Origin of the sequence: Williamsia sterculiae, from assembly GCF_900156495.1 — a bacterium.
Taxonomy (GTDB): Bacteria; Actinomycetota; Actinomycetes; order Mycobacteriales; family Mycobacteriaceae; genus Williamsia_B; species Williamsia_B sterculiae.
Window position 1 is genome coordinate 56,640 of sequence record NZ_FTNT01000010.1, and the last position, 114,949, is coordinate 171,588.

Genomic DNA, 114,949 nt, shown 5'->3' on the forward strand with positions numbered 1-114,949 from the left:
AGTGACCATCACCGCCGCGGCAGCGATCCACACCGCGATCGGAACCACGTGATAGTCGGTGTCCGGCAGGGTGCCTCTGCGTACCAGTATCTTTCGCACCACAGCACCGGTGATCACCGACAAGACCAGACCGATGGTCGCACCGATCGCGGCCACCGCCACGACGGCTCGGAGCAGGCTGTCACGCAGCTGATGACTGTCGGCCCCGACCAACCGCAACATGGTGAGCTGTTGATGCCGCGCGGCGATGACGGTGTCCACACCATTGCTGATCACCACTCCGGACACGAACAGTGCGACGCCGATGAACACCGCGGCGACCGCGGCCAGTTGCGCGCCGACGCTGCCACCGTCCTTGTCACCGATGGTCGACAAGATGTCCCCGGCGATCACCAGAGCGGTCGCGTAGGCGGAACCGAGACCGCACACCAACCCGATCGTGGTGAGTTCACGCAAGGAGCCCACCACCAACTTCGCACCTGCCGACCTCATGCGTACACCCCCTGCAGGTCGATGGTCACGTCGGAGATCTGTTGCGGGGTCAGGTCACGATACTCACCTGCGACTCGACCGTCGGCGAACACGAGAACCCGGTCGGCGTACGACGCGGCCACCGGGTCGTGGGTGACCATCGCGATCCCCTGCCCGTACTCGCGGGCCGCGACGCTCAGCAGGTGCAGCACCTCCCGACTGGTGCGGGTGTCGAGAGCTCCGGTGGGTTCGTCGGCGAGGATCAGCGTCGGCCGGTTCGCCAGCGCTCGGACGATCGCCACCCGCTGTTGCTGTCCTCCCGACAGTTCCGACGGACGGTGATCCAGCCGCTCGGACAAACCCAGTGAGCGCACCAGATGGGTGATCCATGATCGCTCCGTCGCATCTGGTTTGCGGCCCGCGAGAACGAATGGCAGCCGGATGTTCTCCTCGGCGGTCAGGGTGGGCACCAGGTTGAACGACTGGAAGACGAATCCGATGTGTCTGCGCCGCAACAGGGTTCTGGCGGTGTCGTCGAGACCCACGAGTGGTGTCTCCCCCAACCAGATCTCACCGGCCGACACCTCGTCCAGGCCGGCGATCACGTTCATCAGAGTCGACTTTCCCGAACCGGACGGCCCCATGATCGCGGTGAACTCCCGCCGCCTCAACTCCACACTCACATCACGAAGGGCGTGGATCGGATTGGCCGGATCACCGTAGGTGCGCGACACGTTGCGGAGGACGACTGCTGGCGTGGAATCAGGCATGGGGCCGACAGTACGAGTGGGACCCGGAGCGGCACATCCGGCTGGAGTCGGCCATTGCACTACATCCGCGGGGGTAACGGATCTACATCCTCCGATGTACGTGCTTCACCTCAGACCAGGTTGTGTTCGTAGGCGTAGACCACCAACTGCACCCGATCGCGGGCACCGAGCTTGGTCAGGATACGTGAGACATGAGTCTTGACGGTGGCTTCGGAAAGGTATTCGACCGCGGCGATCTCGGCATTGGACATCCCGCTGGCCGCACGCAACAGGATCTCCCGCTCGCGGGCCGTCAGCTGATCGTACTCGGCTCCCGGAACTCCCGAGCGGGAGCGGTGACGCTCGAAGAGCCGACGGGTCGCCGACGCCGCCACCACGTGACTACCCTCGGCGACCGCACGAACGGCGGCGAGCAGGAAGTCGGGTTGGGCATCCTTGAGGACGAATCCGCTGGCGCCGGCCTCGATAGCCGACGCGGCGGCCTCGTCGACGTCGAAGGTGGTCAGTACCAGCACCTTCGGCGCTGCTGATCCGAACCCCTCGATCAGGTCCGCGGTGGCGGTGATGCCGTCCACACCCGGCATCCGCACATCCATCAACACCACGTGCGGATCGGTCTCGGTGACCAGTCGACGCAGACCATCGGCGGATGAGGCCTCGGCCACGATCTCCATATCGGCCTGGCTGTCGATGACCATGGCTATGCCCCCACGAAAAAGCGGTTGATCGTCGACGAGCACGATGCGGATCATGGCCTGCTCCCCTCTCCCGTGCCCTGCGCGTCCGGGATGATCATCTCGACACACCAACGATTCTCGGTCGCTGAACTGGTGAGGTTCCCGCCGAGCGCGGCTGCTTGCGCGACCATGCTCCCGATGCCGTGCCCCGTCCCGCTCGACATCAGTGGCGATTCGGTGACCGCGTTGCGCACCGTCAGCCGACACTCCCGCATCCATCGCATCGTCACCTCGACCGGCTGCGAGAGGTCACCGTACTTCAGCGCATTGGTGAGCGCCTCGGCGAGTATCCGGGTCGCGGCACCGGCCACGGCGGTCGGGGCATCGTCGATGGCACCGTCCTCGATGAGGACCACGGACATCCCCGCGCTCGTCATCCGTGCGATCAGCTGATCGCGATCACTGCGGACCGAGGTCGACGAGTCCTGGTCGGGCCGAAGCTGCAGCAGGATCGCCCGCACGTCACCGAGCGCGTCGCGTGCCGTCCCCGCGATGACCTCCAATGCCGAACGCGCCTTGTGCACATCGGCATCGAGGGCGTAGCGAGCACCCTCGGCCTGGGCGATCACCACGGCCAGAGAGTGCGCGACCACGTCGTGCACGTCGCGGGCGAGTTGCGTCCGCTCCGCCTGCTCGCTCATCAGGTCGATGGCCCGTAACCGCTCGACCTCGGCGATGGTCTCGCTGACCCTGGCCTGCTGCACCACACGCCGTTGATGGCGGATGAACCCGGCGGACCAGCCACCGACGACCACCACGGCGGACACGGCGAACGCGATCGCGATCTGCTGCCACGTCGGACCCCGCGGATCGGTCTGCAAGAAGCTCTGCTGCAGCCGGATACCGGCCACCACGGTCCCGACCAACGCGAGAATCAGCCCGGTCCGCCGCACCACACGGCGCGGATGGCGGCCGAGAGTGTAGAAGACGATGACGTAGCAGAACGACGAGAAGGGCGCGATGTCGCCGGTGACGACCTGTATCCCCGCCGACGCGACGGACAGCACCAGCATCGCGCTGGGTGCGATGCGTCGCAGGCACACCGACAGGCCGACCATGAGTCCGACAACCACCATCGACACCGGCGCCCGGACGTCGGGGTGCAGGTTGCTGCCGAGCAGTGCGATGACCGCACCGAGTGCGATGTCGCCGACCGCGCCCCACCGACTCAGCCCGGGGACGTGGAGGGGGTCGCGCATGCCCCCACCATGCCACGCGTCGATGCGGTGGTAATCCAGCGCTGCGCGACGTCGAGATCGTGAACGCCTCGGCAACGCCTATCGGAGCGGGAACTCGACGCCGTGTTCCACGCCCGGGCGCGGGCCGAAGATCCGTCGGTCGGTCTCATCGATCCGAACGTCGTTGATGCTGGCCTCCCGCCGACGCATCAGACCGTTGTCGGCGAACTCCCACAATTCGTTGCCGTAGCTACGCCACCACTGCGTGGTCGTATCGTGCCATTCGTACTGGAAGCGCACGGCAATCCGATTGCCGCTGAACGACCACAGGCTCTTGCGGAGAGCGTAGTCGGCCTCACGCTCCCACTTCTCGGCGAGAAACCCGACGATCTCGTCACGCCCGACGATGAAGACATCCCGGTTTCGCCAGACCGAATCGGGCGTGTACGCACGCGCCACACGTTCCGGATCACGTGTGTTCCAAGCATCTTCGGCAGCCTGGACCTTTGCCGTCGCTGTCGTCTCGTCGAACGGCGGGAAGGGTGGACGCGGCTCGGTCATCGGAACCTCTCGTGGTCTACGGGCTCTGGAATTCAGCGTAGGACGTGGCCGGGATGCGGGCCGGCTGACACCGAATGTGTTCGAGGATCGGGGCGGCGCACGCTCCCCGACCTCGCACATCGGTCAGTCGGTAGAAGTCCGCGCTACACGCGCCGTCCGCGGGTGGCCACCAGAGCGACACCGGCCGCCCGGATGTAGGCACCGGCGATGCCCGTCGCGGAGATCTCCGATGACGGGACGACGCGCGGGTCGAGGAACTCGTAGCGCCTACCACCGCGCTGGATCTCACCGCCACCCGCAGCGAGCAGGTTCTTCACCCATTGGCTCTGCGGCCCGTAGAGAATCGGGATCGCGAAACCCTGCGGGGTCGCGAAGCCCACGATCGGCGTGCGGTACGCGCGCCCCGACGACCGGCCGGTGTGATGCACCACCGCCCACGGCGGGACGAGCCATGCCCAGAGACCCTGCACGCGATTGGTGACGTGCTTGTTGAGGATCGCGATCGCCCGGGGAAGCTCCATGACCCGTCAGGCTACCGAGTTGCCGCACACCGCACGGCCGGCTCAGGATATACGAACACGCGTTCGAAACACTTGGTATCCTGTGCATCATGTCCACCGCAGGCATGCTGTCCACTGCAGGCATACAGTCCACTGCAGGCATACAGGGAAATCTCTTCGAGGAGACCCTCGACGAACCAGCCCTGCACGCGTTGAGCGGACACGTCATCCGTCGGACACTCACCGACGGTGCGTGGGTGGATCTGCGCCAGAACTGGGTGGGAGGCACCGATCCCCTGTTCCACCACCTTCTCGCCGCTGTTCCCTGGCGGGACGAACGCCGGCAGATGTACGACCGGGTGGTCGACGTGCCGCGACAGCTCTGCTTCTACGATGTCGGTGCGCCGATGCCGCATCCCATCCTCGACACGGCACGCACTGCCCTCACCGATCATTACCGCGAGGAACTCCCGGAGGGGTTCGCCACCGCGGGACTCTGCCACTACCGCGGCGGCTCCGACAGTGTCGCCTGGCATGGCGACACCATAGGCCGGGGCAGCACTCACGACACGATGGTCGCGATCGTTTCGCTGGGGTCACCCCGACCGCTGATGCTCCGACCACGCTGCGGGGGAACTGCGTTGCGCTTCATGGTCTCCCACGGCGACCTGCTGGTGATGGGTGGCAGCTGTCAGCGGACGTGGGAGCACGCGATCCCCAAGGTGCCCAGCGCCGGTCCGCGAATCAGTGTGCAGTTCCGCCCACCGGGCGTGCGCTGAGATCGCACCTCGATCCGTGAGCGAGATCAGACCGGGAAGGTGACGCCGGTGAGCACTTCCGACTCGTCCCACAGTGCCCGCGCGACGGCTCGGTCAGCGGCCTTGGGCCGATACCCGGAGACAGTCGGAGCACCACGTAGGCCACCGAATCCATCAGGACCGTAGAACAATCCGTTCTCCGCATCCGGCGAGGTCGCGGCGTACAGCTCGGGCAGCGCACCCTGGTCGGCGGGTTGCCCGACCTTGACCACCTCACCGATTTTCATGAGCGCGTTGGTGAGCGGGTTCTCGGTATGGAATTGCAGATTGGTCGACGCATACCCGGGATGCGCGGCCAGGGATTCACGCTCGTCACCCACCGCAGCGAATCGTCGGGCGAGTTCCAACGCGAACATCAGGTTCGCGAGCTTCGATTGCCCGTAGGCGGTCCACCGCTCGTATCTACGGCGCTCGTAGTTCAGGTCGTCGAAGTGGATGACGCCGGTGGCGTGCATCACCGACGACAAGGTGACGACACGCGCGGTGATCTTCGGCAACAACAGCCCCGTCAGCGCGAAATGGCCGAGATGGTTGGTGCCGAACTGTGCCTCGAAACCGTCGGTGGTCCGCGATTTCGGCACCGCCATGATGCCCGCGTTGTTGATCAATACGTCGAGCGAACCGATCCGGTCGGCGAACGCGCGTACCGACGAGAGGTCGGCGAGGTCGAGTTGCTCGACCCGCGCCCGGGCGCCGATCTCCTCGGCGATCGGCCGCGCCTTCTCCACCGAGCGACAGGCCAGCACCACGTCGGCACCGGCGGCGGCGAGCGCCCGCGCCGCGGACGCACCGAGACCGCTGTTCGCACCGGTCACCACGAAGGTGCGGCCGGTCTGATCGGGGATGTCTGCGGTGGACCACGAGGACATGCGGCTCACCCTACGGCACGCGAAAACCACCACGCCCGGTCACGGCCAGGTAACGGTGCGGCCACTTTTTCTAGTACGGTCGGCGACCGGCCGTCCATCGGGAGGCGGCCGGACCGGAAAGGGAACACATCATTGGGTAGGCACTCGACGCCGAGAAGATCACGAAAACCGCTGCTCGCGACCGCTTTGGTCCCCGTCGGACTGGCTGCAGCAGCGGCCACGGCGGCAGCGGCACAGCAGCACGATCCCGGCGTGTCGAGGGCGGCGCAGTCGCCGACGTCGCAGCTCCACGCGGCTACACATCCCGCGTCCGCATCGTCCGTGTCCACCGTCACACCATCGCCCGTCGTGCGTCCCGCGGTGACCCCGCCATCGGTCATCCGAACCCCTGTGTCGCCTGCGAAGCCCACACCCGCCCCGCTGCCGGCCAGCGTGACCACCGGGTCGGTGCCCGACTCGAGCTATCAGGCCTACCGCAAGGCCTCCGAGACCCTGGCCCGCGAGCAACCCGGCTGCGGCATCGGCTGGACACTGATCGCCGGCATCGGCAAGGTCGAGTCACACCATGCCGAGAACGGCGACGTGGACGCGGCCGGAACATTGCGCACCCCTATCTACGGTCCGACGCTGGACGGAACGTTGGCAGGCAATCAGGTGGTCGCCGACACCGACGGCGGACAACTCGACGGTGACGCCGTCCACGACCGCGCGGTCGGGCCGATGCAGTTCCTGCCGTCCACATGGGAGAAGTACGCCGAGGACGGAAACGGTGACGGCAAGACCGATCCGCAGAACATCTACGACGCCGCGCTCACCACCGGAAGGTACCTCTGCGACGGTCACCTGAATCTGCGTGATGCCACCCAGCAGGTCACCGCCGTCTTGCGGTACAACAACTCGATGCAGTACGTCGACGACGTGCTCGGGTTCTCGCGGCGCTACTGAGACTCTCGACTCCGGGGCCGCGTCAGTCCGCGTCGAGGTCGGCGAGCCACGCGGCCACCGACGCATCGCTGGGTGAACGCCAGTCACCGCGTGGAGACAGCGACCCACCCGATCCGATCTTCGGGGCGTTGGGCATCGCGGTGCGCTTGAACTGACTGGACATGAACCGCGTCAGGAAGACCCGCAGCCACGCATTGATCGTGTCCACGTCGTAGGCGTTGCGGCGGTCGGGAGCGATCATGTCCGACCACTCGCCGCGCTCGCGGTCTCCCCACGCCTGATGGGCCAGGTAGGCGATCTTGCTGGGCCGGTAGCCGAAGCGTGTCAGGTAGTAGAGGAAGAAGTCGTGCAGTTCGTAGGGCCCGATGCTGTCCTCGGTGCTCTGCACCGCCCCGCTGGCCTCGTCGGCGGGCACCAGCTCCGGCGTGATCACGTCGTCGATGATCTCGGCCAACACCGCACCGGTCTGCGGAGAGTACTGACCGGTGCTGATCATCCATCGGATGAGGTGCTGGATGAGCGTCTTGGGCACCGACGCGTTGACGTTGTAGTGCGACATCTGGTCGCCCACGCCGTAGGTGCACCAACCCAGCGCGAGTTCCGACAGGTCACCGGTGCCGAGAACCAATGCTCCGTGCCGATTGGCCAATCGGAACAGGTGTGACGTCCGTTCCCCGGCCTGCACGTTCTCGAAGGTGACGTCGTACACCTTCTCCCCCGTCGCGAACGGGTGGTCGAGGTCGGCGAGCATCTGTAGACACGACGGCCGGATGTCGATCTCCTGGGCCGTCACCCCCAGCGAACGCATCAGTTCGTGCGCGCGGCGCAGGGTGGCGTCACCCGTCGCGAAACCGGGCATCGTGTACGCCAACACGTCGGACCGCGGCAGTCCGAGACGATCCATCGTCTCGGCGGCGACCAGCAAGGCCAGCGTGGAGTCCAGCCCGCCGGACACCCCGATCACCACTTTGCCGATACCGCTGGCCCGCAGTCGCTTCGCGAGCCCCTGCACCTGGATCTCGATGACCTCGCGGCAGCGTTCGTCGCGGTCGTGGGCCCCGGCGGGCACGAACGGGAACCGGGCGACGTATCGCTGTAGCACCGGGTCGGCGGGCATCGGCGCCAGGTCGAAGGGCACCCGTCGCAGACTGCGGATCCTCTCGGCGAAGTCACCGGCCTGGTCGCGCAGGCTGATCATCCGCATGCGTTCCTGCCGCAGACGGTCCAGATCGACGTCGGCGACCACGAGCTGATCGTCGATGGCGAACTGCTCGCTACGAGCCAGCAGATTGCCGTTCTCGGTGATCAGCGCGTCGCCGTCCCAGGCCACGTCGGTGGTCGACTCACCCCACCCGGCACCGGTGTAGATGTACGCGGCGATGCAGCGCGCGGACTGCGCCTCGCACAGGGCGCGGCGATATCCGGCCTTGCCGACGGTGACCGGGCTGCCGGACAGGTTGGCCAGCACGGTGGCACCGCCGAGAGCGGCCCAGGTACTCGGCGGGATGGCCACCCAGGCGTCCTCGCAGATCTCCACGTGGATCGACAGACCGGTCACATCCCGCGCCTCGAAGACGAGGTCGGTGCCGAACGGCACGTCGGCACCGAGCAACCGGATCTCCGACCGTCCTGCATCGCGGGCCGCGGCGAACCACCGCTGCTCGTAGAACTCCCGGTAGTTCGGTAGATACGACTTGGGCACCGCGCCGAGGATCTCGCCGTCGTGACAGACGACCGCGCAGTTGAACAACCCGCCGTCCACCACCAACGGCGCCCCCACGGTGATCACCGGGCGGCGTCCACGAGTGGCCTCGACCACCGCGCGCAACCCGTCGAGAACACCGTCGAGCAAGGCGTCCTGCTGCAGCAGATCGTCGCTGCTGTACGCGCACAACCCGAGTTCCGGGAACACCACCACCGCGGCACCCGACTCGTCGGCACGACCGAGAAGTTCCAGGGTGCGGCCGGTGTTCGCGGCCGGGTCGGCGACCACCGTGACGGGCACCGCACCCGCCACCCGAACGAAACCGTGGTCCTGCGGTGACGTGGCGTCAGGGCTCATGAGCCAACCGTAATGCGGGACGTATCGTGGGCGTCGATGCGCCTACCCGACCATGACGACGTGCTCGCCGCCGCCCGTCGCATCGAGGGCGTCGCCCACCGCACCCCCGTGCTCACCTCGCGGTCCGTCGACGAGGTGGTCGGGGCTCGCGTGCACTTCAAGGCCGAGAACCTACAGCGGGTGGGGGCGTTCAAGTTCCGCGGCGCCTTCAACGCGCTCTCGCGATTCGACGACGAGCAGCGTCGTCGCGGGGTGGTCACGTTCTCCTCGGGCAACCACGCACAGGCGATCGCGCTCGCGTCGAGGTTGCTCGACGTTCCCGCGACGATCGTCATGCCCGAGGACGCCCCGTCGGCGAAGGTCGCGGCCACCGCCGGTTACGGCGCACGGATCATCCGGTACGACCGCTACCGCGACGACCGTGAGGCCGTTGCGGCCGAGTTGGTGGAACGCGATGGACACACCCTGATCCCGCCGTACGACCACCCCGACATCATCGCCGGGCAGGGCACCGCGGTCGCCGAACTCCTCGCCGACACCGACCACCTCGACGCACTGTTCGTGCCCCTCGGTGGGGGTGGGTTGCTGTCCGGGTCGCTGCTCAGTGCCCGAGCTCTGTCCCCCGGCACCGCGGTGTTCGGGGTGGAACCCGCGGCCGGGGACGACGGTCGCCGCTCGCTCGCCGCGGGCGAGATCGTGCGTATCCCGGCGCCGCGCACCATTGCCGACGGGGCCGCGACCACCCATCTGGGCACACTCACGTTCCCGATCATCGCCGAGCACGTGACCGAGCTGTTGGTCGCCGAGGACGACGACCTGGTCGACGGGGTGCAGACCGTCGCCACTCGGATGAAACAGGTCATCGAGCCGACGGCGGCGTTGGGTCTGGCTGCGCTGATAGCGAATCGGGAACGATGGCGCGGGGCGCAAATCGGGGTGGTGCTGTCGGGCGGCAATGTCGACCTGCCGCCGCTGATCAGTCGCCGCTGATCAGTTGTCGATGTTCAGCGCTGCTGGCGCAGGACGGTGAGAGGCAGCTTCACCAGGGAACCGATGAGGCCGGTGGCGCGGTCGGCGACCGCCCCCCGGAAGTCGCTGGCCATGTCGTCGGCGGAGGTGATCGCGACGTCGTCGATGGAGTCCGCGTCAGGGACGCGCAGGTCTGCGACGAGCTCCGCCGGGGCGAAGACCTCCGTGTCGTTGCTCCGACCTCGCAACTGCACCGTCCCGATCGACGCCCACTGGCCGCGCTCGGAGTACGCGCCCTGCTCGGCGGCCACGGGGTCGTAGAGGGTCTCGGCCGTCTCGGCACACACCGCGCGACCACCGGCGATGATGTTGGACTCGGTGTTCTTCGCAATCTCCGACAACCGGGCACACTCGTTGACCGGGTCGCCGATGACCGTGTATTCGTAGCGACTCTCGGCGCCGATGTTGCCGGCGAACACCGTGCCCGCGGACACCCCGATACCGCAGTGCAGCGGCAACGCCTGTAGCGCCGCACCCAGGTCGCGGGCCGCGGCCAGCGCGGCGGCCGCGGGGTCGGCCAGTTCGATGGGCGCACCGAACACGGCCAGCGCTGCGTCGCCCTCGAACTTGTTGATGAAGCCGTGATGGGTGTCGACCACCTCGGCGACGATGGAGAAGAAGCTGTTCAGCGTCTCGGCGACGATCTCCGGGTTCTCCTCCTCGGCGAACTGCGTGGAGCCGGCGATGTCGACGAAGAGCACCCCCACATGGGTGTTGCCGCCCTGCAAGCCCACACCGTTCTCCACGGCCTGCCGCGCCACCTCGCCCCCGACGTGGCGTTCGAAGAGGTCGCGGATGTGTTCGCGTTCGGCGACGCCTGCGACCATCTCGTTGAAGTCGTGCTGGACCATGCCCAGCTCCGACGAGTCGTAGACATCCACCCGCGCGTCGAAATCACCGACGCGCAACTGATCGATGACGCGGCGCATACCACGTAGCGGATCGGTCAACGACTGGGACACCAGTGCGATGGACCGAGCACCGGAGGACAGACAGATGACGGCGAGAGTGACGATCGGTACGTCGATACTCGAACCGCTCCCCGGAACCCAGCCGACGGCGCGACCGATGTTGATGAGCACCATGCCGAGCAGGGGGACCGCGCTACAGACCAGCCAGATGACGAGCATGCGCTGGCGGATGCCCAGGCGGGGCTCGGGGAAGTCGGCGTCCGCCATGGCCGCCGCGGCGAGCGGACGGGATGCGCGTTCGATGACCATGTAGGTGACACAGCTCGCCGACACGCCGGCCAGGGTCAACGCGCCCAGCACCACCAGGACGTCGACACCTCGGTACGCGCCGCACAGGATGATGTAGAGGACAGCGCCGAGGGCCCACGACCCAGCGGTGACCGCAGCCTGCCTGATCGGCAGCAACTGCACCGAACGCCGACGCGCCGCACCGGCGTCGGCGCCGCTGCGGAACCAGCGCAGGTGCGGTCGTAGCAGGGAGTACGCGAGGACGAACTCGGCCGCGCCCGAGACGGCCAACGCGACCGGGAACGGCCACACCGCCGCATACGGTTCGCCGGCGACGATCAGGCTGCCGCCGCTGACCACCAGACGGATCATCACCATGGTCTCGATGCCGACGCTCAGCGTCACCAGGACGATGGATGTGATGGTGGCCAACAACAGCCGACAGGCGATGGTGCGCCGTTCGTCGAGGTCGACCGAACCCCAGTCGCGCCCGTCGTACGGGTAACGACCGGTCACGGCCTCGTAGACGTCGACGCCGAATGCCCTGGAACCCTGCCGAGTACCAGAAGACAATCGCGCGAGCGATGTCGCCACTGTCCTTTGCACGCGATCCCTCCCTCAGCGGCCGCGCAATTCACTACATTGCAATTCGAGTTGCGTTAATAGTACCCAACCTCTCAGACAGGACGTCTAGGCTGAGGCCGTGTCGGACAGCCCACCCGCCCACCGCCGTGGTCGAGCCTTTGCCGAAGGTGTGCTCTCCGCCGCGGCAAACGAGCTGCTCAACACGGGATTCGACGGTTTCACCATCGCGAACGTCGCCGAGAAGGCCGGCGTACATGTGACATCGATCTACCGACGGTGGCGAACCAAGGAACAACTCGTCATCGACGCATTGCTGAGTTCGGTGGAACCGACCATCCCGGTCCCCGACACCGGATCGGTCCGGGCCGATCTCGTCGAACTGACCCTCAACCTCTACGCGTCGATCACCTCACCGCAGTCCAAGGCGCTGCTGAGGCTGGCCACCATGCCACTGGACTTCGACCGCCTCGACGAGGCCCGCGGGCGCATGGTCGACGACCGGTCGGCGGCCATGGAGGTGGTGTTCGAGCGGGCGGTCCGGCGCGGCGAGATCGGCGACACCGTGGACCCGCGGCTCGCCCTCGAGCTACTGCACTCCCCGATCTACAGTCGCGTTCTCATCACCCACGAACCGGTGGACGACGCCTTCGTGACCGACCTGGTGGACCTGGCGTTGCACGGTCTCGCACCGGACGCGAACACACGAACGCGGCCCCGCATTCGCGGGGCCGCGTCCGAGTGAGCTGGGCGGGTCAGGCCTGACGCAGCAGCTCGATGTCGAAGCTGAGGTTGATCTTGTCGCCCACGACACTGCCGCCGGTCTCCAACGGCATGTCGATGTCGATGCCGAAGTCCTTACGGTTCAGCGTGGTGGTGGCCTCGAAACCGGCGACCTCACCGCGGCCCATGCCCGGGTTCACACCGTTGAACTCGACGTCCAGGCTCACCGGCTTGGTGACGCCGTGCAGGGTGAAGTCACCCTCGAGCACGAATCCGTCGCCCTTCTCCGTCGATCCGGTCGACACGAAGGTGGCGGTCGGGAACTTCTCCACGTCGAAGAAGTCGGCGCTCTTGATGTGTCCGTCGCGCTGCTCGTTGTTCGTGGTGATGGAGTCGACCTTCACCTCGGCGGTGACCGACGGGGTGCCGTCCTCGGCCACCGTCACCGCACCGGTGAAATCGGCGAACTTGCCCTTGACCTTGGACACCATGAGGTGGCGAACCGAGAAGTCGATGCTCGAGTGCGCGGTGTCGATGCCCCAGGTACCGGCGGCGAGCTGCGTCTTCGCTGCAGTGGTCATGAAAAACTCCTTGAAAGCTGGCGTGCCGACAACTGCGTTCCCGGCCTTACGAAGAGCGTAAACGGACCCTGGTCCGATTGCATTCCCCAGATGCTCCACGATCGCATATTGTGACTCAGATCACTATCGCCAGGCGAAGACCGGCTGCTCGAGGCCATCGATCCGGGTGTGCCTGTCGTGCAGGGCGAGTTCCGCGAACTGATAGATCACCGCACCGGTCGGTGCGTGCACCAGTTCGCCGACCAGCGGCATCTGGATCACCGGGCGGTCGGACTCCGGGATGCTGATGAAGCGGGGTGTCACCCTCGCGAGGTCGGCGAGCGGGACGAAGTACAGACGGGCGACCTCGGCCGGGTTCGTCATCGGGACGCTGTCGTCAGCAGTCCAACAGACCACCGGCGAGATCCGGTACCCACTGCGGGTCGGGTAGTCGTCGAGCATGCCGAGCACGCCATCGGCGTCCACGGTCAACCCGAGCTCCTCGCGCGTCTCGCGCAACGCGGCGGTGACGAGGTCCTCCCCCGGCTCCACCCGACCACCGGGCAGTGCGAACTGACCGGGGTGTTCACGCATTCGGGCGGGCCGACGGGTCAACCAGAAACCCGTCACCCCGTCTACCACGGTCAACACGACCGCGACCGCCGCCGACCGGTTGTGGTCCAGTGGGACCACTCGTCGAGGGAACCCGGCCAGTCGGTCTCGCAGTTCTGTCGGGGTGATGGTCACCGGGACAGTATGCGACGCAGGAAACCGCGGGTGCGGTCCTGTTGCGGCTTGCCGATGACCTCCGCGGGCGTCCCGCGCTCGACGATGACACCGCCGTCGACGAAGACCACCTGGTCGCCGACCTGCCGGGCGAACTCGATCTCGTGGGTGACGATGACCATCGTGCGGCCCCCGGCGGCGAGATCCTTGATCACCGCGAGCACGTCGCCGACGAGTTCGGGATCGAGCGCCGAGGTGGGTTCATCGAAGAGGACGACCGCGGGTCGCATCGCGAGGGCGCGGGCGATGCCGACGCGTTGCTTCTGGCCACCGGACAACTGATGCGGGTATTTGTCGGCCTGGTCGGCGAGTCCGACATCGGCCAGCAGTTGAGTCGCCTCGGCGCGGACCTCCTGTTCCGGACGGTGCTGGGTGATGCGGGGTCCCTCGGTGACGTTCTCCAACGCGGTCTTGTGCGGGAACAGGTTGTGCTCCTGGAAGACCATCCCGCTCTGCGCGCGCAGTTCGGCGAGGGTGCGGCGATCGGCACGCCCGAGTCTCCGACCGTGTCCGACCGACCCGAAGTCGACCTCCACATCACCGATGCGGACGGTGCCGGAGTCGGGGATCTCGAGGGCGTTGAGCGAGCGCAGCAGGGTGGTCTTACCCGACCCGGAGGGGCCGATGATGACGGTCACGGTGCCGGTGTCGACGGTGAGGTCCACACCGCGCAGCACCTCGTTGTCACCGAAGGACTTGCGGATCTGGTGCGCGACGACCAACGGGGCGTCCGCGGGCTGTCTGGTCGCCGGGGTCTTGGTCATCGGGCCACGAACCTGTTCAGTCGGGTCTCGAGCCGGTCCTGGGCGAAGGACAGGACGAGACAGATCACCCAGTAGATCACCGCGGCGACACCGTAGAGGGCCAGGAACTGAAAGGTGGGGGCGGCCGCCTCCTGTGACTTCCGGAACAATTCGGCGACCTGGATGCCGGAGGCGAGCGAGGTGTCCTTGACCAGCGAGATCAAGGTGTTGGACAAGCCGGGGACCGCGGTACGAGAAGCCTGCGGCAGGATCACCCGACGCAGCGTGGTGCGGTAGTCCATCCCGATGGTCGACGCCGCCTCCCACTGCCCCTTGGGAAGGGACTGGATGGCCGAGCGGATGATCTCCGCCGCGTATCCACCGACGTTGAGGCTGAAGGCGACCACCGCCGACGGGAACGGATTCACCACGATGCCCAGCTCCGGCAGGGCGAAGAAAATGAAGAACAACTGCACCAGCAGAGGGGTCCCGCGGATGATCGAGATGTAGAGCCGGGCAAATCTGCTGGCCACCGGGTTGGCCGACATCCGCATCAGCGCGATCACCAGTGCGATGACCAGACCGACCACGAAACTGATGGCGGTCAAAGGGATGGTGCCCTTGAGGGTCGCGCCGAGCATGGGCAGCAAATTGCGCCCGACGACGTCCCAGGTGCTCGGCGCTATCGGTTTCGCGTTGAAGTACTTGTCGTAGGTCGCGGCCAGGGTGCCGTCGGCGCGCAGTTCGCTCACTGCTTGGTTGACTGCGGGCAACAGTCCGGAGTTCTTCCGCATCGCGAACACCTGATTGCTGACGTCCGGGGTCTGCGCTGCCACCTTGACGTTCTTGTTACCGCTGGAGGCGAGGTAGTTCTTCACGGTGAGTTCGTCATTGACGGTGGTCTGTACGCGGTTGTCGGCCAGCAGGGTGATGGCCTGGTTGAAGCCCTCGACCGATTCCACCTGTGCCCCCGCGTCGCGAGCGACGTCGGCCCAGTTGCTGGTGAGCGATTGGGCCGCGGTCTTGCCCTTCAGGTCGTTCACGTTGTGGACCGAGTCGTCGTCGGAGCGGGTGACGATGACCCCTCGGGACTGCACATAGGACTGCGACAAGTCGTATTTCGCGGCCCGGACGTCGGTGTAGGAGATCTGGTTGGCCACGATGTCGAAGCGGTTGGCCTCCAGCGCGGGGAAGATGCTGTCGAACGGGGTCTCGACGAACTCGACCCGCAGGTTCAGTTTCTTGGCGACGGCAGTGATGATGTCGACGTCGTATCCGGTCAGCGTGCCGTTGTCGTCGTGATACGTGAACGGCGAGTAGGTGCCCTCGGTGCCGACTCGCAGCACACCCGGTTGTCCGGTCGGGACCTGCGGTGCGGCACCTACTGTCGGCTGCCCCATCGTCAACAATCCGACCACGATGCCGACGACCATCAGCATCCGCAGCACGATCGTCGGGACACGTTGCATTCGATCAGTCAACCATCCGACGGGGCCTACGTGCGCGATCACCAGCGACGACGCGACGTACGCGCCGAGGCGCACCGGATGCACAATCGTGTCGCGGGCAGCGCGTCCAGTCGCGCCGGGGCGATCTGGTCCCCGCAGCTCTCACAGACGCCGTAAGCACCGGTATCCAGTCGGGTCAGGGCCGCCTCGATCTCGGACAATCGCTCGGTGGACCGCTCGATCTGCGCGACCAGCTGACCGCGCTCGAAGGCCAGCGTGGACCCTTCCGGATCGTGCTCGTCGTCGGCGGTGGCCTCCGACGCCGCATCCACCACCGACCGCAATCTCGCCGACATCGAATCACGCAGAGCAGAAGTCGCCACCCGCTCGTCGAGCAACGCACGGCGGGCGTGGTCCGGGTCGGGGCGATCGAGGGGCATCTCCCGCAGCGTAGGGCCGCGGATCCCATAGAACGACCGTGACGGCGCCCGCTCGACTGAAACAATGCGGTGATGGTGGACGACCTGGACCTCGGGGTGCGCTGGCTACGGCGGGACGCGGGAAAGGCCGTGAGCGAGGGTCTCCCCGGTGTCCATGTTCGCGCGGATCGTCGACTGCGCACGTTGTTGCACGGTGCGATGGCCGGGTCTCCGTTCTACGCCGAGCTGTACCGCGGAATGGATCCCGACACCGTTCGGCTAGCCGATGTGCCACGCACCGACAAGGCGCTGCTGATGTCGCAGTTCGATGCCTGGGCCACCGATCGACGAGTCACCTCTGCCGCGGTCGGCGAATTCACCCGCGACGACTCCGCCGCCGGCCAACGCTTCCTCGGCGATTATCTGTTGAGCGAGACATCGGGAACCTCCGGCACCACGGGCGCCTTCGTCACCGAGGACACTGCGGTCGCGGTGGTGCTCGCGCTGCGATCCCGGGCGGCCAGGGTCGGCCCACGGACAGTGCTGCAGACCGTCGGCAAACGCGGTCGTACCGCGATGGTCATCAACGTCCGTGGTCATCACCTGGGCCGCGCGTTCTTTCTGCGCGAGAACACGGTCGGCCGCAACTCGAGGATCCTGTCGGTCGCCGACCCCATTGAGCAGATCTGCCGCGATCTGAACGAATTCGATCCCGCCGTACTCAACTCGTACGGGTCCGCTCTGCAACTGCTGGCCCATGAGCAGATCGCCGGACGCCTGCACATCGAGCCGGCCATCGTGATGCCCTACGGAGAGACCATCACCGCGGCTGCGCTGACCATGCTGCGCACCGCATGGCCGCGCGCCCGCGTCATCGACCGTTACGCGGCCAACGAGTGCATGTTCATGGCGATCCGATGCGCCGGGGGGCTCTACCATCTCAACGCCGACTGGGTGATCCTCGAACCCGTCGACGCGCAGGGTCGTCCGACTCCCCTCGGTGAGCAGTCGCACGGGGTCCTGCTGACCAACTTGTTCCGACGCGTGCAGCCCGTCATCCGCTACGAACTCGGTGATTCCATTCGGATGACCGGTCGTTCCTGCGGCTGTGGGAATCCGCTGCCGGCCTTCGAGGTGTCCGGACGGACCGGGGAGATCATGTATTTCGAGACCGACGGGCGTGAACACGGTGTCTCGCCGACTGCGCTGCAACCGGCGATCGACCCTGCCGCGGGAATCACCCAGTTCCAGGTCATCCGAGAAAACCCCCGCCACCTGAGCCTCAGGCTCCGTACCGACCCTGCGGCGGATCGGGCCGTGATCGCCGAGACCACCCGACAGAGTCTCGCCGACATCGTCACCGGGCTCGGATTACACGACGTCCTGGTCACCGTCAGTGACCAGTTGCCCGAGCAGACTCGCGGCGGCAAATACCTCACCGTCGTCGACCGCGGTTGACCGTCTCAGACGGCGCGGCCGAGCCGTAGCACCGAGATCAGCTCGGCGTACGGACCGATCATGTAGGCGATGTCGCCGGCGTCGAATCTGCTGTCACGCCGGGGGTTCCGCTCCACGGTGCCGGATCGGGTGTGGTCGATGGCCACCACTCTGGTTGCCGGTGACAGATCCCGCAGCCGCACCCCGTCGAGGCCGCCGCGCGGTTCGATGGTCACCGCGCCCACCATGTACGAGTCCTGCCACACCGAGAACGTGCCGATGACCCGCAGTCCGAGGGCTGCGGCGATGAACCACGGGGCGGCGAGCTCCACCGTGGAGCGCACATTGCGGAACCCGAAACGCTGGGCAACCACCCGCCCGAGCGGAAGGTCGAACACCCGGAGCACCACCGGGACCGTGGGGTGCGCGGTCCCGTCGTCCCAACGTTGTCCGAGGATCTCTTTGAGCACCAGGCCGGCTTCGATGTTGGCCATCTCGTTGGAGGCGAGCAACGCGACCGCCGACGATCGCTGCACACCGGCGGCGAGCAGCGTCTCACGGACGGTGCCGTCGCCGAACACCACAGACACCCCAAGCTTTTCGGCGACAGGCAGATTGGCGTGATCGGGATTCATCTCGATCGCCACCACGGTCTGGCCGCGGGAGATCAGTTCGGTGGCGACCCGGATCCCCACCTCCCCCAGGCCGACCAGGACCACGTGACCGCTCATCATCCGCGCTCGGCGGCGCCCCGCGGATTTCGACAGACGACGGCTGACCAACACCTCGGACACGAAGGCCACCAGGATCGCGGTGTTGGTCACGCCACACACCATCAGGAAGATCGCGTAGATCCGAAGTGCCGGCGGCTGTCCGAGGAAGCTGAAATCGCCGTAGCCCACGGTCGCGATGGTCTCCGCTGAGAAGTACAACGCGTCCAGCACGCTCATCCCCGGCCGGGTGTAGGTGAAGCGAAAGATCACCGTGGAGGTGACCACGAGGACCGCCATCACGGCCATGGCACGGAAGAAGTTGGGATCCAGATCTTCGATCAACTCCCGGATCACCACCGAGGCTCGAGCCACCGGGCCGCGGCGACGAGGCCGCACTCGCCGAGGATCCGTCGGCGCCGCGTGAACCTTGTCCGGCTCCGGTCGGCTGTCGAGCAGACCGTGTTCGATCAGCTCATCGGAGCTGCCGATCATGCAGACCCAGTCGCCCTCGCTCACCGTCGTGTCCCGCGGCGGACTGGGGATCACCTCCGCCGCGTACGGGTTCTCGGCACCGTGTGCCACCGCGAGTGGCGCCAGGTCGCCGTAGAGCTCACGTAGCGTGGCGTCTCTGCCGATGCGGTCGGTGACCACGGTCAGGTCGATGCCCGCGACGTCGACCTGGTGGGTCGTCCGACGGAGGCAGTCCTCCACCACCGACGGGGCCGCGAGATCGGCCACCGCCAGCACCGCTCCGGGTCCGTTGTCCTGTTCCACCGCATCGCGGACCACGGTGTTGGCGATACGGGTGACCACCCGCACATCGGGACGCAGCCGACGCGCCGTCAGTGCTGTCTCCAGGCTGACCACGTCGGAGGGGTCTGCGCAGACCACCGCCGCTGCGGTATCGATCCCCGCGTCGGCGAACGCGTCGGATCCGCTGGCACCGTGGAGCAGACACGGCACACCCCAGCGTTCCAGCAGTGTCTCCAGTCGGGAGTCGTGGGCGTACAGGATCACCACCATGGGTTCACCGAAGGCATGCAACTGTTCGACGATCCGTACGCCGAGCACCCCCATCCCACAGATGATGATGTGCCCGCTCAGCCCGGTCATCGGCATATCGTCGCACCTCAGCGGGGGTGACGCCCCACCTCGTCCAGAAATGCGGCGATCACGTCGCGGATCAATTGCGGGCGTTCTGCGAGCAGATCGTGGGTGGCTCCGGGCACCACGCACAACTGTGCTCCGGGTATGGAGGCCGCGACCAGCACGCTGTGATCAGGGCGGATGGTGTCGTGATCGGCAGACATCACCAGGACACGCGCGGTGATCACGGCCAGATCCGCAGGGACGATGTGGGGTTCGGTCGACCAGAGTCGGAACAGCTTGTCGAGCACCGCAACTGCGTGCTCGGGCCCGTCCGGTGACAGCCGCTCGTAGTGCATTCGCTCGACGTCTGGCGCATCGTCGGAACGGGCGATCATCGACGTGTCGAGCAACGGTACGCAGGCAGCCTCGAGCGAATGGGTGAATGCCGACGGATCGAGGTTGGCACTGATGGCGACCAGCGCACGCACCCGCTGCGGGTGGGCCATCGCCAGCATCAACCCGATGATCGCGCCGTCGCTGTAACCGACGACGTCGACAGCGCCGCATCCCAGGGCGTCCAGATAGGTGACAGCATCGGCGACACCCTGCGCATAGCTGTACTCACCATCGATGTCCGCCGACCGTCCGTGTCCGGGACGCTCGTAGGCGAGGATGCGATGCCGGTCGGTCAGGTCGGCGATCACCGGTCGCATCGACTCCAGGGAACAGAACCCGCCGTGCAACACCAGCAACAGGTCACCCGTACCGTCGACCTCCGAGTAAAGGTCGGAGCCGTTGATGTGGAGATAGGTCATGTCATTTCGCCCTGGCGGTCGCCTGTGAATGTTCAACCACCGATCACGACAGGTGATGTTATGTTCCCGTCTAAAGACGCGCCTTGAACGTCTCCGCCGCGTCAGCGTTCTCCGCCTCGAACTTCTGGATGTAGCCGACGGCGTCACCGACCGACCTCATCGTGGCCACTGCGTAAGCGCAGACCAAAGGGTGGCCAGGGCCGGGATCGAACCGGCGACCTTCCGCTTTTCAGGCGGACGCTCGTACCAACTGAGCTACCTGGCCGGGCGGCATCCCGGATGAAGATGCCTTCGCAACCGTGTTGCGACCCTGACGGGACTCGAACCCGCGACCTCCGCCGTGACAGGGCGGCGCGCTAACCAACTGCGCCACAGGGCCTTGCTTGGTGCCTCCTGCGACCCGACTCGCGTCGAGAACTCAGAGAGCGTACCCCCTACGGGATTCGAACCCGCGCTACCGCCTTGAAAGGGCGGCGTCCTAGGCCGCTAAACGAAGGGGGCCTTCTCCGTAGGGAGCTCGGACAGCTTATGACACGCCATCGAAAAACCTCAAATCGCCTGATCAGACGCCTGGACGGGGAGTCGCTGGGACTCCCCGTCCAGGGCCGCCGAGAGTGCCTCAGGCGAGAACCGCGGCACCCTCCGGGGTGGCCGGCAGCTTGCCACTGCGGACCACCGCGCCGGCGATCACCGCACCGAGGGCGAACACGCCCGCGGCCCACCAGAACGCCGTGGTGTAGCTGTGCACCGCGGCCACCTGCATCACGTAGGCGGCGTTGGACTTGCTGGTCGGCGCGTGATCGGCCAGGTAGCTGGTCAGCGCGCTCGACGCGATGGTGCTCAGCAACGCGGTTCCCACCGAGCCACCGACCTGCTGCATGGTGTTCACGGTCGCCGAGGCGACACCGGCGTCGTCACCGGAGACCCCGGAGATCGCACCCTGCATCGCAGGAGCCATCGACGCACCGATACCGAGCCCCATGATGATCAGACCGGGGAGGATGTCGGAGGCGTACGCACTGGTCTCGGTCAGCTGGGTCAGCAGCACCATGCCCACCGCGGCCAGCGCCATACCGGCGGTCATCAGCCAGCGCGGACCGAACCGCGGCAGCACCACCGAGGTCGAGAGCGTCGCACTGAACACCAGTGCACCGATCATCGGCAGGAACGCCAGACCGGTCTGGATCGGCGTGAAGCTCAGGTTCTGCTGCAGGTAGTAGGTGAGGAACAGGAAGATGCCGAACATCCCGATGCCGGTGATGAACACCACCAGGTACGAACCGCCGCGGGTGCGGTCAAGGATGATCCGCAGCGGCAACAGTGCGTGCGCGGTCCGCGACTGCAGCCAGACGAAGACGCCGAGCAGCACCACTCCGACGACCAGCCAGACGATGGTGGCCCAGTCGCCCCAACCGTTGGTCTCCGCGTTGGAGAAGCCGTAGACGATCGAGAACAACGCCAGCGAGACGGTCACCACACCGGGGATGTCGAGCCGCGGACGCGAGGTGGAGTTCTGCTTGCCGATGAACGCGGTGGCACCGACCAGAGCGATGGCCGCGATGGCCAGGTTGACGTACAGGCACCAGCGCCAGTCCGCCCACTCGGTCAGCATGCCGCCGAGCAGCAACCCGATGGCACCGCCGCCACCGGCGATGGCGCCGAAGATGCCGAATGCCTTACCGCGCTCGGCGGGGTCGACGAAGGTGGTCGCGAGCAGCGACAGCGCCGCGGGCGCCAACAGCGCACCGAAGACACCCTGGCCGGCACGGGCGATCACCAGCATGTCGAAGTTCACCGCGGCACCACCGACGGCGGACATACCCGCGAAGCCGACCAGGCCGACGATGAGGGTCGCGCGGCGGCCGAAGAGATCGGACAGTCGACCGCCGAGCAGCAGCAGGCTGCCGAAGGCGAGTGCGTAGGCGGTGACGATCCACTGCCGTTCGGCGTTGCCGAATCCGAGCGACTGCTGAGCGTGCGGCAGCGCGATGTTGACGATGGTCGCGTCCAGGACGACCATCAGCTGTGCCAGACCGAGGACTCCGAGGATCGCCCAGCGGAGCCGATGAGTGCGGCCCTCCGCGGTCTCCTCGACGCCCTGCGGGTCGCGTTCTGTGGTGAGGGTGGTCATGAGATCTCCGTGATCCGAGTATTAGCGGAGGAACTTCCTCCGGTTACTGAAATCACGGTAGCAGCAAACGGAGGATTCGTCTCCACTTGGTATGCTGTGAGCATGACCACTTCGGAACAGGCCGACTGTCGGCCGTTGCGCGCCGATGCAGAGCGGAACCGACTGCGCATCATCGCCGCAGCTCGGGAGCTCTTCGCACAGCGCGGACTCGAGGTGACGATGGACGATGTAGCCGCTCACGCCGGTGTCGGGGTCGGGACCGTCTATCGCCGTTTCACGAACCGGGACGAACTGATCGAGGGCATCTTCGTCGAGCACCTCAACACGGTCCGCACGCACCTGCAGGCATCGTTGGACAACCCCGACAGCTGGGACGGGCTCGTCGATCTGTTGACCTTCATGGGTCAGACCATGGCCGCCGATCGCGGACTCGCAGCCATCATGATGCGCATCGATCACACCGCGCCGGTCATCGAGGCGGCCAAGGAGAAGATGACCCAGGGCATGCAGGACGTCATCGAACGCGCCCGGGCGAGCGGCGTGATCCGCCCCGATTTCGCCCCGACCGACATGTTCCTGATGTTCAACATGGTGTGTACCTGTGCCGACATCACCGAGACCACCGTTCCCGGCGCCTGGCGCCGCAGCCTCGAGATGCTGCTCGACAGCATGCGTGCAGACGGCCGGCGAGTACCCCTGACCACTCCCCCGCTCACCGTCGAACAGATTCACGCGGCGCAGTCCGCACGGTGCCGGACGCGCTGACGGCCATCTGTAGACTCTTCGATGCCGCGGCCCCGGTCGCAGCGTCTCGCCCCTTTAGCTCAGTTGGTAGAGCTACGGACTTTTAATCCGCAGGTCCTCGGTTCGAGCCCGAGAGGGGGCACCACACATCGCCATCCACGCGATTGTGGCGTAGGTCACACCCGCGGGTTACCGTCGAGGTATGACCACATCAAGCATCAGTACGGACAACATCTGTCCGTCCTGCGGGCAACACCAACTGCACCGCCGAACCCGCACCGACGGTGCCAACGATCCGCACACCGCCGACCGCATCATCATCAGTCTCGAATGTCCCGCACGAGACTGCGACTACAGCGAGGTGGTGGTCAACCGGCATCGCGGGACCGTCGGCGCCACCCACGCCGCGAGTACCTGACCCCCACCGGCGACCGCTGACTCCTGCCACCACCGCTCGCGGGTGTTCGCCACCCACCGGCGGTGGGATGCTCGAACCATGATCGATATCGACCGCCCGCAGCTCGAGGGATCCGTGGCTGTGGGAACCGACACCGCGCGACGACGGATGGGCTTCGCCGAGTTCGGCTCCCCGCACGGCAGGGCCGTCTTCTGGCTACACGGCACCCCCGGCGCGCGACGGCAGATCCCCGTCGAGGCCCGCACCGTGGCCACCGAGACGGGCATCCGCCTCGTCGGGCTCGACCGCCCGGGTGTGGGGTCGTCCACCGCCCATCGGTACGACTCCGTCCGAGACTTCGCCGACGACCTGCGCACCGTCGCCGACACCCTCGGCATCGACGAGTTCGCCGTGGTCGGCCTCTCCGGCGGCGGCCCCTACGCGCTGGCCGCGGCCCACCAGATGCCCGAACGCGTGAAGGTCGTGGGTGTGATGGGCGGCGTGGCACCCGTGGTCGGTCCGGACAGGATCGGCGGTGGCGCACTGGAAGTCGCCAAACACGCCGCGCCGCTGCTCGAACACGCGGCCACACCCGTGGGCCGGGTGCTCAGCACCGCGATCCGAGCGGCGCGCCCCGTCGCCGAACCGATCATCGGCGTCTACGCCCGGCTGTCACCACAGGGTGACCGCCAACTGCTGACCCGGCCCGAGTTCCGCGCGATGTTCCTCGACGACCTGCTCAACGGCGGTAGTCGCCGGATGGAGGCCCCGCTGTCGGACCTCATCGTGTTCTCCCGCGACTGGGGCTTCTCGGTCGCCGACATCGCGGTCCCGGTGCGCTGGTGGCACGGTGACCACGACCACATCATCCCGCACAACCACGGCGCGCACATGGTGGATCTGCTCATTGACGCCAAGCTGTACACGATGGAGGGCGAGAGCCATCTGGGCGGACTCGGACTGGCCAACGAGGTGCTCGGCGAGCTGATGGACACCTGGTCGGAGAACTGACCGACCCCGAAGCCCGATCAGATCGGTAGCGCATTGGCCAGAGACACCAACTGATCCACCGATCTCGACCCCGCGGCGGTCACCTCGATGGTCACCAACGCCAGCCGTCGATCGCTGAAGCGCAGCGTCAGGTCCGAGCGACCACCCGTGGTGATGGTGAACCCCGTGCCGTGGTTCCAGATCATCGTCGCCCCGCCCGCGGAGAACCCCGCGAACGCGCGATCGCGGACGGCAGCGCTGTCCCAGAAGTCGACGAACACGGAGTCGCGAGCGGCGTCACCGGTCTCGCACGCCAGCCGCAGCTTCTCCCACACCTGCCCCGACCCCGCCGGCGCGTCACCGCGCTCCGGCGCCGGCGGGTTGTAGCGGACCGCGCATGACATCTGGCGATACCCGCGGGCGTCCGGAGCGAGTGGCAGCAGATCGGGGAGCAGCGCCACCAGCGAGCCGTACCGCCCCCACCCGGCTCCCGTGGTCGTTGTGGCCCCCGCCGAATCGGACAGCCGGCCGGTGTCGTCGACCGTGCGGACCTCGTATACGTGACGTCCCGCGTCGGCGGTGCGGTCGACCGCCGATGTGCCGGGCCCCTCGTACACAACCGCCCCGTCACGGGACACCAGGTACCCGCGCACGTGGTCCACCGCCGACCAGCGGATGGCGACCTGGCCGGTGGTGGGCTGTGCGGTGACCCCACGCGGTGGCGCGGGTCGGGCGTCGGTGCGCAGCACCGCACGGGTGGCGAACACGGCGATCACCACCACGACCACCGGGATCAACGCCACGGCAACGACCCGAACCGCGCGTCCGACGGCCGTCACAGGGGTAGCCGATCCAACACCGACCGGGCCGCGGTGGCCGGGCGTCCCGCGGTGCTGACCTCGGCCGCGACCCGGGCGCGAACCCCGTCGTCGTACAGCAGCGTCACCGACCCCGTCCCGGGTGCCGACTCCGCGGTGTACACCCGGCCGGGGTGGCCGCCCGATGTGGCCATCGGGCGGGTCCGTTCGCCGGCGAATCGCTGGCGATAGTAGGAATCACGCTGTCCCGCGGTCGGGTACATGCCCAGGGTGAGTTGATACCCCGACGGCCCGGTGCAGAAGATCTGGACCTGCACCGGATTGCCCACCAGTTGTGACCCCACGAGACCCGAGCACACCATTCCGTCGAACGCATCCGTCGACACCGGGGTCGAGGGCAGCACCGTGGGGAACAGGTCGACCAACGGCTGCAGTTCGCCCCACACCGTCGTCACCTGCACCGCTGCGCTGGCCGGTCCCACCGCCGATGTGGTCCGGTCGCCCGACACCGCGACCACCGAGAACGCGTACTCGCCCGGCACCGGACGCGGCATCGACCAATGGTCGCCGGATCCGATGTACACGGTCGTGTCACCCTGTCGGACCAGATAGTGGGTTGCTCCGTTCACCCGGTCCCAGCCGATCTCGATGCTGGTCGGGGTGACCTGCACCCGCGGCGTCGCCGGGGTGGCCAACGCCGCATCCGGCGGTCGGGGTGCGGTCGTCGCCCCCACCGCGATCCCGAGGCCCACCAACACCGCCACCGCGACCACGCCGGCGACGACCAGGCGGCTCGGCAATCGCCGACGACGGGCCCGGCCGGTCGCGGGCGGCACGGGACGCTGCACCACCGGGGTGGGTGGTGCGGCAGGCAGCCCACCCGACAATCGTCCGCGGACCGCGGCGTCGAGCGCACCGGCGAACTGTCCGCAGTCGACGAAACGATCCGCCGACCGTTTGGCCAGCGCCCGCCGCAGCACGTCATCCACCGGAGACGGGAGGGCCGGATTCCGCGACGTCACGGCAGGCGGTCGGTCGAGCAGCTGCGCCTTCACCAGCGACTGCTGGGTCTCCGCCGTGAAGGGGGGCGCGCCGCTGAGCAGTTCGAACGCAGTGCACGCCAAGGCGTACTGGTCGCTGCGCGGGTCGAGCTCACCGCCCTCGATCTGTTCGGGCGGGGTGTAGGCCAGGGTGCCGATGGTGGTACCCGCGCCGGTCAGGCCGGTGACCTCGTCACGCACCCGGGCGATCCCGAAGTCGGTCAGTTTCACCGCGTCGGGCAACAGCGGATCGCCACCGGGTCTGATCAGCACATTCTCCGGTTTCACATCGCGATGCAGCACCCCGTTGCGGTGGGCGTGGTCGAGGGCGGCGGCCACCGTGGTGACGATCGCGATTGCCAGCAGCGGGTGCACCCCGCGATCGGTGATCAGCGCCGACGCGTCCGCACCGTCGACGTACTCCATCGCGATCCACAGTCGGTCGTCGGCGACACCCCGGTCGAACACCGCGACGATCGCCGGATGCGACAGCCGCGCCACCAGATCGGCCTCACGCTCGAACCGAGCGCGGAACACCGGGTCGGAGCCCAACGCCGGGTGCAGCACCTTGACAGCGTCGATCCGGGGCAGGCGTGGGTGTTCGGCGGTGAAGACCTCGCCCATGCCGCCACGCCCGATACACGCCAGCAGTCGATAACCGGCCACCGTGGAGCCGATCTCCACTGCCATCCCCTTTCCACCACCGTCCGACGAACCCATCGAGTATCGGTGATCAGTCGGGTCTCGGGGGACCCCGAAGCGTAATCGACACCACCGCGTGCGCCCCCGTCAGAACTTGGGCGACCCTCACTTATCCCGTACCCTGGAGCACTGACCGTGGCCCGGTTGGGTCGTCGTTCGGGTCGGGTCATCCACATCCGGTGAAGTGGCCGATAGGTTTCGGAGGGCATCGCACATGGCACGTGAGCTGACACAGCTGGAGTTGCTCAAGGAGCTCTCCGGGGTCGCCGAAGAGAACGTCAACCGACACCTCAAGATCACCCGGGACTGGAATCCGCACGACTACGTGCCCTGGGACGAGGGCCGTAACTTCGCCGCCCTGGGCGGCACCGACTTCGACCCCGAGCAATCCGAGCTGGGAGACGTCGCCAAGGCGGCGATGATCACCAACCTGCTCACCGAGGACAATCTGCCCTCGTACCACCGCGTGATCGCCGAGAACTTCTCGATGGACGACGCCTGGGGTCACTGGGTGGGACGCTGGACCGCCGAGGAGAACCGGCACGGCATCGCCCTGCGCGACTACCTGGTGGTCACCCGCGGCGTCGACCCGGTCGCGCTCGAGGAGGCCCGGATGATCCACATGACCAACGGGTTCAATCCCGAGATGGTCAACGTGGAGACCGTCGACCAGATGCGTCACGAGGGCATCGAGTACGCAGGCATGCTGCACGCGGTCGCGTACGTGACATTCCAGGAACTCGCCACCCGGGTGTCGCACCGCAACACCGGCAAGGCCTGCGACGACCCGATCGCCGACAAGATGCTGCAGCGCATCGCCGCCGACGAGAACCTGCACATGATCTTCTATCGCAACATCACCGGGGCGGCCCTGGACCTCGCTCCCGACAAGGCGATCACCGCCGTACGCGACGTGGTGTGCAACTTCCAGATGCCCGGCGCGGGGATGCCCAACTTCCGGCGGCACGGTGTGCTGATGGCCAAACACGGCATCTACGACCTGCGGCAGCACCTCGAGGAGGTCGTCCAGCCGGTACTGCGGAAATGGAACGTCTTCGAGCGTGACGACTACACCGCCGTCGGCGAGGCCGCCCGCGACGAGCTCGGCGCCTTCCTGGACAAGCTCGCCGAGGACACCGTGAAGTTCGAGGAGATGCGCGACCGCGCCCTCGCCCGCGAAGCCAAGAAGCGCGAGGCCAAGGCCTCGTGACCGCCCCGGCCAGCTAGGAGCACCCCCTGAGCACCGCCCTCGACACCGGCAGCCCCGCCCTCTCGATCGGCCCCATCGGACTGTCGAGTCCGGTGGTGCTGGCGCCGATGGCGGGGGTGACCAACGTTGCCTTCCGGACGCTGTGCCGCGAGCTCGAACTGGCCCGCACCGGAACCGTGTCCGGGTTGTACGTCTGCGAGATGGTCACCGCACGCGCGTTGGTGGAACGGCATCCGACCACCATGCACATGACCACGTTCGCACCGGACGAGAACCCGCGATCGATGCAGCTGTACACCGTGGACCCCCAGTACACCTACGCCGCGGCCAAGATGATCGTCGACGAGGGCCTCGCCGACCACATCGACATGAACTTCGGATGCCCGGTCCCCAAGGTGACCCGCAAGGGCGGTGGAGCCGCCATCCCGTTCAAGCGGCAGTTGTTCCGCAAGATCGTCGCGGCCGCGGTGCGCGCCACCGAGGGCACCGATGTCCCGGTGACCGTGAAGTTCCGCATCGGCATCGACCCGGACCATCACACCCACCTCGACGCCGGTCGGATCGCCGCCGAAGAGGGCGTGAAAGCGGTGGCGCTGCACGCCCGCACCGCATCACAGCGGTACTCCGGGCAGGCCGATTGGGGTGAGATCGCGCGACTCAAGGAGCACGTCACCGACGTTCCGGTGCTCGGCAACGGTGACATCTTCGAACCCGCCGACGCGGTCGCGATGATGGCCCGCACCGGCTGTGACGGTGTGGTGGTCGGTCGCGGCTGCCTGGGCCGACCGTGGTTGTTCGCCGAACTGAGCGCCGAACTCACCGGCGCACCCATGCCGGAGGCGCCGACCCTCGGCGAGGTCGGCGCCATCATCGTCCGCCACGGGGAACTGCTCGCCGCACACCACGGCGAGGACAAGGGCATGCGGGAGATCCGCAAACACGTCGCCTGGTACCTGCGCGGATTCCCGGTCGGCTCGGATGTGCGTCGATCGATGGCCCTGGTCACCACCGTCGCCGAACTCCGCGATCTGGTGGGTGCACTGCCCGCCGACGTTCCTTTTCCCACCGACGGTCACGGCCCGCGAGGAAGGCAGGGGTCACCGTCCGCGGTCGCGTTGCCGCACGGCTGGCTCGACGATCCGCACGACGACGCGGTCGCAACCGGCGGCGAGGAGCTCAACTCGGGCGGATGACCATGCAGGCGCGCGGCTGCCCGGGCGTCACAGGAGAGATCAGTACAATCATCCGCGGCGCGCCGTCTCGAAGGTGCCGGGTGCCGACCGACAGCGGACAATGCAGCGCCAAGGGGACGTGAGTGAGTGATGACCAGACCCGCGGATCGGATGATCCGGGTGGTGGCCGCCGTCGCCGTGACGGCGACGGCCGCCCCGACGACGCAGGTCGTCGACGGTCAGAACCCACCGACGACATAGGTCGGCGGCTGTCGGAGCCCACCGACGAGGTACTCCGCGAGCCCGATCGGGGTGACGCCGCGCCCCGCAGCCGCGGCGGCCGCAGGCTCACCGTGCGCGAGTTGTTGGCCCAGATGGAGGCGGCCGGTGGCGATCCGGCCGACAGTCCCGGAGGTGCACAGCCGGAGTCCGGGCCGCAACCTCCACGCCCCGCCGCCGAACCCCCGCAGGACGCCGCACGCCGACAACCGTCGTCGCAGGACCCCGACGCCACCCGGGTCATGCCCCGGGTCATGCCCCGGGTCAGCCCGGTATCCGACCCGACGCCCGCGCCGCAGAAACCGGCGCCACCGGCCAACCCGCCCACCCCAGCCCCGTCGCCGAACACCGAACCTCCCGCGCCGCGCACCGTTGATCCCGCCCCGAGCCGCGGACAGTCCGATCCGGAACCCGTTGCGCCGGCGCCCATCTCGGCGGTCCCCCATCGGAGCCCCACCCCCGAATCCGAGAAGCGCGAACCCGCACCCACCACACCGCCCGCCGCCGCAACACCTGCTCCGACCACCCCGCCGACCGATGACCCACCGACGGATACGCCTGCGAGGGAAGAACCCGCGCCGACCGACGCCGACACCGCCGCATCCACACGGTCGTCGCCGCGTCGCCACGGACTGCACCGTCCGCCCACCCCGGTCCCCGGTAAGGCACGCAGGGCCCGACGGCTGACCATGGTCGGACGCGTCGTCGTCGCGTTGGCCTGCGTGATGGCCCTGGTCGGTACCGGTTTCGTGTGGGGATACCTGAAGGTGTTCAACGGCAACTTCAAGAACATCGCCGCGGTGAATCCCGACGACTCCAACATCCGCAACAAGTCCGCCCAGACCGGCGACCAGAACTACCTGATCGTCGGCACCGACACCCGCGCCGGGCAGAACGGCAAGGTCGGGGCGGGCACCACCGCCGAGGCCGGCGGTGCCCGGTCCGACACCGTCATCCTGATCAACATCCCGGCCAGCCGCAGCCGTGTGGTCGCGGTGTCGTTCCCCCGCGACCTCCAGATCGACCGACCCGACTGCGAACAGTGGAACAACGACACCGGCACCTACACCGGTCAGAACATTCCCGCCGAATACGGCGCCAAGCTCAACACGGCCTACGGCGAGGGTGGACCCAAGTGCGCGGTCGACGTCATCCAGAAGATGAGCGGTCTGAACATCAACCACTTCATCGGCATGGACTTCTTCGGTTTCGAGCAGGTGGTCAACAAGCTCGGCGGTGTGCAGGTCTGCTCCAAGACCCCGCTCTACGACTACGAACTCGGCGACATCCTCACCAAGGCGGGGCCACAGACCATCTCGGGTAGCCGGGCTCTGAACTACGTGCGCGCCCGCACCGTGGAGACCGAGGGCAACGGCGATTACGGCCGCATCAAACGCCAACAACTGTTCATGTCGTCACTGCTGCGGTCGGTGCTCTCGAACAAGGTGTTGTCCAACCCGGCCAAGATGACGGGGATCATCAACACCTTCACCAAGTACAGCGTGGTGGACAACGTCACCACCGACGACCTGCTCGACCTCGGGCAGTCGATGCAGGGGCTCCAGGCCGGTCGCGTCTCCTTCCTCACCGTCCCCACCGCGGGCACCACCACCGACGGCAGCAACAACGAGATCCCCCGGACCGAGGACATCAACGCGATCTTCAACGCGATCATCAACGACGGCGCCCTACCGGGTGAGGCGAAGGCCGCGCCCAGCACCTCGGCGGGATCCGCCAGGACCAGCACCTCGTCGTCGACGGCGACCACGCCGAGCGCGGCGGCGACGCCCACACCGGTGTCCGCGTCGGCCACCAACCCCGGAGAGGTGGGGGTCCGCGTACTCAACGGCACCGGCACCTCGGGCCTGGCCGGCGGTGTCTCCGATCAACTCTCGCAGGATGGTTTCGACGTCCGCGGTATCGCCGACGCCTCACAGCCCTTCGACACCACCGTGGTGCGGTACGGCCCGGGACAACGCGACGCGGCCGCCACCCTGGCGGCGATGTTCCCGGGTTCACGGATCCAACAGGACTCCCAGGTGCGCTCCGGCGTCGAGGTGATCCTCGGCAAGGGCTACACCGGCGGCACGATCGGTCAACTACCCGCCGCCGGGTCGGCACTGACCACCGACGAGGTACCCGAATACGACGGCCCGTCATCCGCGTTGCCGGACGACCTGGCCGTCACCAACGCCGCCGACACCACCTGCAACTGACCTGCGCCGGAACCGCAGATGGGGGCGGGTCGTAGAACTGGGGGCACGTTCACCGGGCGTTCATCGCGCCGCTCGCAGGTCGGCGCCCGACGAACGTATTGTGGGCGTATGCGTACTGCCTACCGGGAACAGATGGCCGGGTTGAACTCGGTCCTCGGATCAATGTGCGAGCTGGCCGGTGGGGCTATGGAACGATCCACCCAGGCGTTGCTCCAGGCCGATCTCGCCGTCGCCGAAGAGGTCATCACCGACCACGAGAAGATCACGTCGTTGTCTGTGCATGCCGAGGAGCAGGCCTTCGCCCTGCTCGCGTTGCAGGCGCCGGTGGCCAGCGACCTCCGCGCGGTGGTCAGCACGTTCCAGATCGTCGCCGATGCCGACCGGATGGGGGCGCTGGCGCTGCACGTGGCCAAGGTGGCCCGCAGGCGGCATCCGGCGCACGCACTACCCGAAGAGGTGAACGGGTACTTCGCCGAGATGGGCAGGCTCGCGGTGCAGCTGGCCGCGACCGCTCGTGAGGTGCTGAACACCCAGGACCCCAACGACGCCCTGCGGCTGCAGGACGACGACGACGCGATGGACGACCTGCACCGACATCTGTTCACCGTGCTGATGGACCGTGAGTGGCGCCACGGGGTGGCCGCGGCGGTCGACGTCACCCTGCTCGGCCGCTACTACGAGCGGTTCGCCGACCACGCGGTTCTCATCGGCCGTCGGGTGGTGTTCCAGGCGACCGGCAAGACCCCCGAACAGCTCGTCGACGTCGGCGAATACTGAACGCGGCGGGTCGCGGACCAGAACGGCGGGCGATCACATCGCCCGCCGTGTCCGTCCCCCGCGACCGTCCGGATCAGCCGAAGCGACCCGAGATGTAGTCGTCGGTCTGCTTCTTGGTCGGGTTCGAGAACATCTTCTCGGTGTCGTCGATCTCCACCAGCTCACCCGGCTTGCCCACGCCGGAGAGGTTGAAGAACGCCGTCTGATCGCTCACCCGCGCGGCCTGCTGCATGTTGTGGGTGACGATGACGATGGTGTACTCCTTCTTGAGCTCACCCATCAGGTCCTCGATCGCCAACGTGGAGATCGGGTCCAGCGCCGAACACGGCTCGTCCATCAACAGCACGTCCGGTGACACCGCGATGGCGCGGGCGATACACAGCCGCTGCTGCTGACCGCCCGACAGACCACCGCCCGGCTTCTTCAACCGGTCCTTCACCTCTTCCCACAGATTGGCGCCGCGCAGACTGCGCTCGGTCACCTCGTCGAGCTCGGCCTTGTTGCGCACACCCTGCAACTTGAGACCGGCGACGACGTTGTCGCGAATCGACATCGTCGGGAACGGGTTGGGCCGCTGGAACACCATGCCGATGGTCGTGCGCACGCTGACCGGGCTGATACCCCTGCCGTAGATGTCCTCCCCGTCGAGTAGAACCTGACCTTCGACGCGCGCGCCGGGGATCTCTTCGTGCATTCGGTTCAGGGTCCGCAGCACGGTCGACTTGCCACAGCCCGACGGGCCGATGAACGCGGTGATGCTGCGTGGCGGCACGCTCAGGGTCACCTCGTTGACCGCGTGGAACTTGCCGTAATAGATGTTCAGGTCTTTGACGTCGAGCCGTTTGGCCATGGGTCCGTCCTTCGTGGCGAGGAGTGCGGGTCGGGCGGGTGCCGTGTTCGGGCGGCGCCCCTACTTCGTCTGTGTAGTCACCGTGTCTTGGGGGCGAGCGCCTTCGACAGCACGGCCGCGATGATGTTCAGCACCGCGATCACCAGGATCAGCGTCAGTGCCGCACCCCAGTAGTAGAACGACGACGCGGCCTGACTGGACGCCCACATGTCCTTGATGAACAGCGGCAGCGATGTCATCCCCGACTCGAACGGGTTGACACGCACCTGCGACGACGCCGGGCCGGCCAGGATCAGCACCGGGGCGGTCTCCCCCATCACCCGGGCGATGGCCAGGAAGATCCCCGACAGCATGCCCGACAGCGCGGTCGGTACGACGACCCGCAGGATCGTCTTCCACTTGGGGATACCCAGCGCCAACGACGCCTCGCGCAGTTCGTCGGGCACCAGTTTGAGCATCTCCTCGGTGGAGCGCACCACGATCGGGATCATCAACAGGATCATCGCGAGGGCGACCGCGAACGCGCTCTGTCCCATCGCCAACCCGAGGACGAAGACGCCGAAGACGAAGATCGTCGCGACGATGGACGGCACCCCGGCCAGGATGTCGACCATGAAGGTGACCGGGCGGACCAACCGGCTGGTGGGGTACTCCACCAGCATGATCGCGGTGAGCACTGCGATCGGCACCGAGATGATGGTCGCGATCGCCGCCTGGATCAGCGAGCCGACGATCGCCTGCGAGATACCGGCGCCGTACTCCGACGTGGTGTCCACGCCGTAGGCGTCGCCGAACCACCAGTTGGGGTCGGTGAGTGCCCCGGCACCCTTGGAGATGACCGTGTACAACAGCCACACCAGCGGGATGATCGCGATGACGAAGCAGAGTGCGAAGACGGCGTAGGCGGCCTGCGAGCGCACCCGTCTGCCCAGCGAGATCTGCCGGAATGCCGACGGCGCGGCCTTGACCGGTTCGCGGGGGTCGACGTCGAGGGTGGCGGTCATCCGTTCACCTTTCCGCCCGCGATGCCGCGGGCCACCGCGTTCACCACGAAGGTGAGGACGAACAGGACCAGACCGGCACCGATGTACGCGCCCGCGGAGTCGGTGCTGCTGACGAACTCACCCACGTCGCGGGCGATGCGGGAGGCGAAGGTGTCACCGCCCTCGAACAGCGACCACTTGAGCACACCGTCGGCCGAGCTCAGGATGACCAGCACCGCGATCGTCTCACCGAGGGCGCGACCGAGGGCCAGCATCGCGGCGGCGATCATGCCGCTGCGGGCGTACGGGAACGCGGTCATCCGGATGACCTCCCAGCGGGTGGCGCCCAGCGCCTGAGCGGCCTCCTTCTGCCCCACCGGGGTCTGCCGGATGACCTCGCGGGTGATGGAGGTGATGATCGGCAACATCATGATCGCCAGCACGATGCCGGCGGTGAAGATGGTGCCGCCACCGGAAATGGAGGTCTTGCCGGTCGCGAAGATGAACAACCAGCCGAAGGTCGAGTTCAACCATTCCGCGAACGGTGCGATCACCGGGGCCAGGACGAAGATGCCCCAGAGTCCGAAGATGATCGAGGGGACAGCGGCGAGCAGGTCGATCACCGCGCCCAGAGCCCGCGACACCGACTTGGGCGCGTACTCGACCAGATAGGTGGCGATCCCGATGGCGACCGGGGTGGCCAGCACCAACGCGAACACCGCACTGAGCACCGTCGCGCGGAACAGCTGCCAGACGCCGAAGCTGGCACTACCGCTCGCGAAGTCGTCGCTGCCCACCTTCCAGTCCGAGGAGAACAGGAAGTTGGAGTTGTCTTTCGCGATCGACGGTATGGCCTGGATCAACAGGTCGATGCCGATGGCCGCGATGACCAGCACCACCACGAAACCGGTGCCCTTGGCCAGGTAGGAGAAGACCTTGTCGCCCACCATGCCCGCATCGCTCCGCAGGCTGTCGCTACGCGGATCGTCGTTGTCGACACCCGCGGGTGCGGTCGGGTACACGTCGGTTCCGCCGGCTGCGTGGCGCGGTTGCGACGATTCTCGGACAGGGCCGCGGCCCGAGTCGGACGAGGTGTCCGATCCCGGGCCGCCGCCGGTTGCGTCATCCACTGACATGTTCTCTATTCGCCTGGTTGATGCTCGACCCCGTGGATTTCGACGTCATCGGTGATCCGCTCGGATCACTGGATGGCTTTGATCGCATCCTGGAGCTTGGTCTGGAACGCGTCCGGCAACGGGATGTAACCGGCGTTCTGCAGGTCGGTGCCCTGGTTCTGCGGGGCGGAGGCCACCGACAGGAACGTCTGTACGCCCTGGGCGGTCTGCTGATCAGCGTACTTGGAGCACACGATCTCATAGGTTGCCAGAACGATCGGGTACGCGCCCGCCTCGGTGGGCTTGTAGAACGACGAGGTGTCGATCACCATGTCGTGGCTGGCGTCACCGTTCTTGAGCTTGGCCGACGCGATGGTCTTGCCGCCCGATTCCGCGTTCAGCTCCACACCGGACTTGTCCTGATCGGTGATGACCTTGGCCATCTTCAGGTTGTTCGACTTGGCGTAGGCCCACTCGACGTAGGCGATGGCGCCCTTGGTGGGGGTGACGGCCGCGCCGACCCCCGGGTTGCCCTGCTTGCCCTCGCCGACGCCGCCGTTGAACTTCTTGCCCGCACCCTTGGTCCAGCCACCGGCGGCGGTCAGGTATTTCTGGAAGTTGTCCGTGGTGCCGGACTCGTCGCCGCGGTACAGCACCGAGATGGCCAGATCGGGCAGGTTCTTGCCCTGGTTCTCGGCGGCGATGGCCGGGTCGTTCCACTTGGTGATCTCACCGCTGAAGATCTTCGACAGGGTCGGCCCGGACAGGGCCAGGTCACCCACCCCGTCGAGGTTGTAGGCGATGGCGATCGGGCCGAAGACCAACGGGAGGTGCCAGGCCGGAGAGGCACAGCGCTGCTGCGCCTGCGGCGCCTCGGTGTCCTTCAGCGGCGAGTCGGAGCCACCGAAATCGGTGAGGCCTTTGGTGAAGTCGGAGACACCCTGACCGGAACCGCCGCCGCCGTACTTGAGCTCCGACCCCGGGCAGGTCTTCGCGAACGAGCTGTTGAACACCTTCATCGCGTTGGCCTGGGCGGTGGAACCGCTGGCGTTGAGCGACTTCTTGCCCGTGCACTCGGTGCTCTTGACGGCAGATGCCGCCGACTGGCCGGCGGAACCGCCACCCTTGTCGGCATTACTGCTGCACGCACCGAGGACCAGGGTGGATGCGGCCGTCACGGACATGACAGCGACACCGGCACGACTCAATTTCACGAAGGTTTCCTCCAGCTGGGATCTCGGCGCGGCACGCTCGAGTACCGGCGCCCGGGTCGAGATGACCATAGGTTCGGCTGGTGGACGGTCGGCCCACCGGAAGTGAACGAGAGATGAACAAGTCCGATTTGGTGGCCGCCGCTGCGGGGTCAGTGCAACCCGTACGCCACGTCGACGGCGTAACGGGTGAAACCGAGACGGTCGTAGGTGTGCAGCGCCGCGGAGTTGTCCCCCTCGACGTACAACTCGACCGCGGTCAACCCGAGGTCGGCAAGGTGACGCAGACCCGCGAGGGTGAGCAGACGGCCGAGCCCCCGACCCTGCGTGTCCGGGTCCACCCCGACGATGTACACCTCACCGACGGCCGGGTCGTCGCTGCGGGGCGGGTGCACCTTGGTCCAGTGGAAACCCAGCAGTCGATCCGGATCCGTCGCCTCGAAGGTCAGGAACAGCCCGGCGGCGTCGAACCAGTCGGCGCGCAGTCGTTCGTCGATGTCGGCGCTCGACCATCCGCCCTGCTCCGGATGCCACGCGAAGGCCAGGTTGTTCACCCGCACCAGTTCACCGATCACGTGGTCGCGCCGATCCTCACCCACCTCCGCGAAGGTGGTCAAGAGCACGTCGTCGGGAATCTGCAACTCGGGTAACGGGTCGGCTCGTGCTCCCAGCGGCCTACGTAGTTGCAGCAGTTCACGCGTGACCGTGGCCCCGAGTGCGGCGGCCAGACCACGCGCGGAGGGAAGGTTGCCGTGCGCCCAGGCCCGGGCGCCGGGCTCCACGTCGAGGGCCGAGGCCAGGAGCGCCCGGCCGTGGTCGTGACCGCGGAACGCGGGATCGACGACGGCCTCGATCATCGGCGGGTCTCCGGGCGTGATGTTGGCGTACCCGACAAGCACTCCGTCCGACGTCCACTGCAGCACGTGCGCGACCCGGTCACCGTCCACGGCCAGCACGGCCTGCTCGGACAACGCGGCGACACCGTCGAAATCGTCGGCGGCGGCTAGGATCTCGCGTACCCGCGCAACGATCTCGGGATCGAGGGCGGTCACGAGTTGTTGGTCGGGCTGAGCTCGGACCCGGCAAACGTGTCGTCGGTCGGCACCCCGATACGCGACGGACCGTCGGCGGACCGGTCGTCGCCGGACTCGTGGTCCTCCGGCTCACCCCCGACGGTGGGCTCGGCGGCGTCACCGTCGCCGCGGCCCCGACTGGGACGCACCGCCTTGTACCCGACATTGCGCACGGTCCCGATCAGGGATTCGTGTTCGGCGCCGAGCTTCGCGCGCAGTCGCCGGACGTGCACGTCGACGGTGCGGGTGCCACCGAAGAAGTCGTACCCCCACACCTCCTGCAGCAGCTGCGCGCGGGTGAACACCCGACCCGCGTTCTGCGCGAGGTATTTCAACAGCTCGAACTCCTTGTAGGTCAGGTCGAGCGGCCGCCCACGCAATCGCGCGGTGTAGGTGCCCTCGTCGATCACCAACTCCCCCAGGGCGACCTTGCCGGTCGACTCCTCGGCACTGACCCCGCGGGTCCGGACGACCAGCAGGCGCAGGCGGGCGTCGAGTTCGGCCGGCCCGGTCGCCGGCAGCAGGAAGTCGTCGAGACCCCATTCGGCGTTGACGGCGACCAACCCGCCCTCGGTCAACACGGCGACCACCGGCACCGACGACCCCGTGCTGCCCAACAACCGACACAGGCCCCGCGCGGCGGCCAGATCGGTGCGGGCGTCGACGAGCGCGACGTCTGCATTGGCCGCCTCCATCAGGGAGGCGACCTCGGTGGGAACAACTCGTACGGTGTGAGCCAGCAGTGACAACGACGGCAGAACGGACTCAGGGGTGGGATCGGCTGTCAGCAACAAGAGATCCACAAACCACTCCGATCTCGGACTTCGACAATGTGTACGCTGCCTTACCAACGTGTGCGCGACAGATGACAGAATAGCGGCATATCGGCGGTCGCCCGTTACCGAGGCGTCTCGCCGCGACGATGCACACGAGTCCGCGAACGCCTCGAATCGATACGGCGCCCCCTCACACACTCTGCCATCACGCGGTCTACCGGACACGACGTACCTCACCGGAGAAGGGAGCCGGGAGTGCGGAAAGTGACGACGGGAGTCGCGGTGGCCGTCGTCATCGCCGTCGCGGCGGCCGTTCTGGTCGACGTCGGTGCGGCCATCCGCGCCGAACACCGTTTCGCGGTGGCCGTGCGTTCGGGATCGGGCCTGTCCTTCGATCCCGAGATCACCATCGGTGGGTTCCCGTTCCTCCGTGCGGCCGCCGACCACCGATACCCGCAGGTCGGCATCACCGCCCGCGGGGTCGTGGTGGGCAGCTGTCACGACGGGGTGCTCTGCCGGGGTGACCTCCGCTCTGCCCTCACCGACGTCCGGACCGACGGCGCGACGGTGACCTCGAGGTCGTCGATGCGAGTCAGCCGGGTGAGCGGCTCGCTCACGATCGACTCGGTCAACCTGGGACGTTTCCTCGACATCATCGACCTCACCGTGACCACCCCGGCGCCGCGCGATGAACCCGGCGGTGGTGGACCTGTGGACGGCAACCTCAGCGCGTCCTCGGGAATCCTGCTGACGGGGACCGTGCCCGTCCCGCGCACCGGCCGCGACGCCGCCGCCAAGGTCAGTGTCGTCGCCGACCTGTCGGTGGTCGGCGGTGCGTTGCGCGTGCAGGCGACCGGCTTCTACCGCGGCCCCGAAGAACACGTCACCGCCGACGTCCCCGACGGGTCCCGGGCCGCGGTGTTGGCCGCGTTCACCCGTACCCTGCCGGTGCTGCCGTTGCCCTGGGGGATCGTCGCGACCAGCGCACACACCGAGGGCAGCGACGTGACCGTCGCCGGTGACGACCTGGGGCCCACCACCCTGTACCCGACCGACTTCGTGTCCGCTCGCCCGACGGCCGACCGATGACCCCGTCACGGGCCTGTTGTATTGTCGGCGCCATGCAACCGCGTCGTGAGCTGCTGCTCACCCGCCGCCGGGCGATCGATTTCTGTCGCCTGGCCAATTGTTGCTGTCGGTAGATCGCTCCATCACCTCGCACGCCGGGGTGCGGGTCGACTCGCTGTCGCCTGCCGACACTTCCGCTCGCCCCCTGGTTCCGTGCGTTCCTTCTTTCGAGTACCCAACCCTTCCGAGAGGAACCACCATGGCTCGTTCCGATGTCCTGGTCAGCACCGACTGGGCTGAACAGAATCTGGACACCGACAACACCGTCTTCGTCGAGGTCGACGAGGACACCACCGCCTACGACGGGGGACACATCCCCGGCGCGGTGAAGCTCGACTGGAAGACCGACCTGCAGGATCCGGTTCGCCGTGACTTCGTCAACGCCGAGCAGTTCGGAGACCTGCTCTCGTCCCGCGGTATCGGCAACGACGACACCGTGATCCTGTACGGCGGCAACAACAACTGGTTCGCCGCCTACGCGTACTGGTACTTCAAGCTGTACGGCCACGACAAGGTCAAGCTGATCGACGGTGGACGCAAGAAGTGGGAGCTCGACGGCCGTCCGCTGTCGGCCGACGCCGTCGCCCGGCCCTCGACCGCCTACAAGGCCTCCGAACCTGACCTGTCGATCCGCGCGTTCCGTGACGAGGTGATCGACGCCATCAACACCAAGAACCTGGTGGATGTGCGCAGCCCCGACGAGTTCACCGGGAAGATCCTGGCTCCTGCGCACCTGCCGCAGGAGCAGAGCCAGCGTCCCGGTCACATCCCCGGTGCGATCAACGTGCCGTGGAGCAAGGCCGCCAACGAGGACGGCACCTTCCGCAGCGACGACGAACTCGCCGAGCTGTACAAAGAGGCCGGTCTCGACGGCGAGAAGCAGACCATCGCCTATTGCCGCATCGGTGAGCGTTCCAGCCACACCTGGTTCGTCCTGAAGGAAATCCTGGGACACCAGAACGTGAAGAACTACGACGGCAGCTGGACCGAATACGGATCGCTGATCGGCGCTCCAATCGAACTGGGAGAGTGATTTTCAATGTGTGGTGCACCCAAGCAGGGTCAGCATCTGCCTGCGGGCGTTGACGCGGAGAAGGAAACCGTGTTGACCGGACAGGTGCTCGATGATGAGGGTGCAGCCGTCGGCGGCGCCTTCGTGCGGCTGCTCGACGGCGGCGGCGAGTTCACCGCCGAGGTCGTGGCCAGTGGTTCCGGCGACTTCCGGTTCTTCGCGGCTCCGGGTACCTGGACTCTGCGCGCCCTGTCGCGCAGTGGCAACGGTGACATCACCGTGAGCCCTGACGGTCCCGGCGTCCACGAGTACAACGTGGTCGTCAAGAAGGACTGACCGCCGCACCGCAGACGGCACACCGATCGCCCCGGCCCACCAGGCCGGGGCGATCGGTGTTCGCGGGCACGACGTAGAATGGTCCCGTGGTCATCTTCTTCGAGGTACTCCTGGTGCTGGCCTCCGTCGCCATCGTCTGGTTCGGGCTCTACGTCCTCTACCGTCTCGTCACCGACGAGTCGTGACCTCGGGCAACGAGGCCATCGAGAACGCGGCCGAACGGGCCGAGCAGACGGGGATCCGTAACATCCCGTCGCTCCCCGATCTGCCGGTCCCCGACGACACCGCCAACCTGCGCATCGGCGCGGACCTGCACCCCGGTCTGCTGGCCCTGTTGCCGCTGGTCGGTGTCTGGCGCGGCGACGGTGAGGGCAACGATCCCGCCACCGGTGAGGACTACCGTTTCTCCCAGCAGATCGTGGTCAGCCACGCAGGTGAGAACCAGCTGAACTGGGAGTCGCGGTCGTGGGTCATCGACACCGACAGCGGCGAGTACCGACATCCGGACCTCCGGGAGACGGGTTACTGGCGTATCACCTCCGACGACAGCATCGAGCTGCTGTTGGCGCACGCCGAGGGGTGGATCGAACTCTTCTACGGCCGGCCGCTCAACCAGTCGTCGTGGGAGCTGTCCACCGATGTGGTCATCAAGGCGGCCAGCGGCCTCTCCGCCGGCAACGCGAAACGTCTCTACGGGGTCGTGCCCGACGGTGATCTGGCCTACGTGGAGGAACGGGCCGACGCCGACGGACAGTTCGTACCCCGGTTGAGCGCCAAGTTGCGCAGATACATCGGCTAACCCATCGGCTAACCTGTCTTGCCGATTCCTGCCTGCCTACCGACGACCCGCGCACCGACCCTGGAACGGGAACGACCCCCGCGCCACCCGATGGTCGGGCTCGAGCTCGTGGGCTCGTTCTGGTCTGGACAGACCAGGGCGCGGGGGCCGGGTGACCACCTGGGATTCGCCAGAGCGCGTCCGGCGCAGAAACGAATCGCAGCACGGTCGTGCGTCTAGCGGATGGTCACCTCACGTGTCCGTATGTCATGCAATTCCAGACCACCTCCTTCCTCGTGTACCCCTGAAGCTACGCCGACACCGACAGTCCGGCAATCGAATTTGCCGACGGCGGATTCACCCACCGCGAACTGGCCGAGATCGATGACCCGATCCGGCCGCGCGTCGGCGGGGAGTCGATGGGTCACCACCACCACCGCTTTGTCGGGTTCGACCAGTCCCCCGTCCCGGTCCAGCAGACGGCGGTGCACCCGGTCGGAGTCCGCACGGTCGAGGTGTTCGCCGGGTTCGTCCACGAGCAGCACCCGCGCCGCGTCGACAACCGCGCGGGCCAACAACAGTCGTCGCCGTTGGCCGCCCGACAGCGACGAATCCCCCACGTCGAGCGGGGTGTCCAGGCCGTCGGGTAGTTCCGCGACCCACGGCGCCAGGCCGACGTTCTCGATCGCGGTACGCACCAGGGCGTCGTCGGCGTCCCCCCTGGCGAGGAGCACGTTCTCCCGGACCGATGTGGCGAACACGTGCGCATCCTCGGCCAGGAAACGAACCGCCTGGGCATCGGCACCCCGCGCGACCTCGCCGCCGCGCGCGCTGAGCAGACCGGCCAGGGTGAGCAGCAGGGTGGTCTTCCCGCAGCCACTCGGACCGACCACGGCGACCCGGTCACCCGGTCGCAGACTGAGTGACAACCCGTTCGGGCCACCGAAGGTCGGTGACGAACCGACACCCCAGCGGAGGTGGTCGGCACGCAACAACAGCCCGTCGGTGGGGGCGGACGACTCACGGTCCGGGCCTTCCCGTGCCCGGTCGATGTCGGCCCCGTCGATCAGTTCGAACACCCGACGGGCCGCATTGCGGCTGCGTTGCAGCTGTACACCCGCCTCCACGAGCGGGTTCGTCGACTCGAAGGCACTCAGCGGCAACAGGATCAGCACACCCAGCATCATCGGCGACACGGACCCGGCCAGTCCCACCCCGATCAGGCAGGCGGCGAGCACCGAGACGCCGACCGCGGCAGGGGCCGAGCCCGCGGCCACCGCGATGCGGCGCTGCCCGCGATCGCGGGCCCGACCGACGTCGTGTTCGGCGGCGACGGCCGCCGCCAGCACCGTCTCGCGACGACGGGCAACGGCCAGCTCCGGGGCGTGCCACAGCGCGGTCGTCCACGCCTCGATCGCGCGTTCGTGTGCGGCTTCGCCGTCGGACGTCGCGGTGGCCGAACCGCGAGCGGCCAGTACCGGCGCGATCAGCCCGGTACACAGCATCGCGACCAGGGTCACCAGACCTGCCCACCACGAGACGGCACCGGTGATCGCGACGGCCGCGACGGAGGTCACCAGCGACACCCCGATGGGGATCAGACCGCTGATCAGACCGTTGCCGACCTCGTCGATGTCATCCCCCGTGCGGGCGAGGAGTTCGCCCCGCCGCAGGGTCACCGAGTACCCGGCCGAACCGGTGGCCAGCGCTCGATACACCCGTTCCCGTGCGGTCGACATCGAATCCAGTGCCAGGTCGTGCGTGGCCAGACGTTCCAGGTAGCGCAACAGACCACGCGAGATGCCCAACGCGCGCACGGTGGTCACCGCGACCATCAGCGACAGCACCGGCGGCATCTCCCAGGCCCGGGTGATCAACCAGGCCGACAGCGCGGCCAGACCCAGTGCACTCACCGACCCGCCGAGACCGAAGGTCAGCGACCTCGCAACCGGCCCGGTGCGCACCCCGAACAAGCCGATCGCGCGCAGCAGCGGGTCACGGAGACGTCCGGCACCTGCCTGCGATCGGGGGGCTCTACCGCGCGACACCGGCGACTCCTCTCGCCTCGACCGGCTCACCGGTGGCCACCAGCACGTCGGCGGCATCCAGCAGCGCCGGTCGGTGCCCGACCACGATCACGGTGGCACCGTCGTCCGCCCGGCTCCTCAGCTCTCGGATGACCGCGGCCTCGGACTCGGCGTCGAGGTGTGCGGTCGGCTCGTCCAGCACCACCAGCGGTGCGGTCGAGGCCAGTGTCCGGGTGAGCGCCAGCCGCTGACGCTGCCCGGCGGAGATCCCCACACCACCCGCGCCGATCAGTGTGCGTTCACCCGCGGGTAGCTCGCCGAGCACGGTGTCGAGCCCGGTGGCCGCGCTCGCCGTGATGGCGGCGGCCGGGTCGAGGGGACCGAGCAGGGCCAGGTTGTCGGCGACGGTGCCCGGCACCAACACCGGTTGCTGAGGCAGCCAGGCGGTCTGCGCCCACAACGCATCACGGTCCAGCTCGGTGACGGATACGTCGCCGATGCGCACCTCCCCGGCATCGGGGGAGATGAGCCCCAGCAGCACCTGCAGCACAGTGGATTTGCCGCTGCCGTTGGGGCCGGTGATCAGCGTGAGCGATCCCGGCGGGCAGTCGGCGGTCAGGTCGTCGGGCGCCCATCCGTCTCGACCCCGCACCCCCACGCCGCGAAACCGGATGACGGCGCCCGCGACGGTCACCGCACGGGTCGCGGGCAACGGTACGGCGCCGTCGATCCCGTCCTCCACGAGCGCGAACACCTCGTCGGCGGCGAGCAGACCGTCCTGCGAGTTGTGGAACTGCGCTCCCACGGCGCGCAGCGGCAGGTACACCTCCGGGGCGAGGACCAGGGCCAGTACGCCCGCGTACAGACTCATGTCGTCGTAGACCAGACGCAGACCGATACTGACCGCGACCAGCGCGACGCACAGAGTGGCCAACAGCTCCAGCACCGCTCCGGAGAGGAACGCGACGCGCAGCACCCGCATCGTGGTGCGCCGGTGCGACTGTCCGAGCCGGCCGATCCGCACCGCGGGTTCCGCGGCCCGGCCGAACGCGCGCAACGTGGGGATCCCCGCGACGAGATCGAGCACCTGCGACGACAACCGCGACATCGCGTCCATCCGGGCGCGTGTGCGATCGCGGGTCATCAGGCCGACCAGGATCATGAAGGCCGGGATCAGCGGCAACGTGACCACCACGATGAGCGCCGACGTCAGGTCGGTGAGCGCGAGGACCACGATGATCGTCGGCGTGACGACCACGGTCAGCACCAATGCGGGCAGATACGACGACAGGTACGGCGCCAAGCCGTCCAACCCGCGGGTCAACACGGTCACGGCCCGGTCGCGCCTGCGGAGCAACGCTCGGGACGAGGTCCTGGCCGGGTCGGTGAGCACACCGACCGCCGACGTCCGCAGCTCGGTGATCACCGTGTCGGCGGCCCGGTGCGCGTAGTGGTCGTGCGCGATCGTCGCGGCCACCCTGATCACCACCGCCGTTCCCAACACCCACAGATGCCAGGCCTGGGCGTCCAGCGAGCGCGCCGGAGGCTCGGTGATCAACTCCCCCAGCACCGATGCGACCATCACCGCCATGACGATGACCGTCGCGGCCCGCATCACCGCCGCCAGCGACGTGACGGCCACGAAGACGCGCGCGGTCGGCGAGTACCGGAACAGCCGCCGGTCCACCGGCGGCCGGCGGTCAGTGCGCGGCACCGGACCCGTCTCCCGACGCCGGGTGCCCACGCTCGGACCCCAACCCGCGGTGCGCGACCGCCCGGGCGACCGCCGGGCGGACCGACAACCCGATGGAAGGCGGGATGGCACCGGTCGAGATCCGTTGCCGGAACACCCAGTACGTCCACGCCTGATACCCCATCACGATCGGGGTGATACACACCGCGGCCCAGGTCATCACCACCAACGTGTAGTGCGTCGACGACGCGTTGTCGATGGTCAGGCTGTATGCCGGGTCGGTGGTCGAGGGCATCACGTCGCGCCACAGGCTGCCGAAGAGCGTGACCACGGTACCCAGGATGGCGACCGAGGTCGCCGCGAACGACATCCAGCTGCGCCCGGTCCAGGTGCCGACGACCAGAACCAGCACGGCCACCGCGGCCACCGCCACCGGGATCCACGTCCAGGTCTTGCCGTGCGCGAGTTGCGTCCACAGCAGGAAGCCCCCGGCGACCACCCCTGCGGGCACCGACAGGTACCGGGCGTACGCCACCGACCAGACGCGGACCTCACCGGCTGTCTTCAGGCCGAGGAAGATCGCCCCGTGGGCGGCGAACACCAGCAGCGTGGTCAGCCCACCCAACAACGCGTAGGGGTTCAACAGATCCCAGAAGCCACCGGTGTAGATGTGGCGCTGGTCCAGGGCCATGCCCTCGACGATGTTCGCGAACACGATGCCCCACAGGACGGCGGGAACCCAGGAGCCGGCGCCGATGCCCACGTCGGCGACCCGGCGCCACCGCGGGTCGTCGATCTTGCCGCGCCACTCGATGGCGCAGACCCGCAGGATCAGTGAAATGACGATGGCGAACATCATCAGGTAGAAGCCGGAGAACATCGACGCGTACCACTCCGGGAACGCGGCGAACAGTCCCGCCCCCGCAGTGATCAGCCAGACCTCGTTGCCGTCCCAGACGGGACCGATGGTGGCCAGGAGGACCCGACGCCGGGTGTCGCCGTCGTCGGGGTCGTGGCCGCGACCGACCACCGACATCAGTATCCCCACCCCGAAGTCGAAACCCTCGAGCAGGAAGTACCCGCCGAACAGGAACGCGATGATCAGGAACCAGAGTTCCGGAAGGCTCATGGGGTCTACTCCTGCGCTCAGTAGGCGAACGAGAGTTGGCGGGGTTCGTCGGACTCCGCGTCGTCGTGGTCGTCGTCGTGCGGCCTGGCATCACCGTCGAGGGGGCCCTCGATGGTGTAGCGACGCAACAACATGAACCAGACGATGCCCAGTGCGCCGTAGAGGATCGTGAAACCGATGAGGGTCACCAGCACCAGGCCGGCGGGGTGGTCCGAGACACCCTGAGCCACCCGGAGCCGTATGTCGGGATTGCCCTTCGGGTTGGGGACCACCACCCACGGCTGGCGACCCATCTCCGTGAAGATCCAGCCGGAGGCGTTGGCCAGGAACGGGGTCGGCGTCAACCAAAGAGCCAACGTTCCCAGCCGAGGGTTGCTGATCACCTTCTTCTTGCGGGTGAACCACAGCCCGAACACCGCGAGCAGTGCCGAGCCCGCCGCCCAGGTGATCATCGCGCGGAACGACCAGTACGTGACGAACAGATTGGGCTTGTAGTTGGCCTGTCCGAACTTCTGCACGTCCTCCTGCTGCAATTCCTCCACCCCCTTGAGGGTGCGGTTGAAACGGTTGGAGGCCAGAAACGAGGTGACACCCGGAATCGAGATCACCTTGGTGACACTCTCGCAGTTGTTGTTCGTGCCGATGGTCAACACCGAGAACGACGCGGCGTATTCGGTGTGGCACAGCGCCTCAGCCGAGGCCATCTTCATCGGCTGTTGTTCGAACATGAGCTTGCCCTGGGTGTCCCCGGTGATGAACAACACCGCACCCGACGCGATCATCAGCCACATCGCGAACCGGCCCACCGGCCGGTAAAGGGTGTTGGCGTCGCGCTCGAGCACATCGGCGCCGGCGTCATCGGCGGCACGCAGGGCCTTGGCGCGCACCATCTTACGGGCCATCCACCAGACACAGATGGCGGCGACCACGGTACCGGCGGTCAGGAACGACCCGGCGATCACATGCGGGAACGCGGCCAACGTCGTGTTGTTGGTGATGACCTTCCAGAAGTCGACCATCTCGGCCCGCCCGCGGGCCTTGTCGTAGAGGGCCCCGACGGGGTGCTGCATCCACGAGTTCGCCGCGACGATGAAGTAGGCCGAGGCGTTCACACCGATCGCGACCAGCCAGACGCACGCGAGATGAACTCTGCGCGGGAGCCGACCCCAGCCGAAGATCCACAGCCCCAGGAACGTCGACTCCATGAAGAAGGCGATCAACCCCTCGAAGGCCAGCGGCGCACCGAAGACGTCGCCGACGAAGCGGCTGTACTGGCTCCAGTTCATCCCGAACTGGAACTCCTGGACGATGCCCGTGGCGACACCGAGCGCGAAATTGATCAGGAACAGCTTTCCGAAGAACTTCGTCGCCCGGTACCACTGCTCGTTACCGGTGACGTGCCACACCGTCTGCATGACGGCGATCATCGGTGCGAGACCGATGGTCAGCGGCACCAGGATGAAGTGGTAGACCGTCGTGATCCCGAATTGCCATCTGGAAACGTCGACCACGTCCATGTGTCCCTCATCCGCCACACACCCGCCGGTGGCACCACAGTCGTACTCCGGGTTCGGCCGCCGCCGGCGACCCGACTACTACGTTCAGTAGTAGTAGCTGGCTATGACAGTACGCCCGAGCATCCGGGTGGACAACACCCGGCGAAGAGCGTCACCTCTCGAACATCCGGGTGACGATGGCGGGGCAGGCGACGATCAGCCGGCCAGGATGGCGCGATCCACGAGGTCGGCGAACTCACCGGGGCGCTCGGGGGTCGGCATGCGGTAGCCGTTCAACGCCGTGACCCGGGCGGCCAACGTCACGCTCGACACCAGCCAGACCGCGTCGGCGGCAATGAGATCGGGAGTGCGCAGTCTCTCGGTCGAGGTGCGCCATCCCTCTTTCTCGGCGAGCGCGAAGACGGCCTGTTGGGTGGTGCCGGCGAGAATTCCGCTCTCCGGCGGCGGGGTGGCCAGGGTGTCGCCACGAACCGTGATCACCGTCGAGCGCGGGCTCTCCAGCACCGCACCCTCGGCGCTGAGGTAGATCACGTCGTCGGCCCCCTGCTCGGCGGCCCATCGCAGAGCGGCCATGTTGGTCGCGTAGCTGAGGGTCTTGGCGCCGTACAACTGCCAGGGCGCGGCCGAGGCGAGGTCGATCGAGTACCCGCGCTGCGCGGTGAGCACCGACACCCCGCCGGCGCGCACGTCGAAAGCCCGCTGCGGCACCGGGGCGACGGTGAGGTACGCGGTCGCCTCGTTGGATTCCCTGCTGATCCCGGTCTCGGAGCTGCGCGCCCGGGCGACGGCGTCCACCGGCGCCGACTCCCGGCCCCGGGAATAGACCACGCGCATCATGCCCTCACGGTCACCACCCCAACGCTGCGCCCATACCCGCTGGCCGGTCTCGATCGCCGACCGCCAGCGGTCGAGGTCGGGTGCGGGCAGGTCCAGCGCCTTGGCGCTGCGGTCCAGACGGTCGAGGTGGCGGTCGACGCAGCGGGCCGTGCCGTCGCGTACCAACAGCGTCTCGAAGACGCCGTCACCGCGCACCGCGGCGAGGTCGTCGGCGTACAGCAACGGCACGTTCGGGTCGAGAACAGCACCATCCAACGTCACCAGGATCGGGTCAGGCATGGCGCTCAGGATAGCGGCCCGCCCCGCGCCGACGACTACGATGGACCCGTGGTCCAGACCGAGTATTCGTCCCGTTCGGTGTTGTTGCCGAAACTCGTCGAGCAGGGGGCGGTCGACGCCCCCGAGGGGAGTCCCGACCAGGGTGTCGCGTGGCATCTCGGTGATCCACTGGGCGAGCAACGCGCCGCTGTCGGGGGCGCGATACTCGTCGACCGGTCTCATCGCGGAGTCATCGAACTCGACGGCCCGGAGCGGCTCAGCTGGCTGCACACCATCTCCAGCCAGTTCGTCAGCAACCTGCCGGATCGTCGCAGCGCCGAGAACCTCAATCTCGACGGCAACGGGCGTGTCCTCGACCACTTCGTGGTCACCGACGTCGACGGGGTGACCTATCTCGACACCGAGGCCGACCGAGTCGCCGAGCTCCTGGCATTCCTGCAGAAGATGGTCTTCTGGGCCAAGGTCGAGCCGGTCGCGCGTCCGGATCTCGCCGTGCTCACCCTCATCGGACCCGGCTTCTTGTCCGGCCCGATCGCCGACCTGTTGGAGCTACCAGCCGACGTCGCCGTGTATCAGGCCGGTGACCTGCCCGAACAGCACCACGACGCGGAGCCACAGGGATTCTGGCGGGTGATGCCGCCCATCGGTGTACATCGGACCCTGCCGACGCTCGACCTGGTGGTGCCGAGCAGTCAGCTCGATGGATGGTGGGCGCAGCTCGACGAAGCAGGCGCACGACCCGCGGGCAGTTGGGCCCACGAGGCGCATCGCGTGGCCGCGGTGCTCCCCCGGCTCGGCCGGGACACCGACGAGCGCACCATCCCGCACGAGGTCGACTGGATCGGCGGGCGCGACGAGCTCGGCGCGGTGCACCTGGAGAAGGGCTGCTACCGCGGCCAGGAGACCGTCGCCCGGGTGCACAACCTGGGTCGGTCGCCTCGACATCTGGTGCTGCTGCAGCTCGACGGGAGTGCCGGGGAGCGCCCCCAGACCGGGACGGAGGTCACCGCGGCCGGCCGGGTGGTCGGTCGGTTGGGCACCGTGGTCGACCACTACGACTACGGACCCATCGCGTTGGCCCTGGTCAAGAGATCGGTCCCGGTCGACGCCGACCTCGTGGTCGACGGCGTGGCCGCACGGATCGATCCCAATTCGATCCGGGTCGACGACCGCGTCCAGGCCGGCCGTGCTGCCATCGACGGCCTGCGGGGCCGGTGACGATGGCCCGCCCGACCACAGGGCGGGTGCTCGCTGTCTGCGCCGCCCAACGCGACGTCGTACTCGACTCGATCGGCGCGAGCGGTATCGACAAGCGGCCGCTCAGCGGACCCGTCGCAGTGGTGGAGACGGGCCTGACGCTGGACCACAGCTGTGACACCCGTCATCACGGCGGCGTCGACCAGGCCGTCTACGCCTACGACGACGCCGAGGCAGCACGGTGGGCTACCGACCTGGGCCGTGACCTGCCTGCCGGTTGGTTCGGCGAGAACCTGCGAGTGAGCGGGTTGGCCGTCACCGACGCCGTGGTGGGCGAGCGTTGGCGGGTCGGACGGTCCGTGGAGTTGGAGGCCACCATCCCCCGGATGCCGTGCCGTACCTTCGCCGTCTGGGCGGCGGAGCCGCGCTGGGTGAAGCGGTTCCTGGACCGCGGTGATTTCGGCGCCTACCTGCGGGTCTGCACGCCCGGTGAGATCCAGGCGGGCGACGAGGTGACCGTGGTGTCGCGGCCGGACCACGGGGTCCGGGTACGCGACCTGCTGGCGGGTACGGGAGACCCCGACGCGTTGCGCGCCCTCCTCGCCGACCCGGACCTGCCCGCGAAGGTGCGGCGTGAGGCAACCAAGGCCCTGAAGCGCGCCACCCACGGTGCGCCCGACAAAACATCTGCGTAAATTAATGACGCACGTCCAGGATTTTTGGCCGTGCCCCGTCGAGGCAGTCCGCACCACTCCAGAGCGCGCGCTAGACTGGCGTCCACGACAGCATTTGTAAACTCAGAACGGGGCCGCCACACATGTTTGGCCGCCCCGTCATTGTGCGAGGGGGTCCCATATGGGCCGCGGCCGGGCAAAAGCAAAGCAGACGAAGGTGGCACGTCAGCTGAAATACAGCACGCATGACACCGACTTCGAAAGCCTTCAGCGTGAACTGTCCAGTGAGGATCACAACCACGCCGACGCGGACCCCATCGTGGACCGCTGGGCCGACGAGGAGGAGTGGAAGCGCGCCTGAGGCGCGCTAGCCATCCCTGCTGCCCGATCAGAACCGGGGGTGCTCCCCGGTGAGCGCTGCCCGACCGGGCTGGGTGTCCTTCCCCTGATGGGATCTGGTGATCGTCCCGAGCACCCAGCAGTCCAGGTGCCGAGCGGTGAGCACCGCCAGTGCCCGGTCGGTGTCGGCGGGAGCGACGATCGCGACCATTCCGACACCCATGTTGAAGGTGCGTTCCATCTCGGCACGCTCCACCCGCCCTCGCTGCGCGATCATCGCGAAGACCGGCGCGGGACTCCAGGTGCCGCGATCGAGTTCGGCGATGAGGCCGGGCGGAATGACCCGGGCGAGGTTCTCGACCAATCCACCACCGGTGACGTGCGCGAACGTGCGCACCTCGGCTTCGGCGGCCAGGGCCAGGCAGTCCCGCGCGTAGATGGTGGTGGGCTCCAACAGTTCCTCACCGAGGGTGCGGCCGAACTCCTCCACGTGACCGCCGAGGTCCATATGACCCCATTCGAGCAACACCTTCCGAGCCAGGGAGTACCCGTTGGAGTGCAGGCCGGACGATCCCATGCCGATCACCACGTCACCGGGCCGCACCCGGTCCGGGGACAGGATGGCGTCGGCCTCGACGACGCCCACACCGGTGGCCGACAGGTCGTAGGCACCCGCCTCCATCAGTCCGGGATGCTCGGCCGTCTCGCCACCGAGCAGGGCGCAGCCGGCGTCGACGCAGCCGTCGGCGATCCCTTTCACCAGCTCCGCGACCGTCTCCGGGACCACCCGGCCGACCGCGATGTAGTCCTGCAGGAACAGCGGTTCGGCACCGCACACCACCAGGTCGTCGACCACCATGGCGACGAGGTCGCGACCGACGGTGTCGTGTTTGCCCATCGCCTGAGCGACGGCGATCTTGGTGCCCACGCCGTCGGTCGAGGAGGCCAACACCGGCTCGCGGTAGTTACCGCGCAGCTGGAACAACCCGGCGAACCCGCCCAACCCACCCAGGACCTCGGGGCGAGATGCACGTTTGGCGTGGGGAACGAACATCTCGACGGCTCGTTCGCCTGCGTCGATGTCGACGCCGGCGGATGCATACGATGCGTGCTGACCTCCCGGTTCACCCGCACGAACCGATTTCGAGCCCTCGTTCGTCACGCGCCACACGCTACCCGACGGACCCGACGCCTCCGGCACCCTCGGCACGTCGCCGACGTTGCTCGAGCGGGTCGGGTACCGGGACCGCGCTGACCAGACGTTTCGTGTACTCCTCTCGAGGCGAGGACAACAGCGCAGACGTCGGTCCGCTCTCCACCACCGTGCCGTCACGCAGCACCACCGTGCGGCGGGCCAGCATCTCCACCACCGCGAGGTCGTGGCTGATGAAGAGGCAGCCGAAGTTCCACTCCTTCTGCAGCATCAGGAACAGGTCGAGAACCGATGCCTGTACCGACACATCGAGTGCGCTGGTCGGCTCGTCGGCGACCAAGAGGTCGGGTTCCATCGCCAACGCCCGGGCCAGATTCGCGCGCTGGCGCTGCCCACCGGACAGCTCGTGCGGGTATCGGGCCGCTCCGCCCGATGGCAGCGCCACCGCGTCGACCAGTTCGCTGACCCGGGCGCGGATGGCCGCCGCGGCGCCGTATCCGTGCACGATCAACGGCTCGGCGATGCACTCGCCGATCGTCATCCGGGGGTTCAGCGACGTCGCCGGGTCCTGGAACACGAAACCGAACCGTTTGCGCAGTGGACGCATCTTGCGGCCCGACAACCCGGCGATATCGGTGCCCAACACCACCACCTTTCCCGACGTCGGCTGCTGCAACCCGGCCACACACCGGCCGATGGTGGACTTACCGGATCCGGATTCGCCCACCAGACCCAGGGTTTCACCGCGGACGATGGTGAGCGAGACATCGTCGACAGCACGGAACGACGATCCCAGGCCGGTCGGAAAATCGACGCACAGGTCGGTCACCTCCAGCACCACGTCGGCGTCCTCGAGGACCACGGGCAACTGCGGATCGTCGCCGAGATGTGGCACCGAGGCCAGCAGCGTCTGGGTATAGCGCTCACGCGGACGGGCGAACAGGTCGATGACCGGCTGCTCTTCCACCACCCGACCCTTGTCCATCACCACCACCCGGTCCGCCATGTCGGCGACCACACCCATGTTGTGGGTGATCAACACCACCGCGCTGTCCAGACGGTCTTTGAGATCGCGTAACAGGTCGAGGATCTCCGCCTGCACCGTCACGTCCAGAGCGGTTGTCGGCTCATCGGCGATGATCACCGTCGGCCCGCACGCGATGGCCATGGCGATCACCACGCGCTGCTTCTGACCACCGGACAGCTCGTGTGGGAAATAGTCGACCCGCCGCTCCGGATCGGGTAACCGGACCAGCCTCAGCAGGTCGATCGCCTTCTCACGAGCCTGTTTGCGCGATAGCTTCTGTCCCTCGTCGGGATGGGCGCGGACCGCCTCGGCGATCTGGGCACCCACCGTGAACAAGGGATCGAGCACTGCTCCCGGCTCCTGGAACACCATCGCGACGTCCTTGCCGCGCATGGCGGTCAGCTCAGAGGACGACATCCCGGTGACGTCGCGAGCCCCGTCACCGTCGACGTCGAGGGTGACGCTGCCCCGCACGGTAGCCGTCTCCGGCAACAACCCCATGGCGGTTCGCGAACTCACCGATTTCCCCGAACCGGACTCGCCGACCACGGCCAGCACCTCACCGCGGTTGACCGCGAAGCTGACACCACGAACCGCATCCACCTCGCCCGCGTCGGTGAGAAAGGTGACCCACAGGTCGCTGATGGCCAGCACCGGAGCCGATTCCGACACCGGACGGGAGATCTCGGGTGCGTTCATCGCTGCTCTTCTCCGCCCGTCGGGGCCGGGTTCGCGGATGTGGATCCGGTCCGTCTGCCACCACGCCGCGTGCGCAGCAGCGGGTTGGTCACCTCGTTGATGCTCTCGCCGACCATCGTCAATCCCAGCACCACCAACACGATCGACACACCGGGGAACACGCTGGTCCACCAGATGCCGTTGGTCACGTCGGGTAGCGCCCGATTGAGGTCGTATCCCCACTCGGAGGCCGCCGTCGGTTCGATTCCCAGACCGAGGAACCCGAGGCCTGCCAACGTCAGGATGGCCTCCGAGCAGTTGAGTGTGACGATCACCGGAAGCGTGGAGGTGACGTTGACGAAGATGTGTTTGCGCATGATGCGCGTCGCACTGGCACCGGTCACCCGCGCGGCATCGACGAACGGTTCGGTCTTCACCGACACCGTGGCGTTGCGGACCAGCCGAAAGTACTGCGGTACGAAGACCACCGTGATGGAGATGGCCGCCGACAGGATGCCGCCGAAGCCACCCTTGAGATGCGCGCCCAACGACGCCGACACCACGATCGCCAGCAGCAGCGACGGGAAGCCGTACATGGCGTCCATGAACAGCACCAGAACTCGATCCACCCAGCCACCCACATAACCGGACACCAGGCCGAGAGCCACACCGACGATGATCGAGAACAGCAGTGCGAGAACGATGACGAACAGTGCGGTACGTGCGCCGAAGAGGACTCGCGACAACACATCGAGCTGGCCGACGGTGGTGCCGAACAGATGGTCGCCGGACGGCCCGGCGAGCGACGGGAACGCGTGCCCGTTCTCACTCTGTTGACTGAAGCCGTACGGCGCCAGCAGGTTCGCGAAGACGGCGATCAGCACGAACAGTGCCACCAACACCAGACCACCGATCAGGGTGGCCCGTTGCAGACCTGCGGTCATCTGCAACAGGCCGCTGCCGGGCAGACGGCGGCCGCCACGCGACGGTGGCGGGGTGTCGCGGATGTGGGTGAGGGCGGGGTCTGCGATGGGTTCGGTCATGACGTCGCCCCCTAGAAGCGGATGCGCGGATCGATGAGCGCGACGATTGCGTCGATCACAAAACTGATCAGCGCGATCACCACCGCGATGAATGCGACGATGCCCTGCACCGCGATGTAGTCACTGTCCTGCAGGTACCGAGCGAGCTGATATCCCAGGCCCTTCCATTCGAAGGTTGTCTCCGTGAGTACGGCGCCGCCGAGCATCATCGCGATCTGCATACCGATCACGGTGACGACCGGGACCAGTGCGTTGCGAAACGCGTGCCTACCGACCACCGTGCGTTCGGGCACACCGCGGGCACGGGCGGCCTCCACGTAACCCGACCGCAGCGTCTGCAGCAGATTGACCCGCACCAGTCGCAGGAAGACGCCCGCGGTCATCAACCCCAGAGCAAGGGCCGGGAGCACCGCGTGGGCGAGCACGTCGGCGATGCCGTGCGGATCCCCGTAGAGGATGGCGTCGATGATGTAGATGTGCGTCTCGGGTGAGACGTTCTGCAGGTCGAGCTCGGTGGAGACGTCGGCGCGGCCGTTGGACGGCAGCCACCCCAGCTCGGCCGAGAAGATCAGCTTGAACAACATGCCCACGAAGAACACCGGGGCCGCGTAGAACAAGATGGCCAACATCCGCAGGGACACGTCGGAGAGCCGGTCGCGGTGGGTTGCGGCGAAGCGTCCCAACGGGATACCGACCAGGAAGGCCACTATCAACGACCAGAACACCAGTTCCAGCGTCGCCGCTCCGTAGACCACGATGACGTGGCTGATGGCTTCGCCGTCGGCGTTGGCCCGGCCGAGGTCACCGGTCAACAGGCCGGAGATGTAGTCCCAGTACTGGGTGAGGATCGGCTTGTCGAGGCCCGCGGCGTGACGTCGCTCGGCGATCTGCTCGGGCGGCAGGATGCCGCCGAGCTTCGCCGATATCGGGTCACCGGCGATCCGCATGACGAAGAAGACCACCGTGACCAGGATCCACACCGTGGGGATGATCAACAGGAATCGAACGGCCAGGAACTTCGCCAACGCACCCTTACGGGAGGCGAAGACGTTGCCGCCCTTGCCTCCCGCTCCGGGTGTGTCGACCGCGTCCTCGACCGGAGCTGCGAGCGACTCGGTCATGTCAGCTCTTCTGCAGCGTCCCGAGACGGAGCATGAACGACTTGTCCAGGATGACACCGTCGAGGGACTTCACCCCGACGGCAATCTGCTTGCCCTGCAACAGCGGCAGCGTCGGGATGAACTTGTCGGCCACGGTGTCCTGGATCTCGGTCAGGATCTGCTGTCGCTTGGACGCGTCCTGCTCGCTACGTTCCTCGGCGAGGAGTTTCGTGATGCCCGGATCGGAGAAATGCGACTTCAGGAAGTTGTTCTCGTCCAGCATCGGCGTCAGGTAGTTGTCGGCATCGGGAAAGTCGGGGAACCATCCGAGCTGGTAGACGGGGTAGGTGTCCTTCACCCGAGCCTTGTTGTAGGTCTCCCAGTTCGCCGAGTTGAGCGTGACCCTGAACAACCCCGTGCTCTCCAGCTGTGCCTTGATCTTGGCGTACTCGTCCGCGGAGCTCGCGCCGTAGTGGTCCGGGTTGTACCAGAGGTTGACCGGTACCGGCGCCGTCACCCCGGCGTCGCTCAGGAACTTCTGTGCTGCAGCTTTGTTCGGCGTCTCGCCGTACTTCTTGTACGAGTCCACGCCACCGGTGAGGCCACCGGCGATCATGCTGTACGCAGGGCTGTAGGTGTCCTGGTACACGTCCTTGGCCAACGCCGAGCGGTCGACCGACGAAGCGATCGCCTTGCGCACGGCCAACTTCTGTTCCGGCGTTCCGCCCGGCATGGTGTCGAGGTTGAACACCAGGTAGCGGAGCTCACCGCCGGGCCCCTCGTGCACCGTCAGCTTGTCGTTGCTGCGCAACGCCGAGATGTCCGTGGGGGTCAACGAACGATAGGCGAGATCGATCTGCTGCTGCTCTATGTCGAGTTTCAGGTTGGTCTGTTGTGCGTAGTACTTCACCCGAACGGTGTCACTCTTGGGTGCACCCAGCAGACCGTTGTAACCGTCGTTCTTCTTGTACTCGACCAGTTGATTCTTCTGATAGCTGGTGATCTTGTACTGCCCGGCAAAGGCATTGGACTTCACGATGGCGTCGTCGTCGAGGATCTTGTCGGCCGGGAAGACCTTCTCGTCGACGATCGGACCGACGTTCGTCCCCAGCAATTGGGGAAATGTCTGGTCGTTGGGTGCCTTCAGGGTGAAGTTGACCGTCGTCGCGTCGGGGGCATCGGTGTGATCGAGGTTCGCCAGCAATGACGCCGGGCCGTTGGGATCGTTGATCGCGATCATGCGATCGAAGCTGAACTTCACGCTCGAGGCGGTCAGCGGGTCACCGTTGGCGAACTTCAGACCCGACTTCACCGTGCAGCTGTACACGGCGGGCTGCGTGTAGTCACACTTCTCGGCCGCGGACGGGCTCAGTTTCGCGCTGCCTGGCTCGAAATCCATCAGGAACGGGTAGACGTTCTTCATGACCGCGAGCGAGCCGTTGTCATACGAGGCCGCGGGGTCGAGCGAGTAGATCTGATCGGTGGTTCCGACGGTGACGGTACCGCCTCCCCCACTCGAGCTGTCCGTCCGCCCCGCGCCGCAGGCACTGAGGAACAATGCCCCGGTGACGACTGCCGCGGTGGTCGCCACTGCGGCCTTGGCGATTGACTGTGCTTGTGGCGCAGCTATTCTCAAGTCATTCCTCTATTCTCACGATCCTTGATCAGGACCAGATGATCGGGCTCCGGCGGTTCGCGCTGAGCCCACGCACAGGGGCGAACGTTACACAGAGCGTGTTTCCGAAGAGTAAAAACCGGTGAATTCACACGGGGCGAGGCACGCGCGTTCGGCAGCTGCGGCGACCATCTCGACGCACCCTTCGCCACCCGACGGCGTGGGTGTGACCGACTGCCGACACATGGCCGTAACGTCGTCCATACTCGACATCATCGATCTCGTCGGATCGGAAGGCGGCAGAAATGTCCGTTCATCATCCCCAGGCCAGTGCCGTACGGGAGCTCACCGTGCGCGGGATCATCCTCGGCGGGCTCATCACCCTCGTCTTCACCGCGGCCAACGTCTATCTCGGGCTCAAGGTCGGACTGACGTTCGCGACCTCGATCCCTGCTGCGGTCATCTCGATGAGCGTTCTGCGCTACTTCGCCAACCACTCGCTGGTGGAGAACAACATCGTCCAGACCATCGCCTCGGCCGCCGGGACGTTGTCGGCGATCATCTTCGTGCTCCCCGGCCTGATCATGGTCGGCTGGTGGACCGGGTTCCCCTACTGGACGACGGTGGGTGTGTGCGCACTCGGCGGGATTCTGGGGGTGGCGTACTCGATCCCGCTGCGCAGAGCGTTGGTCACCGGGTCCGATCTGCCGTACCCGGAGGGTGTCGCCGGCGCCGAGGTGCTCAAGGTGGGCACCTCGGACTCCGAGGAGGCAGCCCGCGACAACAAGACCGGACTCCGGACACTGACCATCGCCGCCGTGGTCGCCGTGCTGTTCTCCCTGGCCTCGTCGTTGAAGGTGATCAGCAACTCGTTGTCCACCGCATTCAGGGTCGGATCCGGCGGCACGATGGTCGGCGCGAGCCTCTCGATGGCACTCATCGGCGTCGGCCACCTCGTCGGGCTCACCGTCGGCATAGCGATGTTCATCGGACTGATCATCTCCTTCGGCATTCTGCTTCCTCTCCGCACCGCCGGAAATCTCTCGGCGAGCGATGCTTTGGCCGACTCCGTGTCCGATGTGTTCTCGTCGGACGTCCGGTTCATCGGCGCCGGAGCGATCGCCGTGGCCGCCGTGTGGACGCTGGTCAAGATCATGCGACCCATCGTCACCGGCATCATCGAGTCGGCCAGATCTGCCCGCTTGCGCCGCGGCGGTTCGACGGTGGACATCACCGAACGCGACGTCCCCATTCAGCTCGTCGCCGCGGTGACGGTGTTGATGCTCCTACCGATCGGGCTGTTGCTGTGGGAGTTCACCGGCGACACCGTGTTGCACGGCAGCGTGGGCGGCATCATCACGGTCAGCCTGCTGTACATCCTCGTGCTCGGACTGGTGATCGCCGCCGTCTGCGGTTACATGGCCGGGCTGATCGGGTCGTCCAACAGCCCCATCTCGGGTGTGGGCATCCTCGTCGCGATCAGCGCGGCTCTGCTCATCAAGGTGACGTTCGGCAGCTCCAACGGTTCGCAGACCGAAGCACTCATCGCCTACACCCTGTTCACCACGGCGGTGGTGTTCGGTGTCGCGACCATCTCCAACGACAATCTGCAAGACCTCAAGACCGGCCAACTGGTCGGGTCCACACCGTGGAAGCAACAGGTCGCGCTGGTGATCGGGGTGATCTTCGGTTCGGCGGTGATCCCGCCCATCCTCCAGCTGATGCAGAAGGCGTTCGGGTTCGCCGGCGCGCCGGGTGCCGGCGACGACGCCCTCGCCGCCCCTCAGGCCTCGTTGATCTCGTCGTTGGTGAAAGGCGTTTTCGGCGGTTCGCTCGACTGGGCGTTGATCGGTACCGGTGCCCTCATCGGCCTCGGGGTGATCGCCGTCGACGAGATCCTGGGCAAGACCACACGCTTCCGACTCCCGCCGCTTGCTGTCGGTTTGGGAATGTATCTGCCGATCTCCTTGACACTGGTCATCCCGTTCGGTGCCGTTCTGGGGCACCTCTACAACCGGTGGTCGGAGCGGCGCGCGACCAACGTGGAGCGCACCAAACGACTCGGCGTGCTGGTGGCGTGCGGCCTGATCGTCGGCGAGAGTCTGTACGGCGTGGTGTTCGCGGGGATCGTCGCGGGCACGGGCTCGGAGACTCCCCTCGCCATCGTCGGCGACGGCTTCGACAACTGGGCTCAGTTGCTCGGCCTCGTCGTGTTCGTGCTGCTGGTCGGCTGGTTGTACCGCCGGACGCAGCGGGTGTCGGAGTCGCCGACGTCTACGGACGCCGCAGCGCGCTGACGTTGTCGTCGGCGACGGCGACGGCGAGATGCTCTTCGTCGCCTGCGGCGTTCTTCAGCATCGTCTCCAACACCGACTTGCCCATCGCCGTCTCCGTCGGCAGCTCGATCGGATATTTTCCGTCGAAGCATGCCGCACAGAGGTTCTCGGCGGGCTGTTTGGTGGCGGCGATCATCTCGTCGACGCTGATGTAGGCCAGCGAGTCCGACCCGATCGCGTGCCGGATACCCTCGATCATTCCCTCTTCGGATTCCATGCCGTTGGCGATGAGTTCGGCGGGTGAGGCGAAGTCGATGCCGTAGAAACAGGGCCACCGCACGGGAGCCGATGCGATCCGCACATGCACCTCGGCGGCACCGGCCTCACGCAGCATCCGGATCAGCGCCCGCTGCGTGTTGCCGCGCACGATGGAATCGTCCACCACCACGAGTCGTTTGCCGCGGATGACCTCGCGCAACGGATTGAGCTTGAGACGGATACCCAGCTGTCGGATGGTCTGCGACGGTTCGATGAACGTGCGTCCCACGTACGCGTTCTTCATCAGCCCCTGGCCGTAGGGGATGCCGGACTCCTGAGCGAACCCGACCGCGGCCGGTGTCCCCGACTCCGGCACGGGGATCACCAGATCACCCTCGGCCGGCGCCTCACGGGCGAGTCGACGGCCGATGTCCACCCGTGACGAGTGCACCGACTGGCCGTTGATGACGCTGTCGGGTCGGGCGAGGTAGACGTACTCGAACACGCAACCCTTGGGTGTCGGCTGGGCGAACCGCTTGGACCGCACCCCATCGGCATCGATGGCCAGCAACTCACCGGGCTCGATGTCTCGCACGTAGGAGGCTCCGACGATGTCGAGGGCCGCGGTCTCGGACGCGACCACCCAGCCACGATCCAACCGACCGAGACAGAGCGGTCGGACGCCGTGCGGGTCCCGCGCCGCGTACAGCGTGTGCTCGTCCATGAAAGTCAGGCAGAACGCGCCCCGCAACGACGGCAACAGGTCCATCGCGGCCTGCTCGACGGTGGAGTCGGCGGCACCGTGCGCGAGCAGGGCACCGACGACGTCGGAATCGGAGGTCGCACCACCCGCGCGGCGGGAGTCCATCAGGCCCAGGGACCGGGCCCGGCTGGCCAGATCGGCGGTGTTGACCAGGTTGCCGTTGTGTCCGAGGGCGACTCCGGTGCCGGCGTCGGTGGTACGGAAGATCGGCTGCGAGTTCTCCCAGGTGGTGGACCCGGTGGTGCTGTAGCGACAATGCCCGACGGCGACGTGGCCCTGCATCGCCGCAAGGGTCTGCTCGTCGAACACCTGACTGACCAGTCCGAGGTCCTTGAACACCAGCACCTGGCTGCCGTCACCGACGGCGATGCCCGCGGCTTCCTGACCGCGATGCTGCAGGGCATACAGCCCGTAGTAGGTGAGCTTGGCGACTTCCTCGCCGGGAGCCCAGACACCGAAGACTCCACATTCCTCGCGGGGCTCGTTCTCGGGTACATCCACTTGGTCGGCGGACAGCTCGCTCACGGGCACTCCCTGGGCTGGTTGGGCGTGGGGCCGAGTGTACGGCGGGGCCGACGCCGGAGGCGAATCATCACCCACGACCACTCGGTGTGTCTCGGCCCTGCCAACCGTGTCCGGAGGGGTGTTATTCCCCCGGCCTGCGGTTCTGCAGCGGGATCACCGGCAGGTGATCGGCGATCTCGCCCGCTCGCGACCCCGACGCAGTCAGCTCTCCGCGCGCCGCCGCGTCCTCGACGCCGAGCAGCCCCCCGGCCAGCAGCAGCCAGGTACGGGGATCGGTCTCGACGACGTTCGGTGGGGTTCCCCGGGTGTGCCGAGGGCCGGGGATGCACTGCACCGCGACGAACGGTGGCACCCGGACCTCCACCGATGCCCCGGGAGCGTCCTGGGCCAGCGCGCGGGCGGTCAAACGCACCGCAGCGGCGAGGGCGGGACGCGGCGGGGGTGGCGCGGTGTCGTCGTGCAGCCACTCGGCGACGGCGAGCATCGCGTCCCGGACCTCAGCGGCGTCGACGGGCTTCTTGTTCGGCATCGAGTGCAGTGTGCCCGCCGGCCCGGACGGCCGGTGATGGTGGCTGCCGCTCTCGTCACACGTGCAGTCCGGTGAACGGCGCGACCGGGATGTTGCGGATCACGAACCAGACGGCGATCACCACGAGTGTGACCGCCGGGGCGTACCGGAGGTGTTGCCAACCGGGCAACCGGCGACCGCGGACCCGCCCGACGATCCAGGTGACGTACGCGGTCATCAGGAGCACCACCCCGACCAACGCGACGGCGTTGTAGTGCAGGGCGGCGGGCACGTCGCCGTGCAGCAGCGCGTAGATCATCCGGCACCCGCCACACCCCGGACAGTCGATACCGAAGAGCGCCTTGGTCGGACAGACCGGGATGATCCCGCCCGGGGTGGTCGGATCGGCGAACCAGATCGCGGCGCACCCGGCGGCGGCCGCGACACCGACCGCCGCAGGCGCGGCGAGCGCCGTGCTCACCGCGGCCGGGCCGCGCGGCGGCTCCTGCACGGTCACAACGTGGTGGTGGTGGAGTATTCGGTGTCGGGAAGGTCGTTGATGTGGTCCACCAGCACGACGAACAGGACGATGTAGACGACGACAACGATGAGGATGATCAGGGCGCCGGACACGGCACCCCAGATCGCCCACTTCTTCGCATCCGCGGAGGCCTTCTGCGCACCCGCCACATCACCCTGCGCCCACAGGGTGTTGACCGACCCCGCCTTGACGATGGAGACGATCCCGAACGGCAGGCAGCACAGGATGGTGGTCAGGATGCCCCACACCATGTAGTTCTCCGGGGGTGGGCCCTGCGGCGGCCCGGGCTGCCACCCGGGTGCGCCGTAGGCGGGTTGCCCGTACGCCGGCGGCTGGCCGTAACCCTGCGGCTGGCCGTACGGGGGCTGTTGACCGTATTGGGGTTGGTCGTACGGGGGTTGGTCGCCGTACCGGGGTTGTTCACCGTCGGGTTTGTCCCACGGATTGCTCATCGGGTGCCGACTCCCCTCCGGTATGTGAAGAACAGATCATCACCCTACATAGCCCGGCATCGAGGTGACACGATTGCGCGATGGGCACCGATGTGAGCAGCCGCGAGTTCACCCGCGACGACCGCACCCGGTTCCGCGCACAGGTACACCGCGGAACCGACGCCATCGCCCGGATGCTCGCCGAGAACATGTTCACCGACCACGGGCGGCCACCGGAACCGCTGCTCGGCATGGAGGTGGAGCTCAACCTCATCGATCGCGCGATGAACCCCGCCATGGCCAACACCACCACTCTGGCCGCCATCGCCGACCCCGACTATCAGACGGAACTGGGCCAGTTCAACATCGAGATCAACGTCGCGCCACGACCATTGGTCGGTGACGAGACCATCACGTTGGAACAGGCACTGCGGTCGTCGCTGAACCGCGCCGAGCGACAGGCCGCAGCCACCGACACCCACCTGGTGATGATCGGCATGTTGCCCACCCTGCGCACCGAGCACCTGGGCCACCAATGGATCTCGGCCAACCCCCGGTACGACCTGCTCAACCAACAGATAGTCGCCGCTCGCGGTGAGGACATCGAGATCGACATCGATGGGGTTCCGCTGGCCGACGAGCGGGTCGGCGAGCGCCTGCACACCACCACCGACTCCATCCTGCCCGAGGCCGCATGCACCTCGGTCCAGCTGCACCTGCGGGTCGCGCCGGAACACTTCGCCGCGCATTGGAATGCGGCTCAGGCGATCTCGGGGGTGCAGGTGGCGGTGGCCGCGAACTCGCCGTTCTTCGCCGAACACGCGCTGTGGCACGAGAGTCGCATCCCGGTGTTCGAGCAGGCCACCGACACCCGGCCTCTGGAGCTGAAGAATCAGGGTGTGCGACCGCGGGTGTGGTTCGGCGAGCGCTGGATCACCACCATCTTCGATCTGTTCGAGGAGAACACCCGGTACTTCCCCGCGCTGCTGCCGGTCTGCTCCGACGACGACCCGCTCCGACAACTCGACGCCGGGGAGGTCCCCGGCCTCGACGAGTTGCGCCTGCACAACGGCACGATCTACCGCTGGAACCGGCCGGTGTACGACGTGGTCGACGGCCATGCGCACCTGCGGATCGAGAACCGGGTGCTTCCCGCCGGTCCGACGGTGCTCGACACCATGTCCAACGCCGCCCTGTACTACGGGATGGTGCGTGGTCTGGTGGATGCCGATCGTCCGCTGTGGTCTCGCATGTCGTTCAACGCGGCGTCCGAGAACCTGCACTCCGGGGCACGCGACGGCCTGGACGCGCAACTGTACTGGCCCGACATCGGATGGGTGCGTCCGGACGAGCTGATCCTGCGTCGGCTGCTGCCGCTGGCCGATCGCGGTCTCGACGCCTTCGGGGTGAGTGACAAGGCCCGGTCCCGCTACCTGTCGGTCATCGAGGGCCGGTGTCTGACCCGGCAGACCGGGGCCGCCTGGCAGCGGCAGACCGTCTCCGCCCGCGAGGCCGCGGGTGACAGCCGCCCACAGGCCCTGGCAGGCATGCTCCGCGATTACGCCGTGCTCATGCACGAGGGCGAGCCGGTGCACACCTGGCCGGTGTGAGGCGAGGTGTTCCACCGCGCGATCTCCCGCGGGCGGGCCTAGGCTCGGCAGGTGAGCTTTCCGACGGACACCGGCGTGTTCGGACCAGACGACCTGGACCGCTTGATCTGGTTCTACGACATGCACGGATACGCCGTGCTACGGGGCATGCTCACCGAGCCCGACGTGGCTACCGTCGAGAGTGAATGCCGAGCAGCACAACTGGCCGTCGTCGACGGTGGTCTCGACCCGCGCCACGGATCCACGGTGTTCCTGGACGAGGTGGGTAAGGCCGAGAAGTTCGCCAACTACGTCGAATACGTCAACGAGCTCTCCGGCGGGGTGCGATCGGCCGTGGAGCACCCCCTGTTGATCGCCCTGATGCGCCGGATACTCGGGCCCGATGCCTGGCTGCGGGCACACGAGCAGTTCGGGGTGGTCTACCAGGACGCGCGGCCCGGCAGGGAATCCGGGTACAGCCGCATTGGCTGGCACTCGGATTGGCAGGCCAGTCCGAGTCTGGACGTGTGGCCGTCCACGGCCTTCACCGTGCACATCGACGGGACCAGCCCGGCCAATGGCTTCCTACGGGTGGTGCCCGGTAGTCACCTGTGGGCCACCCCGGCCCCCTACCGCAACATCAACGGCGTCAGCGTGCCTGCGACCGCCCGGTCCACCGGCGGCCGCACCGACCGCACCTCGCCCTTCGCCATGCCGCTGGGGTTCGACAAGGTTCCCGGTGAGGTGGGTGTGTACGCCGACCGCGGCGACATCATCCTGCACGACTGCTACCTCTGGCACTCCGCGGCCCGTGCCACCGATGACACCGCGCTACGGCGCCACGTCCGCGGCGGATTCTTCGGCGGAGTGCGGCCACCGGTCGGGGTCGAGGAGTTCATCAAGAACGCCGCGCGCTGATCTCGTGACCGGACCTGTCGCGGCTGCGGATGTCGCTTCCGGGTTCGCGGTAATCGTGCAGCGCTCAGCCGGATCGGGGCGTGAGCCGGGCGAACCGCGCGGGCGTGGTCCCGACCAACCGCGTGAAATGTCGGTTGAGGTGCGACTGGTCGTGGAATCCGACGGCCGTCGCCACGGCGGCCGGGCTCTGCCCGCAGAGCAGCATTTTCCGAGCGAGTTGCACTCTGCGGCTGATCAGGTATCGGTGTGGGGCGATTCCGAACTCGCGTGAGAACGAGCGAACCAGATGGGTCTGTTCCGCGTGGAGAACGGCTGCTGCTTGATCAAGGGTGACGCCGATGGGGATCCGACTGTCGATGAGGTCGCGCAGTGATCGCGCCAACGACGAATCGACACACCCGACGGACTCGCCGACGCTGTTGCGCAGGTGCTGTTGTGTCCGCTCCAGGATGAACGCCAGCCGGCTCTGCGCCTCCAACTCATCCCCGGGCCGCGCCAGCGCCGAGTGCAACGCGTGCACACGATCACGCAGGCGCGCATCACGCAGGGCGGGGGTGTCGACGGCTGAGCCGACACCGTCGAGCATCGACCGCTCGAGGTAGAGCACCCGCTTGCGAAAACCCGACGCGGTGACTGCCCGTCCGTCGTGCGGCACATGCGGCGGCAACACGGTGACGACCTGCTGCATCGCTCCGTGTTCGCGGCCGTCCAGGTCGTACGAGATCGCGCCGGAATCGACGATCAGCAGAGTCCACGAATCGTGGGTGTGCCGTGGGTATGCGTAGTCGACGAAACGAGCGTGGAATACCTCTTCGATCCCCTTGACGGCGGGCCGCCACGCTCGGACGTCGGACTCCTCATCCACGCCAAGAACGTACAAGACATGACCCCGGTCCGCGGCTCACGATCGACCGATGGAGACAGTCGAGGACCCCCGCCCCATCCCTGTTCGCCCCGCTTCCAAGATCGCGGTGCTCCTCCGCGACGACCTCGAGGTCTGGCAGCGACTCAACATCACGTCCTTCCTGACCAGCGGCATCGCAGCGGCGAACCCCGACGTTATCGGCGAGCCGTATGTGGATGCGGACGGAACCGATTACCTCGCGATGTTCCGCCAGCCCGTGCTGGTGTTCGCGGGCTCTGCCGAGACGCTGGGAAAGGCACGGTCGCGGGCATTCGAGCGCTCCGTGCGGATATCGATCTTCACCGCGGACCTGTTCTCGACGCGCAATGACCACGACAATCGGGCCGCGGTGCGTGCCGTCGGGCGAGCGGACCTCGACCTGGTGGGCATCGGCCTGTACGCACAGCGCAACATCGTGGACAAGATCGTCAAAGGGGTTCACATGCATCCATGACTCCGGACCCATTCCTCACGAACCCATCCTTCAGGAGCCTCGTCCTTCACGGCCGCGGACCGCTGATCTCGGGCCCTTCCTACAGCGGCGCAGCATCGCAGTGAGTGAGCCGATCGGGTCCTCGGGTGCATGCGGGGCTCGCCATTCGCGCCACAGCGCCATCACCCGGAAGGCGAATGCGACCGCGGTACCGGCGATCAGGCACGCATTGTCGGGTACGCCGTTGACGTGGAGGACGACGGTGGTCGCGGCACCGCCGAGGGCGGGCAACACCAGCAGGTCACCGTCCTCTAGCAGCAGCGGCATCTCGTTGACGAGGATGTCGCGCAGGATTCCGCCCCCGAGCGCCGTGGTGATGCCGATCAGTGTGGCCGCGAAGCCGCTGGTCCCGAAGTGCGCGGCCATGAGCGCGCCGGACGATGCGAACAGCGCGACGCCGAAGGCGTCGAGCACCAACACCATTCGTCGTAGCCGACCGAACTGCTGGTGCAGCACGAAGACGACTGTGGCGGCGGCCGCGGCGACGGTGAGGTTCTCCCAACCCTGGAACGTGTCGGGCGGAGTCTTTCCCAGTAAGAGGTCGCGGATGATGCCTCCGCCGAGACCGGTGACCAGACCCAGTGTCCACACCCCGACGACGTCCAGGCCCCGGCGTACCGCGATCAGCGCACCGGAGGCGGCGAACAAGGCGATGCCCGCGTAGTTCAAGACCGTCAGCAGCAAGCGCTCTCCTCACCGGGCCGACCGGCAGCACCGGTGTGCGGCAGACCCTCAGGCGGTCGGGGTCTCCACCGCCGCCGGAACCGGTACCGCCGCATGGCCGAACAGGGCGGGCAGGGTGGCCTCGTGGGTCGCACGCAACTCGTCGAGGGTGATGCTGAACTGGTCCTGCACCTCCACGGAGTCACTGCCCTGATCGACGACACCGATCCGAACCCACGGCACACCGCGGGCGCTGAGCATCCCGGAGAAGCGCGACTCCTCGGTGCGCGGTACTGCGACCAACACTCGTCCCGACGACTCCGAGAACAACGCCACGAACGGGTCGACACCCTCGGGAAGAATGATGCGACAACCGGTTTCACCGGCGAGAGCGGCCTCGACGACGGTCTGGAACAGACCGCCCTCGCTGATGTCATGGGCCGCGGAGACCAGGCCGTCCCGCGACGCCGCGACCATGATCTCACCGAGGAGCTTCTCCCGGTCGAGATCGACGGTGGGCGGCACCCCACCGAGGTGGTCGTGGGCGACCTGCGCCCAGATCGACCCGTCGAACTCGTCGCGGGTGTCGCCCAACAGGATCAGCGTCTCGCCCGGTTCGGTACCCAGCCCGGTGGGGATGCGCCGGTGCACGTCGTCGATCACGCCGAGCACCCCGACCACCGGGGTCGGCAGGATCGCCGTCGCACCGGTCTGGTTGTAGAAGCTGACGTTGCCGCCGGTGACCGGGATGCCCAGTTGTGCGCAGCCGTCGGCGAGTCCGCGAACCGCCTGCTGGAACTGCCACATCACCGCCGGGTCCTCGGGTGAGCCGAAGTTCAGGCAGTTGGTGACCGCCGCGGGCGCCGCGCCCGAGACCGCTACGTTGCGGTAGGCCTCGGCCAGCGCCAACTGGGCACCGCGGTACGGGTCGAGGTAGGTATAGCGACCCGACGCATCGGTGGCCAGCGCGATGCCGCGGCCGGTGCTCTCGTCGATGCGCACCATCCCGGAGTCGGCGTGCTCGGCGAGAACGGTGTTCCCGCGGACGTAGCGGTCGTACTGCTCGGTGATGAACTTGCGGCTGCACAACGCGGGCGAACCGAGTAGTCGCAGTGCCGTCGCCCGCAGTTCGCCCGGTGTCGACGGCCGGTCGAGTCCGGCTGCGCCGTCGGCGATCACACCGTCCTGCCAATCGGGCCGCGCCACCGGACGCTGGTACACGGGGCCGTCGTGGGCGACGGTGCGTGGTGGGACATCGACCACGGTCTCGTCGCCCCAGGTGATCACCAGGTGGTCGCCGTCGGTCACCTCGCCGATGACCGTGGCCAACACATCCCACTTGCGGCAGACGGCCATGAACTCGTCGACGTTGCCGGGGGTGACCACCGCGCACATGCGTTCCTGTGACTCGCTGGACAACACCTCCGCGGGGGTCATTCCCTCGGCCCGCCGCGGCACCTGGTCCAGCCAGATCTGCATGCCACCGTCACCGGCCGCGGCCAGCTCCGAGGTCGCACAGGACAATCCGGCACCACCCAGATCCTGGATACCGACCACCAGCCCGGCGTGATACAGCTCCAGACAGCACTCGATGAGCACCTTCTCGGTGAACGGGTCACCCACCTGTACCGCGGGCAGCTTCTTGCGATTCGGACCCGATTCGTCTCCGGAGTCGTCGAAGGTCTCCGAGGCCAGCACGGACACGCCGCCGATACCGTCGAGACCGGTGCGCGCGCCGAACAGGATGATCTTGTTGCCCGCACCGGACGCGAAGGCCAGGTGCAGGTCCTCGGTACGCAGTACGCCCGCGCACAGCGCGTTGACCAGCGGGTTGCCGTTGTAGGAGGGGTCGAAGACGGTCTCGCCACCCACGTTGGGCAGGCCGAGGGAGTTGCCGTAGCCGCCGACCCCGCGGACCACCCCGTCGACCACCCGGGGCGTGTCGACGCCGTCCGCGGCGCCGAAGCGCAGTTGGTCCATCACCGCGATCGGTCGGGCACCCATGGCCATGATGTCGCGGACGATGCCGCCGACCCCGGTCGCGGCACCCTGGTACGGCTCGACATACGAGGGGTGGTTGTGCGACTCGACCTTGAACGTCACCGCCCACCCGTCGCCGATGTCGACAACCCCGGCGTTCTCGCCGATGCCCGCGAGCATCGACGCCCGCATCTCGTCGGTGGTGGTCTCACCGAAATACCGCAGGTGCACTTTCGACGACTTGTAACTGCAGTGTTCTGACCACATCACCGAGTACATCGCCAGCTCGGCGTCGGTGGGTCGACGTCCGAGGATCTCGCGGATACGGGTGTACTCGTCGTCCTTGAGGCCGAGCTCACGGTAGGGCTGGGCGACCTCGGGGGTGTCGGCGGCCTGGGACACGGTGTCGACCTGTGGAGTCACCGGACCAGTGTATTGGTGTCGGTCGGATGGATGCGGCGGGGCCGCAGGTGGGACGTGGTCGTCGGATACGGCCATGCTGACCCTCTAGGCTGTGGGCACCGCACACACGCCACGTTGGGGGGCTGCACCGTGACCGACGTCAGGAAGGCGCGTCAACTGTTCGACCTGGGGGTGTTGTCACTCGGCATCCCGGTGGACGGTCAGGTCACGCGCACCGATGCCGATCAGGCGGCCAAGGCTTTTCTGCGGGCCAGCGAATGGGACGCCGACATGGGCGATGCGTGGCTGGGTCGGATGAGCACCGGCGATCGCAGCCCCGAGGTGGTGCTGCGGTTGTACCGGGCGCGGGCGAGCATCGGCCGCGAACAGCGCAGGCTCGGCCTTCCCGCCCGCACCTTGGCCGGTCGATTCCCCACCGGACGCTTCATCGACTATCCGCTCACCGACCCCGTCGAGGCGGCGACCGCCTACGCGGCCACCCTCATCACCGGCCGCGACCCCGCGGGTGCCGAGGAGGCGCTCGACGAGATCCCGCCTACCGCGGTCACCCCGATCGTCGATTACGTGCGCGCGGTGTTGCACCACAGCACCCAGCGCTGGCCCGATGTGTTGGCGGTGCTCCGAGGTTCCGAGCGGTGGGACGACCCGTACATGAAGGCGGGTGCCGACGTGATGGTCGGCGAGGCATGTGCCGGTCTGGGAATGTTCGCCGAGGCCGCCCGACGCCTGGAATCGGCCGAGCAGGGACCCATCCCACAGGCCGCCGACAGCGCGATGTTCACCCGCGCGCTGGTGCTGCGCGCCCAGGGTGACGAGCAGGAGGCGCGGGCGACGTTGCAGGCGGTATACGCCCGCGACCCATCGCTGACCATGGCCGAGCAGGCACTGCGTAACCCGCGGATCGGGATCCTGGTGACCACGCCGGAACGGATCGCCGAACGCACCGACCGGTTCGACCCGTCGTCGGCCCCCGAGCCGGTGGCCGACGGTAGCCCGGGTGCGGGTGAGGAGTCGCTGCTCGCCGAGGCCCAGCAGCAGCTCGACGATCAGATCGGTCTGGAGTCGGTCAAGACGCAGGTGGCCAAGCTGCGGTCGGCCGCGACCCTGGCCAAGGTGCGCACCGAGAAGGGACTGTCCAACAGCTCCCGCAGCCTGCACCTGGCGTTCACCGGTCCCCCCGGGACGGGTAAGACGACCATCGCGCGCATCGTTGCGAAGATCTACTGCGGTCTCGGCCTGATCAAGACCGACACGGTGGTCGAGGCGAGTCGCCGCGACCTGGTCGGCGAGCACCTCGGTAGCACCGCGATCAAGACGTCAGCCCTCATCGACTCCGCGATGGACGGGGTGTTGTTCATCGACGAGGCGTACACCCTGGTGCAGTCGGGACTGTCCGGCGGTGACGCGTTCGGCCGGGAGGCGGTCGACACGCTGCTCGCCCGGATGGAGGACGACCGCGACCGACTGGTCGTCATCATCGCCGGGTACGACCACGAGATCGACCGGTTGCTGGCCACCAACGAGGGGATGGCCTCGCGGTTCGGCAAGCGGGTCCGGTTCGACTCCTACACACCGTCGCAGCTGGCGCGGATCGGCGAACTGATGGCACGCAGACGGCAGTCCGTCCTCACGGCCGATGCGGAATACGAGCTGGAGAGCGCCTGCGGGCCGCTGTACCACGACGTGCGCCCCGATGCGTCCGGCAGCGCCCGCCGGGCGATCGACCTCGCGGGCAACGGTCGCTTCGTCCGCAACGTCATCGAGACCGCCGAAGAGGAACGCGAATACCGGCTCACCAGTGGCGACGTGGACGTGAGCACCCTGTCGGAGGACGATCTGATGCGTATCGAGGGCGCCGACGTGCGGTCGGCCGTCGCCTCGGTGCTCAGCGGTCTGCGCCTCTGATCGCGGCCAGCACGGTCTCGGCGAGTTCGGCGCGGCAGATCACCAGATCGGGGAGGTAGACGTCGGGCCGGTTGTACGCCAGCGGCGCTCCGTCGATCCGGGTGCACCACAGACCCTGGGCGGCGGCCACCGCGACCGGGGCGGCCGAATCCCACTCGTACTGCCCACCCGCGTGCACGTAGGCCGCGGCCTCACCACGGACGACGGCCATCGCCTTCGCACCCGCCGAACCGAGATCGATCACCTCACCGTCGATGGCAGCGGCGACGGTGTCGGCGACAGCGGGCGGTCGCGAGGCACTGACCACCACCCGCGGCCGTTCGCCGGTCACCGGCAGTAGACCCGTCGTCGCGGGCACCGGTACGCCGTCGCTGCGGTAGGTGATGCCGAGCGCGGGCAACGCGACCGCGCCCGCGGTCAGTCCGGCACCGCGTTCCCAGAGTGCGACGTGCACCGCCCAGTCGTCGTGACCGCGTTCCCGGAACTCGCGGGTGCCGTCGAGCGGATCGATGATCCACACCCGGTCCGCGGTGAGCCGGGTCCGGTCGTCCACCGACTCCTCCGAGAGCACCGCGTCGTCGGGCCGGGCCTCGGCCAGTCGGGCGAGCAGCAGGTCGTTGGCCGCGGTGTCACCGGCGTCACCGAGTTCGCGGCCGGACAGCGGACTGCCGGCGCGCAACTCGACCAGCAACTCTCCCGCCGCTGTGGCGAGTTCCGAGGCCAACTCGACGTCGGATGACGGTGCGGTCCATTCCGGTGCGGATGTCGACATGGATGTCATGGTCGCAGACGGCAGGCGATCGCGGCGGCGACGTCGGCTCGGTCACGACCGACTCCGCGCGCCCGACGATGAGAAATGCGCTGCGCGGTGGTCTGTACCCGCGAGACGATCGACCCGACCCCGAGGAGACCACGATGACCGCCTACGACGCACCCGACACCGCCCCCATCTGGCTGGACCTCATGAGCTCCGACCCGGCGACGGTCGCACCCTTCTACTGCGAGCTGTTCGGTTGGGAGGTCGAGGATCCCAATCCCGACCTGGGCAACTACCAGAACTTCCGCCGCAACGGAGTGCGGGTCGCCGGGTTGATGCCGACGATGAGCCCCGAGGCGCCCGCCGATGTGTGGACCATCTATCTGCGGGCAGACGACATCGCGGCGAGGGTCGCCGCGGTGAAGGAGGCGGGAGGTCAGGTGTTCATCGGACCGCATCAGGTGGCCGATCTGGGACATCTCGCAGTGCTCGCCGACCCCGCCGGGGCGGTCATCGGTCTGTGGCAACCCGGCACCCACCGCGGGTTCCTCACTCGCGGTGAGCCGGGCACGCCGTACTGGTTCGACACCCTGAGCAAGGCCTATGAGTCATCGAAGACGTTCTACTCGGAGGCGTTCGGGTGGGAATACGACGAGCTGACGGGCGAGATGAACTACGCCCAGGTTCTCATCGGCGGTGAGGTCCTGGCGGGAATCATGCAGGCGGAGTCCATGCTCCCGCCGGAGTCACCCTCCTTCTGGCAGTCGTACATCACCGTCGACGACACCGCCGCCGTCCTCGATCGGGCGGTCGAGCTCGGCGGTGCGGTCACGATGTCTGCCACCGACACCCCCTACGGGATACTCGGGTCGCTTGCCGATCCGTTCGGCGCGAACATCACCGTGGCTGTGCCGCCCGTGCGGTGATGCGGTCGATGATCAACCCGGCGCCCAACCCGGCCGCCGTCACCAACGCGAGGATCGCACCGGCCAGTGCGACCACCAGCCCGGGACCGACGGCGAGGTCGACCGACGAGTTCATGGCCTCGGCCACCTGGGTATCGAACAGCGCGCCGCCCGGGTCGACCATGCACCAGATGGTGACAGCCATGGTGACCACCGAGCACAGCATCCCGACCGCGACCGCGAACAGCGACCACGCGGTGGCGATGTGAACGCGGCCGATCCGACGGCCACCCAGCCAAACCATCGCGGCGGCGACCATGATCAGGGCACCGGTGAGGACGGTGAAGGACCCGGGGTGGTTGGTGTATCGCTCGAGGAATGCCACATCGTCGGCGGCGGCACCGGGCACCGAGATCGATCCGGTACCGCTGACGCTGGGGTGGACGCCCTGGTCAGAGCTGCCCCACGTGAGGAAGCTGCAGACCAGGACGGTCAGTCCGCAGGCGGCGAGGACGGCGTCGAGGATGTGCGGGACGGCAGATCGGGTCACCCGTCCAGTGTGCCGGTGACACGGATCGGCGGGTCCGAGGGCCATTGTCTACGGTATGGGTCACCATCCCGTACGAGCTCGTTGCCCCGGAGAACCACATGCCTGCATCACTGGACGTCCTGCTCGACCCCGACCGCCGACCCGCCGTGGTGAAGGACCTGGTGGGTGTGATCGACGCCGAGGTGGCGGACAAGAAGGGATTGTCGGGAACGGCGGTCAAAGGTGGTTACGCGGCCGTCAACCGGGTGAAGAGAGGCATCGTCCCGGAGGCGACGGATCGCATGCTCGCCGATTTCGTCGAGGCACTCGAGCCGTTCTGGGCCACGAGGCCCGCGGGCGTCGCGTTCGGCGACCACCTGCACGACGAGGGTGACAAGGCCGCGGACGCGCTGTTGTCGGTCACCGACCGACGCGCGTCCTACGCCAAGCCCGCCTTGACGCGCGCGTACAACGCGTTGCGCCCCAAGGCCAAGGAGAATGTGATCGCGGCACTGCCCCGATTGGGCGCGGCGATCGAGAAACACGCGGGCTGACCCGCGGCGGGTCAGCGCGCGGACAGCAGCATCAACAGCAGCGCCGCGACGATCACCGCCAACGACGCCAACATCGTCATGACGCGGATGACGCGTACCCGTGTGCTCGGGCGACCGGCGACGGAATACTGGGTTGCCTGCGACGTGGCCATCGGTACCCACCTCTCGATGGTCGGGGTTCGACCGGGAAGTTGCCAGCTGCGCACCCCTGTGGTGCGTGTTACTAATGTGACATATGTGACATTGGGTCGCGCGGTCCGACGACCGCGTGTCGCGGTAACGATTGCACAACGCGAGCGAATCGAGAGCACGTGAAGGCGACCCGTGAACCGGTCGACCAGCGAATGTCGCTGCGTGCCGGTTGGCTGATGGTCGTGGTGTGCGGTGCGCTGAGTGTGGTGGTGGCCGCGATGGCCGCCCTGAACACGGCGCTACCCGAGATCGCACCCGCGCTCCGAGCGAGCTCGGATCAAATGACCTGGCTGATCGACGGCTACACCATGACCCTGGCCGCACTGCTGCTGCCGGCAGGTGCGATAGGTGACCGGTTCGGCCGCCGCGAGATCCTCGTCGGCGGCCTGGTGGTCTTCGCGGTCGCCTCTCTGCTGCCGATCTGGATGCCGGACGCGAGCCTGGTGATCGCCACCCGTTGCCTGGCCGGTGCCGCGGCGGCATTCATCATGCCTGCCACCCTGTCGTTGATCACCTCGGGTCTGCCGACGTCCAAACGGGCGCTCGGGGTGAGCATCTGGGCCGCCGTCGCGGGTGTCGGCGCGATCGCGGGCTTCTTCGTCACCGGTGTGTTGCTGCAGTTCTTCGGGTGGCATTCCATCTTCGTCGCGTTCGCCGCGTCATCGATCCTGCTGGCCGTGCTGTCCTGCACCATCGCCACCTCCCGCGACCGCGACCCGCAGCGGTTCGACGTGCTGGGGTCGGTGACGTCGGCCGCGGCGGTCGCACTCGTCGTACTGGGCCTCATCGAGGCGCCGGACCGTGGGTGGTCCGACCCGGTGGTGATCGCGGCCATCGTCGCAGGCGTGGCGCTCGGGGTGCTGTTCGTGATGCTGCAGTTGCGGCGGTCGACGGTGCTGCTCGACGTCCGGTTGTTCGGCAACCGGGCGTTCTCGGCCGGGTCGCTGTCGGTGCTGTTCCAGTTCTTCGCCTCGTTCGGCGCCTTCTACGTGGTGCTGCAACGCCTGCAGTTGGTGTTCGGGTACTCGCCACTGCAGTCGGCGGTCGCCCTGTTCCCGATGGTGATCACCGTCATGGCGTTCGCCCTGGTAGGGACGTGGGTCGCCGTGCGTTTCAACCTGCGCTACGTACTCACCGGGGGTACCGCGATCATCGGGGTCGGCATGCTCCTCCTCGGCGTCGTGGACTACCACGAGTACTGGACGCTGGCCGTGCTGTTGGTGGTGACCTCCATCGGTATCGGGATCAGCTCGGCGCCCGCGACCACGGCCATCATGACCAACACCCCCGACGACGACCAGGGCGTCGGCTCGGCCGTCAACGACACGGCGCGCGAACTGGGTGCGGCGATCGGGATAGCGGTGGCGGGCAGCATCGTCGCGGCCGGGTACTCCGCGCACATCGGACCGGTGGCCGACCGGGTCACCGCCGCGACGCGCGCACCGGAGGCCGGCGAGCACGTGCGCCGGTCGCTCGCGGAAGCCCTTCAGGTGACCGCACAGATCCGGCCGCGGGATCCGCAGCTGGCGGCCGCCGTCGCCGAACAGGCACAGCGGGCGTTCATCACCCCGATGGGACAGGCGTGCACCGTACTCGGCGGGGTGCTGCTCGTCGCCGCGGTCGTGATGCTGTTCCTGGCCCCGAATCGGATCTCGGACGGCGCCAAGTCGACGCCAAGTCGACGTCAAGAGGCACCGCCGACGCTGTAGGGCATGACCACGTCACCGCCCCCATCATCAGCGACCGCCCTGACCGCCCGACGCGACTCGAACCGGGCCGCTTCCCCCGGAATCGCGCGCGGCAGCGCCCTCGTCACCGGTGGTGTGCTGTACGCCGTCGGCAACGCACTGCATCCTGTGGAACACTCCGAAGCCGCGCACTCGGCTGCCACCTGGACCGCAGCTCACCTGATCTTCGCGGTCGGCGCGGTGCTGATCGCCGTCGGACTACCCGCCCTGCTGCCCCTGGGCACCTCCCGCTGGGCGGGGGCAGTCCGCGCGCTGCTGTTCGTCGGCTTCGCGGTGACCGTCCCGATCAGCTCGTATCACGAAGCGTTCGTGGTCACCCATGTCGATGCGGACGCGGGTACGGCCGTCGAGGGCGCGGCGAGCTGGCTGACCACACCACTGGGAACGCTGTTCCTGCTGGGGCAACTGTTGCTGGGCATCCACGCACTACGGCGCCCGAGCCCTGCCCTCGGCCGGATGTCGGGTGCGCTGGTGGTGCTGGCCACCCTGGTGATGGCCGTCGGCGGTTCGGGAGCGCCCGGCCCCGAGGGGATCTACATCATCCCGGCGACGGTGCTGATGGGTGCGATCTTCGCGGTCGCGGGTGTGAAGATCACCCGCGCGAGCGCACCCGCCGATAGTCTGGGGCAATCGAACCCTCGGTCCTGATCCGCGTACTGGGGCCCTTGCACGCCGAGATCGACGGTCGAACCGTCGATCTCGGCGGTCCGCGGCAGCGGGCCCTGGTGGCACGTCTGGTGGTCGCCCGGGGTCAGGTCGTGTCCACCGACCGCCTCATCGACGACCTGTGGGAGGGTGAACCACCACCCAAGGCGTTGGCCGCCCTGCAGGTCCACATCTCTCACCTCCGGCGGTTGTTGGAACCCACGCGGGTTCGTCGCGCACCGGCGCGCGTGATCGTCAGCACGGCGCCGGGATACGCACTGCACCTCCCCGATTCGGCCGTCGACGTCTGGGCCTTCGAGGCCGACATGCGGACCGGGCTCACCATCGCAGACCCGGGGATGCGGCGCACCGCGCTTCGCGCCGCCCTCACCCGATGGGAGGGCGAACCGCTCGGCGCCTACCTGTTCACCTCCTGGGCGACAGCGGGTGTCGACCGATGGGCCCGGCTGCACCGGGAGACGGTGCAGCGGCTGGCGGCCACGTGTTTCGACCTCGGCGACCCCGCCGAGACGGTCGCCCTGCTGCACGATCTGGTGCGAGACCACCCCGACGCAGAGGACACGGCCGCCCTGCTCGCGCGGGCGCAGTACCGGATCGGCAGGCAGGCGGACGCGCTGAGCACCTTACGCATGGTCCGGGCGCACCTCGTCGACGAACTCGGCGTCGATCCGGGCAGCGCGATCCGTGACCTCGAGGCCGACATCCTCGCCCACGCCGATCACCTCGACGCGCCCGAACGAACCGACCCGTCCGCACCGGCCGCGCCGACCAGCGAGCCCGAACCAATTCCCGCACAACAGGACACGTTGACCGGCCGCGAGGCTGAGGTCCGACGCCTCATGGACCTGGCCCGGGCGGTCACCGCGTCCAACGCGGTGCGGGTGGTGACCGTGGTCGCCGACGCGGGAAGCGGGAAGAGCACCCTGCTCCGGGCGGCAAGCGGCGTTCTGCGGCAGCGAGATTGGACAGTTGCGGTGGGTCACTGTCCCGAGGTCGACGGCGCGCCTGCGGCCTGGGCGTGGCACGACGTGTTGTCGGCGTTGGGTGCGAGCACCGACATCGGTGACGCCTTCACCGCAGCGCGGGCCGTGTCGGCGGGGATCTCTGCCCTCGCGGCCGATCGGCCGGTGGCGATCGTGGTGGAGGATGTGCACCGCGCCGACAGCGTGACCCTGCAGATCCTCCGGCAGGTGGTCGGCTGGTTGGCCGATCGTCCGACCCTGGTGTTGCTCAGCTATCGCCCGCACGAGGTGAGCGTGGAGCTCGCGGCCACCTTGGGTGCGTTGGCCGGGAGCGTCGTCGAACGCATGGAACTCGGAGGCCTGGGTGACGACGGGATCCGGCAGATCGCCGGTTCGGTCGGTCTGGACGACCTCGACGACACCGGGATCGCGCTGTTGCGTAGTCGCACCGGGGCCAACCCGCTCTACGTACGCGAATTCGCGACGCTGGTGGCGGCCGAGGGGTGGGCACGCGCCCGCAGCACGGTCCCGGCCGGGGTCCGCGACGTGTTGGGTCAGCGGATCGCCCGGTTGCCCGCGGGGACCGCGCGGATGCTGCGGATCGCCGCGGTGTGCGGTCAGAGCGTGGACGTCGACGTGCTGCTCGCCCTGTCCGGTGACGTCGAGGACGACCTGCTCGACGAGATCGACATGGCCGAGATCTCCGGGCTCGTCACGTCGACCCCGACCGGTCAGGTGCGATTCACCCACGTCCTCATCCGCGACACGGTCTACGCCGGGATCCCCGCCCTGCGGCGCGGCCGGATGCACTGGTCCGCCTTCGAGATCCTGTCGCGTCGCGACCCACGTCGGTTCGACGATCTGGCTGTACACGCCGCGGCCGGGGCATCCGAGAGCACCGCCGAGCAGGCACTCGACGTCGTTCGCGCCGCGGCCCGACGACGTGACGCACAGGGAGCCCGGGCCGACTCGGTCACGTTGTGGCGCAGCACCATCACCCTGCACGAGCTCGCCGGACACGATCATGCGGATGCCGAGACCGCCGACCGGCGCGCATTGGTGACGTCCCTGTGCGACCTGGTACCCGCGCTGGCCTACTCGGGAGCGGAGGCGCAGGCGCGTGCGGTCCGCGACCGCGCGATCACCCTGGCCGTGGCGATCGGTGACCCTCACCTCACCGTCTCGGCGCTGACGTCGTGGCGAGCACCGGTCATCTGGAGCACGCAGGTCCACCGGATCGCCGATGTCGAACTGTTGGATCTGTTGTCCCGGTACGTCGCCCGATCGAATGGTGTCGACAGGGTCCGACTGCTGACCGCGACCGTGTTCGAGGCCGAGGGCCACGATCTGACGCTGGCGTCGTCGGCCTCGGAGGAGGCGGCCCGGATGGCCAGGGAACTCGACGATCTCGAGGCGTTGTGTGCGGCACTGAACGCGCGGACGTTCATCGCCCTGGGTCCGGATCTGCGGGACGAGCTCCCACCGCTCGTCGACGAGTTGCTCGCAGCCGCCGACGCGGCGGACCTGGTCCCGTATCGAGCGCTGGGTCACTTCCTCGCGTTCCTGGTCGCCGCCCGCGCGACCGATCTCCCGGCCGCGCGGTCACACGTCGATCAGTCCCTCGAATCGGCGACCGGTGGTCAGGTCGCGCAACTGGCCGCCGTGTTGTCCGCGTTCGACGCTGTACTCGATGTGCTGCGCGGCGATCTCGATAGTGCGCATACGCGTTATCAGGCGCTGAGCCGACGTCTCATCGAGGCGGGTTCGGCCAACGGGGCGGTGCTCGGACTGGCCGGCGAGATCGTGGTCGGGTGGGCACGGGGCAGCATCGCCCATCTGGTGACGCCGCTGGCCCCCTTCTACGCCGAGGCACCTGACTCCGCGCCCTGGTTCTACGCGGTGGCCCTGCTCGACGCCGGAGAGCTCGGCACCCTGCGTACCGTCTACGACCGTCGCCATCCCATCAGCCGCGACTATTACTGGTCGGTGATGACCGTGTTCAAGGCGAAGGTCGTGGTCGCCATCGGTGACACCGACACCGCGGCCGAGGTCTACGACGATCTGGTCGCGGCATCCGGCACGATGGCGGGCCTCGACTCCGGATCGGTGGTGTTCGGTCCTGTCGACGATGCCCTGGCCGACCTCGCGCAACTCATGGGCGACCGGGATGCGGCCCGGCACCATCGTGACCGGGCCGCATCCGTGCGAGCCGCCGTGGCTCACGGCCTGAGCGTTCTCGACGGTTGAACGGAGCGGTTCACGGTCCGGCGATGACCGCCTCACGCCTGCGGTAGGACCGGCCCGCGGTCGCCAACACCACGCGGACCAGGATCCGCAACCCGATCCCGCCGTCGGCGAGTACGCGCTGCTGCTCGGCTTCGGTGGTGTGGGCGAGGAAGCGGGGGAACTCGAAGCCGAGCTTGCCCCCCTTCTTGGCCGAGTCCTCCACCGACTTCCACTGTGCGCAGCTGAGATACCCGGTGATGATCGGGAACACCGCGTGCTCCTCGTCGGCGATGTGCTCGGACAACACCCGGTGCAGGGTGTCGAGAGTATTCCGAAGCGGGGCCGCACCCCGTCGGACGTCGACGTCCGCGGACGCGACGAAGGCCGTCGACTGCTCGCGCAGCGCGTCGAGCAGCGGATCCAGGCCCGCGTGGTCGTCCTCGAGTTCGCGGAGATCCACCGCAGCACCGGCCTCGGTGCGGATCAGCGGCCACAGCACGTCGTCCTCCACGGTGTGATGGTGATGGATCGAATCGGCGAAGTCGGCCAGGTAGTCCCCGATGGCACGGGCCCGGCGGACCGAGCACGGCGCGCCGTTCTCGACATCGGCCAGAATCTGGGTGAAGCGTCGGGAATCGCTGATCATCCCGCGGTGGGCTACCTGCATTCCCAGCAGGTCGGGGGTGGCGGTCGTGGTGCCGGTGGTCGTCGACATGAGATGCTCCGTTCGTCGTGGGTCGTCACGGTGGTGTGTGGGGACCACCCTGCGTGGACGCACTTGCGAACGACTTGCAAACGACCTTCGGATGCCGGGAACTCGCGTCGGACCACCCACGGGTCGCGGTCAGCCGTCGACGGTCAACGACCTTCCCATCGCGGTTCCCGCTTCTCGGCGAACGCCCGGGGTCCTTCCCTGGCGTCGGCACTGCTCAACACCCTGACCAGCGCTTCCTGGTTCAGCTCCCACGCCCGGTCGTCCCACCCCTGCTCATCCTTGGCCGTCTCGTGCATCAGCCACTTGCTCTGCGCGACGGACACGGGAGCGTTGGCAGCGATGGTGGCGGCCAGTTCACGTGCCGTGTCGAGGGCGGTGCCCTGCCGGGCCACCCGGTTGACCAGGCCGAGTTCGTGGGCGCGGACCGCCGAGATCGGTTGGCCGGTCAGCGCTATCTCGTTGGCCACCTTCGGGGACACCTGACGATGGACCCGCAGCAATCCGCCTGCGGCGGCGATCAGTCCGCGTCGTACCTCCGGCAAGCCCAACGATGCGGTCTCGTCGATGACGGCCAGATCGGCGGCGAGGACCAGTTCGGTGCCACCACCGAGCGCGAAGCCGTTGACCGCGGCGATCACCGGCTTGGGTATCCAGTGCCGCACGATCCCGGCAAATCCGCGTTCGGGATGGTCGGGGTCGTCGATGCGGTCGCCTGCTGCCAACGCCTTGAGGTCCGCACCGGCGCAGAACGCGCGACCGGTGCCCGTCACCACCACCACGCGGACATCCATGTCCTGTGCGGCGGCCTCCAGCGCATTGCCCAGCCCCACCGCCAACGCGGAATTCACCGCATTGAGCGCATCGGGCCGGTCGAGGGTGATGACTGCGATGTGGTCGGCAAACTCGTACCGCACCGGGATTCCGCTGTCAGCCGCCATGAGGGCAGTCTCTCAGACCGACCGAGCCCGGAGCAGCAACTCGTCGCGTACCCACGTCGGTTCGATGACGTCGAACTCACAGTCGAAACGCGACGACCACAACGATCGCACCACATGCCGGCGGTCACCGAAACGCAACCGCACGCGGGTCACGCCGTCTCTCAGCGGCGCGGACTCGACGACATCGGCGTGCCCGGCCACCGAGTCCACGTCGTGAACGGCACAGTCGAGCGTCACCTCGAGTGATTCGAAACCCGCGCGGAATGCCTGACGACGTCGTTGCCACACCTCCTCGAGGTCGACATTGGGGTCACGCTCCGCGACCTCGTCCAGCACCTCCACCTCACTCATCCGCGACACGCGGTACATACGTTCCTCCCCCTCGACGGTGGCCACCAGGTACCAGACATCCCCGGCCACCACCAGCCCGATGGGGTCGAGCACGCGCGGTGTCGGGTCACCACCACGCGACCGGTACATCAGCCGCAGCCGACGGCCCGAGAACCCCGCCTCCTGGACCGGGGCGAGTGCGTCCAACTGTTCGGGAGCCCTCACGAATCCCTCGGGTCGCACCAGGATCCGCTGGGCGGCCGCGGCGACCTGACCACGATGAACGTCGGGCAGCGATGCCTCCAGCTTGCGTTTGGCACTCGCGGCCGCGGTCGAGTCGATGCGTCCCGCACCCGACAGCAGCGCGATGGCCTCACCGAGGGTGAGGCCGGACAGATCGGTGCGGTACCCGGGAACCAACGCGAAGCCGCCGTGTCGGCCGCGTTCGGAGTAGACCGGCACCCCGGACAGTGACAGCGCGTCGATGTCGCGGAGGACGGTCCGTTCGGAGACCCCCAACTCGGCCGCGAGTTCGGCAGCGGTCATCCGACCCCTCGACCTCAGGACCATGAGCAGGGACAAGAGCCGCTCGGCGCGCATACGTCGATGTTGTCAGAAATACCTGACAGTAGATGTCGTGTATCGCGTCTTGACTGGCAGATGACACCGAACCCGACCCGAAGGAGTCATCATGTCCATCCCCGACCCCCGCCCCAGCTTCACCTCCGCCACCGCATGGGCCGAGACGGTCCTCCGCGGCGTACGCGACGACCAGCTGTCGTTGCCGACCCCGTGCGCGGACTGGACGGTCGCGCAGCTCTGCGGCCACCTGGTCGGGACGGCGCGCCGGGCCGAGGCTCTCGCCGACGGCCGCGATGTGTTCACCGTCGACGCCTTCCCCGCAGTACACAAGGCCCAGCCGTATGCCGACGCCGCCGCTCACGCCCGCGAACTCTGGTCCGACGACGCCACTCTCGATGCGATGATGCAGGTTCCGTGGGGTCGCATCCCGGGCCGCGGCGCGTTGTGGGGCTATGTCAACGAGGCGCTGGTCCACGGGTGGGACCTCGCCGTGGCGACCGGTCAGCCGGCGTCGGCCGACCCGAGTGCCGCGGAGACGACGCTCGCCGTGGTCCGCAGTTTCATCACACCGGAGATCCGCACCGACGCCGAGGTCCCATTCGGCGCGGTTGTCGAGCCGCATCCGGACGCGGATCCGACCGAGCAGTTGGCCAACTGGTCCGGTCGGGACACCGAACCGTGGCTCGGACGGCGACGCGCGGCCGCGTCGGTGTGATACCCAAAACCATGCCATTGTCCAATGGCGCAGTGGTGGTTGACACTGTCTCGTGGGCGGCTCTACCGTGGATCGACACCTGCCGTCCGCGAGGGGAAGTTCACCGTGACCACTGCTGCGCCCAACGAGGCATCCGCACCGATCATCGAGCGCGATGTGCTGATCGTCGGCGCGGGGTTGTCGGGTGTTGCCGCCGCCTACCGCGTACACGAGGCGTGCCCGGGGCTGACCTATTCTCTACTCGAGCGACGGGAACGCGTCGGCGGTACCTGGGATCTGTTCCGTTACCCCGGTATCCGCTCGGACAGCGACATCTTCACCTTCAGCCTGCCGTTCAGCCCGTGGCACGGGAACCAGACCATCGCCGAGGGTGCCGACATCCGGCAGTACATCGCCGACAGCGCCGACACGTTCGGGATCTCCGACCACATCGTCTTCGGCACCAAGGTGAACAGCGCGAACTGGGACTCGACCACCGACCTGTGGACCGTCGAAGCCGTGACCGACGGCGCCCCGGTGACCTACAGCGCGCGCTTCGTGTTCCTCTGCACCGGCTATTACGACTACGACGGCGGCTACTCCCCCGACTTCCCGGGGATCGAGAACTTCGGCGGCACGGTGGTCCACCCGCAGCGCTGGCCCGAGGATCTCGACTACGCCGACAAGAAGGTCGTCATCATCGGCAGCGGCGCGACCGCGGTCACGCTGGTTCCCGCGATGTCCCCCGACGCCGCATCGGTCACGATGTTGCAGCGTTCTCCCACGTACATCATGTCGATCCCCAAGGTCGACCCGCTGACCGTCGTCGCACAGAAGCTGTTGCCGCAAAAACTCTCACACGCGGTCAACCGTTGGCGCAACGCCGCCATCCTGGTGGGCACCTACCAGTTCTGCCAGCGTGCGCCCAAGCTCTCCCGGCGCATCATCCGGACCGTGACCAAGAAGCAGTTGCCCGCCGGTTACGAGATCGATGTGCATTTCAAGCCCAAGTACAACCCCTGGGACCAGCGTCTGTGCGTGGTTCCCAACGGCGATCTGTTCAAGGCGATTCGCTCCGGTAAGGCCGAGGTGGTCACCGACCACATCGACCACATCACCGAGAACGGTGTCGCCCTGACGTCGGGGCGTGAACTGGATGCGGACATCCTCATCACTGCGACGGGCCTGTCGGTGCAGTCGTTCGGCGGCATCACCATCCACAAGGATGGGCAACCGCTCAAGCCGAACGACGTGTTCGTCTACAAGGGTCACATGCTCGAAGGACTGCCCAACATCGCCTGGACCATCGGTTACACGAATGCCTCGTGGACACTGAAGGCCGATCTGACGGCCCGGGCGGTCGCGCGACTGCTCGCCTACATGACCGAGAACGGCTACACCCACGCGTATCCGGATCGCGGCGACAAGGAAATCGAGGAACAGCCGGTGCTGAACCTCCAGTCGGGTTACATCCAGCGTTCCCTCGACCAGTTGCCCAAGTCGGGCGTGGCGAAACCCTGGGTCGTGCGCCAGAACTACTTCCTCGACTACCTCGATTTCCTACGCGACTCGCTGACCGAGTCGATGTCATTCGGAACCGTTGCCGCGCAGCCGAAGAAGATCGACACGGCCACCGACACCGCAGAGGCGCGCCAACTCAGCGACGTGGGCTAATCGGGGTACCACCGGTTCGCCATCCGTCCAGCGTCGCCATCGCGGCGCGCGCGGGATCGGCTTCGGCCGGAACCAATCCGGCCAGCAGCAGTTGAGCCAGGCCGTGCACGGTCGACCACAGTGAGATGACGATAATCGTGGGTTCCGCCGGCAGGAACGTACCGTTCCCGATCGCCCGGGTGACGGCCTCGGTCAACGGCGCCATCGCGCTATCCGATGCGGATTGCAACTCTGGTGTCGTGTCGAGCTGCCCACGACGGACGAGGACATGGCAGCGTACGAGAACAGCTGATCCGCCATCGTTGTCCGGTGTCGCGATGATCAGCTCAGCGGCCTTGGCCATCTACTCGCACGGTCAACGGTCGATCCGACGGACCGATTCGGCGGCGACCAGTTTGTCCGGATTGACGTGCAGATAGATTCCCGACACCAGGCCGTCCAGGAAGTCGAACACCGCGACCAGTCCGACGACTCCTTCCCACCGGATCACCAGGGCGGGCGAACCGTTCGCCGAAGCCGCCGTGATGGTCATGCCCTCACCAGCCTGGGCGCTGATACCCACCAGGAACCTCGCCACCTTGTCGGCTCCGTGAATCGGACGACGAGCCGCGGTCACCTTTCCGCCACCGTCGGACATCAGCACCACGTCGGGCGCGATCGCATCCATGACGCCCTGCACATCACCACCGATCGCCGTGGCGATGAGGGCCGAGGCCGCCGCTGCGACCTCGCTTCCCGCCGGGACGAATCGCTTCCGACCCGACTGCACATGCTCCCTGGCTCGCCGCGCCGCCTGCCGCACCGCGGCGGGACTCTTCCCCACCATCACGGCGATCTCGTCGTGGGGAAAGCCGAACACCTCCCGCAACACGAAGATCGCACGCTCATCGGGTACCAGTGATTCCAGGAGCACCATCATCGCCGTCGAGACCGACTCACTGAGGACCAGGTCGTCGGCGGGGTCCGACTCGTCGATCAACAGTGGCTCGGGTAACCACGGGCCCACGTACTCCTCGCGGCGGCGGCCGGCTGCGCGCAGGACGTTCAGCGACTGCCGGGTGACCACCTGGGCAAGATACGACTTCGGGTTCTCGACGTCGTCGAGATCGACCTGAGCCCACCGAAGGTAACTGTCCTGCAGGATGTCGTCGGCATCGGTCGCGGAGCCGGTGATCTCGTAGGCCACGGTGAACAACAGCGGGCGTAGCCCGGTGAACACCTCGGCGTGATCGGTCACCGCTCCCCTCGCGGCCACCGGTAGCTCCCCGGGCGTCGGGCTTCGAGGGCCAGCATCCAGACCGTGTACCGGCACACCTGCTCTTTCACCACCCCGCCCGCACGCCCCGCGGTCCACAGTCCCTTCGGCACATCCGCGCGGTTCGTGCGCACCACCGTCGCACCGTGACGACCGAGTCCCACGCACTGCGCGGAGAACCCCTGATCCACCGGATCGGGCCGGGCGCCCCGCAGACTCGCGAGCACGGTTCGCGCGGCCTGCGCACCGAGTGGCATGGCTGCCTGACAACTCATCCTGAGGTCGTGTCCGCTGACGGCAGCGGCGTCACCGGCGGCGACCACGTTGGAATCATCGACACTGGTCAGCGTCTCGTCGACGCGCATACGACCGTCGCGGTCGGTGGTGAATCCGCTGTCACGAGCCAATGTGGGCACCCCGAATCCCGCGGTCCACACCGTGACATCCGACGGGAGGACCGAGCCGTCGCTCAGCATCACCTTCTCCCTGTTCACCTCCACCACTCCGATGTTCGCGCGGACGTCGACCCCCAGTCGGCGCAGTCGTCGGGCGATGGAGCGGCGACCGCGGTCGCCCGCCGTCGGGGTCAGCACACCGCCGCACACCAGCGTCACCGCGAGGTCGGTTCGTGACTCCGCGATTTCTGCGGCCGTCTCGGCGCCGGTCAGTCCGCCCCCGACCACGACCACAGCCTCCGCGGGCTGCCGCAGCCGATCGGCCAACCGTCGCGCCTCATTCAGATCACCGACGCCGTATACATGCTCGGCCCCGCGTATCCGGGGTCTTCCGGCTCCGCTGCCCACGGCATAGACCAGGCGGTCGTAGGCGATTGCCGAACCGTCGTCGAGCAGTACCCGCCGTGCGAGGACGTCGACACGGTGTGCCGCGCCGGTGACCACCGCAACGGACGAGTTGAGCACCTCGGTGAACTCCCTGGTCGCCGACCCGGTGCCGGCCGCGAGCTGATGCAGACGGATCCGTTCGACGAACCGCGGGTCGGCGTTTATCACGGTCACCCGTACCGTTCCGGCCAATCGGTTCGCCGCCATGCACCCGGCGTAGCCGCCGCCGATCACCACCACATGTGCATCCATGTCGAGCCCTTCCTCGATGTCGTCCACCAGTTCACCCCTCCAGACACCGGACGCGGGCAGAGTGTGACACACCGGGTACATTCGCCGGTACCGCACGATGAGCTGACGCTCGATGTGAAGCGACTGCTCGTTTCTTCCTGCTGCGCATCCGGATCGAGGATCACCATGGCCGCCCCGCTGTCCCGCCGCGACATCGACTTCCTGCTCTACGAGTGGCTGGACGTGACGGCACTCACCACCCGAGACCGGTTCGCCGACCATTCCCGCGAGACCTTCGACGCCATCCTCGACCTCAGCGCCGACATGGCGACCAAACTGTTCGCCACCCACAACAAGAAGGCCGATCACCACGAGCCCTACGTCGACGAGGACGGCAAGGTGGTGATGATCGACGAGGTGGGCACCGCCCTGGCCGAGTTCGGCAAGGCGGGTCTCGCGGCCGGGCCCTTCGACGAGGCGGTGGGTGGTATGCAGCTGCCGACCACCGTGAACCGCGCGGCGATGGCCTGGTTCCAAGCCGCCAACGCTTCCACCTCCAGTTACCCGTTCCTGAGCGTCGCCAACGCGAACCTGTTGTGTGAGTACGGCACCGACGAGCAGATCGACACCTGGGTGCGGCCGATCCTGGACGGCCGGTACTTCGGCACCATGTGTCTGTCCGAACCGCAGGCCGGGTCGTCGCTGGCCGACATCACCACCCGCGCGAAGCCCACAGCGGATGGCAGCTACCGCATCACCGGCACCAAGATGTGGATCTCGGCGGGTGAGCACGAACTCTCGGAGAACATCGTGCACCTGGTGCTGGCCAAGGCGCCCGGCGGCGGGCCCGGCGTCAAGGGCATCTCACTGTTCATCGTCCCCAAGTTCCTCACCGACGGCACCCGCAACGACGTCGCTCTGGTTGGTCTCAACCACAAGATGGGCAACCGCGGTACCACCAACACATTGCTGAACTTCGGCGACGGCACGCATCGCGTCGCACGAAGCTCGGACACAGAAAGTTCCGGGGCGGTGGGCTATCTGGTGGGCGAAGAACACCAGGGCCTGTCGTACATGTTCCACATGATGAACGAGGCAAGGATCGGAGTGGGGTTCCTGGCCACGTCGATCGGGTACGCCGGCTACCTGGCCTCGCTGGAGTACGCCAAGGTGCGTGCGCAGGGGCGCCCGGTCGACGCCAAGGATCCCGGCGCTCCCCCGGTACCGATCATCGAACACCCAGACGTCAAACGCATGTTGTTGGCGCAGAAGTCCTATGTGGAAGGCGCTCTCGCACTGGGGTTGTACTGCTCCAGGTTGGTGGATGAGGAACAGACCGGCGAGGGCGACGATCGCGACGACGCCCACCTCCTCCTCGAGGTGCTCACCCCCATCGCCAAGAGCTGGCCGTCCCAGTGGTGCCTCGAGGCCAACAACCTCGCCATCCAGGTGCACGGTGGGTACGGCTACACCAAGGAATTCGACGTCGAGCAGTACTATCGCGACAACCGTCTGAATCCGATCCATGAGGGTGCGCACGGGATCCATGGCCTGGATCTGCTGGGTCGCAAGGTCATCATGCGGGGTGGTGCCGGCCTGGCACTGGTGGTCACGACGATCACTGCGACCGTCGACCGGGCGGCGTCGAGCGGTGCACCGGCACTGTCCGGGTACGCGACCGCGTTGCGCCGCGCGGTCGATCGCCTCGTGGAGGTGACCACCTCTCTGTGGGCCACGGGTGACCCCGCGCTGGCGCTCGCCAACTCCACCGTCTACCTGGAAGCCGCGGGGCACGTGGTGATCGCCTGGATGTGGCTGGAGCAATTGCTCGCGGTGGGCGATTCGGTGGGCGACTTCTACGACGGAAAACGAGCGGCGGCGCAGTACTTCTTCCGTTTCGAGCTTCCGCGTACCGCCGCCCAGTTCGACCTGCTGGCCTCACTCGACCGGACGACCCTGGACGCGGACCCCGCCTGGCTCTGAGGCGAGCGCCGCTCAGCCCGCACCACCGAAGGGGTGGTCGATGACGTACTTCCAACTGCCGTCTGTCTGACGGCGGACCAGTTCGGCGGTGACACCGTGCAGTCCGACGGGTACGCCGTCGGCGTCATGACCACCGTCCATCACGAAGGCGGCGCTGCCGAGAGCGAGATCGCCGGTCACCAACCAGTGTCGTGGGCTGAAATGCAGTGTCCCGCCCATGGCGACGAATCCGCGGAGGGCGGTTTCGATCGCCTGGTGCCCGACCACCGGGTCGGCCCCGGGTCCGGGCACGATGACCGCGTCCTCCTCGTACATGGTCATCAGTCGGGTGATGTCGCCTGCGTTGAACGCCGCGCACCATCGGTCGTTCAGGGTCTCGGGTCCGGTGCTGGTGCTGTTCTCACTCATGGTGTCTCCTGGTGATCGTCGTACTGGATGGGTTGTGCTGCCTCAGGGGCGGCTGGTGCCGTGGATGCGTCGCGCCCGGCGGGCGTAGACGCGTGGTGCGATGTGTGGCAACACCGCGCGTGGAACGGCGGGTGCGGAGCTCAGCATGTCCCGCAGGACCGCGTCGTCGCCCTCGTAGGCGAACATGCCGAAGACGAGCGGCAGTAGCGATTTCGGCAGGCTCGCCACCGCCGCCTCACCGAGTGCGTGCCACTCGTCGTCACGGAAGGTGGCTGCCGCCAGCGGCAACAGCGCACGCTCCTCCAGGTCGAGGTGGTCGGCCAGCAGCGCATGGAGGCTGGTCAAGCTCGCGGCGAGGTGGTCACGATGTGCGGCGGACGGTTCCGTCGCCCAGGTCGACGTCGCGGCGCTCACCGCGTGCAGGCCGGCGTCGATCTGGTGATGCTGGCTCTCCACGTCGTCGATGACGCGGTGGGTGGCCCGCGGGGTACGCTCGCGCAGTTTCGGCCACAGCAGTTCGTCCTCACCCGCGTGGTGGTGATGCAAGAGCTCGCAGATGAAGTCGATGTGCCGGGCCACGCGTCCGGCCTGCCGTCGATGGCCCGACGAGGTGCGAGTCACCGCGTCGGGGGCGAGGCGGAACTCCCGCAGCATGGCGGTGTGCACCACGAGCATGTCGCGGGTGTCGACCAGCGGTTGATCGGTCCCGACGGGGTCCGGTCGGAACCGCTCGTGGGAGCAGACCCATCGTCCCGTCTCGTGGTTCCACCAGCAGGTGTGCGAATGACGGTGGGAGGCGAAAGGATCCGTCGCCCGGTGATCGGTGGTGATGTTGTTCTCGGTCATGCCATCGAGTCTCGATCGCCGCGGCACCGACCACCATCCCAGGAATCTGGGATCTCTGCAGGCAGAGATGCGGACACAATCGCGCACACCGGGCGCGCAGGTGCGCGATCATGGATCGTATGGTCGTCGCATCACGCCGCAGGTCACTGACCGATCGGGTCGAGTCCGCCACCCGCGGCATCGGTGATCTCGACCTGCTCGCTCACACAGTGTTCGGGGCCGTCGCGGTCGACATCCCGCACACATTCGCCTGCATGGCCTCGACCGACCCGTCGACCGAGCTCATCACCCGCGCCTTCAAGTCGGCGCCGTTACCCATCGGGGACGAGGAGTTCGCGGCCACCGAGTACGGAGCACCCGACGTCAACCAATTCGCCGAGATCGCCCGTCGCCCCGTTCCGGTCGGCGCGCTGTCGGTGGACACCCAGGGTCGACCGCAGCAGTGTCGGCGACTGCGCGACTACATGACCCCGCGCTTCGGCTTCACCGACGAGTTGCGTCTTGCCTGCTTGTCGGGGCACACGATGTGGGGTGCGCTCGCCCTCTATCGGGGGGACGGCGAGGCACCGTTCACCCGCGAGGAAGCCGCCCGGCTCGCCGGCATCCACCCGGTCGTCGCCGACCGCATCCGCAGCGCCCTCTTCGCGGCCAACTCGTGGAGCCGATCACCCGACGACACCGCCGCGGTGCTGATCGTCGACGCCCAGGATCGCGTCTCGGACATGACCACCGCCGCACACGAACGAATCGACGACCTCGGCGGATGGGAACACGGATCGCTGCCCGGCAACGTCCTCGTGGTGGCGGCGTTGGCTCGGACGAGCGGCGCGCCCGCGACCACCCGGGTGTTGGGACTCTCGGGCGGGTGGCTGACCATGCGCGCGATGCCACTCGGCGGCGCAGGTCGCGCAGTGGCGATCACCATCGACGCCGCGTCTGCGACGGTGGTCGGCGAACTCGCACTGGCGGCACGGGGTCTGACCACCCGCGAGCTCGACGTGGTCCGGCTCGTGCTGCAGGGCGCCTCGACCAAGGCCATCGCGGATTCGTTGTTCCTGTCGCCCTACACCGTTCAGGATCATCTCAAGTCGGTCTTCCGCAAGCTCGGCGTCGGCAGCCGTCGCGAGATGATCGCCGCACTGTCCCGCTGACTCACTCGGAGGAGGACCCGACGTGCGCGTTCTGGTCGTCAATCACCTCACCCTCGACGGAGTGCTCCAGGGCCCCGGCAACCCGCAGGAGGACACCCGTGACGGATTCGCACACGGCGGTTGGGCATTGGCGGGGAACGACCCCGCGATGGGCGCGGCGATCGGTGCGCGGATGGGCGATGGCTTCGCATGGCTGTTCGGGCGTCGCAGCTACGAGGGAATGCTGTCGCATTGGAACAGCGTCGGCGGCCCGTTCAAGGACGGGCTGAACGGGACGCCCAAGTATGTCGTGTCCTCACACCCCGACGCCGAGTTGCCGTGGCCGAACTCCACTCTGCTCACCGGTGATGTGCCGTCGCAGGTCGCCACACTGCGGGCCCGCCCCGGGGGCAACCTGGTCATCATGGGCAGCGGCGCCCTGATCCGATCGCTGCTACCCCACGAGCTCATCGATGAGATGTTGTTGATGATCCACCCGATCGTGCTCGGTTCGGGACGGCGTCTGTTCGGTCCCGACGACGACGTGCACCGTCTGCGGCTCGTCGATTCGGCCGCGACCGACAGCGGCGTGCTGCTGGCGACGTATCGGCCGGACTGACGCATCCGTCGCTCAACCGGGTTCGCGCCGATACGAGGTCGGCGTGTAGCCCAGCACGCGCGTGAAGTCGGTCGTCAGATGGGCGTGGTCGGCGTATCCGAGGTCGGCGGCGATCTGCGCGATGGTCGTCGCCGGGTCCTCCCGCAATCGCATCGCGGCCTCCTGCAGGCGGTAGCGACGAATGATCGCCAGCGGCGCCAACCCCACGTACCGGCGGGACAACCGCTGCACGGCACGCGTCGACATCGACAGACGGTCGGCCACCTGGTCGACGCGGGTGATCGACGGGTCGCCGGCGATGAGGTCCTCCATCGCATTGGCCATCAGTCCGGCGTCGTCCGGCGCATCGAGACGGTCCTTCGCCCAGGTGACGAAGGCGTTCACGGCCCGTCGTCGACCGGCGTCCTCGTCGCGATCGCTCATCGCCTCGACCACGGAGGCGTGCAGCTCCGCCGCGGCATAGGCCGATTCCACACCGGCAAGGTCACCCGGACTCGAGTGCAGGCGCGCGACTCCGGCCGGTCGCAGCAATGCGCCCACCGCCCAACCGGTTCCGGACAGGTCACGGTGGGACGCGCCGGTGGTCGGGCCGGCCAGCGACACCTCTTCGCGCTGCACCACCAGGTTCGACGCGGGAAACGGCAGGATCTCCTGCCGTGATGTCCGGCCCGCCGCCAGCGACCACCGCGGGATCCAGAACCACCGGATCCGGTCGGAGAGTTCCTCGGGGACGGGTTCGCGGTGGAATGTCGGCAACCGGGTCGGGTACAACACCCCTCGCGGATCACCGGTGTCGGTCACCTGACCCCCTGCTGTATTCGTCGCAAATCTTCAAGCTCACGCGGTCTGCCCGGAACTACGTTGAGACGCATGAACACCACACAGGACAGTCCCCAGCTCGGCGTCACCGGTCAGCACACCACCGATGGCATCCCGCACGGCGCCACCAGCCTGACCTCGTTCCTCGCGATCGCCCACGCCGCCGACGCCATCGAATTCTATCGTTCGGTGTTCGGCGCTCGCGTCGTCGACGTCACTGAGATGGGGGGTCAGGTCGCGCACGCCGTCCTCGACTTCGGTCACGGACTGCTGCAACTCGGTGAACCCAACCCCGACTACGGGCTGGTGCCCGCACCGGACGGCGACGGCGCCTGCTACTCGATCGGCCTGTACTGCTCCGACGTCGACACCACGGTCGACCGGGCCGAGAAGGCGGGCGCCTCGATCCGGGAACCGGTCAGCACATTCGTCTCCGGTGATCGCTTCGCCTCCATCCGCGACCCGTTCGGGGTCAGGTGGTCGGTCATGTCCCGCGTCGAGGACATCTCCGAGGAGGAGAGCTCCCGCCGGGTGGCGGAGTGGGCCGCGCAGCAGCAGGGATGATCCACGACGACGAAGCGGGGCGCATCCGTCGTGGATACGCCCCGCTTCGATCGATGCTCAGACCGTCAGGTCACTCGGCGTCGCCACCGGCTTTCGACAGCTCGACGGGAGCGTCGGGCAGCTCGGCGGGCTTCCTCTCACCCTTGAAGGTGAACGTGGCGCCGTCTCCGTCGCCCTCACCGTCCCAGTTCTCCACGTCGACCACGACGATCTGTCCCGGGGTGATCTCGTTGAACAGGATCTTCTCGGACAGCTGGTCCTCGATCTCCCGCTGGATGGTGCGACGCAACGGGCGGGCACCGAGCACCGGGTCGAAGCCGCGCTTGGACAGCAACAGCTTGGCCTTCTCGGTGACCTCGATGGACATGTCCTTGTTGCGCAGCGCCCCCTCCACCCGGTTCAGCATGAGGTCGACCATCTTGATGATCTCCTCCTGCGTCAGCTGGTGGAAGACCACGATGTCGTCGATGCGGTTGAGGAACTCGGGACGGAAGTGCTTCTTCAGCTCGTCGTTGACCTTGAGCTTCATCCGCTCGTAGTTCGAGTTGCTGCCGTCACCCGAGCTGAAGCCCAGCCCCACGGCCTTCGAGATGTCCGAGGTGCCCAGGTTCGAGGTGAAGATCAGCACCGTGTTCTTGAAGTCGACCGTGCGGCCCTGACCGTCGGTGAGACGACCGTCCTCGAGGACCTGCAGAAGGGTGTTGTAGATCTCCGAGTGGGCCTTCTCGATCTCGTCGAACAGAACCACCGAGAACGGCTTCCGGCGCACCTTCTCGGTGAGCTGGCCGCCCTCTTCGTAGCCGACGTACCCAGGAGGGGCACCGAACAACCGCGATGCGGTGAACCGGTCGTGGAACTCGCCCATGTCGATCTGGATCAGGGCGTCGTCGTCTCCGAACAGGAAGTTCGCCAGCGCCTTCGACAGCTCGGTCTTACCGACGCCGGACGGACCGGCGAAGATGAACGACCCGGACGGACGCTTGGGATCCTTCAGACCGGCACGGGTACGACGGATCGCCTTGGAGACCGCCTTGACGGCATCTTCCTGGCCGATGATCCGCTTGTGCAGCTCGTCTTCCATCCGCAGCAGGCGGGTGGTCTCCTCCTCGGTGAGCTTGAACACCGGGATGCCGGTCCAGTTGCCCAGCACCTCTGCGATCTGCTCGTCGTCGACCTCCGCGACGATGTCCATGTCGCCGCTGCGCCACTGCTTCTCACGCTCGGCACGCTGGCCGACGAGCTGCTTCTCCTTGTCGCGCAGGCTCGCGGCCTTCTCGAAGTCCTGGGCGTCGATCGCCGATTCCTTCTCCTTGCGGGCATCGGAGATCTTCTCGTCGAACTCCCGCAGATCCGGCGGCGCGGTCATCCGGCGGATCCGCATCCGGGCCCCGGCCTCGTCGATCAGGTCGATCGCCTTGTCCGGCAGGAACCGGTCGTTGATGTACCGATCGGCCAGCGACGCGGCGGACACCAACGCACCGTCGGTGATGGTCACCCGATGGTGGGTCTCGTAGCGATCGCGCAATCCCTTGAGGATCTCGATGGTGTGCTCCACCGACGGCTCGCCCACCTGGACCGGCTGGAAGCGGCGTTCGAGGGCGGCGTCCTTCTCGATGTACTTGCGGTACTCGTCGAGGGTGGTCGCGCCGATGGTCTGCAGCTCACCGCGGGCCAGCTTCGGCTTGAGGATCGACGCCGCGTCGATCGCGCCCTCGGCGGCACCCGCGCCGACCAGGGTGTGCAACTCATCGATGAACAGGATGATGTCCCCGCGGGTGTTGATCTCCTTGAGCACCTTCTTCAGGCGCTCCTCGAAATCACCGCGGTAGCGGCTGCCTGCGACCAGGGACCCGAGGTCGAGGGTGTAGAGCTGCTTGTCCTTCAACGTCTCGGGGACGTTACCGGCGACGATGGCCTGTGCGAGTCCCTCGACGACGGCCGTCTTGCCGACGCCGGGCTCACCGATGAGCACCGGGTTGTTCTTGGTACGACGGCTCAGCACCTGCATGACCCGCTCGATCTCCTTCTCGCGCCCGATCACCGGGTCGAGTTTGGAGTCGGCGGCCGCGGCGGTCAGGTTACGGCCGAACTGGTCGAGGACCAGGGAGGTCGACGGCGTACCGGACTCGGAACTGCGTCCACCGGTGCCCGCCTCCTGCGGCTCCTTGCCCTGGTATCCGGACAGCAACTGGATGACCTGCTGACGAACCCGGTTGAGATCGGCGCCGAGCTTCACGAGCACCTGTGCGGCGACGCCCTCGCCCTCACGGATCAGCCCGAGCAGGATGTGCTCGGTGCCGATGTAGTTGTGGCCGAGCTGCAGCGCCTCGCGCAGCGACAGCTCGAGGACCTTCTTGGCCCGCGGCGTGAACGGGATGTGGCCGGACGGGGCCTGCTGACCCTGTCCGATGATCTCCTCGACCTGGCTGCGTACCCCTTCGAGCGAGATGCCGAGCGATTCGAGGGACTTGGCCGCCACACCCTCACCCTCGTGGATGAGTCCGAGCAAAATGTGCTCGGTGCCGATGTAGTTGTGGTTGAGCATCCGCGCTTCTTCCTGGGCGAGGACGACAACCCGGCGTGCGCGGTCGGTGAACCGTTCGAACATTGTTCTCCCTTACGTACGTGGTGTCAGGGTCGAGACGGCGTCACAGCAGAGCTCGGTCTCGGCCTGTCCGGCTCCGCCGAGGGTGGCGTGGTTTGGGTACCCGTCACCCGTCGGCAGCCTTACGTCCACTGTAGTGGGCGCTTGTCGGCGACACAGAACATGTGACACCGCTGATCCGAACCGTTCGGAGGTGTTATCGGAATCTACTCCACCAACGTTGCAGGTCGATCGGGTGTTTCCCCAATCGGTACGCCCACAGCGAACGTGTCGCTCAGGTGGCCGAGACCCCGCGCTCGGCGTCGTGGGCCGCACGGGCGGCCAAGACCTCGGGCAGATCCTCTTCGACCTCGTCCACCAACGCGACCATGAGCGTCGCGACGCGGCGTCCCAGATCGGTGAGTGCGTACTCGACGCGCGGCGGGATGGACTGCAGGACCGTGCGGGTGACGAAGCCGTCGCGCTCCAGGGTCTGCAGCGTCTGCGACAACATCCGCTCGCTGATGCCGTCGACGCGGCGGCGCAGCGCGTTGAAGCGGTAGTCGCCGTCCACCAGGGCCACCAGGGCGAGCACGGCCCAGCGGGTGGTCAGGCTGGCCAACACGTCCCGCGAGTTGCACCGGCGGCTGAACACATCCGGTTCGAGTTCGGGGTCGGGCCTGGTCATGACGCCGAGTGTAGCAACCCGAGCGACATGTGCAATCAAATCCGCTTGCACTGTACGAAATGTAAGTGCTATACCGAACGTCAGCAAAAGCGAATCGACCGAATCGAGGACATGCGATGACCACCTATGCAGTGACCGGAGCGACCGGACAGCTCGGCGCCCTGACCGTGCGAGCGTTGCTCGCCCGCGGCGTCGCCGCCGCCGACGTCGTCGCGTTGGTGCGCGACGAGGCCAAGGCCCGCGATCTCCGCGAGGCCGGCGTGACCGTGCGGGTCGCGCACTACGACGACCCGCAGTCGCTGATCGACGGACTCGCCGGTGTCGACCGGCTGCTGCTGGTGTCCGGAAACGAGATGGGCCGCCGGATCCCGCAGCACACCAATGTCATCGACGCGGCACAGAAGGCGGGCGTGAGCCTGGTCGGCTACACCTCGATCCTGGCGGCCGATCGCAGCGGACTGGGACTCGCCACCGAACACCTGGCCACCGAGAACCTGCTCGCCGACCGCGGTGTCGACACCGTCCTGCTGCGCAACGGCTGGTACTCGGAGAACTTCACCCGCGACCTGCCGAACGTCATCGAGCGCGGGGTACTGATCGGCGCCGCAGATGACGGTCGGCTGGCCCCCGCAGCCCGCGCCGACTATGCCGACGCCGCGGCGGCAGCACTGATCGACGGCACCCCACGGGTCTACGAACTCGCGGGTGACGAGCACCTCAGCTACTCCGAGATCGCCGCGACATTCGCCGAGGTCTCCGGCACACCGGTCCGCTATGAGAACCTCGCCGAGCAGGACTACGTGACGGCGTTGGAGAACGCCGGTATCCCGACTCCGTTCGCCGCGATGCTGGCCGACAGCGACACCGGCGTGAGCCACGGCGACCTCGACACCGCGTCGACCGATCTCGCCGACCTCATCGGACGCACACCGACGTCGTTCACCGACGTGGTGCGCGACGCGCTGTAGTCACCCGCCCAGAGCGAAGGAATCGACGACCCGGTCGAGCGCACGCGTCACGTCGTCGCGCGCGGTGACCGGGTCGTCGGCTCCCGAGACGTACAGCGCCGCTTCGTCCAGCGCACCGACGGCGATGTGCGCCAGCGGTCGCAGCGGCTGTTCCGCGACCGCACCCGAGTCGACCGCGGCCTCGAGCAGCTCCTCCACCATCGCGAACCCGTACTGCTCACCCCGGGCTCGCCATTCCTTCCATCCGAGCACCGCAGGCGCGTCGACCAGGACGATCATGTTCACGGTCGAATCCGTGAACGCCTCGAGGAAGATCCGGATCCCCAGCTTCAGCAGCCGGAGCGGGTCCGCTTCCCCTGTTTCGGCCATCCGGGCAACCACATCCGCAACCAGTTGTTCTTCCGCGGCGTCGAAGACCGCGGTGAACAGCCCGCGCTTGTCGCCGAACTGGTGGTAGAGCGCTCCGCGCGTCACTCCCGCATCCGCGACGACCGCCTGGGTGCCGACGTCGGCGTAGCCGTGCGTGCCGAACAGTTTCCGCCCCGACGCGATCAGGGCCGCGCGGGTCGCCGCGGTGCGCTCGGCCTGGGTTCGACGGTTGACATTCATGCAGTCTGTTTGTAACTTTCATGCGAGGTGTACGTCACTGACGAGAGGATCGTACGCATATGCCTACCCTGACCCTCGCCCAAGGAACGATCGACTACCAGGATGTCGGCCCGCGGGAGTCGGGGGTGCCACCGGTGGTGCTGATCCACGGGGCGCTCGTCGACGGACACCTCTGGGATCCGGTCACCGAGATCCTCGCCGAGCAGGGGATCCGCAGCATCGTGCCGACCATGCCGCTCGGATCACACCGGCACCCGATGCCCGACGCCGACCTCTCCCCCGTCGGGCAGGCCCGGCTCATCCGCGACATCGTCGAGGCGCTGGACCTCCACGACATCACTCTCGTCGGGAACGACACCGGTGGCGCGTTGTGCCAGTTCTATCTGCACGAGTTCGGCGACACCGTTGGTCGGGTGGTGCTGCTCAACTGCGACTGCTTCGAGAAGTTTCCCCCGTTCCCGTTCAATGCGATCTTCCCGGTGTTGCGGGTGCAAGCGGTGATCAAGCCGATGCTGGCCGCCATGAAGCCGGCGGCGATACGCCACTCCCCGCTCGGGTTCGGTCTGCTGGTGACCGATCCGCCGCCCGAGCTGACGGCATCATGGCTGGCTCCGGCCGCCGGATCAGCGGAGGTCCGCGCGGACATCGCACGCTTCCTGGCGACGGTCGACTCGAAGTCCCTGACACCGATGACCGAAGCCCTGGCCGGATTCACCAAGCCCGCGACCGTGGTGTGGGGGATGGCCGACAAGGCCTTTCGCCCGTCGCTGGGGCGGCGGCTCGCCGCCCGCTTCCCTGACGCCGACTTCGTGCCGGTCGAAGGGTCGCGGACATTCGTGTCGCAAGACCGACCGGCGGCACTCGCCGAGGCGATCGTGGCCATCGGCAGACGCTGACCGCCTCGATCAGCGGATCCGGCAGATTGTTTACTATTTCTCCAGGGCGGCGTCGAGTGTGATGTCGACACCGGTGAGGGCCTTGCTGACGGGGCAGGTCTCCTTGGCGTCCTGCGCGGCCTTCAGGAAACCCTCCTCGTCGAGTCCGGAGACCTCACCACGGACGACGAGTTCGATCCCGGTCAGCTTGAAGCCCACGTCGTCCGGTCCGAGACCCACCTTGGCCGACACCTCGAGGCTCTCGGGGGTGCCGCCGGCCTGGCCGATCAGCGCGGAGAGCTGCATCGCATAGCAGGCCGTGTGGGCGGCGGCGATGAGTTCCTCGGGGCTCGTGGTGCCATCGGCATTCTCGGCCGAGCGCTTGGGGAAGGACACCTCGAAAGTGCCCGCGCCGGAACTGGTGAGTTCCACCTGTCCCGAACCCTTCTCCAGGGTCCCGTTCCAAGCGGTACGTGCGGTACGAGTGGGCATGGTGGGAATCACCTTTCACCGGCGGAGGGCGACCTCGTCGCATCGTCGGACGGTGTCCCAGCCGACCTTACGCGCCGAGGCCCGGTGCCACCGGGAGACAGGGAACCGGCCGACGATGATCCGGGTCGAGCGCATTGAGCACGATCTGCGCGGTCCGCGGTGACGAGACGATCGACAGGTGGTCGGAACGGTCGATGCGGCACGAGTCCTGGACCACGACGTTCGTCGTCGTCGGGCCGGGGACATATCCGTCGGTCCACGGCTCGACGATGCCGTCGTCGCGGGTCATCACGTTGGTGTAGGTGATACCCGGAACATAGGGGCTGCCACCGGCATTGATCGCGCGCATGAACGACGACCCGTACTGCTCCTGATTGCATTCCGGGTACGGCCACAGGCGTTCCGGGTCACCACCGAATGCGCGGATGACGTCGACCGCGCGGTTGCAGGCGCTGCTGTCCTGACCTTTCCAATACGGCGCCAGCGACACGTAACGGTCCACCTGCCCCGCACCACCCAGATACCTCAACCACCAGGTGGGCATCAACGTGCCCTCGGAGTGGCCGACCAGATCGACCCTGCGGGCACCCGTGACCCGCAACACGTGTCCGACGACGTCACGTAACTGCGCGGCGCTGCCCTCCATACGCGTCAGTCCCCCGAGGGCGCTGACCGGAAACGTGCTGCCGGGCAGGGTGCCGTAGGTCAGGGCGTAGACGCAGTACCCCGCCCGGTGCAGCACCGCGGCCATCGTCGCCCAGTTGGTCTGCCGATTACCGCCGGTCCCGTGTACCAACACCACCGGGTTCGGGTGGTCGCGGCCGGGACGGCAGCGGTCGTCGTTCGTGCCGGGCAGCGACCCGCCCGGATGCGCCAACTCGGCACGGACGCCGTCGAAGAAGTCGTAGTCGATCGGTTCTGCTCCCGCCGCGGAGGGCGACATCCCGAAGACCAACAGTGCGACGACCGCGGTCAGCAGCGGGCGAATCCCGATCCTCATCTCTGCCGCCGGTCGCTCATCAGCCGAAGAACGGCGGGACGAAGGAACACGGGACCTGTTCGGCGACCTTCGGGTCCAGCGCGTTGAGCACGTGTTGAGCGGCCCGGGGCGAGCCGCAGATGCCGAGGTGATCGCTGAAATCCTGTCCGCAGTTCTCCTGGACCACGATGTTGGTCACCGACTGTCCCGGCAACGGTTCCACCTGACCGCTGGTGTAGGGCCGGACGAATTCGTCGAACCGGGTCGAGATGTTGGTGTACTCGATGCCGTCGACATACGGGGTGCCACCCGAGTTCAGCTTCTCGATGAATTCCGATCCCTTGGTCATCTGTGCGGCCGCCCGACAGGGCAGGATCTTCAACGGGTCGATGCCGAGGCGCAGGTCGACCTGTTTGAGCACTCCCACACCGAAGGCACCCGTGCCCTCCCACAGCGGGGACAACGAGATGTACTTGCGGATGTTGGGCGCCCCGCCGAGGAATTTGGCGTAGTAGTTCGGCACCAACGTTCCCTGCGAGTGCCCGACGACGTCGATCTGCGTGGCGCCGGTGCGATCGAGGACCTTGTCGACGAACTCGCCGAACTCGGCGGCGCTGTCCTCGATGGGCGCCATGCCGCCGAGGGCGTTGATGGGCCAGGGCCGGTGTTTGAGTGCACCGTAGGTGAGGGTGAACACCGAATATCCGTCGTTGAACAGCAACGGGACGTAGGTGCCCCAGTTGGTCTGTCCGCCACCGCCGGTGCCGTGCATGAGGATCACCGGATACGGGTGGTCGGCGTCGAGGGGGTCGTCCCAGCGGTTGGCGCCGGGGAGCGCCCCACCCGGGTTCGCGATCTCCGGAGCGATACCGGAGAAGAAGTTGTAGACGATCTTCTGCTGCTGGGCGAGGGCACTGTCGGCCGCGGCGGGGTTCTCCAACGGCTGATCGGGGGCAAGGTGATCGTGCGAACGTCCGCTGCGCAACATGTTCCCCACCTTCAGGGGCACCGTCATCGCATCACCGAACAGTCGGCTCAAGGTGTTGGTCGACACCGGCCCAGGGTAGTGGAGTCCGGGTATCGGGGCGGTGTCGATTCGGGGTGGGTGGTGAGACCGGTTCGTTCACCTTGCTAACTTCGCCTTTCGATACGCCGAATTCGGAGGACTCTGGGTGAAGTTCAGAACACGTGCCGTGGCCGCGCTCGCCGCCGGCGCCGCCGTCGCAACCGTGACCGGGGCCGTCGCCGCCCCCGCCGACGCCGCCCGCTCGGGGCTGGCCGGACGCGTCGACCGGGCCACGGCCCAGGCCACGGCCCGGGGCGCCCACGTGCAGATCGCCTTCCTCGACCGCGTCACCCGGCAGTACGTCGACAACGGCGCGGTCGCGCACACCGGTGCCGAAACGGCATCGGTGGTCAAGGTCTTCATCGCCGACGACCTCCTGTACCGGCAGTCACGCAAGCAGTTGACGCTTTCCCGCGACGAGAACGCCCGGCTCGGCCTGATGCTGCGGTCCTCCGACGACGCCGCGGCAACGTACTTCTGGGACCGTTACGGCAGGAGCAGTCTCGTCGACCACGTGGTCGCCCGCTATCGGCTGGCCGACACCCGACCGCCGAGCGACGGCGAGTGGTGGGACACCCGTACCAGTGCGGCCGACCTGGTCGGTTATTACGACAAGCTGATGGGCGGCCAGGGCGGGGTGTTCGGGTCCGCGCGACAGACCATCCTGACCAACCTGCGGGCATCGACGTCCACCGGCACGGACGGGTACAACCAACGGTTCGGAGTCCCGCACGCGTTGCCCAGGGTTCCTGTCAAGGGCGTCAAACAGGGCTGGATGATCGCCCACAGCGGCGACTGGGTGCACAACAGCACCGCGATCGTCGATCCCGACGGCCGCTACGCGATCGCCGTCCTGACCACCGAGTCGGCATCGGCGGGTGACGAGCACACCCGGCAGACGATCGACGACGTGGTCCACACCCTCTTCCCGCGCGGGTACGTGCAGGACGACACCCCGTTCGCCATCCCCGCGATCCCCGGACTGCCGACCGTCCAGGGCCTGATCAACGCGGGCACCAACGTGGTCGCCCACGGCGCGCCGAACTGACCGCGAACCGCGACGGGACCGTCAGTCCGGATCAGGCCGCGGGCGTGAGGAATGCCTGCAGCGCCAGGGAGTACATCCGGACGTCCTCCACGCCCATCACCTCGCGAGCGCTGTGCATCGCGAGCTGCGGAGCACCGACGTCCACGGTCGCCAATCCGCTGCGGGTGGCGGTGATCGGCCCGATGGTGGAGCCACACGGCAGGTCGGCCCGGTGCACGTACCGCTGCAGCGGCACACCGGCCTGCGCACAGGCCAACGCGAAGACGGCCTCACCGCGGGCGTCGGAGGCGTAGCGCAGGTTCTGGTTCACCTTGAGGACAGGTCCGCCGTTGATGTCGATCCGGTGGGCCGGTTCGTGCCGGTCGGGCTGGTTGGGGTGGGTGGCGTGCGCCATGTCACCCGAGGCGCACACGCTGCCTGCCACCAGTCGGAGGTACTCGGCGCGGTCCCCTCCCCCCGCCAGCACGATCCGTTCCAGGGTGCTGACGAGGAATTCTGACGCCGCACCGCTGCTCGACCCACTGCCGACCTCCTCGTGGTCGAACAGCGCCAGTACCCGGGTGTGCTCCGCGGTCTCACCGTCGAGCAACGCACGGAGGCCCGCATAGCAGGTGCCCTGGTTGTCCAGGCGACCCACGCTGAGCAGTTCGCGGTTGGCACCCGACAGTGTGGCGGGGTTGATGTCGTGGGTCATCAGTTCCCAGCCGAGTGCCGATCCGGCCGGGAGGTCCGATCGTTCGCAGACCCAGTCGAGGAACGACTGCGGCATGTCTCCGGCGGCCCAGACGGCGTTCAGATGCCGCTGCGGGTCGGGGCTGACACCGCGCCGGTCCTCGGACAGGTGGATGGCCAGCTGCGGCACCCTCAGCACCGGCTCATCGATGCGGACCAGGTGTTGGCGCACGGTCGCGCCGTCCCGCACCGCCACCCGACCGGACACCCCGAGGTCGCGATCGAGCCAGGAGTTCAGCCAGGCGCCGCCGTAGGGTTCCAGGCCGACCATGGACAGTTCCGCCGACCGCAGATCCGGGCGCTGCTTGACCCGGAGGTTGGGACTGTCGGTGTGGCCGCCGACGACACGGAACGCCGCGTCGGCCGCGGTGGCGTCCCAGGCGATGACCGAACCACCGCGGACGACGTAGAACCGACCGGTCGCGGTGTCCCAGCTCGCTCCCTCGTCGAGGTGTCGGTAACCGGCGGCATCCAGGGCAGCCGTGACCGAGGCGCACACGTGATACGGCGACGGTGACGCGTCGACGAAGGCACCGAGCCCGGTTGCGGTCGCGGTGCTCGTCATACCCGTGCCGGTCACGCGGTGGCGAGCACTGCGTCCAGCGCGGAGTAGAAGAGGCCGAGGCCGTCGTCGCTGGGTCCGGTGAGCGCCTCGGTGGCGTGTTCGGGGTGTGGCATCAACCCGACCACGCGGCCGTCCTCACTGCAGATCCCGGCGATGTCGAGCATCGAACCGTTGGGGTTGTCACCGGCGTAGCGGAACACGATGCGACCCTCCCCTTCGAGCTCCTCCAGCTTCTCCGTCGATGCGACGTAGCGCCCCTCACCCGACTTCAGCGGCAACAGGATCTGTGCGCCCTGTTCGAACCGGGTGCTCCACGCCGTCCACGTGGCGTCGACGGTGAGCCACTGGTCGCGGCAGATGAAATGCAGTCCCTCGTTGCGGGTCAGCGCCCCGGGGAGCAGGCCGGCCTCGCAGAGCACCTGGAAACCGTTGCAGATCCCCAGAATCGGGACACCGCGGGCGGCGGCGTCGACCACCGACCCCATCACCGGCGCGAACCGGGCGATGGCCCCGGCACGCAGGTAGTCGCCGTAGGAGAACCCACCGGGTACCACGATCGCATCGACGTCGTGGAGATCGGCGTCGCCGTGCCACAGTGCGACCGGTTCGGCCCCGACCAACCGGACGGCCCGCGCGGCGTCGACGTCGTCGAGCGATCCGGGGAAGGTGATGACCCCGACACGCGCCGTCATGATGCGGGCGCGTCCGCGACCCGGCGCACCGAGTACGTCTCGATCACGGTGTTGGCCAACAGTTCCGCGGCGATGCGCTCCAGAGCGACGTCGTCGACCGAGTCGTCGACCTCGAGTTCGAAGCGTTTCCCCTGGCGCACCTCGCCGACCCCGTCGAATCCCAGACGCCCCAGCGCACCGACGATCGCCTGACCCTGCGGGTCGAGGATCTCGGCCTTGGGCATCACTTCGACCACCACACGTGCCATCAGCGGGCTCCCTCTCAGCCTGGATTTCGCTGCTGACTGTACCGGCCGGGAGCCGCCGAGCGGGCGTCGGGCGGGCGGCACCGAAGCCACCGCGGGTTCAGGCCGCCGAGGTGTCCCGGCCGCCGGTTGCGTTCTCGCGACGGCGGTAGGTGACCGGTTGTAGACCGTGGTGACGGGCCAGATCGATGCAGTCCAACAGGGTGTGCCTGGCCATCGGCGTCTCCAGGTGCTTGGCCGCGATCGACAGTCGCACCACCCCACCGCGACGCGCGGTGCGGGCGACGCTGCGGGTCAGCACCCGACACCACCAGCGCTCGTCGGGGAAGCCGTCGCCGATCCCGAGAACGCGGCCGCGCACGTGGTCACCGCTGCGCAGGTCGTCGATGCCGGTGAAACCGAGGTTGACCCGGAACCCGGCCTGCGGGAGGGCCGCGATGGCACCCGGTGAGGCACTCCAGCGCGGGGCGGCGAAGATACGGGTCCGCAGCCCGGTGGTCTCCAACACCCGATCCGCTGCGGTCAGTCGCAGTCGCGCCTCGTGTTCGCCGATGACCGCGAATTCGGCGCGGCGCCGCTTGGTGGGTGCCTGGTCGTACCCGTGCAGCACGATGGCGTCGGTACCCGACCGACGTTCGCGCAGCCAGGCCACGGTGGTCGCATCGTCGGCGAGCCGGTAGCCGTGCTTCAGTCGCGGCGAGACCAGGAGCGACAGCGGGACGTCGCGCTTGTCCATCGATGCCGCGAACGACACCGCGGCGTCACGGGTGGTGTCCCGGATCCCGGACACCGACACCAACAGTTGACTCGTCACAGGTGGGAGTGTGCGACCCGCAGGTGAGGAGCCGGTTGCGACGACATGGACGGGAGTTGTACTGACCGGACACAGTGGTCGCGACGGCCGCAGCGGCCGGGTGGGAACTACGCGAGCACGTCCTCGATGGCGGCGACCACCTCGGCGGATTCTGGTTCGGTACGCGGACGGAACCGGTTGACCACGGTGCCGTCCCCGTCGATGAGGAACTTCTCGAAGTTCCACTGCACGTCGCCTGCCTCACCGTCGGCGTCGGTCGCCTTGGTCACCTCGGCGTACAGCGGATGCCGCGCGTCGCCGTTGACCTCGGTCTTCTCCAGCAATGGGAAGGTGACGCCATAGGTGGTCGAGCAGAAGGTCTCGATCTCCTCCGCCGTTCCCGGCTCCTGACCCATGAACTGGTTGCACGGCACCCCCACGACGGTCAGACCGCGGCCGGAGTACCGCTCGGCGAGCGCCTCCAGACCGGCGTACTGCGGGGTCAACCCGCATCTGCTCGCCACGTTGACCAGCAGGATCGGTCCGGGGAAGGCGGCGAGCGTCGTGTCGTCGCCTCCGAGGGTGCGGAGCGGAATCGTCGTCAGGTCGGCCATGACCGCCAGCGTAGCCACGCGACGCCGGAGTCCGGTCCGACCTCCCGTCGTGTGTCCCAGCCCACAGTCGTCGACGCTTCCGCAATAGTTGCATCGGGTTTACCTTTGACCGGTGACAAGTACTCTGCGCGCCGACGACGAGGTCACGTCGTCACCCGAGGCGAGTGCCGACGACACCTACCGGTTGATGCACGAATTCCTCACCCGGTTGATGTGCTCGAGTGACGTGGAGACCCTTGACAACCTCCTGGAGACGGAACTGACCGTCTCGCAGTTCAAGGCGATGGCCATCCTCACCGGCAAGGGCCGCCCGGTTCCGCTCAACGAGCTGGCCGACGCATTGCACTTGTCCCTGGCCGCCACCGGGCGCACCATCGACAAGCTGGTCATCGCCGGTTTCGTCGACCGTCGCGAAGACGAACACGATCGCCGCATCAAACGGATCTCGCTCACCGAGCAGGGTCGAAAAGAGGTTGCTCAGCACATCGACAAGAAGGACGATCAACTGCGTGATCTCGTGACACGACTACCGGTGGAGCTGCGTACTCGGTTCCACGACGTGCTGGCCTCGGTGCTCGACGGTGAGTTTCTCCCGTTTCCCGGGTCTGCCCTTGCAGAATCCCTGATCAAGAAAGCGAACCATGACTGAACCCTCTTCGGCCGCGCCACCGGCCGACAACAAGCTCGACGCGGGAGTCATCAAGATCGCGGTGGTCGTCGTCCTCGGCGCGATCATGTCGATCCTCGACACCACCGTCGTCGCGGTGGCCCAGAACACCTTCCAGACCGTGTTCCACACCTCGGCGTCCGGCGCCGCGTGGACCGCCACCGGATACACCCTCGCGCTGGCCGCCGTCATCCCGTTGTCGAGTTGGGCGGCTGCCCGATTCGGCACCAAGAAGGTCTACCTGACGTCGCTCGTGTTGTTCGTCCTCGGCTCGGTGCTGTGTGCCTTCGCCTGGAACATCGGGTCGCTGGTCGCCTTCCGGATGTTGCAGGGTGCCGGTGGCGGCATGTTGATGCCGGTCGGCATGATGATCCTCACCCGGGCCGCCGGTCCGGAACGTGTCGGCTCGGTGATGGCCGTGCTCGGTGTCCCGATGCTGCTCGGGCCGATCATGGGCCCCATTCTGGGTGGCGTCCTGATCGAGTACGTCTCCTGGCACTGGATCTTCCTCATCAACGTGCCGATCGGTGTGCTGGCCTTCTTCTACGCCGCCTACGTCCTGGACAACGACGACGAGACGAGCCGCCCACCGTTCGACTTCATCGGACTGCTACTGCTGTCACCAGGTCTGGCCGTGTTCCTGTTCGGCGTGTCCTCGAGCAACGATGCCGGCACCTTCCTGGCCGCCAAGGTGCTCATCCCGATGGTCATCGGTGCGCTGTTGATCATCGCGTTCATCGCGCACGCGCTGCGCAAGGGCAACCACAACCCACTCATCGACCTGCGGCTGTTCCGCAACAAGACGCTGAGCTGGACCGTGGTCACCTTCAGCCTGTTCCTCATCGCATTCTTCGGCGCCTCACTACTGTTCCCGCAGTACTTCATCGGAGTGCGTGGCGAGTCGACCTTGATGGCGGGTCTGCTGGTCGCACCGCAGGGTCTGGGCGCGATGATCACCATGCCGGTTGCCGGACGGATGACCGACAAGATCGGCCCGGGCAAATTCGTGCTCGCCGGCATCGTCCTGATCGCGATCGGGATGGGTGTCTTCATGTTCCTGGGTGCCGGGACGTCGTACTGGCTGCTGGGCGCGGCACTCTTCGTGCAGGGTCTGGGTATGGGCATGTCGATGATGCCGATGATGTCCGCCGCATTGGCAACGCTGTCGGCCGACAAGGTCGCCGACGGTTCGACATTGGTGAACGTGGTCCAGCAGACCGCGGCGTCGATCGGCACCGCCATCATCTCCGTGATCCTGGCCAGCAACCTCAAGTCGATCGGCCTGCCCCCGACCGCCGACAAGATGGCGGGCGCATTCGGTGACACGTTCATCGTCGCGGTGGTGCTGATCGTGGTCTGCCTGGCGCCTGCGTTCTTCCTGCCGCGGAAGAAGGTGTCGGTGCACACCGACGCCGACGGCGAGCCCGCCGCCCCGGTGATGATGCACTGACGGCACCTCGACCAGGATGCGGAACGACCCGGCAGGTTCACCTGTCGGGTCGTTCCGCGTCGAGACGTCGAGTGGGCCGTCGTTCACGTCGAGCGGGCCGCAACTAGCGTCGAGCGGGCCGTAGTCGACGCCGAGCGGGCCGTCGTCTTCACCCGGCCCGTGGAACCGCCGAGCACATGCGCGCGTCTCACGACCATGACAGCTCGACAACGGCCGTTCACCGCTGACGCCGCCTTCTGTTCGTCACGTGGACTGTCACCCAGTGCGCTGGGACGCGATTATCGACGGTTGCATCGCGGCATCTATGTGGAACCGCATTCATCGATGTCGGAGTTCGATCGCATCTATGCGGCCTGGCTCCGCGCCGGTCCCGATGCCGTGGTCGCGGGGATGAGTGCTGCCATCCTGCACGGCGTGCAGTACTTCGATCGCGACGCCGACGTCGAACTGATCCGCCCTGCAACAGGACAGGGGCGGCGACGCAACGAGGTGCGCATCATACGCACGTGTCTCGAGCCCGCCGATGTCCAGACCATCCGCGGGATTCCGGTGACCACTCCCATCAGGACGGCCTATGACATCGGCCGCCGACCGCCGGAGTGGCGAGCACTGGGAAGGCTCGACGACCTCGTGCGCACCACGGGTATCGACCTCGTCGAGCTGTGGGCGTACATCCGCGACCGCCCGCGACGGCGAGGGATATGGCAGATCCGCGAACTGATCAAGCACATCGATCCCGCATCCGAGTCTCCGGGCGAGAGTTGGCTACGCCACGTGATGATCACCCGCGGGCTACCCAGACCTCAGACACAGATCGTCGTACAAGGGGTGACCGGTGTCGTCATCGCGCGTCTCGACTTCGGTTACCGCAGGTACAAACTCGGCATCGAATTCGACGGCGTCGACTTCCACACCGCCGAGCATCAACGAGCCGCTGACGGAACTCGCGACGAACAGCTCGGTCAGGTCGGTTGGCGCGTCGTGCGAGTGGTGGGTGCGCGTCTGGCCGCCGAGCCCGGAGCGGTCATCGAGGGGATTGCGGAAGCGCTGAGACAACGCGGGTGGGAGCCCGACCACTGATCTGCAGTCGACGACGGCACCCGAGGCACGGATCTCGGCACGTTCGATCCCGACAACGGCCCACTCGACGTCAACAACGGCACGCTCGACGCTGGTTACGGCCCGCTCGACGTGAACGAGGGCCCACTCGACGTCAGGGGTGTACCGCGCCGGTCTGCCGCAGGATCCAGGCGTCCTCGAAGGCGACTTCTTCCCACTGCTTGTAGCGTCCGCTGACCCCGCCGTGGCCGGCCTGCATCTCCGTCTTCAGCAGAATCGGTGCTTCACCGGTGGTTCTCTCCTGCAGCCGGGCAACCCATTTCGCCGCTTCTGTGTACAGCACTCGGGTGTCGTTGAGCGACGTGATGGCGAGAATCGCCGGATAGTCCTTCTCCCCGACGTTCTCGTACGGAGAGTACGACTTCATGTACTCGTACACCTCGGCGTCGGCCAACGGATTGCCCCACTCGTCCCACTCGATCACGGTGAGCGGTAACGACGGGTCCAGGATCGACGTCAACGGGTCCACGAACGGCACCGCGGCCACGATCCCGTTGAACAACTCCGGGGCGAGGTTGACCACCGCGCCGATCAACAACCCGCCCGCCGAACCGCCCATGCCGACCTGCTGCTGCGGGGTCGTCCACCCAGCGTCCACCAGATACCGTGCGGAGTCCACGAAGTCGGTGAAGGTGTTCTTCTTGGTCAGCGTCTTGCCGTTGTCGTACCAGTGCCTGCCCATCTCGCCACCGCCACGGATATGGGTGATCACGAACACCACCCCGCGGTCGAGCATCGACAAACGCGACACCGAGAACGACGGATCCATACTCGCCTCGTACGACCCGTACCCGTAAAGCAGCAACGGTGCGGGGCGCTGGACGTCGCGACGACGCACGATCGACAGCGGAATCCGGGTGCCGTCCTGCGCCACCGCCCATTCCCGGTGTGCCTCGTACTGCGCGGGGTCGTACCCACCGAGCACCGGCTGTCGCTTCAACAGGATCCGCTCCCCGGTGGGGACGTCGAGTTCCAACAGTTCGGTGGGGTCGACGAAGCTGGTGTAGCCGATCCGCAGCCGTGGCGCCGACCACTCCGGGTTCGCCGCGAGCCCCACCGAGCACAACTCCTGATCGAACTCGACCTCGTCGAACACCACGTCCCGCTTGCTGAGATCGGCTATCGCTATCCGCGGCAGAGCGTCTCGACGATAGCTGAGGACCAGCTGGTCGGCGAAGGCATCGATGTCCTCGATCCGGATGGCCGAATCGTGTTCGACCAACACCTCACCGCCAGACGGGTCGTCGACCGGCGCCACCGTGACCGCGAAGTTCTCGGCGTTCTCGTTGTGCAGGATGAGGAACTTGTCCGCACCGTTGATCACCGCGTGTTCGACACCGTATTCCACGCCCTCGCGACGCGGCAGCACCACCCGGAACTCGCCGGTCGGGTCGTCGGCCTCCAGCACCAACACCTCGGAGGTGATCTTGGAGCCCAGCGTGATCATCAGATACTTGTCACTGCGGGTACCACCCACCCCGACCCAGAAACGGTCGTCGGGCTCGTGGAACACCGTGGCATCGGGTGTTCCCGCACCGAGGTCGTGGCGCCAGACGGTGTCGGGTCGCCACGACGCGTCGACGGTCTGGTAGAACACGTGCTCACCGTCGGCCGACCACGTCGCCCCTGGAGCGGTGTCGCTGACCACGTCGTCGAGCAGGTCACCGGTGCGCAGGTCCTTGAACCGCAACGTGTACCGCTCGTTGCCGGTGGTGTCGACGCTGTAGGCCAGCAGATTTCCGTCGTCGCTGACCGAGAACGCGCCCAGGCTGAAGAAATCGAACCCCTCCGCCTCGACATTGGCGTCGAGGAGGATCTGCTCGCCCACCACCGCCGAACCCGGCTCGACGGCCGGCGGGGTCCAGTCGTCCAGACCCTTGATCGGGCACCGGCAACGCACCGCGTACTGCTGCCCGGTGACCGTGCGCGAGTAGTACCACCAGTCACCGCGACGACTCGGGACCGACATGTCGGTCTCCTGGGTCCGCGACTTGATCTCGTCGAACAGCTGGCCGCGCAGCTCGGCCAGGCCCGACGTGTGATGTTCGGTGAACGCGTTCTGTTGTTCGAGGTAGTCGATGACCTCGGGGTCGTCCTTGTCGCGCAACCATTCGTACTCGTCGACGACGGTGTCGCCGTGATGGGTGCGAGTGATGTCGACCTTCTTCGCCACCGGGGCGTCGGACCGCGACGGTGCTGTGCTGCTCACTGTTCTCCTCCCGGCCACTCCGCGAAGGAGAGGCCCGAAATGCGTTCATAGGCTTCTACGTAACGTTCACGCGTGCGTTCGGCGACGTCGTCGGGCAACGGGGGCGGCGACTCGGTGCCCGTCCGATCCCACCCGGAATCGTCTCCGGTCAACCAGTTACGAACGATCTGCTTGTCGAAACTGGGTTGCACACGCCCGGCGGCCCACGTGTCGGCGGCCCAATATCGCGACGAGTCCGGCGTCAACACCTCGTCGGCGAGGACCAGTCCCCCGTCCGAACCGATCCCGAACTCGAACTTGGTGTCGGCGAGGATGATCCCCCGACCGCGCGCCAGATCTGCACCGCGGCCGTAGATGTCGAGGGTGGCGTCCCGCAGCTGCGCGGCACGCTCGGCGCCGACCGTCTCCACCACCTGCGCAAAGGAGATGTTCTCGTCGTGATGGCCGAGGTCGGCCTTGGCCGCTGGGGTGAACAGGATCTCCGGCAGCCGGCTCGACTCGTCCAGACCGGGTGGCAGCGAAATACCGCATACGCTGCCCTCGGCGCGGTAGTCGAGCAGACCCGACCCCGTCAGATAACCCCTGGCGACACATTCGATGGGGAGCATGTCCAACTTGCGCACCACCATCGACCGGCCGAGCACCGCCGCGGGGATCCGATCGTCGGTGGGACCGCCGACGAGGTGATTCTCCAGCCCCAGCGCATCGAACCAGAAGAACGACATCGCGGTCAGGACTCGTCCCTTGTCGGGGATCGGGGTGCGCAGGATGTGGTCGAAGGCAGAGATCCGATCCGAGGAGACCATCAACAGGGTCTCGTCATCGATCGCATACAGCTCCCGGACCTTGCCCGAGGCGAGGTGCGGGTACGACTCCAGTTCCGGGCGCATCCTCTCAGGCTAGTGCCCGGCACCAGCGAGCCCACGCCCGCGCTCACTACAGTGGAGCGGGTGGACACTGCTACCGGCGACCGACCACGGGTAACCATCACCTATTGCACGTTGTGCAACTGGTTGCTGCGGGCGCAATGGATGGCGGCCGAGCTGCTGAACACCTTCGGCACCGAACTCGGCGAGGTCGCCCTGCGACCGGGTACCGGTGGCGTCTTCGTCGTCGAGGTGACCTCGGCCGATCGAAAGGAATCCCATCGCGTGTGGGACCGTAAGCGTGACAGCGGCTTCCCCGACATCGTCACCCTCAAGCGATTGGTCCGCGACGTGGCCGCCCCGGACCGCGACCTCGGCCACGGTGAAGCTACCCGCATCCCCATCCGCCAACCCCACCGGAGAGGCATCCTCATGACCCGACATCATCCCGCGGCCCGCGACCTGCTCATCGACGCCTTCGGACGGGTGCAGGAACTGGTGGTCGACATCACCGATGGCTTGTCTCGCGGCGAGGCGACCTACCGCCCCGATCCCGAGGCCAACACCATCGCCTGGTTGTTGTGGCACCTCAGCCGGGTGCAGGACGACCACGTGGCGGGACTGGCGGAGGCCGAGCAGGCCTGGCCGCAGTGGCGGGACCGGTTCGCATTGCCGTTCGACGACTGGGCCACCGGTTACGCGCAGAGCGCCGCCGAGGTGGGGCAGGTCGACGTCGAACCACATCTGCTCCGCGAGTACCACGATGCCGTCCACACCAAGACCCTCGAATACCTGAACCGGGTGACCGACGAGGAGCTCGAGCGGGTGGTGGACGACAACTG

109 protein-coding genes and 4 tRNA genes (2 of these 113 only partly in view) are annotated in these 114,949 nt (G+C 67.4%); 43 read left to right on the forward strand and 70 right to left on the reverse strand.

What is annotated here, in order from left to right; genetic code table 11:
- The 6 genes from BW971_RS15655 to BW971_RS15680 all read right to left on the reverse strand — a co-directional run.
- On the reverse strand, window positions 1-492 hold the start of the coding sequence (locus BW971_RS15655; protein ID WP_076481373.1) for an ABC transporter permease. The gene continues 888 nt to the left of window position 1, outside the view; only the first 492 of its 1,380 coding nucleotides appear in the window; its start codon is at window positions 490-492; its stop codon lies off the left edge, out of view.
- The gene (locus BW971_RS15660) at window positions 489-1,241 is read right to left on the reverse strand and encodes an ABC transporter ATP-binding protein (RefSeq protein WP_076481375.1); all 753 of its coding nucleotides are present in this window, start codon (window positions 1,239-1,241) and stop codon (window positions 489-491) included. The genes BW971_RS15655 and BW971_RS15660 overlap by 4 nt, the downstream gene beginning before the upstream one ends.
- A gap of 110 nt (window positions 1,242-1,351) precedes the next feature.
- Window positions 1,352-1,993, reverse strand: a complete 642-nt coding sequence (locus BW971_RS15665) for a response regulator transcription factor (protein ID WP_076481377.1) — start codon at window positions 1,991-1,993, stop codon at window positions 1,352-1,354.
- On the reverse strand, window positions 1,990-3,177 hold the full coding sequence (locus BW971_RS15670; protein ID WP_076481380.1) for a sensor histidine kinase: 1,188 nt from the start codon (window positions 3,175-3,177) through the stop codon (window positions 1,990-1,992). Before BW971_RS15670 ends, BW971_RS15665 begins: the two co-directional genes overlap by 4 nt.
- Window positions 3,178-3,255: 78 nt before the next feature.
- Window positions 3,256-3,717, reverse strand: coding sequence for a nuclear transport factor 2 family protein (locus BW971_RS15675; RefSeq protein WP_076481383.1), 462 nt, complete (start codon window positions 3,715-3,717; stop codon window positions 3,256-3,258).
- A 143-nt stretch (window positions 3,718-3,860) separates the two neighbouring features.
- Entirely contained in the window at window positions 3,861-4,238 is a 378-nt protein-coding gene (locus BW971_RS15680) for a nitroreductase family deazaflavin-dependent oxidoreductase (protein ID WP_076481386.1), read from the reverse strand.
- 89 nt (window positions 4,239-4,327) lie between these two features.
- Here BW971_RS15680 and BW971_RS15685 point away from each other — a divergent pair, with 89 nt between their 5' ends.
- Window positions 4,328-4,996, forward strand: a complete 669-nt coding sequence (locus BW971_RS15685) for an alpha-ketoglutarate-dependent dioxygenase AlkB (protein WP_234974430.1) — start codon at window positions 4,328-4,330, stop codon at window positions 4,994-4,996.
- Window positions 4,997-5,022: 26 nt separating this feature from the next.
- Here BW971_RS15685 and BW971_RS15690 read toward each other — a convergent pair whose 3' ends face one another.
- Window positions 5,023-5,904, reverse strand: coding sequence for an oxidoreductase (locus tag BW971_RS15690; RefSeq protein WP_076481389.1), 882 nt, complete (start codon window positions 5,902-5,904; stop codon window positions 5,023-5,025).
- A gap of 132 nt (window positions 5,905-6,036) precedes the next feature.
- Between BW971_RS15690 and BW971_RS15695 the strand changes: the two genes are divergently transcribed.
- Window positions 6,037-6,849, forward strand: a complete 813-nt coding sequence (locus BW971_RS15695; protein ID WP_076481391.1) for a lytic transglycosylase domain-containing protein — start codon at window positions 6,037-6,039, stop codon at window positions 6,847-6,849.
- 22 nt (window positions 6,850-6,871) lie between these two features.
- Here BW971_RS15695 and BW971_RS15700 read toward each other — a convergent pair whose 3' ends face one another.
- Entirely contained in the window at window positions 6,872-8,911 is a 2,040-nt protein-coding gene (locus tag BW971_RS15700; protein WP_076481393.1) for an NAD(+) synthase, read from the reverse strand.
- A 36-nt stretch (window positions 8,912-8,947) separates the two neighbouring features.
- Between BW971_RS15700 and BW971_RS15705 the strand changes: the two genes are divergently transcribed.
- Window positions 8,948-9,901 (forward strand): threo-3-hydroxy-L-aspartate ammonia-lyase, encoded by a 954-nt coding sequence (locus BW971_RS15705; RefSeq protein WP_076481707.1) that lies wholly within the window; start codon window positions 8,948-8,950, stop codon window positions 9,899-9,901.
- Window positions 9,902-9,915: 14 nt separating this feature from the next.
- Here the strand turns inward: BW971_RS15705 and BW971_RS15710 are convergent, their stop codons facing one another.
- Window positions 9,916-11,745 (reverse strand): adenylate/guanylate cyclase domain-containing protein, encoded by a 1,830-nt coding sequence (locus BW971_RS15710; RefSeq protein ID WP_143690415.1) that lies wholly within the window; start codon window positions 11,743-11,745, stop codon window positions 9,916-9,918.
- Window positions 11,746-11,842: 97 nt separating this feature from the next.
- On the opposite strand from BW971_RS15710, the gene BW971_RS15715 reads away from it, so the two are divergent.
- Entirely contained in the window at window positions 11,843-12,466 is a 624-nt protein-coding gene (locus BW971_RS15715; protein WP_076481398.1) for a TetR/AcrR family transcriptional regulator, read from the forward strand.
- 10 nt (window positions 12,467-12,476) lie between these two features.
- On the opposite strand, the gene BW971_RS15720 is transcribed toward BW971_RS15715, so the two are convergent.
- The 5 genes from BW971_RS15720 to BW971_RS15740 form a co-directional block, all read right to left on the reverse strand.
- Window positions 12,477-13,025 carry a YceI family protein gene (locus tag BW971_RS15720; RefSeq protein WP_076481400.1) on the reverse strand — a complete coding sequence of 183 codons (549 nt, stop codon included), beginning with the start codon at window positions 13,023-13,025 and terminating at the stop codon, window positions 12,477-12,479.
- 123 nt (window positions 13,026-13,148) lie between these two features.
- Entirely contained in the window at window positions 13,149-13,751 is a 603-nt protein-coding gene (locus BW971_RS15725) for an NUDIX hydrolase (protein WP_076481403.1), read from the reverse strand.
- Window positions 13,748-14,554 carry an amino acid ABC transporter ATP-binding protein gene (locus tag BW971_RS15730; protein WP_076481405.1) on the reverse strand — a complete coding sequence of 269 codons (807 nt, stop codon included), beginning with the start codon at window positions 14,552-14,554 and terminating at the stop codon, window positions 13,748-13,750. The genes BW971_RS15725 and BW971_RS15730 overlap by 4 nt, the downstream gene beginning before the upstream one ends.
- Window positions 14,551-16,002 (reverse strand): ABC transporter permease subunit, encoded by a 1,452-nt coding sequence (locus BW971_RS15735; protein ID WP_407701228.1) that lies wholly within the window; start codon window positions 16,000-16,002, stop codon window positions 14,551-14,553. The genes BW971_RS15730 and BW971_RS15735 overlap by 4 nt, the downstream gene beginning before the upstream one ends.
- 38 nt (window positions 16,003-16,040) lie before the next feature.
- Window positions 16,041-16,421: a TraR/DksA family transcriptional regulator gene (locus BW971_RS15740; RefSeq protein WP_076481408.1), complete on the reverse strand. Its 381-nt coding sequence runs from the start codon at window positions 16,419-16,421 to the stop codon at window positions 16,041-16,043.
- A 72-nt stretch (window positions 16,422-16,493) separates the two neighbouring features.
- On the opposite strand from BW971_RS15740, the gene BW971_RS15745 reads away from it, so the two are divergent.
- Window positions 16,494-17,858 carry a phenylacetate--CoA ligase family protein gene (locus BW971_RS15745; RefSeq protein WP_076481411.1) on the forward strand — a complete coding sequence of 455 codons (1,365 nt, stop codon included), beginning with the start codon at window positions 16,494-16,496 and terminating at the stop codon, window positions 17,856-17,858.
- 5 nt (window positions 17,859-17,863) lie between these two features.
- Here BW971_RS15745 and BW971_RS15750 read toward each other — a convergent pair whose 3' ends face one another.
- From BW971_RS15750 to BW971_RS15775, 6 genes are all read right to left on the reverse strand, one after another.
- Window positions 17,864-19,663 (reverse strand): NAD-binding protein, encoded by a 1,800-nt coding sequence (locus BW971_RS15750; protein ID WP_234974431.1) that lies wholly within the window; start codon window positions 19,661-19,663, stop codon window positions 17,864-17,866.
- A gap of 17 nt (window positions 19,664-19,680) precedes the next feature.
- Complete coding sequence (locus tag BW971_RS15755; protein WP_076481414.1) at window positions 19,681-20,454, reverse strand: alpha/beta fold hydrolase; 774 nt, start codon at window positions 20,452-20,454, stop codon at window positions 19,681-19,683.
- Between the two features lie 191 nt (window positions 20,455-20,645).
- Window positions 20,646-20,719: transfer RNA gene (locus BW971_RS15760), tRNA-Phe, on the reverse strand.
- A gap of 40 nt (window positions 20,720-20,759) precedes the next feature.
- Window positions 20,760-20,833, reverse strand: a tRNA-Asp gene (locus BW971_RS15765).
- Window positions 20,834-20,882: 49 nt separating this feature from the next.
- A tRNA-Glu gene (locus BW971_RS15770) sits at window positions 20,883-20,955 on the reverse strand.
- A gap of 118 nt (window positions 20,956-21,073) precedes the next feature.
- Window positions 21,074-22,585, reverse strand: a complete 1,512-nt coding sequence (locus tag BW971_RS15775) for an MFS transporter (protein WP_076481417.1) — start codon at window positions 22,583-22,585, stop codon at window positions 21,074-21,076.
- 102 nt (window positions 22,586-22,687) lie between these two features.
- On the opposite strand from BW971_RS15775, the gene BW971_RS15780 reads away from it, so the two are divergent.
- The 4 genes from BW971_RS15780 (at window position 22,688) to BW971_RS15795 (ending at window position 24,737) form a co-directional block, all read left to right on the forward strand.
- Window positions 22,688-23,350, forward strand: coding sequence for a TetR/AcrR family transcriptional regulator (locus BW971_RS15780; RefSeq protein WP_076481420.1), 663 nt, complete (start codon window positions 22,688-22,690; stop codon window positions 23,348-23,350).
- A 48-nt stretch (window positions 23,351-23,398) separates the two neighbouring features.
- Window positions 23,399-23,474 (forward strand) — tRNA-Lys (locus BW971_RS15785).
- A 57-nt stretch (window positions 23,475-23,531) separates the two neighbouring features.
- On the forward strand, window positions 23,532-23,747 hold the full coding sequence (locus BW971_RS15790) for a hypothetical protein (protein ID WP_076481423.1): 216 nt from the start codon (window positions 23,532-23,534) through the stop codon (window positions 23,745-23,747).
- Window positions 23,748-23,825: 78 nt separating this feature from the next.
- The gene (locus tag BW971_RS15795; protein WP_076481714.1) at window positions 23,826-24,737 is read left to right on the forward strand and encodes an alpha/beta fold hydrolase; all 912 of its coding nucleotides are present in this window, start codon (window positions 23,826-23,828) and stop codon (window positions 24,735-24,737) included.
- A gap of 17 nt (window positions 24,738-24,754) precedes the next feature.
- On the opposite strand, the gene BW971_RS15800 is transcribed toward BW971_RS15795, so the two are convergent.
- Both BW971_RS15800 and BW971_RS15805 read right to left on the reverse strand, forming a co-directional pair.
- Window positions 24,755-25,555, reverse strand: a complete 801-nt coding sequence (locus tag BW971_RS15800; protein ID WP_076481425.1) for a hypothetical protein — start codon at window positions 25,553-25,555, stop codon at window positions 24,755-24,757.
- Window positions 25,552-27,294 carry a serine/threonine-protein kinase gene (locus BW971_RS15805; RefSeq protein WP_083710127.1) on the reverse strand — a complete coding sequence of 581 codons (1,743 nt, stop codon included), beginning with the start codon at window positions 27,292-27,294 and terminating at the stop codon, window positions 25,552-25,554. Before BW971_RS15805 ends, BW971_RS15800 begins: the two co-directional genes overlap by 4 nt.
- A gap of 196 nt (window positions 27,295-27,490) precedes the next feature.
- Here BW971_RS15805 and BW971_RS15810 point away from each other — a divergent pair, with 196 nt between their 5' ends.
- From BW971_RS15810 to phoU, 4 genes are all read left to right on the forward strand, one after another.
- Window positions 27,491-28,486 carry an acyl-ACP desaturase gene (locus BW971_RS15810; RefSeq protein ID WP_076481428.1) on the forward strand — a complete coding sequence of 332 codons (996 nt, stop codon included), beginning with the start codon at window positions 27,491-27,493 and terminating at the stop codon, window positions 28,484-28,486.
- Between the two features lie 26 nt (window positions 28,487-28,512).
- Complete coding sequence (gene dusB, locus BW971_RS15815; protein WP_076481430.1) at window positions 28,513-29,679, forward strand: tRNA dihydrouridine synthase DusB; 1,167 nt, start codon at window positions 28,513-28,515, stop codon at window positions 29,677-29,679.
- A gap of 122 nt (window positions 29,680-29,801) precedes the next feature.
- Window positions 29,802-32,153, forward strand: a complete 2,352-nt coding sequence (locus BW971_RS15820; RefSeq protein ID WP_076481433.1) for an LCP family protein — start codon at window positions 29,802-29,804, stop codon at window positions 32,151-32,153.
- 108 nt (window positions 32,154-32,261) lie between these two features.
- Entirely contained in the window at window positions 32,262-32,930 is a 669-nt protein-coding gene (phoU, locus tag BW971_RS15825) for a phosphate signaling complex protein PhoU (protein WP_076481436.1), read from the forward strand.
- A gap of 73 nt (window positions 32,931-33,003) precedes the next feature.
- Here the strand turns inward: phoU and pstB are convergent, their stop codons facing one another.
- The 6 genes from pstB to BW971_RS15855 form a co-directional block, all read right to left on the reverse strand.
- Entirely contained in the window at window positions 33,004-33,780 is a 777-nt protein-coding gene (gene pstB / locus BW971_RS15830; protein WP_076481438.1) for a phosphate ABC transporter ATP-binding protein PstB, read from the reverse strand.
- Between the two features lie 77 nt (window positions 33,781-33,857).
- Window positions 33,858-34,784: a phosphate ABC transporter permease PstA gene (gene pstA / locus BW971_RS15835; RefSeq protein WP_076481441.1), complete on the reverse strand. Its 927-nt coding sequence runs from the start codon at window positions 34,782-34,784 to the stop codon at window positions 33,858-33,860.
- Window positions 34,781-35,713, reverse strand: a complete 933-nt coding sequence (pstC, locus tag BW971_RS15840; RefSeq protein ID WP_234974442.1) for a phosphate ABC transporter permease subunit PstC — start codon at window positions 35,711-35,713, stop codon at window positions 34,781-34,783. Before pstC ends, pstA begins: the two co-directional genes overlap by 4 nt.
- Window positions 35,714-35,964: 251 nt before the next feature.
- Entirely contained in the window at window positions 35,965-37,092 is a 1,128-nt protein-coding gene (pstS, locus tag BW971_RS15845; protein WP_200799453.1) for a phosphate ABC transporter substrate-binding protein PstS, read from the reverse strand.
- 149 nt (window positions 37,093-37,241) lie between these two features.
- Window positions 37,242-38,141, reverse strand: a complete 900-nt coding sequence (gene mshD / locus BW971_RS15850) for a mycothiol synthase (protein ID WP_076481446.1) — start codon at window positions 38,139-38,141, stop codon at window positions 37,242-37,244.
- Window positions 38,138-38,965, reverse strand: a complete 828-nt coding sequence (locus BW971_RS15855; RefSeq protein WP_076481452.1) for a winged helix-turn-helix transcriptional regulator — start codon at window positions 38,963-38,965, stop codon at window positions 38,138-38,140. The genes mshD and BW971_RS15855 overlap by 4 nt, the downstream gene beginning before the upstream one ends.
- 228 nt (window positions 38,966-39,193) lie before the next feature.
- Between BW971_RS15855 and BW971_RS15860 the strand changes: the two genes are divergently transcribed.
- From BW971_RS15860 to BW971_RS15875, 4 genes are all read left to right on the forward strand, one after another.
- Window positions 39,194-40,027 (forward strand): LmeA family phospholipid-binding protein, encoded by an 834-nt coding sequence (locus BW971_RS15860; protein WP_159441873.1) that lies wholly within the window; start codon window positions 39,194-39,196, stop codon window positions 40,025-40,027.
- A gap of 238 nt (window positions 40,028-40,265) precedes the next feature.
- Window positions 40,266-41,099, forward strand: coding sequence for a sulfurtransferase (locus BW971_RS15865; protein WP_076481456.1), 834 nt, complete (start codon window positions 40,266-40,268; stop codon window positions 41,097-41,099).
- A gap of 6 nt (window positions 41,100-41,105) precedes the next feature.
- Window positions 41,106-41,414, forward strand: coding sequence for a DUF1416 domain-containing protein (locus tag BW971_RS15870; protein WP_076481458.1), 309 nt, complete (start codon window positions 41,106-41,108; stop codon window positions 41,412-41,414).
- Between the two features lie 181 nt (window positions 41,415-41,595).
- Window positions 41,596-42,213 (forward strand): heme-binding beta-barrel domain-containing protein, encoded by a 618-nt coding sequence (locus tag BW971_RS15875; protein WP_234974432.1) that lies wholly within the window; start codon window positions 41,596-41,598, stop codon window positions 42,211-42,213.
- Window positions 42,214-42,428: 215 nt separating this feature from the next.
- On the opposite strand, the gene cydC is transcribed toward BW971_RS15875, so the two are convergent.
- From cydC to BW971_RS15900, 5 genes are all read right to left on the reverse strand, one after another.
- Window positions 42,429-44,240 (reverse strand): thiol reductant ABC exporter subunit CydC, encoded by a 1,812-nt coding sequence (cydC, locus tag BW971_RS15880; RefSeq protein ID WP_076481462.1) that lies wholly within the window; start codon window positions 44,238-44,240, stop codon window positions 42,429-42,431.
- Window positions 44,227-45,933 (reverse strand): thiol reductant ABC exporter subunit CydD, encoded by a 1,707-nt coding sequence (cydD, locus tag BW971_RS15885; protein WP_083710164.1) that lies wholly within the window; start codon window positions 45,931-45,933, stop codon window positions 44,227-44,229. The genes cydC and cydD overlap by 14 nt, the downstream gene beginning before the upstream one ends.
- Entirely contained in the window at window positions 45,920-47,041 is a 1,122-nt protein-coding gene (gene cydB, locus BW971_RS15890) for a cytochrome d ubiquinol oxidase subunit II (protein ID WP_076481466.1), read from the reverse strand. The genes cydD and cydB overlap by 14 nt, the downstream gene beginning before the upstream one ends.
- 17 nt (window positions 47,042-47,058) lie before the next feature.
- Complete coding sequence (locus BW971_RS15895) at window positions 47,059-48,558, reverse strand: cytochrome ubiquinol oxidase subunit I (RefSeq protein WP_076481468.1); 1,500 nt, start codon at window positions 48,556-48,558, stop codon at window positions 47,059-47,061.
- A 195-nt stretch (window positions 48,559-48,753) separates the two neighbouring features.
- Window positions 48,754-49,674, reverse strand: a complete 921-nt coding sequence (locus BW971_RS15900) for an aminodeoxychorismate lyase (RefSeq protein WP_076481471.1) — start codon at window positions 49,672-49,674, stop codon at window positions 48,754-48,756.
- Window positions 49,675-49,722: 48 nt separating this feature from the next.
- Between BW971_RS15900 and ygfZ the strand changes: the two genes are divergently transcribed.
- The 3 genes from ygfZ (at window position 49,723) to BW971_RS15915 (ending at window position 51,906) form a co-directional block, all read left to right on the forward strand.
- A complete protein-coding gene (gene ygfZ / locus BW971_RS15905; RefSeq protein ID WP_076481473.1) occupies window positions 49,723-50,892 on the forward strand; it encodes a CAF17-like 4Fe-4S cluster assembly/insertion protein YgfZ in 1,170 nt (389 codons plus the stop codon).
- Window positions 50,893-50,894: 2 nt separating this feature from the next.
- Complete coding sequence (locus BW971_RS15910) at window positions 50,895-51,566, forward strand: MOSC domain-containing protein (RefSeq protein WP_076481475.1); 672 nt, start codon at window positions 50,895-50,897, stop codon at window positions 51,564-51,566.
- Window positions 51,567-51,726: 160 nt separating this feature from the next.
- Window positions 51,727-51,906 carry a DUF3073 domain-containing protein gene (locus BW971_RS15915; protein ID WP_076481477.1) on the forward strand — a complete coding sequence of 60 codons (180 nt, stop codon included), beginning with the start codon at window positions 51,727-51,729 and terminating at the stop codon, window positions 51,904-51,906.
- Between the two features lie 27 nt (window positions 51,907-51,933).
- Here the strand turns inward: BW971_RS15915 and purM are convergent, their stop codons facing one another.
- From purM to BW971_RS15940, 5 genes are all read right to left on the reverse strand, one after another.
- Entirely contained in the window at window positions 51,934-53,046 is a 1,113-nt protein-coding gene (gene purM / locus BW971_RS15920) for a phosphoribosylformylglycinamidine cyclo-ligase (RefSeq protein ID WP_076481722.1), read from the reverse strand.
- Between the two features lie 10 nt (window positions 53,047-53,056).
- Window positions 53,057-54,763 carry an ABC transporter ATP-binding protein gene (locus BW971_RS15925; protein ID WP_076481479.1) on the reverse strand — a complete coding sequence of 569 codons (1,707 nt, stop codon included), beginning with the start codon at window positions 54,761-54,763 and terminating at the stop codon, window positions 53,057-53,059.
- On the reverse strand, window positions 54,760-55,686 hold the full coding sequence (locus BW971_RS15930; RefSeq protein ID WP_234974443.1) for an ABC transporter permease: 927 nt from the start codon (window positions 55,684-55,686) through the stop codon (window positions 54,760-54,762). The genes BW971_RS15925 and BW971_RS15930 overlap by 4 nt, the downstream gene beginning before the upstream one ends.
- Window positions 55,687-55,796: 110 nt before the next feature.
- On the reverse strand, window positions 55,797-56,906 hold the full coding sequence (locus tag BW971_RS15935) for an ABC transporter permease (RefSeq protein ID WP_076481482.1): 1,110 nt from the start codon (window positions 56,904-56,906) through the stop codon (window positions 55,797-55,799).
- Window position 56,907: 1 nt separating this feature from the next.
- Window positions 56,908-58,443, reverse strand: a complete 1,536-nt coding sequence (locus tag BW971_RS15940) for an ABC transporter substrate-binding protein (protein WP_234974444.1) — start codon at window positions 58,441-58,443, stop codon at window positions 56,908-56,910.
- A 362-nt stretch (window positions 58,444-58,805) separates the two neighbouring features.
- Between BW971_RS15940 and BW971_RS15945 the strand changes: the two genes are divergently transcribed.
- Entirely contained in the window at window positions 58,806-60,797 is a 1,992-nt protein-coding gene (locus BW971_RS15945) for an OPT family oligopeptide transporter (RefSeq protein WP_076481485.1), read from the forward strand.
- Here BW971_RS15945 and purF read toward each other — a convergent pair.
- The 4 genes from purF to BW971_RS15965 form a co-directional block, all read right to left on the reverse strand.
- On the reverse strand, window positions 60,775-62,322 hold the full coding sequence (gene purF, locus BW971_RS15950) for an amidophosphoribosyltransferase (RefSeq protein WP_076481488.1): 1,548 nt from the start codon (window positions 62,320-62,322) through the stop codon (window positions 60,775-60,777). The two genes, BW971_RS15945 and purF, sit on opposite strands and share 23 nt — an antisense overlap.
- A gap of 121 nt (window positions 62,323-62,443) precedes the next feature.
- A complete protein-coding gene (locus BW971_RS15955; protein WP_076481490.1) occupies window positions 62,444-62,851 on the reverse strand; it encodes a sterol carrier family protein in 408 nt (135 codons plus the stop codon).
- A gap of 55 nt (window positions 62,852-62,906) precedes the next feature.
- Window positions 62,907-63,347 carry a DUF2752 domain-containing protein gene (locus tag BW971_RS15960; protein WP_076481493.1) on the reverse strand — a complete coding sequence of 147 codons (441 nt, stop codon included), beginning with the start codon at window positions 63,345-63,347 and terminating at the stop codon, window positions 62,907-62,909.
- Window positions 63,344-63,823, reverse strand: a complete 480-nt coding sequence (locus BW971_RS15965; RefSeq protein WP_076481496.1) for a CD225/dispanin family protein — start codon at window positions 63,821-63,823, stop codon at window positions 63,344-63,346. The genes BW971_RS15960 and BW971_RS15965 overlap by 4 nt, the downstream gene beginning before the upstream one ends.
- An 80-nt stretch (window positions 63,824-63,903) precedes the next feature.
- Here BW971_RS15965 and BW971_RS15970 point away from each other — a divergent pair, with 80 nt between their 5' ends.
- Window positions 63,904-65,412, forward strand: a complete 1,509-nt coding sequence (locus tag BW971_RS15970; protein ID WP_076481499.1) for a glutamate-cysteine ligase family protein — start codon at window positions 63,904-63,906, stop codon at window positions 65,410-65,412.
- A 51-nt stretch (window positions 65,413-65,463) separates the two neighbouring features.
- Complete coding sequence (locus BW971_RS15975; protein WP_076481502.1) at window positions 65,464-66,309, forward strand: phytanoyl-CoA dioxygenase family protein; 846 nt, start codon at window positions 65,464-65,466, stop codon at window positions 66,307-66,309.
- 64 nt (window positions 66,310-66,373) lie between these two features.
- Here the strand turns inward: BW971_RS15975 and BW971_RS15980 are convergent, their stop codons facing one another.
- Window positions 66,374-67,174 carry an AraC family transcriptional regulator gene (locus BW971_RS15980; RefSeq protein WP_076481505.1) on the reverse strand — a complete coding sequence of 267 codons (801 nt, stop codon included), beginning with the start codon at window positions 67,172-67,174 and terminating at the stop codon, window positions 66,374-66,376.
- Window positions 67,175-67,223: 49 nt separating this feature from the next.
- On the opposite strand from BW971_RS15980, the gene BW971_RS15985 reads away from it, so the two are divergent.
- Window positions 67,224-67,667, forward strand: a complete 444-nt coding sequence (locus tag BW971_RS15985) for a DUF2000 domain-containing protein (RefSeq protein ID WP_076481507.1) — start codon at window positions 67,224-67,226, stop codon at window positions 67,665-67,667.
- A gap of 30 nt (window positions 67,668-67,697) precedes the next feature.
- Here the strand turns inward: BW971_RS15985 and BW971_RS15990 are convergent, their stop codons facing one another.
- Together BW971_RS15990 and purL are read right to left on the reverse strand one after the other, a co-directional pair.
- Window positions 67,698-68,390 carry a trimeric intracellular cation channel family protein gene (locus BW971_RS15990; RefSeq protein ID WP_076481510.1) on the reverse strand — a complete coding sequence of 231 codons (693 nt, stop codon included), beginning with the start codon at window positions 68,388-68,390 and terminating at the stop codon, window positions 67,698-67,700.
- Window positions 68,391-68,438: 48 nt separating this feature from the next.
- Entirely contained in the window at window positions 68,439-70,772 is a 2,334-nt protein-coding gene (gene purL / locus BW971_RS15995) for a phosphoribosylformylglycinamidine synthase subunit PurL (protein ID WP_076481513.1), read from the reverse strand.
- A 129-nt stretch (window positions 70,773-70,901) separates the two neighbouring features.
- On the opposite strand from purL, the gene eccA reads away from it, so the two are divergent.
- Entirely contained in the window at window positions 70,902-72,677 is a 1,776-nt protein-coding gene (gene eccA, locus BW971_RS16000) for a type VII secretion AAA-ATPase EccA (protein ID WP_076481516.1), read from the forward strand.
- Here the strand turns inward: eccA and BW971_RS16005 are convergent.
- Window positions 72,658-73,449 carry a 3'(2'),5'-bisphosphate nucleotidase CysQ gene (locus BW971_RS16005; RefSeq protein WP_076481519.1) on the reverse strand — a complete coding sequence of 264 codons (792 nt, stop codon included), beginning with the start codon at window positions 73,447-73,449 and terminating at the stop codon, window positions 72,658-72,660. The two genes, eccA and BW971_RS16005, sit on opposite strands and share 20 nt — an antisense overlap.
- A gap of 2 nt (window positions 73,450-73,451) precedes the next feature.
- Between BW971_RS16005 and BW971_RS16010 the strand changes: the two genes are divergently transcribed.
- Window positions 73,452-74,360, forward strand: a complete 909-nt coding sequence (locus BW971_RS16010) for a VOC family protein (protein WP_327201664.1) — start codon at window positions 73,452-73,454, stop codon at window positions 74,358-74,360.
- Here the strand turns inward: BW971_RS16010 and BW971_RS16015 are convergent.
- The gene (locus tag BW971_RS16015) at window positions 74,332-74,889 is read right to left on the reverse strand and encodes a hypothetical protein (RefSeq protein WP_076481522.1); all 558 of its coding nucleotides are present in this window, start codon (window positions 74,887-74,889) and stop codon (window positions 74,332-74,334) included. The two genes, BW971_RS16010 and BW971_RS16015, sit on opposite strands and share 29 nt — an antisense overlap.
- 98 nt (window positions 74,890-74,987) lie before the next feature.
- Between BW971_RS16015 and BW971_RS16020 the strand changes: the two genes are divergently transcribed.
- A complete protein-coding gene (locus BW971_RS16020) occupies window positions 74,988-75,422 on the forward strand; it encodes a DUF6918 family protein (protein WP_076481524.1) in 435 nt (144 codons plus the stop codon).
- A gap of 11 nt (window positions 75,423-75,433) precedes the next feature.
- On the opposite strand, the gene BW971_RS21535 is transcribed toward BW971_RS16020, so the two are convergent.
- Window positions 75,434-75,574, reverse strand: a complete 141-nt coding sequence (locus BW971_RS21535) for a hypothetical protein (protein WP_159441874.1) — start codon at window positions 75,572-75,574, stop codon at window positions 75,434-75,436.
- A gap of 192 nt (window positions 75,575-75,766) precedes the next feature.
- On the opposite strand from BW971_RS21535, the gene BW971_RS16030 reads away from it, so the two are divergent.
- The 3 genes from BW971_RS16030 to BW971_RS16040 are packed head-to-tail and all read left to right on the forward strand — an operon-like array spanning window position 75,767 to window position 81,237.
- On the forward strand, window positions 75,767-77,323 hold the full coding sequence (locus BW971_RS16030; protein ID WP_076481729.1) for an MFS transporter: 1,557 nt from the start codon (window positions 75,767-75,769) through the stop codon (window positions 77,321-77,323).
- Window positions 77,324-77,326: 3 nt separating this feature from the next.
- Entirely contained in the window at window positions 77,327-78,010 is a 684-nt protein-coding gene (locus tag BW971_RS16035) for a hypothetical protein (protein WP_076481528.1), read from the forward strand.
- Window positions 78,011-78,027: 17 nt separating this feature from the next.
- Window positions 78,028-81,237, forward strand: coding sequence for an ATP-binding protein (locus BW971_RS16040; RefSeq protein WP_083710140.1), 3,210 nt, complete (start codon window positions 78,028-78,030; stop codon window positions 81,235-81,237).
- Window positions 81,238-81,247: 10 nt separating this feature from the next.
- On the opposite strand, the gene BW971_RS16045 is transcribed toward BW971_RS16040, so the two are convergent.
- The 3 genes from BW971_RS16045 to BW971_RS16055 form a co-directional block, all read right to left on the reverse strand.
- Window positions 81,248-81,931: a hemerythrin domain-containing protein gene (locus BW971_RS16045; protein ID WP_076481533.1), complete on the reverse strand. Its 684-nt coding sequence runs from the start codon at window positions 81,929-81,931 to the stop codon at window positions 81,248-81,250.
- 143 nt (window positions 81,932-82,074) lie between these two features.
- Window positions 82,075-82,869: a crotonase/enoyl-CoA hydratase family protein gene (locus tag BW971_RS16050; RefSeq protein ID WP_076481536.1), complete on the reverse strand. Its 795-nt coding sequence runs from the start codon at window positions 82,867-82,869 to the stop codon at window positions 82,075-82,077.
- A 12-nt stretch (window positions 82,870-82,881) separates the two neighbouring features.
- A complete protein-coding gene (locus tag BW971_RS16055) occupies window positions 82,882-83,799 on the reverse strand; it encodes a helix-turn-helix transcriptional regulator (protein ID WP_076481538.1) in 918 nt (305 codons plus the stop codon).
- Between the two features lie 91 nt (window positions 83,800-83,890).
- Between BW971_RS16055 and BW971_RS16060 the strand changes: the two genes are divergently transcribed.
- Window positions 83,891-84,496 carry a TIGR03086 family metal-binding protein gene (locus BW971_RS16060; RefSeq protein WP_076481541.1) on the forward strand — a complete coding sequence of 202 codons (606 nt, stop codon included), beginning with the start codon at window positions 83,891-83,893 and terminating at the stop codon, window positions 84,494-84,496.
- A 105-nt stretch (window positions 84,497-84,601) separates the two neighbouring features.
- Entirely contained in the window at window positions 84,602-86,149 is a 1,548-nt protein-coding gene (locus BW971_RS16065) for a flavin-containing monooxygenase (protein ID WP_076481732.1), read from the forward strand.
- Here the strand turns inward: BW971_RS16065 and BW971_RS16070 are convergent.
- From BW971_RS16070 to BW971_RS16080, 3 genes are read right to left on the reverse strand one after another with little or no spacing between them, the layout of a single operon-like run.
- A complete protein-coding gene (locus BW971_RS16070) occupies window positions 86,133-86,492 on the reverse strand; it encodes a WHG domain-containing protein (protein WP_076481543.1) in 360 nt (119 codons plus the stop codon). The genes BW971_RS16065 and BW971_RS16070 overlap by 17 nt on opposite strands.
- A gap of 12 nt (window positions 86,493-86,504) precedes the next feature.
- Window positions 86,505-87,404, reverse strand: a complete 900-nt coding sequence (locus BW971_RS16075) for an RNA polymerase sigma-70 factor (RefSeq protein WP_076481545.1) — start codon at window positions 87,402-87,404, stop codon at window positions 86,505-86,507.
- The gene (locus BW971_RS16080) at window positions 87,383-88,516 is read right to left on the reverse strand and encodes an NAD(P)/FAD-dependent oxidoreductase (protein WP_407701230.1); all 1,134 of its coding nucleotides are present in this window, start codon (window positions 88,514-88,516) and stop codon (window positions 87,383-87,385) included. Before BW971_RS16080 ends, BW971_RS16075 begins: the two co-directional genes overlap by 22 nt.
- Window positions 88,517-88,663: 147 nt before the next feature.
- Here BW971_RS16080 and BW971_RS16085 point away from each other — a divergent pair, with 147 nt between their 5' ends.
- Window positions 88,664-90,460, forward strand: a complete 1,797-nt coding sequence (locus BW971_RS16085; protein ID WP_076481547.1) for an acyl-CoA dehydrogenase — start codon at window positions 88,664-88,666, stop codon at window positions 90,458-90,460.
- A gap of 12 nt (window positions 90,461-90,472) precedes the next feature.
- Here the strand turns inward: BW971_RS16085 and BW971_RS16090 are convergent, their stop codons facing one another.
- Together BW971_RS16090 and BW971_RS16095 are read right to left on the reverse strand one after the other, a co-directional pair.
- Entirely contained in the window at window positions 90,473-90,868 is a 396-nt protein-coding gene (locus tag BW971_RS16090) for a YybH family protein (RefSeq protein WP_076481549.1), read from the reverse strand.
- A gap of 42 nt (window positions 90,869-90,910) precedes the next feature.
- Complete coding sequence (locus BW971_RS16095) at window positions 90,911-91,714, reverse strand: hemerythrin domain-containing protein (protein ID WP_083710145.1); 804 nt, start codon at window positions 91,712-91,714, stop codon at window positions 90,911-90,913.
- A 110-nt stretch (window positions 91,715-91,824) separates the two neighbouring features.
- On the opposite strand from BW971_RS16095, the gene BW971_RS16100 reads away from it, so the two are divergent.
- Together BW971_RS16100 and BW971_RS16105 are read left to right on the forward strand one after the other, a co-directional pair.
- Complete coding sequence (locus BW971_RS16100) at window positions 91,825-92,865, forward strand: helix-turn-helix transcriptional regulator (protein WP_083710147.1); 1,041 nt, start codon at window positions 91,825-91,827, stop codon at window positions 92,863-92,865.
- 22 nt (window positions 92,866-92,887) lie between these two features.
- On the forward strand, window positions 92,888-93,463 hold the full coding sequence (locus BW971_RS16105) for a dihydrofolate reductase family protein (protein WP_076481551.1): 576 nt from the start codon (window positions 92,888-92,890) through the stop codon (window positions 93,461-93,463).
- A 12-nt stretch (window positions 93,464-93,475) separates the two neighbouring features.
- Here BW971_RS16105 and BW971_RS16110 read toward each other — a convergent pair whose 3' ends face one another.
- Window positions 93,476-94,264 carry a helix-turn-helix transcriptional regulator gene (locus BW971_RS16110; protein WP_076481553.1) on the reverse strand — a complete coding sequence of 263 codons (789 nt, stop codon included), beginning with the start codon at window positions 94,262-94,264 and terminating at the stop codon, window positions 93,476-93,478.
- Between the two features lie 69 nt (window positions 94,265-94,333).
- Here BW971_RS16110 and BW971_RS16115 point away from each other — a divergent pair, with 69 nt between their 5' ends.
- Entirely contained in the window at window positions 94,334-94,846 is a 513-nt protein-coding gene (locus BW971_RS16115) for a VOC family protein (RefSeq protein ID WP_076481555.1), read from the forward strand.
- Between the two features lie 70 nt (window positions 94,847-94,916).
- Here BW971_RS16115 and BW971_RS16120 read toward each other — a convergent pair whose 3' ends face one another.
- Both BW971_RS16120 and BW971_RS16125 read right to left on the reverse strand, forming a co-directional pair.
- The gene (locus BW971_RS16120; protein ID WP_076481557.1) at window positions 94,917-97,454 is read right to left on the reverse strand and encodes an ATP-dependent Clp protease ATP-binding subunit; all 2,538 of its coding nucleotides are present in this window, start codon (window positions 97,452-97,454) and stop codon (window positions 94,917-94,919) included.
- Window positions 97,455-97,725: 271 nt separating this feature from the next.
- Complete coding sequence (locus tag BW971_RS16125; protein ID WP_076481561.1) at window positions 97,726-98,118, reverse strand: winged helix-turn-helix transcriptional regulator; 393 nt, start codon at window positions 98,116-98,118, stop codon at window positions 97,726-97,728.
- Window positions 98,119-98,234: 116 nt separating this feature from the next.
- On the opposite strand from BW971_RS16125, the gene BW971_RS16130 reads away from it, so the two are divergent.
- Entirely contained in the window at window positions 98,235-99,086 is an 852-nt protein-coding gene (locus tag BW971_RS16130) for an SDR family oxidoreductase (protein WP_076481563.1), read from the forward strand.
- Here BW971_RS16130 and BW971_RS16135 read toward each other — a convergent pair whose 3' ends face one another.
- A complete protein-coding gene (locus tag BW971_RS16135; protein ID WP_076481565.1) occupies window positions 99,087-99,695 on the reverse strand; it encodes a TetR/AcrR family transcriptional regulator in 609 nt (202 codons plus the stop codon).
- A gap of 59 nt (window positions 99,696-99,754) precedes the next feature.
- Between BW971_RS16135 and BW971_RS16140 the strand changes: the two genes are divergently transcribed.
- On the forward strand, window positions 99,755-100,591 hold the full coding sequence (locus tag BW971_RS16140) for an alpha/beta fold hydrolase (RefSeq protein WP_076481568.1): 837 nt from the start codon (window positions 99,755-99,757) through the stop codon (window positions 100,589-100,591).
- Window positions 100,592-100,624: 33 nt separating this feature from the next.
- On the opposite strand, the gene BW971_RS16145 is transcribed toward BW971_RS16140, so the two are convergent.
- The 3 genes from BW971_RS16145 to BW971_RS16155 all read right to left on the reverse strand — a co-directional run bounded on the left by BW971_RS16145 (window position 100,625) and on the right by BW971_RS16155 (window position 103,095).
- Entirely contained in the window at window positions 100,625-101,062 is a 438-nt protein-coding gene (locus BW971_RS16145) for an OsmC family peroxiredoxin (protein WP_076481570.1), read from the reverse strand.
- 67 nt (window positions 101,063-101,129) lie between these two features.
- Window positions 101,130-102,062, reverse strand: a complete 933-nt coding sequence (locus BW971_RS16150) for an esterase/lipase family protein (RefSeq protein WP_076481572.1) — start codon at window positions 102,060-102,062, stop codon at window positions 101,130-101,132.
- Between the two features lie 19 nt (window positions 102,063-102,081).
- Window positions 102,082-103,095: an esterase/lipase family protein gene (locus BW971_RS16155; protein ID WP_234974433.1), complete on the reverse strand. Its 1,014-nt coding sequence runs from the start codon at window positions 103,093-103,095 to the stop codon at window positions 102,082-102,084.
- Window positions 103,096-103,213: 118 nt separating this feature from the next.
- On the opposite strand from BW971_RS16155, the gene BW971_RS21540 reads away from it, so the two are divergent.
- Window positions 103,214-104,155, forward strand: coding sequence for a serine hydrolase (locus BW971_RS21540; protein ID WP_159441875.1), 942 nt, complete (start codon window positions 103,214-103,216; stop codon window positions 104,153-104,155).
- Window positions 104,156-104,186: 31 nt separating this feature from the next.
- Here BW971_RS21540 and BW971_RS16165 read toward each other — a convergent pair whose 3' ends face one another.
- From BW971_RS16165 to BW971_RS16185, 5 genes are all read right to left on the reverse strand, one after another.
- A complete protein-coding gene (locus BW971_RS16165) occupies window positions 104,187-105,452 on the reverse strand; it encodes a M18 family aminopeptidase (RefSeq protein WP_200799455.1) in 1,266 nt (421 codons plus the stop codon).
- A gap of 11 nt (window positions 105,453-105,463) precedes the next feature.
- Window positions 105,464-106,144 (reverse strand): phosphoribosylformylglycinamidine synthase subunit PurQ, encoded by a 681-nt coding sequence (gene purQ, locus BW971_RS16170; protein ID WP_076481578.1) that lies wholly within the window; start codon window positions 106,142-106,144, stop codon window positions 105,464-105,466.
- Entirely contained in the window at window positions 106,141-106,392 is a 252-nt protein-coding gene (gene purS / locus BW971_RS16175) for a phosphoribosylformylglycinamidine synthase subunit PurS (RefSeq protein WP_076481580.1), read from the reverse strand. Before purS ends, purQ begins: the two co-directional genes overlap by 4 nt.
- A 97-nt stretch (window positions 106,393-106,489) precedes the next feature.
- The gene (locus BW971_RS16180; protein ID WP_076481583.1) at window positions 106,490-107,203 is read right to left on the reverse strand and encodes a DUF2334 domain-containing protein; all 714 of its coding nucleotides are present in this window, start codon (window positions 107,201-107,203) and stop codon (window positions 106,490-106,492) included.
- 107 nt (window positions 107,204-107,310) lie between these two features.
- Window positions 107,311-107,796 carry a glutathione peroxidase gene (locus BW971_RS16185; protein ID WP_076481586.1) on the reverse strand — a complete coding sequence of 162 codons (486 nt, stop codon included), beginning with the start codon at window positions 107,794-107,796 and terminating at the stop codon, window positions 107,311-107,313.
- A 112-nt stretch (window positions 107,797-107,908) separates the two neighbouring features.
- Between BW971_RS16185 and BW971_RS16190 the strand changes: the two genes are divergently transcribed.
- The 3 genes from BW971_RS16190 to BW971_RS16200 all read left to right on the forward strand — a co-directional run bounded on the left by BW971_RS16190 (window position 107,909) and on the right by BW971_RS16200 (window position 110,993).
- Complete coding sequence (locus BW971_RS16190) at window positions 107,909-108,445, forward strand: MarR family winged helix-turn-helix transcriptional regulator (RefSeq protein WP_234974434.1); 537 nt, start codon at window positions 107,909-107,911, stop codon at window positions 108,443-108,445.
- A complete protein-coding gene (locus tag BW971_RS16195; protein WP_076481588.1) occupies window positions 108,438-109,913 on the forward strand; it encodes a DHA2 family efflux MFS transporter permease subunit in 1,476 nt (491 codons plus the stop codon). Before BW971_RS16190 ends, BW971_RS16195 begins: the two co-directional genes overlap by 8 nt.
- 195 nt (window positions 109,914-110,108) lie before the next feature.
- A complete protein-coding gene (locus BW971_RS16200) occupies window positions 110,109-110,993 on the forward strand; it encodes a DUF559 domain-containing protein (protein ID WP_076481747.1) in 885 nt (294 codons plus the stop codon).
- A gap of 133 nt (window positions 110,994-111,126) precedes the next feature.
- Here BW971_RS16200 and BW971_RS16205 read toward each other — a convergent pair whose 3' ends face one another.
- Together BW971_RS16205 and BW971_RS16210 are read right to left on the reverse strand one after the other, a co-directional pair.
- Window positions 111,127-113,241 carry a S9 family peptidase gene (locus BW971_RS16205; protein ID WP_076481590.1) on the reverse strand — a complete coding sequence of 705 codons (2,115 nt, stop codon included), beginning with the start codon at window positions 113,239-113,241 and terminating at the stop codon, window positions 111,127-111,129.
- On the reverse strand, window positions 113,238-114,131 hold the full coding sequence (locus BW971_RS16210) for a phosphoribosylaminoimidazolesuccinocarboxamide synthase (protein ID WP_076481593.1): 894 nt from the start codon (window positions 114,129-114,131) through the stop codon (window positions 113,238-113,240). The genes BW971_RS16205 and BW971_RS16210 overlap by 4 nt, the downstream gene beginning before the upstream one ends.
- A 60-nt stretch (window positions 114,132-114,191) precedes the next feature.
- Between BW971_RS16210 and BW971_RS22170 the strand changes: the two genes are divergently transcribed.
- A protein-coding gene (locus tag BW971_RS22170) for a mycothiol transferase (RefSeq protein ID WP_159441876.1) crosses the window boundary here: on the forward strand, window positions 114,192-114,949 show its 5' portion. 115 nt of this gene lie beyond the right edge of the window; the window shows 758 of its 873 coding nt (coding positions 1-758); the start codon lies at window positions 114,192-114,194; its stop codon lies beyond the right edge, outside the window.

What these genes read in the sequence shown, in the direction of transcription:
- BW971_RS15660 (WP_076481375.1), bottom strand. Translation starts at nt 1,241, where the DNA reads ATGCCTGATTCCACGCCAGCAGTCGTCCTCCGCAACGTGTCGCGCACC.
- BW971_RS15665 (WP_076481377.1), bottom strand. Translation starts at nt 1,993, where the DNA reads ATGATCCGCATCGTGCTCGTCGACGATCAACCGCTTTTTCGTGGGGGC.
- BW971_RS15670 (WP_076481380.1), bottom strand. Translation starts at nt 3,177, where the DNA reads ATGCGCGACCCCCTCCACGTCCCCGGGCTGAGTCGGTGGGGCGCGGTC.
- BW971_RS15675 (WP_076481383.1), bottom strand. Translation starts at nt 3,717, where the DNA reads ATGACCGAGCCGCGTCCACCCTTCCCGCCGTTCGACGAGACGACAGCG.
- BW971_RS15680 (WP_076481386.1), bottom strand. Translation starts at nt 4,238, where the DNA reads ATGGAGCTTCCCCGGGCGATCGCGATCCTCAACAAGCACGTCACCAAT.
- BW971_RS15685 (WP_234974430.1), top strand. Translation starts at nt 4,328, where the DNA reads ATGTCCACCGCAGGCATGCTGTCCACTGCAGGCATACAGTCCACTGCA.
- BW971_RS15690 (WP_076481389.1), bottom strand. Translation starts at nt 5,904, where the DNA reads ATGTCCTCGTGGTCCACCGCAGACATCCCCGATCAGACCGGCCGCACC.
- BW971_RS15700 (WP_076481393.1), bottom strand. Translation starts at nt 8,911, where the DNA reads ATGAGCCCTGACGCCACGTCACCGCAGGACCACGGTTTCGTTCGGGTG.
- BW971_RS15705 (WP_076481707.1), top strand. Translation starts at nt 8,948, where the DNA reads ATGCGCCTACCCGACCATGACGACGTGCTCGCCGCCGCCCGTCGCATC.
- BW971_RS15720 (WP_076481400.1), bottom strand. Translation starts at nt 13,025, where the DNA reads ATGACCACTGCAGCGAAGACGCAGCTCGCCGCCGGTACCTGGGGCATC.
- BW971_RS15730 (WP_076481405.1), bottom strand. Translation starts at nt 14,554, where the DNA reads ATGACCAAGACCCCGGCGACCAGACAGCCCGCGGACGCCCCGTTGGTC.
- BW971_RS15735 (WP_407701228.1), bottom strand. Translation starts at nt 16,002, where the DNA reads ATGCAACGTGTCCCGACGATCGTGCTGCGGATGCTGATGGTCGTCGGC.
- BW971_RS15740 (WP_076481408.1), bottom strand. Translation starts at nt 16,421, where the DNA reads ATGCCCCTCGATCGCCCCGACCCGGACCACGCCCGCCGTGCGTTGCTC.
- BW971_RS15745 (WP_076481411.1), top strand. Translation starts at nt 16,494, where the DNA reads ATGGTGGACGACCTGGACCTCGGGGTGCGCTGGCTACGGCGGGACGCG.
- BW971_RS15750 (WP_234974431.1), bottom strand. Translation starts at nt 19,663, where the DNA reads ATGACCGGGCTGAGCGGGCACATCATCATCTGTGGGATGGGGGTGCTC.
- BW971_RS15755 (WP_076481414.1), bottom strand. Translation starts at nt 20,454, where the DNA reads ATGACCTATCTCCACATCAACGGCTCCGACCTTTACTCGGAGGTCGAC.
- BW971_RS15775 (WP_076481417.1), bottom strand. Translation starts at nt 22,585, where the DNA reads ATGACCACCCTCACCACAGAACGCGACCCGCAGGGCGTCGAGGAGACC.
- BW971_RS15780 (WP_076481420.1), top strand. Translation starts at nt 22,688, where the DNA reads ATGACCACTTCGGAACAGGCCGACTGTCGGCCGTTGCGCGCCGATGCA.
- BW971_RS15790 (WP_076481423.1), top strand. Translation starts at nt 23,532, where the DNA reads ATGACCACATCAAGCATCAGTACGGACAACATCTGTCCGTCCTGCGGG.
- BW971_RS15795 (WP_076481714.1), top strand. Translation starts at nt 23,826, where the DNA reads ATGATCGATATCGACCGCCCGCAGCTCGAGGGATCCGTGGCTGTGGGA.
- BW971_RS15805 (WP_083710127.1), bottom strand. Translation starts at nt 27,294, where the DNA reads ATGGGTTCGTCGGACGGTGGTGGAAAGGGGATGGCAGTGGAGATCGGC.
- BW971_RS15810 (WP_076481428.1), top strand. Translation starts at nt 27,491, where the DNA reads ATGGCACGTGAGCTGACACAGCTGGAGTTGCTCAAGGAGCTCTCCGGG.
- phoU (WP_076481436.1), top strand. Translation starts at nt 32,262, where the DNA reads ATGCGTACTGCCTACCGGGAACAGATGGCCGGGTTGAACTCGGTCCTC.
- pstB (WP_076481438.1), bottom strand. Translation starts at nt 33,780, where the DNA reads ATGGCCAAACGGCTCGACGTCAAAGACCTGAACATCTATTACGGCAAG.
- pstA (WP_076481441.1), bottom strand. Translation starts at nt 34,784, where the DNA reads ATGACCGCCACCCTCGACGTCGACCCCCGCGAACCGGTCAAGGCCGCG.
- pstC (WP_234974442.1), bottom strand. Translation starts at nt 35,713, where the DNA reads ATGGTGGGCGACAAGGTCTTCTCCTACCTGGCCAAGGGCACCGGTTTC.
- BW971_RS15865 (WP_076481456.1), top strand. Translation starts at nt 40,266, where the DNA reads ATGGCTCGTTCCGATGTCCTGGTCAGCACCGACTGGGCTGAACAGAAT.
- BW971_RS15870 (WP_076481458.1), top strand. Translation starts at nt 41,106, where the DNA reads ATGTGTGGTGCACCCAAGCAGGGTCAGCATCTGCCTGCGGGCGTTGAC.
- cydB (WP_076481466.1), bottom strand. Translation starts at nt 47,041, where the DNA reads ATGAGCCTTCCGGAACTCTGGTTCCTGATCATCGCGTTCCTGTTCGGC.
- BW971_RS15895 (WP_076481468.1), bottom strand. Translation starts at nt 48,558, where the DNA reads ATGGACGTGGTCGACGTTTCCAGATGGCAATTCGGGATCACGACGGTC.
- BW971_RS15900 (WP_076481471.1), bottom strand. Translation starts at nt 49,674, where the DNA reads ATGCCTGACCCGATCCTGGTGACGTTGGATGGTGCTGTTCTCGACCCG.
- BW971_RS15910 (WP_076481475.1), top strand. Translation starts at nt 50,895, where the DNA reads ATGGCCCGCCCGACCACAGGGCGGGTGCTCGCTGTCTGCGCCGCCCAA.
- BW971_RS15915 (WP_076481477.1), top strand. Translation starts at nt 51,727, where the DNA reads ATGGGCCGCGGCCGGGCAAAAGCAAAGCAGACGAAGGTGGCACGTCAG.
- BW971_RS15925 (WP_076481479.1), bottom strand. Translation starts at nt 54,763, where the DNA reads ATGAACGCACCCGAGATCTCCCGTCCGGTGTCGGAATCGGCTCCGGTG.
- BW971_RS15930 (WP_234974443.1), bottom strand. Translation starts at nt 55,686, where the DNA reads ATGACCGCAGGTCTGCAACGGGCCACCCTGATCGGTGGTCTGGTGTTG.
- BW971_RS15935 (WP_076481482.1), bottom strand. Translation starts at nt 56,906, where the DNA reads ATGACCGAGTCGCTCGCAGCTCCGGTCGAGGACGCGGTCGACACACCC.
- BW971_RS15945 (WP_076481485.1), top strand. Translation starts at nt 58,806, where the DNA reads ATGTCCGTTCATCATCCCCAGGCCAGTGCCGTACGGGAGCTCACCGTG.
- BW971_RS15955 (WP_076481490.1), bottom strand. Translation starts at nt 62,851, where the DNA reads ATGCCGAACAAGAAGCCCGTCGACGCCGCTGAGGTCCGGGACGCGATG.
- BW971_RS15965 (WP_076481496.1), bottom strand. Translation starts at nt 63,823, where the DNA reads ATGAGCAATCCGTGGGACAAACCCGACGGTGAACAACCCCGGTACGGC.
- BW971_RS15970 (WP_076481499.1), top strand. Translation starts at nt 63,904, where the DNA reads ATGGGCACCGATGTGAGCAGCCGCGAGTTCACCCGCGACGACCGCACC.
- BW971_RS15985 (WP_076481507.1), top strand. Translation starts at nt 67,224, where the DNA reads ATGGAGACAGTCGAGGACCCCCGCCCCATCCCTGTTCGCCCCGCTTCC.
- BW971_RS16005 (WP_076481519.1), bottom strand. Translation starts at nt 73,449, where the DNA reads ATGTCGACATCCGCACCGGAATGGACCGCACCGTCATCCGACGTCGAG.
- BW971_RS16010 (WP_327201664.1), top strand. Translation starts at nt 73,452, where the DNA reads ATGTCATGGTCGCAGACGGCAGGCGATCGCGGCGGCGACGTCGGCTCG.
- BW971_RS16020 (WP_076481524.1), top strand. Translation starts at nt 74,988, where the DNA reads ATGCCTGCATCACTGGACGTCCTGCTCGACCCCGACCGCCGACCCGCC.
- BW971_RS21535 (WP_159441874.1), bottom strand. Translation starts at nt 75,574, where the DNA reads ATGGCCACGTCGCAGGCAACCCAGTATTCCGTCGCCGGTCGCCCGAGC.
- BW971_RS16030 (WP_076481729.1), top strand. Translation starts at nt 75,767, where the DNA reads ATGTCGCTGCGTGCCGGTTGGCTGATGGTCGTGGTGTGCGGTGCGCTG.
- BW971_RS16035 (WP_076481528.1), top strand. Translation starts at nt 77,327, where the DNA reads ATGACCACGTCACCGCCCCCATCATCAGCGACCGCCCTGACCGCCCGA.
- BW971_RS16045 (WP_076481533.1), bottom strand. Translation starts at nt 81,931, where the DNA reads ATGTCGACGACCACCGGCACCACGACCGCCACCCCCGACCTGCTGGGA.
- BW971_RS16050 (WP_076481536.1), bottom strand. Translation starts at nt 82,869, where the DNA reads ATGGCGGCTGACAGCGGAATCCCGGTGCGGTACGAGTTTGCCGACCAC.
- BW971_RS16055 (WP_076481538.1), bottom strand. Translation starts at nt 83,799, where the DNA reads ATGCGCGCCGAGCGGCTCTTGTCCCTGCTCATGGTCCTGAGGTCGAGG.
- BW971_RS16060 (WP_076481541.1), top strand. Translation starts at nt 83,891, where the DNA reads ATGTCCATCCCCGACCCCCGCCCCAGCTTCACCTCCGCCACCGCATGG.
- BW971_RS16070 (WP_076481543.1), bottom strand. Translation starts at nt 86,492, where the DNA reads ATGGCCAAGGCCGCTGAGCTGATCATCGCGACACCGGACAACGATGGC.
- BW971_RS16085 (WP_076481547.1), top strand. Translation starts at nt 88,664, where the DNA reads ATGGCCGCCCCGCTGTCCCGCCGCGACATCGACTTCCTGCTCTACGAG.
- BW971_RS16090 (WP_076481549.1), bottom strand. Translation starts at nt 90,868, where the DNA reads ATGAGTGAGAACAGCACCAGCACCGGACCCGAGACCCTGAACGACCGA.
- BW971_RS16095 (WP_083710145.1), bottom strand. Translation starts at nt 91,714, where the DNA reads ATGACCGAGAACAACATCACCACCGATCACCGGGCGACGGATCCTTTC.
- BW971_RS16100 (WP_083710147.1), top strand. Translation starts at nt 91,825, where the DNA reads ATGGATCGTATGGTCGTCGCATCACGCCGCAGGTCACTGACCGATCGG.
- BW971_RS16115 (WP_076481555.1), top strand. Translation starts at nt 94,334, where the DNA reads ATGAACACCACACAGGACAGTCCCCAGCTCGGCGTCACCGGTCAGCAC.
- BW971_RS16120 (WP_076481557.1), bottom strand. Translation starts at nt 97,454, where the DNA reads ATGTTCGAACGGTTCACCGACCGCGCACGCCGGGTTGTCGTCCTCGCC.
- BW971_RS16125 (WP_076481561.1), bottom strand. Translation starts at nt 98,118, where the DNA reads ATGACCAGGCCCGACCCCGAACTCGAACCGGATGTGTTCAGCCGCCGG.
- BW971_RS16130 (WP_076481563.1), top strand. Translation starts at nt 98,235, where the DNA reads ATGACCACCTATGCAGTGACCGGAGCGACCGGACAGCTCGGCGCCCTG.
- BW971_RS16135 (WP_076481565.1), bottom strand. Translation starts at nt 99,695, where the DNA reads ATGAATGTCAACCGTCGAACCCAGGCCGAGCGCACCGCGGCGACCCGC.
- BW971_RS16140 (WP_076481568.1), top strand. Translation starts at nt 99,755, where the DNA reads ATGCCTACCCTGACCCTCGCCCAAGGAACGATCGACTACCAGGATGTC.
- BW971_RS16145 (WP_076481570.1), bottom strand. Translation starts at nt 101,062, where the DNA reads ATGCCCACTCGTACCGCACGTACCGCTTGGAACGGGACCCTGGAGAAG.
- BW971_RS16150 (WP_076481572.1), bottom strand. Translation starts at nt 102,062, where the DNA reads ATGAGGATCGGGATTCGCCCGCTGCTGACCGCGGTCGTCGCACTGTTG.
- BW971_RS16165 (WP_200799455.1), bottom strand. Translation starts at nt 105,452, where the DNA reads ATGACGAGCACCGCGACCGCAACCGGGCTCGGTGCCTTCGTCGACGCG.
- purQ (WP_076481578.1), bottom strand. Translation starts at nt 106,144, where the DNA reads ATGACGGCGCGTGTCGGGGTCATCACCTTCCCCGGATCGCTCGACGAC.
- purS (WP_076481580.1), bottom strand. Translation starts at nt 106,392, where the DNA reads ATGGCACGTGTGGTGGTCGAAGTGATGCCCAAGGCCGAGATCCTCGAC.
- BW971_RS16185 (WP_076481586.1), bottom strand. Translation starts at nt 107,796, where the DNA reads ATGGCCGACCTGACGACGATTCCGCTCCGCACCCTCGGAGGCGACGAC.
- BW971_RS16195 (WP_076481588.1), top strand. Translation starts at nt 108,438, where the DNA reads ATGACTGAACCCTCTTCGGCCGCGCCACCGGCCGACAACAAGCTCGAC.
- BW971_RS16200 (WP_076481747.1), top strand. Translation starts at nt 110,109, where the DNA reads ATGACAGCTCGACAACGGCCGTTCACCGCTGACGCCGCCTTCTGTTCG.
- BW971_RS16210 (WP_076481593.1), bottom strand. Translation starts at nt 114,131, where the DNA reads ATGCGCCCGGAACTGGAGTCGTACCCGCACCTCGCCTCGGGCAAGGTC.